This is a genomic window from Rhabdothermincola salaria (genome assembly GCF_021246445.1).
Classification (GTDB): Bacteria; Actinomycetota; Acidimicrobiia; order Acidimicrobiales; family Acidimicrobilacustridaceae; genus Rhabdothermincola_A; species Rhabdothermincola_A salaria.
In genome coordinates this window covers 1,892,646-2,005,197 of the sequence record NZ_JAJQXW010000001.1, presented here as the reverse complement: position 1 = coordinate 2,005,197, position 112,552 = coordinate 1,892,646, and the positions used below count along the sequence as shown (strand labels likewise).

Sequence of the window (112,552 nt, the reverse complement as noted above, 5' to 3'; positions counted from 1 at the left end):
GGTACAAGAACCCGCCGTTGGCCGCGATGTTGGCCTTGATGTCATCGACCTCACCGATACGAATCGGTGACCCGAACCCGCCCTTGGGCTGAGGCCACAGGAACGCCAGCACCGCAGCACCGAACCCCGACAGGCCCAGACCCATCAACAACACGATCGAACGGTTGAAGAACTGACGGCGCGACACCCCGATCGCCTCGGCGTCGGGCGGCACGTACTCGGCCAGATCACCGCCACCGACACGAGCCAGCTCCGGTGGGCGACGCTCCAGGGCCGCCTGGGCCTCGACGGCCCGACCCGACACCGCCACCTCGGTGTCCTCGAGCACCTCGGGCTCACCACGATCACGCTTGCGGGTCTCACGCGACAACGCACCGATGGCCTCACCGCTGTCACGACGCCGCGACGCCGCGAACACCACCACAGCAGCCAACACCACCACCACGGGAATGACGATCACAAGAGGGTTCATCACTGTCCTTCCGGAGCGGGGGGAGCTCCCGGATGACCTTCGTGACGAGAGGCACCCGGAGGCGGGCTCCATCGTCGCAGTGAGCGCCGAAAGCGGAGCGCAAGGGCGTCGAGGAGCGGGAGATCGTTCCCTCTGTCCTATCCGACGGACCGCCCTTTTCCACGTCGCCCGGCACGGAGGTGTTCGGCCGGGTGGTGGCGGGTCTCGGTCGGTGGGCTCAGTCGGTGAGCGGCACGCCCTCGGCGTCGGTGAGGAAGCTCTGGCTGCGCGCCAGGATCATGATCCCCTCGACCAGGCCCCAGATCGAACCCAGCCCGCAGGTGAGGACGGTGACGACGATCTGGATGATGCCGATGTTGGTGTAGCCGAGGTAGAAGCGGTGCACCCCGAGCCCACCGAGGAAGATGCCGAGGAGGCCGGCGGCCATGCGGCTCTTGGGCTGGGCTCCGTAAGGGGACACCGGGGCGGCCTGGGGGTAGGCGGGAGCGGCGTAGCCGTTGGCGGCCGGCTGGGCCTGGGGCCCGGGCTGGGCCTCCGGTGGGTACCACCAGCCGTCGGAGGCCTGCCACCAACCGGGCTCGGCCGGGGGCTGGGCCTGCGGGCTGCGGGGCTGGGCCTGGCTCCAGGTCTGGGTGGGCTCGCCGGTGGGGGCGCTCTGGTCGGCGGCGGGGGCGGCCCAGGTCTGGGTGGGCTCGCCGGTGGGGGCGCTCTGGTCGGCGGCGGGAGCCTCGGGAGCCGGGGTCTCGGGAGCCGGGGTCTCCACGACGGTGGCGTCGGTGGCGTTCGTGTCGGGGGTCGCGGCCGGGGTGGGATCGTCGGACCCGGGCGTCGCGTCGGGATCCGGTGTGGGGTCCCCGGACGGTGTGGGGTCGTACGTCATGCGAGCAGCCTCCCGTGGCCGATGCGGCGCCGGTGCAGCCGCGGCGACACAGTAGCCAACCGCCCTGGCCTCGGCCCCGGCTCTCTCAGGGGGACCGTTCGGGCGAGGCGACGTGCGCCACGAAGGCCTCGTGGTCGCGTTCGTTCTGGTCGGCGTAGACGGACGCGAACCGCACCATCGCCTCGCCCAGGGCCTTGCCGCCACCGAGGTAGGCCGACAGGGCGACGGCGTCGCCGGACCGGGCGTGGGCCCGGGCCAGGGTGTATCCGCACATCTGGGCGTAGCGGGCGAGGAGGGCCGGGTCCATGCCGTCGACGTCGGCGGAGGCCTTCCAGTCCCAGAGCTGGCGGAAGTAGTAGTCGTGGTCGCGACCGTCGACGCCGTGCAGCCGCTCCCAGCCGAGGAAGATGTCGCTGGTGGCCTGCATGAGCCGCTGGCCCTCGACCACCCGTTGGCCGTGCTGGGCGAAGCCGCTGGGTCGCAGATGGGGCTCGAGCACGGAGGCCTCGGCTTCCTTCACCTGCAAGAAGAGCGGGTCGTCGTCGTCCTTGCCCATGAGCAGGGCGACCCAGCAGCGGGTGCCGACGCTGCCCACCCCGACGACCTTGCGGGCCAGGTCGACGAAGCGGTAGCGCTCGAGGAGCACCCGTCGGTCGGCTTGCAGGGTGCGGCGGTAGTTCTGGAAGGCGGTCGCGACGATCTCGACGACCTTGTCGTGCTCGGGGTGCGACGGGAGCTCGGTCACCGGTTCGAGCAGCGGGGGGTCGCTGAGGAACCGGGGCTCGCCGTCGCGGACGGTGGTGAGCTTGCGCAGCGCCTTGAGACGGTCCTTGCCCTGGGCCTTGTGGACGGTCCTCTCGACCCGAGAGCGCATGGCGTCGGAGAGGGAGGTGTCCCAGTACTCGCCGAATTGGTCGAGGCTGAGGTGGGCGTACCAGATGTCGAGGTGCGACATCGAGGAGAACTGCTGCATGGCCGACGCGTAGGTCGTGGCGAGCGTTCGCTGCAGGGCGGGGCGGTCGGCCTCGTCGAGGCCGTTGCCGCGCGCCGCCACCTCGAAGCTGGCGGCCAGGCGCTTCAGATCCCACTCGAAGGGGCCGGGCAGCGTCTCGTCGAAGTCGTTGAGGTCGAAGACGAGACGGCGCTCCGGTGAGGCGAAGCCCCCGAAGTTGGTGAGGTGGGCGTCGCCGCAGAGCTGCACCTTCAGGTCGGTGCGGGGGGCGCCGGCCAGGTCGGCGGCGAAGACCTTGGCCGCCCCGCGGAAGAAGGTGAACGGTGACACGGCCATGCGCTGGTGGCGGATGGGCACCAGTTCGGGGACTCGGGTGAGCTCCTGCTCGGCCAGCAGCGACAGCGGATCGCGTTCGGCGGCCGGCGCCCACTCACCGAGGGCGGAACGGGGCACCACCTGCCGGGCGCGACGCCCGAGCTCGCGACGCTCGGCCACCGAGAGCGACGGCCTCGGCTCGGCCTCCTTGGTCGTGGTCATGGTCGTCTCCTCGGGGGCAGGCACCGGGTCGGGCGGCGTCCCGAGGTGTCGAATCGGAAGCTTTCCACGGTCACCGCTACGATCGCGGACCTCGCCGGGGGGAGTGGTGCGGTCGACGCCAGGACGCGGGGGAGAGAACGTGCCGGGAGCTGTTGTCGACGAGGGTCACGAAGAGGTCGATTGGTTGCGTCGGCAGGTGGAGGTGTTCCGAGCCATGGCCGATGCCCATCCGGCATTGCTCTGGGCGTCGAACACCGACGGCATGTGCGTCGAGTTCAACCGGACCTGGCTCGACTTCAGAGGACGCTCGCTCGACGAGGAACGCGGCCAGGGATGGTTGGACGGAGTCCATCCCGACGATCGCGACCGTTGTCTGCGCACCTACACCGACGCGTTCGGTCGCCATGAGGCCTTCGAGATGGAGTACCGGCTGGCCCGGGCCGACGGGGTGTTCCGGTGGATCCTCGACGTCGGCGGTCCTCGGTACGACGCCATGGGCTCGTTCCTCGGCTACATCGGGACGTGCTTCGACATCACCGATCGCCACACGCGTGAGGACATGCTCCTGAAGGCCCAACGCGAGCTCTCACGGGAGGTCCACACCGATGCCCTGACCGGCGTGGGCAACCGCAGCCTTCTGCGCACCGCGGCGCAGTCCCTCTTCGGCGCCGGGAGCACCGGGTGGGTGGCGGTGCTCTTCGTCGATGTCGACGGGTTCAAGGCGATCAACGACGAGCTGGGCCACGGCGTGGGCGACCAGGTCCTCCAGCAGATCGCCGGTGGGCTCCTCGCCGTGCTCCGACCGGGGGATGTGGTGGTCCGCTATGGCGGCGACGAGTTCGTGGCGGTGTGCCCGGGCATCTCGGGGATCGGTGACGTCGAGGAGATCGCCCAGCGGGTGCGTGGTCGAGCCTCTGTCGAGCTGCCTGAGCGCCGGGTGACCGTGACCGTCGGGACGGCGGCCGGTCCGGCCAGCTCGTCGACCCTCGATGCCCTCATCGAAGACGCCGACGCCGAGATGTACGGCGCCAAGCACCCAGTGTGAGCGCCTCGTTCGACGAGGACGCCTTGCGCCACCTGTAAGGCTCCCCTTACAGTGAGCGCCCGGCAAGCCGACACCCGGCTCGTCGTCACCCGTTCGTCCAGGAGCTCCACTGATGTCCCCCTCACGCCGACGGCTGCGCCCCATCGCCCTCCTCGTGCTCGTCATCGCCCTCGTCGCCGCCGCGTGCGGCTCCGACGACGGGGCGAGCGACAGCGAGAACGGCAGCTTCACCCTCTACAGCGGCCGGTCCGAGAACCTGGTGCAACCCCTCATCGACCAGTTCACCGAGGAGACCGGCATCGCCGTCGACGTCCGCTACGGCAACAGCGCCGAGATGGCCGCCCAGATCCTCGAGGAGGGGTCGGGCACCCCGGCCGACGTCTTCTACTCCCAGGAGGTCGGCGCCATGGGCGCGCTGGCCGATGCCGGCCTGCTCACCCCGTTGCCGGCCGAGGTCGTCGACTCCGTCGATCCCCGCTTCGCGCCGTCCGAGGACGACCTCTGGGTCGGCGTCACCGGCCGCAGTCGGGCGATCGTGTACAACCCCGAGCTGGTGGACGACCCGCCCACCAGCGTGGCCGACCTCACCGACCCCCAGTACGAGGGTCAGGTCGCCTGGGCGCCCACCAACGCCAGCTTCCAGTCGTTCGTCACCGGGTACCGCGTGGCCGAGGGCGAAGAAGCCGCCTCGGAGTGGCTCGACGCCATGATCGCCAACGACACGGAGTCCTACGAGAACAACGTGGCCATCCTCGACGCGGTCAACGAGGGCCAGATCGGCATCGGGCTCATCAACCACTACTACTGGTCTCGCTCCGCGCCCGAGCTGGGTGACGAGCTGGTGGCCGAGCTGGTCTTCCCTGTCGACGGCGACCCCGGCGGTCTGATCAACGCCACCGCCGTGGGCATCACCACCAGCGGCGAGGGCAACGAGGCGGCCCTCGCGTTCGTCGAGTACCTGTTGTCCGACGCCGGCCAGACCTACTTCGTGGAGGAGACCTTCGAGTATCCGGTCGTGCCCGGCGTGCCCAACCCGGAGGGCGTGCCGCCCCTCGCCGAGCTCGACGGGCCCGCCCTCGACCTGGCCGACCTGAAGTCGCTCGAGGCGTCCCAGGCGCTGCTGACCGAGAAGGGCCTCCTCAGCTGATCGCCGCGGAGCCGACGACGCTCTCACGGGAGGGGGCCGGCACCGACGAGGTGTCGGCCCCCTCTCGCCGTCGCGCTCCTGTGCCCCTCATGGTGGGCGCCCTGGTGGCCACGGTGGTTGCCGTCAGCCCGATCGTCTACCTGGTCATCCGGGCCACCGACCAGGGGTGGGGGGCGTTCCTCGACACCCTGTGGCGGTCGCGGACCCTGGAGCTCACCCTCCGGTCGTTGTGGCTGGCCGCCGTGGTCACCACCCTCTGCCTGGTCATCGGGGTGGGCATGGCCTGGCTCGTCACCCGCACCGACATCCCGGGTCGCCGGGTCGTGCAGGTGCTCGTGGGCCTGCCCCTGGCCCTGCCCTCCTACGTCGCGGCGTGGAGCTGGCTGGGCTTCCGCCCCGATCTGGCCGGGATGAGCGGGTCGGTGCTGGTGCTCACCACCATCTCCTACCCCTACGTGTACCTGCCGGTCATGGCCGCTCTGCGCCGCTGCGACCCTGCCCTCGAGGACGTGGCCCGCACGCTCGGCAGCCGGCGCCTGACGGTCTTCTGGCGCACCACGTTGCCCCAGATCCGCACGGCCGCGGTGGGCGGCGGCCTCCTCGTCGGCCTCTACGTGATGAGCGACTTCGGCGCTGTCGCCACCATGCGTCACGAGGTCCTCACCTACACCATCTACCAGTCGTACCGGGCGTCGTTCGATCGCACCCCCGCCGCCGTGCTGGGGGTCTTGCTGGCGGTGCTCACCATCACCATCGTGCTGATCGAGTCGCGCTACCGGCACCGTCACGGAGCGGCCCGCATCGGGGCCGGAGCCGTGCGACCCCAGCCCGTCCTGCGGCTGGGCGCGTGGCGCTGGCCGGCGCTGGCCGTGCCGGTCGCCCTGGTCGGCTTCAGCCTCGGTGTGCCCCTGTGGGGCATGGTCCGCTGGTGGTCGCGGGGCACCTCCCGGGCCGACACCTCCCAGGTCGTCGACGCCGCCGGCAACACCCTGCTGGTCGGCGCGCTGGGTGCGCTGCTGGTCGTGGTGCTGGCCCTGCCGGTGGCGCTGCTGGCCGTCCGCCACCAGGGCCGGCTGTCGAAGGTGGCATCGAGCGCGGCCTACACCGCCCACGCCCTCCCCGGCGTCGTGGTCGGCCTGGCCATGGTGTTCCTCGCCATCCGGGTCGTGCCCTCGCTCTACCAGGAGCTGCCGGTCCTGATCGTCGCCTACGCCGTGCTGTTCATGTCCCTCGCCCTCGGGTCGATCCAGGCCGCCGTGGCCCAGATCCCGCCCGGCCTCGAGGACGTGGCCCGTTCGCTCGGTTCCTCGGTGTGGGGGGTGTGGCGCCGAGTGGTGCTGCGGCTGGCGGCCCCGGGCATCGCGGCCGCCGCTACCCTCGTCTTCCTCACCGTCATGAAAGAGCTGCCCGCCACCCTCTTCCTGCGCCCGACCGGGTTCGACACCCTCGCCACCCGGCTCTGGGACGCCACCAGCAGCGTCTCCTACGCCGCCGCCGCCCCCTACGCCGTGCTCATCGTGGTGCTGGCGGCGCTGCCCACCGCCGTGCTGAGCGCGGTGGGCGATCGCAGGTCACGGGAATGAGCCACCTCGTCGTCAAGGGGCTGTCGGTCACCTTCGCCGGCCGGCCGCCGGTGGCGGCGCTGCGTTCGGTCGACCTCGAGGTCGCCGACGGGAGCATCGTGGCGGTGCTGGGCCCGTCGGGCTGCGGCAAGACCACCCTGTTGCGGGTGATCGCCGGCCTGCAACGCCCCGGCGCCGGCCGGGTGGAGCTCGACGGGGTGGAGCTCGACGCCGATGGCACCCACCTCCCCCCCGAGAAGCGCGGCATCGGCCTGGTCCCCCAGGAAGGCGCCCTCTTCCCTCACCTCGACGTGGCCGGCAACGTGGCCTTCGGGTTGCGCCAGCTCGACAAGGCGACCCGAACGGCGCGCATCGAGGAGCTGTTGGCCATGGTCGGCCTCGAGGGCCTCGGTGGGCGCCGTCCCCACGAGATCTCCGGGGGGCAGCAACAGCGGGTGGCGCTGGCCCGGGCCCTGGCCCCCCGGCCCTCGATGGTGCTGCTCGACGAGCCCTTCAGCGCCCTCGACGCCGGGCTCCGCGCCGAGGTCCGCGCCGAGGTCACCCGTCTGCTCCGCGAGGCGGGCACCACCGCGGTCATGGTGACCCACGACCAGGCCGAGGCCCTCGAGATGGCCGACGCCGTGGCCGTCATGCGCGCCGGGCGCATCATCCAGGTGGGTCCGCCGGCCGAGCTGTACCGCGAACCCCACGACACCTGGGTCGGCGCCTTCCTCGGCGACGCCATCGCCATCCCCGGCATCGTCGACGGTCCCACCGTCACCGGTGCCCTCGGCCCCCTGCGGCTGCGGCGGCCCGCGCCGGCCGGGTCGACGACCATCTTCCTGCGCCCCGAACAGCTCCGCCTCCTCGGGCCCGAGGACGTGGCACCGGGTGGCGCGGGCGTGCTCGCCGAGGTGCGGGCCGTGCGCTTCCGCGGCCACGAGGCCGCGGTCGACCTCGTCGTCGACGGGGTGGAGCTCATGGCCCGGTGGCCGTCGGCCGGCCTGCCCCCGGTGGGGGCCACGGTGCGGGTGGGTGTGGTCGGCGACGTGCTCGCCCTCGAACAGCAGCGGGACTGACGGTGCCGAGTCCGCCGGCCGCCTGTGGGGAGACCGACGTCACGTCAACCGGGGGTCTCCCCGATGTGTGCCGGGGGCTCCGGGCTGGTTGGATTGAGGCGTGGTGATCCGCCCCCCGCTCGGGTCCAGCGATCCCCGCCCGGCACGTCGACGCCGTGGCGTGGGCGCGCCGCTGGCCCTCCTGCTCCTCGTCGCCGTGGCCGTCGGGGCCTGCGGTGACGACGACGCCACCGACGGCGCCCCGTCGGCCGCCGAGGCAGGGGTCAGCGTGGTCGACCCCGTGATGCCGGTGCCGGCCGGGCCCATGGGCGCGGCGTACATGACCATCGAGAACACCGGCACCGAGGTCGACACGCTGCTCGGGGCCCGCACCGACGACGGCGACAGGGCGATGGTGCACCGCACGGAGATCGCAGAGGACGGCCAGGTCACCATGGACGAGGCGGGAGACCTCGAGGTCCCCGCCGGCGGCGAGCTGGCCCTGGCACCGGGCGGACTCCACCTCATGGTGGCGGTGCCCGACGGCTTGGAGGTCGGTGACGTGGTGGAGCTGGTGCTCGACTTCGCCGACGCCGGCGAGATCGGCATCGACGTCGAGGTCGTCGACCCCGGGGAGGTGAGCAGGTGATCTCGCGGCGCGTCGCGGCCGTCCTGGGGGCGATGGTCGGGCTGGTGCTGCTGGCCTCGTGCACCTCGCCCCCCGACCAGTTCGACCGGGCCGGCGCGGAGCGCTACGGCCTGCAGGGCTCGATGCTCGGCGACGCCCTCGACAAGCCCGACGTGGTGTTCACCGACACCGAGGGCCAGCCCTACGACCTGCGCACCGAGACCGCCAGCGAGCTCACCCTCGTGTTCTTCGGCTACACCAGCTGCCCCGACGTGTGCCCCATCCACCTCGATCGGATCTCCTCGGCGTTCGAGAGGGCGCAGCTCGAGGGCGGTGTGCCCAACATGGTCTTCGTCGGCGTCGACACCGCGCGTGACACCCCCGAGCAGCTGCGCACCTACCTCGACCGCTTCGACGACCGCTTCGTGGGCCTCACCGCCACCCCCGAGGAGATCGATCGGGCCATGGCCCAGCTCCAGCTCCCGGGCGCCGTGATCCCCGACGACACCAGCGGCAACTACACCGTCGGGCACCCCAGCCAGGTGGTGGTGTTCACCCCCGACGACAAGGCGCACATCGTCTACCCCTTCGGGGCGACCGAGCAGGTGTGGGTCGAGGACCTGCCCCAGCTCGAGACCATCGAATGGGAGTCGATCACGTGAGTTGGTGGTGCTCGGCCGAGGGCAAGGTGTGGAACTGGGAGTGGAGCCCGTACCTGGGTGCCTGGTTGCTGACGATCATGCTCGTCGGGCTGCTGATCGCCGGGTTCCGACGCGATCGCGACTTCCCGCTGCGGCGCAAGGTGGCGGCCTTCGCCGGCGTGGCCCTGCTGCTGGTGGCCACCGACTGGCCCATGGCGGCGATGGGGGCCGGCTACCTGCTCTCGGTCCAGATGGCCCGCCAGGTCCTCGTGGTGCTCATCGTGCTGCCCCTCTTGCTCTACGGCTGCCCCCCTGTGGTCGGCCGTTGGCTGCAGGCGGGGGCGCGCCGCCGTGCCTTCGTGCGCGTGGTCAGCACCCCACTGTTCTGCATCATCGGCGCCAACGTGATCCTGCTCACCATCAACACGCCGATGGTGTCGGATCGCATGATCGGCAGCCCGCTGGGGTCGTTCGCCCTCGACCTGTTCTGGATCGTGGCCGGTTTCCTGCTGTGGTTCCCCGTGCAGCCGCCCGCGCCGCTCACCCCCCGCCTGGTGGGTCCGTTGGCGATGGTGTACCTGATCGTGCAGTCCATCGCCCCGCTGCCCACCGCCTGGTGGATGACCTGGGGCGACTACCCGCTGTTCTCCACCTTCGAGCTGGCGCCCCGCGTCTTCGAGGGATTCGGCCCGCTCGACGACCAGCACCTCGGTGCCGCCGTCATGCAGGTCGTCGGGGGTCTGGTGATCTGGTCCCAGATCGCCGTGCGCTTCCTGCACTGGATGTACCAGCGCCAAGCCCTCGAGAACGCCGGCATCCCTGCGTTCGAGGCCGACGTCGACCCGGGCACCGACGACGACGCGCCCGTGGCCGACGCCACCCCGTCGACGTCGGTGAGCTGATCTCCGACCCGGCTCAGACGGCGTCGCGGTCCGGATCTCCCGTGGTCGGGAGGTGCCCGCCGCTCTCGGCGATCTCCACCAGCCGGGCCAGCATCGGGGCGAAGATCACCCGGTGGAAGGGTGACACGGCCAACCAGTAGACGCGCCCGGCCAGCCCACGAGGGTGGAAGAGCGCTCGTTGGGTGACCGCGCTGCCCTCTCCCGCGGGGGACACGGTCCACTCCAGCCACGCCTGGCCCGGGAGGCGCATCTCGGCCCGGAGCCGCAGGAGGTGGTCCTGCTCGTAGGCCTCGACCCGCCAGAAGTCGAGCGCGTCGCCGGTGCGCAGGTCGTCGGGGTGACGGCGACCGCGCCGCATGCCGATGCCGCCCACGAGGCGGTCGAGGGTGCCGCGGATCCGCCACCAGACATCTCCCGTCATCCAGCCCCGGGTGCCTCCGATGCCGCAGATGGTGGCGAACAGCAGGTGGGGAGCGGCGGTCGACGTGCCCTCCTGGACGTCGCCGAGGAGGGTTCCGCCCGCCCAGTCCGGGTCGGCGGGCAGCGGGTCCGCCGGGTTGCGGCCGCGCAGCTCGGCGTCGGCCCAGGTCGTGGCGACCTGGAGGTCCTCGACCCGTCGCAGGGCCACCTCGAGCGACTCGCGGTAGGTGAGCAGGTCCCGGGGGACGATGTCGAGGATGTCGGGTTGGTGCACCACGACCTCGTTGACGAGGCTGTCGATGAGCGGCCGGGCCAGGTCCGACGGGAGTGGCGTGACCAGGCCGACCCAGCGCGACGACAGCGACGGCGACAGCACGGGCACGGTGACGATGAGCCGGCGGCGCAGGCCCTCGACCTCGGCGAAGACCTCCATCATCTGGCGGTAGGTCAGCACATCGGGCCCGCCGATCTCGAGGACCCGGCCGAGTGCGTGGGGCTCGTCGAGCACGCCGACGAGGTAGGCGAGCACGTCGCGCACGGCGATGGGCTGGCAGCGGGTCTCGACCCACTTCGGGGTGACCATGGCGGGGAGGACCTCGACGAGGTGGCGCAGCATCTCGAACGAGGCGCTGCCCGACCCGATGACCACCGCGGCGCGCAGCTCGGTGGCCGGCACCGCACCGTCGGCCAGGATGCGTCCCACCTCGTGGCGGCTGCGCAGGTGCGGTGACAGCGACGCCCCGGCGTCGTCGCCGAGGCCGCCCAGGTAGATGATCTGGCTGGCGCCCGCGTTCGCGGCGGCGTCGCGGAAGTTGGCCGCTGCCCGCCGGTCACGCTCCTCCCAGTCGTCCTCGCCCCCGATCGAGTGGATCAGGTAGTAGGCACCACCCACCCCCTCGAAGGCCTCGGTCAGCGATGCCGGGTCGAGCACGTCACCGCGCACGATCTCCACCACGTCGGCCCATTCCTCGCCGGCGAGCTTGGCCGGGTTGCGGGCCATGGCCCGGACCTTCCGGCCCTCGGCCACCAGTTCACCGACCAGACGCCGACCGATGTAGCCGGTGGCTCCGGCCACCAGCACGGGGCGGTCGCGGTCGGGGACCGGGGCGCGTCGCTCGTCGGAGGGGTGGGCGTCGGGGGACGTGCCGTTGCCGGAGGTCATGGCCCCATGCAACACCTGTCGCGCCGGGCGCGCCGGGTCGGACCTGCCGAGGCGGCGACAGGTGGGACACTGGCGGGCATGCCTCGTGCTCCTCAACCGGCACCGCTGCGCCGGCGCGCCCCTCGGATGCTCGCCGCGCTCATCGTGGCCGGCGCCCTCGTGGCCGGGTGCGGGGACGACGGCCAGGACGGCACGCTGAGCCCTCTCTCGGCGGCCGACTGCCCCTTCTCGGGGGCGGCCGACCCCGTGGAAGGCGGATCCGACGACGTCGACCGGTCGGCCCTCACCGCGGTCGAGACCGACAAGGACGGCTGCGTCGACGTCATCACCCTCCGAGTAGATGGTGGCCCCGGCGAGTGGATCGCGGCGTATGCCGACGCCCCCGTCCTCGACGCCCGGGGAGACGACGTGGACGTGGACTCCAACGAGGCCCTCGTGGTCACCCTGAAGGGGGCGACCAGCGACCTCGACGGTGGCGGGATGGCCGAGGTGGTCCCCGGACCCCTCGACTACGTCCGGGAGCTGCTCGTCGTCCCCCGCCCCGACGACGACGAGCTCCACATCGTGCTCGGCCTCGCCGAGCGCCTGCCCTTCGAAGTGGGTGGCGCCGAAGGGGGCGATGGACTCGAGGTGAGGACGGGATGAGCCGGTGAAATCCCTCGGGGCCATCTTCAGCTACCTGGCCAACCCCCACGGGCGGCGCAACCTGCGGGTGCTGGGCGTCCTCTTGGTGGTCTTCGTGATCATCGTGGTGCTCTTCAGCGCCGTCTTCCACGAGATCATGGAGTACGAGGGCCAGACCCACAGCTGGGCCACCGCCGTCTACTGGACGGTGGTCACCATGTCGACGCTCGGCTTCGGTGACATCACCTTCGAGTCCGACGTCGGCCGTGTCTTCTCGGTGGTCGTGCTGCTGTCGGGCTCGGTCTTCATCCTGGTGCTGCTGCCCTTCTCGTTCATCCAGTTCATCTTCGTGCCCTGGATGGAGGCCCGTCAGCGGGCGCGCGCCCCGCGGCAGCTGCCTCGGAGCACGTCGGGGCACGTGTTGCTCACCGGTGTCGGTCCGATCGAGGAGTCCCTCGTCCGTCGCCTCGACCAGGCCGGGATCCCCTACGCGGCGATGATCGACGACGTCGACCGGGCCCTGCGCCTCTACGACGAAGGGTTCCGGGTGATGGTGGGGGCGCTCGACGACCCGGCCTCGTTCCGGGCCGCCCGCGTCGACCAGGCCGCCCTCGTGGTGGCCACCGAAGGCGACACCACCAACACCAACGTGGCCTTCACCGTCCAGGAGATCACCCACGACGTGCCGATCGTGGCCACCGCCAACCGCCACGCCTCGGTGGACATCCTCGAGATGGCCGGTTGCACCGAGGTCCTGGAGCTCGGGGTGATGCTGGGCACCGCCCTGGCGCGACGGGTGCTCACCCCGGGCGGCCGCAGCGTCGTGATCGGCGAGTTCGGCGACCTGTTGATCGCCGAGGCGGCCACCCCCCGCACCCTCGTCGGCAGCACGCTCCTCGAGTCGAACATCCGCCCGCTCACCGGCCTCACCGTGGCCGGGGTGTGGGACCGCGGTGAGCTGGCGGTGGCTCGCCCCAACGCGGTGTTCGAGGTCCACGACGCCATCGTGCTGGCCGGCAACCGAGCCCAGCTCGACCGCTGGGACGAGCACTTCGGGGAGTCCGACATCCTCGACGCGCCGGTCGTGATCATCGGGGGTGGTCGGGTCGGGCGTGCCGCCGGGGCGACCCTCGCCGCCGCCGGCATCCCCCACCGGATCGTGGAGCAGCTCCCCGAACGGGTCCGTGACCCGTCGGTCTACGTGGTGGGCGACGCCGCCGACCTCACCGTGCTCGAGGAGGCCGGCATCCACCAGTCGCGGGCCGCCATCATCACGACCCACGACGACGACGTGAACGTCTACCTCACCATCTACTGCCGCAAGCTCCGCCCCGAGATGCAGATCATCAGCCGGGCCCGGCTCGACCGCAACGTGTCGACGCTGCACCGCGCCGGTGCCGACAGCGTGCTCTCCTATGCCTCCACCGGCGCCAACGCCATCTGGAACGTGCTCACGCCCGACAACACGCTGCAGCTGGCCGACGGCCTCGACGTGTTCCGGGTGCCGGTACCTCGTCGATTGATGGCCCGCACCATCAGCGAGGCACGCGTCCGAGAACGCAGCGGCTGCACGGTGGTGGCCGTGGCCGTCACCGCCGGGCACTTCGAGCCGGCCCAGCCCGACACGGTCATGGTCGAGGGGTGCGACCTGTTGCTCATCGGCGACGAGGAGTCCGAGGCCCGCTTCTTCGCCACGTTCGTCGAGGCCGGGCGTTCCTGAGGCACGCCGGCCGCCGGCGCGCTACACCGTCGGGGCACGGACACGAGGGGGGAGCACATCCATGCGCTGGCAGATCGGCGACGTCGTCGTCACCAAGGTGGTCGAGCTCGAGCAGACACTGCCCATCAGCGGGCTGGTGCCGGCGGCGACGCCGGAGGCCCTGGCCCCGCACCTGGGGTGGTTGGCCCCGCACTTCGCCGACGCCGACGGCACGACCGAGCTGTCGATCCACGCCCTGGTGGTGCAGAGCGAGGGGCTGAGCATCATGGTCGACACCTGCGTCGGCGATCGAGCCATCCCTGGTCTCGACGGCCTGCGAGGACCGGCCGACTTCCCCGACCGCCTGGCCGCGGCCGGCTTCGCCGTCGACACCATCGATGTCGTGTGCTGCACCCACCTGCACTTCGACCACGTGGGGTGGAACACCCGCCTCGAGGGGGACCGGTGGGTGCCCACCTTCACCAACGCCCGCTACCTGTTCTGCCGCTCGGAGTACGAGCACTGGATGGCCGAGCCCGGCGGCTACGCCCTCAACTGCGGTGACACCGTCACCCCCGTGGTCGAGGCCGGTCAGGCCGACCTCGTCGACGCCGACCACCGCCTCACCGGCGAGGTGCGCTTGGTGCCCACCCCGGGCCACTCGCCGGGCCACGTCTCGGTCCTCATCGAGTCCGGCGGGGAGCGGGCCCTCATCACCGGCGACGCCACCCACCACCCGGTGCAGTGGGCCGAACCCGACTGGGGCATGACCGCCGATTGGGACGCCACCATGGGTGCGGCGTCGCGTCGCCGCCTGATCGCCGAGCACGGCGACCAGGGGACCCTGGTCATCGGCACGCACTACGCCGCCCCCAGCGCCGGCCGCATCGTGGCCGACGGCGACGGGTGGCGCTTCGAGGTCTGAGCCCGCCTGGGCGGGTGGTCGGACGTCCCGGGGTTTCCTGGCCGCCCGGGGCGCGAGCGCCCGTGCGGCTGTCCTATGTTCGCGACATGGCTATCTCCACTGGTGACAAGGTTCCCGACGTCGAAGCGCACGTGATGGGCGAGCAGGGCCCGCAGAAGGTGCAGACCGGCGAGCTGCTCGGCGAGGGCAAGGTCGTGCTCTTCGCGGTTCCGGGTGCGTTCACGCCCGGCTGCTCCAAGGTCCACCTGCCCGGCTTCGTCGAGGCCGCCTCGCAGGTCAAGGGCAAGGGCGTCGACAAGATCGTGTGCGTGGCGGTCAACGACGCCTTCGTGATGGACGCCTGGGGCGACGACCAGGGCGTCGGCGAGGACATCGTCATGCTCGCCGACGGCAACGGCGCCTTCACCGAGGCCATGGGCCTGGTGATGGACGGCAGCGGCTTCGGCCTCGGCACCCGGTCGCGTCGCTACGCCGCCATCATCGAGGACGGCGTCGTCACCAACCTCGACGTCGAGGAGGGCGGCGGCATCGAGGTCAGCTCCTGCTCGGCGGTCCTCGAGCGCCTCTGAGGGCACTCTGTCCGAGAGCTCCCTGTCTGATCGTGCTCCGGTGCCCGCCCCTCGGGGCGGGCACCGTCGCGTAGCACGCCGGTGACGGTGCCGCAGAAACCCGTGACCCGCGACACGATCTCGTCTAGTCTCTCGCCCGACGCGTCGTGCGGCCCCCGTCGCCCGGACCCCTGCGTCGATCACAAGGAGAAAAAATGAAGCGCCTTGCCCTCTTGGCCGTGATGGCCCTGGTGGCCGTGGGTCTGATGCCGGCCACCGCCGGCGCCGGGACCGACGGTGGAACCGCCCAGGTCACCATCGTCCACGACGCCACCTATGACGCCCCGACCGAACCCTTCACCGTCACGGTCTGCGCCGGTGGCGAGGTCATCGACGGCAACTTCAGCTGGGGTGAGACCCTCGGACCGCTCACGCTCCCCGCTGTCACCATCCCGGTGGCCATCTACGTCGGCGCCGACCAGCTCTGTGAGGGCGAGCCCGACATCGGCGGCGACCTCGTCCTCGAGCCCGGCGACGACATCACCGTGGCTGCCGTCTGGCTCAGCGGCGAGGGTCAGCCCAGCATCGCCGTCTGGCCCAACGACTCCAGCTGCTTCGCCGAGGGCGAGGGTCGCATCACGGCCCGTCACGGCGCCGCGGCCGGGACCGTCGACGTCGTGGGCACCATCGCCGGTGAGCAGACCGTGCTGATCCAGGACCTCGAAGAGGGCGCGCAGAGCATCCTCGACGTCCCGGGCGGCCTCGTCGTCGAGGACGCCGCCATCGTGGCCACCGGCACCACCGACGTGCTCATCCCGCTCGGTGACGTCACCACCATCCCGGGCTTCAACATCTTGGTGTACGCGGGTGGCGGCGCCGATGGTGGCGCCGACGCCTTCACCGGTCTGATCGAGCTCGATCCGTGCGAGGTCCCCGTCGAGACCACCACCACCACGGCCGGTCCGACCACCACGGCTGCGGCCCAGCCCGCAACGGTGACGCCTCGCTTCACCGGCTGATCGTCCACTCCGCTCTTCAGCGGTCCTGACGTCGAGCGATGCCCGCCCCTCGGGGCGGGCATCGTCGCGTGCGGGTGCTGGTGCCCGCGACCCTCAGCGGTGGCCGAGTGGGGCCGGGCGTGAACGTGCCCCGGCTGGGGACCGGGGCACGTTCGAGTCGTTCAGGCGAGGTCGCTCAGGCGACGGCGAGGCCGTCGAGGACGGCGTCGATGCGGTCGCCGGCGTCCTCCATGGAGCAGTCCCACGACACCGCCAACTCGGAGACGAGGATGTGGCGGGCCTTGCCCAGCATGGCCTTCTCGGCGCTGGAGAGCTTGGAGGAACGTTCACGCAGCGACAGGTTGCGGACCACCTCGGCGCACTCGTAGATGTCGCCGGACTTCATCTTCTCCTGGTGGTTCTTGAACCGGCGGGACCAGTTGGTGGGCACCCGCACATTGGTGACGGCCAGCACGGCCAGCACGTCGTCGACCTCGTCGGCGGAGATGGCCGGGCGCACGCCCAGGTCCTCGGCGCGGTCCTCGGGCACCGAGACCTTGAGGGCCCCACCTCGCCACGACTCCTCGCCGGCGGCGACGGAGAGCTCGAGGTAGGTCACCTTCTCACCGTCGACCTCGCGTTCGGAGCGACCGGTGACGACCGCCGTGCCGTGGGACGGATAGATGACCTTGGAGCCGATGGCGAAGTCCATGGGAGCCTTTCGAGCGACGGAACGAGCAAGTATGCCGCGTTTCGCCCGAAATCACTCAGTGGGCCGGTCGGACGAGGGCGCCGGCGGGCCGACCTCGCTCTCGCAGCCCAGCTGGGCACAGATCTCGACGTCGATCTCGGTGCGGACCGACGACAGCCGGTCGAGGGCGGCCTGCTGGGCCGCCGCGTCGCCGCTCTCGCCGGCGGCCCGGAGATCGGTGACCGCGTCGGTGCGGGCCTGGTGCAGCTGGGTGACCCGGCGCAGGAAGCCGGGGTCGCTGCTGGCCCGGCACTCGCCCACCGAGCGGGCCTCGAGCTCGTCGCCGATGGCGGTGAGCTCGACCACGATGGTGTCCAGGTCCGCCGGCGCCGGGACCGCGGCGGGGGTGGTGCCGATCGGCTCGGTGACGGCGGCGGCCCGGTCGAGCGCAGCGATCTGGGCTGCGGCGCACTCGCTGAGGCGGTCGCGCTCGCTGTCGGCGACCGACGAACCGGCGTAGGCGCCCACGGCGAGGCCGACCACGATGAGCGCGGCCAACAGCGATCCCATGACCGCCGGGCGCTCCCACGGGTTGCGATCGCTCACCATCGTCGTCTCCACCCTTCTCCGTCGCTGGTCAGCGCCCACGTTCCCACGTCCGAGGCGCCGTGGCCGGCACCCCGGTCGTTCCACCGGTCGCCCCGTCGTCGCTTCGTGCCCGCGACGCAACCCTGATAGCACTTGCGAGGTGGACGGCGAGGACGGCATCGACGTGGAGGACGTCTCCGGTGACCCCGTGACCTCCCCATCGCCGCCCGCCGACCACGTCGCCACCGCCCCCGTCCTCGCGTCGTCCACCTTCGCCGCCATGGCGGTGCCGGCCTACCGCAAGCTGTGGTTCTCTGGCCTGTTCGTGTTCATGGCCGTCAACGCCCAGGCCATCGCCCGGGGCTGGCTGGCCCGCGAGCTCACCGGCACCAACGCCGGGCTGGGCGGCGTGCTGCTGGCGTTCGGCATCGCCATGCTCATCTCCACGCCGTTCGGAGGCGTGGCCGCCGACCGGTTGCCCAAGCGCACCGTGCTCGTCGTGTCCCAGCTGCTGTTGGTGGCATCCTCGATGTGGATCGGCGTCGCGCTGGTGCTCGACGTCGTGGAGTACTGGATGCTCATGGGCGCCAGCGCCCTGCAGGCGGTGGCCTTCGCCCTGTTCGGGCCGGCCCGCATGTCCTACACGGCCGAGATCGTCGACGGTCGCATCCTGTCCAACGCCATCGTCCTGGCCCAGATGGGGGCGGAGGGCATGCGGGTCATCGGGCCCACCATCGCCGGCATCGTGATCGCCGCCTTCACGTGGGGCCTCGAGGGCGTCTTCATCGCCAGCGGCGCCCTCTGCCTGTTCGGCACCGTGCTCACCGTGTTCCTGCCGCCCGCCCCGCCCCACCCGGAGCGGATCCACGGGTCGCCGTGGGGGGAGCTCGCCGACGGCCTGCGCTACGTCCGCCGGCGTCCGGACCTGGCGCTGCTCGTCACCAGCTCCCTGGTCATCGTGATGATCGGCTACCCGTTCATGGCCTTCCTGCCCACCGTGGCCGACGGCATCTTCGACACCGGGTCGACCGGCTACGGCGTGCTCAGTGCGGCCTCGGCCGTCGGCGCCATCGCCTTCGGGCTCTTCGCCGCCCGCAGCGGCGGACGGCGTGACCCCTGGCGGTTCGTCACCGTCGCCGGCATCGGCTTCGGGGTGGGCCTCATCACCCTCGGCCTCATGCCCCTCTTCTGGCTGGCGGTGGTGGCGCTGATGTTCACCGGCGGCATGAGCCTCACCTACCAGACCATGACCAACTCGCTGCTGTTGAACCTCAGCGACTTCGACTACCACGGGCGCATCCAGTCGCTGGTGATGCTGGGCTTCAGCGGCTTCGGCATCGCCGCCCTGCCCCTCGGCGCCCTGGCCGACGCCATCGGGCTGCGCACCACCTTCGTGATCATGGGTGCCGTGGTGCTGGTGGTGATGGTGGTCTTCGTGCTGCGCCGGCGCCGGTTCAGCGACCGCGAGGTCGTCCTCGGCCTGGGCTGACCGGGCGGGTGCGGGCCGGCTGGTCGTGGTCCGCCAGCGGCGAAGGTGTCGTGGGCCTCAGGGCCCGGCGGTCACGACTCCCACTCGACCCCGGGGAGCGCGGCGGTCCAGCTCTCGGCGATGCGGCCGTCCTCGATGCGGTGCACGATCATCCACGTGAGCACCTGGCGACTCTCGGTGCTGAGGTTCACCCCGCGGCTCGTGGCCCGGGTCCATACCTTGTCGCCGGCCACGACCTGGTCGTCGATGGTGGTCTCGGCGCCGCGCATCACGTGCATCGACTCGGCCAGGCGCTTCTTGTACTTGGCGAGAGGGATGCGCTCGGTGCCCAGGCTGGTGTGGCGGGTGTAGGGGTCGGTGCAGATGTCGTCGACGGCGTCGGGGTTCGCCTCGCCCCAGACGTCGTTCCACCAGCGTCGGACCAGTGCTCGAGCGTCGTCGTCCCCCACGGCCCGGCAGTGTACGTGGCCGGCCGGTCGCGGTCGGACACGGCGCGATCCGGTCGGTGGGTGGGTGCGGTGAAGGCCCGGCCGACCACGGGGGCGGGGGTGGCTGGGGGCTACATTTCCGTGCGCCCCGTTGGAGAGAGGTTCCCTTGCTCGACGCCATCGCTGCCATCGCTGCCGGTCTCGAACCGTCCCGCACGGACGACCCCACCCACGCCGCCGAACTGGTGGCCGGCGTCGGTGCCTGCATCCTCACCGGGCTCGAGCCTTCGCAGTCATCGGCGGCGACCCTGGCCGCCACCTTGCTGGGCGACCGGCTCCGTGCCGGCCCTCCGCCGGTCGAGGTGCGAGAAGGGGGCGACAAGGACCCCAAGATCCGCGTCGACGGTGCCCACGAGGTGCCGCTGCCGCTGCACACCGACGGCTTCACCTACGGCCTCGACGGCCCCGACACGATGGTGCTGCTGTGCGAGCGACCGAGCGAGGGGGACGGCGCCTCGACCGTCGTCGACGCCTATCGCGTGCTCGACGCCCTGGCCGCCGACCCCGGCGGGGCCGAGCTGGTGCGCTTCATGTGTGACGTCGAGGTCGACCTCACCGCGCCGGGAGCGCCACCGCGCCGCGGAACCCTCGTGTCGACTACCCCGTCGGGGCGTCGCCAGGTCATCGTGGTGGCGCTGCGCGACCACATCCGGGCGGTGCCGGGCCCGCTGGCCCGGGCTCACGAGCACTGCATCGACCAGGTGGCCGAGGTGTTCGAGTCGGTGCGCACCTGGGCACCGCGTGTGCACCTCGCCGCCGGTGAGGCGCTCTGCGCCGACAACTACCGGGTGGTGCACTCCCGCGACGCCTATCACGACCTGGATCGGCGCTTCTGGCGCATCTGGGCCTGGAGCGACGACGGCCGACCGCCGCCGGAGGGGCGTCTGGCCTCCGACGTCAGGTACGTCACCGAGGATCCGGCGGCCGCCGGCGGCTGAACGAGGCGCTGGCACCGGGCACCCGTCGGCCCCGTGCACGGGCCGACCGTCGAGGGGGCGCCCCCCGGGGTCAGCCGAACTCGATGTTGACCGCGCCGTAGCCGCGGGTGAAGGTGGCCGGCACGATCTCCGGCTCGGGGCCGACGAGCTTCCAGGAGGGGAAGCGGCGGACCATCTCCTCGAACAGCACGCGCAGCTCGAGGCGGGCCAGTGACGCGCCAAGGCAGAAGTGGGTGCCGAACCCGAACGCCACGTGGTGGTTGTGGGGGCGGGTGACGTCGAAGTCGTCGGGGCGGTCGAAGATGCGCTCGTCGCGGTTGGCCGACCCGTAGAGCAGCAGCACCTCGTCGCCCTCGTGGATGGTCTGGCCGTGCAGCTCGGTGTCGCGGGTGGCGGTGCGGCGCATGTTGGAGATGGGACTGATCCAGCGGATGAACTCCTCCACCGCGGTGGTGGACAACAGCCCGGGGTCCTCGGCCAGGAGGGCCCTCTGCTCGGGGCGGCGGGCCAGCTCGGCGATGATGCCGGCGATCACCGAACGGGTGGTCTCGGCGCCGCCGTCGAGCACGAGGAGGGCCTCGGTGAGGATCTCGCCGTCGGTCCAGGGCTGGCCGTGCACCTCGGTGTGGGCCCACACCGAGATGAGGTCGTCGCGTGGGTCGTCGCGACGGGCGGCGATGACCTTCATGGTCTCGGTGGCGAAGTCGAGCACCGCGTTGGCGCTGGCGTCGGACTGGGACTTGAAGCCCCCGCCGGTCGGGGAGGTCTGCCCGGCCTCGAACATGGTGACCTCGGACCACTCGCGGACCTTGGGCCACAGGTCGTGGTCGTAGCCGAGCAGGTCGCAGATCATCATGGCGGGCAGGCGCGAGGCGATGGATTCGACGGCTTCGCACCCGCCGTCGGCCGACGCCTCGTCGAGGATGGCGGTGACCTGGTCGCGGACGCGGTCTTCGTGGCTGCGCACCCCCCGCGGCGTGAACCGGCGGGCCACGACCATGCGCTGGCTCTGGTGGGCCGGGTCGTCGCGGTTGATCATCGAGGTGTCGTCGAGCTGGTCGGTCTTGGGGCGCGAGCCGGGCAGCGAGGAGAAGGCGGCGGTGTCGTGCTCGACGGTGCGCACGTCGGCGTGACGCGAGATGCCCCAGATCTCCTGGACCGGGTCCCAGTGGACCGGTGACTCGTCGCGGAGCCAGCGGTAGGCGTCGAACGGGTCGACGTACCAGGTCGGGTCGAGCAGGTTCACGTTCGGGCTCACGGCGTCCCCCCGGGCGAGTGCGGTGGCGCCGGTCGGTCGGCGCCTCGGTGCCCATGATGGCGCGTCCGGGGACCCCGGCGCGACGCCGGGTGCGAGCAGCCCGTGAACTGGAGGCCTCACCGGGGCCCGGGCGACGGCTGCCCGGTGGGTCAGCGACCGAAAAGGCGACTCAGGAGGGAACCACCCGACGGGGCGGAGGCGGAGCACCGGCAGCGCTGATCGGCGGGGACGTCGCCGAGGACCTGCTCGACGTGCATGCCGCAGCCGGCGAAGGTGGGACGGTCACAGGTGGGGCACGTAGCTCGTTGGCACATACCCCCTAGGGTATAGGACGCGAGGCCCTCCGGCACCCACTTCGATCGTCGTAGGGTTCGGGCATCGACGACGCAGTCAGTGCCCACCCGACTGACCGGCCGACCGGATCCGAGCCTCCCGGAGCCGCCCTCTTGTCGCTCGGGTCCACCCGGGGCCGTGTGGCGCTCGGCGCCACGGTGCTCGCCAGCGGGGTGGCCTTCCTCGACAGCACCGTGGTCAACGTCGCCGTGCCGGCCATCGCCGACGACTTCGGGGTCGGTGGCGACGGCGTGCAGTGGGTGCTCACCGCCTACCTGCTCACCCTCGCCTCGCTCATCTTGCTGGGCGGCGCGCTGGGTGATCGCTATGGATCCCGGCGGGTCTTCGTCGTCGGGGCGGTCTGGTTCGCGCTGGCGACCCTGGCCTGCGCTCTCGCCCCGTCGCTGTGGTTCCTGGTCCTGGCCCGCCTCTTCCAGGGCGTGGGCGGGGCCCTCCTCACGCCCACGTCGCTGGCGCTCGTGCAGGCGTCGTTCGTGCCCGACGATCGGGCTCGCGCCGTCGGGGCCTGGGCGGGCCTCACGGGGCTGTCCGGCGCCATCGGCCCCATCCTGGGTGGGTGGCTGATCGACGGGCCGGGCTGGCGCTGGGCCTTCGTGCTGTCGGTGCCGCTGGTCCTCGTCTCGGTCGTGGCCGTGCGGGCCACCCCCACCGTCGTGCGCGTCCCCGGCGGTCGGTTCGACCTGGCGGGTGCCGGGCTGGCGGTGGTCGCCCTGGCCGGCCTGACCCTGGCCCTCAACCGGGCGGCCGACGACGGCTGGGGCGATCCGCTGGTGGTCGTCGCCTCGGTCGCCGCGATCGTGGCGTCGGTGGCCTTCGTGGTGTGGGAGCGACGGAGCGCGGCTCCGCTGGTGCCGGGTCGACTGTTCGAGTCCCGCACCTTCACGGTGCTGAGCATCGTGACCTTCGCCCTCTATGCCCTGCTGGGCGGCGTCTTCTTCTTCGTCGTCTACCAACTCCAGGTCGTGACCGGTTTCGGGGCGCTGGCCGCGGCCAGCTCGCTCATCCCGGCCACGTTGCTGTTGTTGTTCGGCTCGGCCCGCTCGGGGGCGCTGGCCACCCGATGGGGACCCCGTCCCCAGATGGTCGTCGGACCGCTGCTGACCGTCGCCGGGGTGGTGGTCCTCGCCGGCATCGACGTCGACACCAGCTGGACCACCGGCGTCCTGCCCGGCTCGATCCTGCTCGGGCTCGGTCTGGTCGCCTTCGTCGCCCCGTTGACCGCCAGCGTGATGGCGTGCGTGGACCAACGCCTGGTGGGCACGGCCAGCGGGGTCAACAACGCCATCGCCCGCACCGCCGGGCTGGTGGCCCTCGCCGTCATCCCCTCGGTGTCGGGGTTGACGGTGGCCGTCGGCACCGCCGCCACCACGTCCGCCTTCCGTTGGTCCATGGCCATCGCCGCCGCCCTCGGCCTGGTGGCCGCCGCCGTCTCCGCACTCTTCCTGCCCCGCCGGGTCCGGCCACCCGCCGCCGATCAGTCGTAGGGCCTCGAGGCAGATCGGGCCAGGGCGTTGAGCACGGCGGCCTCCTCCGGGTCGGCGTCGGGCCCGTAGGCCGAGATGATCACGCCCTTGACGCCCCATTGCGAGCAGCGCACCCCGAGCACGATGGCTTCGTCGCCTGGATCGGTGGGGCCCTCGAAGCGGAACGTGTAGTCGACGATCGCGCCGTCGACCGGGTGGGGATCGTCGTGGCCGCTGCGCAGGATGCCGACCGGGCAGACCTGCAGGTCCTCCACGTAGCCCTCGCTGGCCAGAAAGGTGACGGCGTCGGTGACGGTCTCGGGCATGGGGGCGGCTGCGGTCACGTGTCCTCCTCGTCGAGGCTGAGGCCGTAGACGGCCTCACCGTCGGGATCGATCTCGTAGATCTCGTACCCCTCGTCGACGTGGGGTGCGTCGGCGGCGAAGGCCACCGCGATCTTGTTGGTGGCGTTGCGGGCCACGTCGAGCACCAGCTCCACGGCCTGCGCGTCGGTGAGCTCGTCGCGCACGGATGCGGCCACGGCGGGATCGATCCGCCCCGGCAGCCAGACGATGGCGTCGGTGAGGGCGAGGGCGGCTTTGGTGGCGGCGGGCAGCTCGCTGTCGGCATGGTGGTCGACGGCCGCGAACTGCTCGTCACCCGCTCCGGCCCGCAGGGCAGGGCGGCTGCGCAGTGACTGGCACAGCCGGCACTGGTGCTGGCGGGCCCCGCGGAGGCGCACCAGCTCGGTGACCACGGGGTCGAGGGCGTCGAGGCGGGGCACGATCCGGATGTAGGCGTCGATCGCCGACCAGATGTCGGCGGCGGACGAGCCCGGTGGGGCCTCGGGCCAGGGTTCGGCGCCGAACGGTTCCCACGGTGCCGCGCCGAACAGGGCATCGAGGGCGGACCGCACCCGGGGGACGTAGTCGAACACCCAGAGGGCCTGCACCACGTCGCCGGTGGCGGGGCCCAGGGCGGCCCCCACCGCGGCGCGGTGGGTGTCGTCGATGGCGGAGACGTCGAGGCTCATCTGCTCGGCGAAGGCGACCACCGCCCGGTCGGTGTCGGCGAGCGAGTCGAGCCGGCGCCAGTCGTCCGCGGCGGTGGATGACCACGGGCTCGGTCCCAAGCGGGTGGGGCGGGGGAGCGGGGCCAGGCCGTGCGGACGGGCCATGGCGCGGGTGGCGAGGTCGACGAGGTCGACGCGGTCAGCGGCGGCGGCCGCCGCCCACGCCGTGTCCACCATCGTGGAGAGCGCACCGCCCGCCGAGTGCGCGACCACGGTGAGGGCCTCGATCCCGCTTCGGGGCGCCGAGGCGGCCTCGGCGCTGGGTTCGGTCGACTGATGGGTCGGCATCGGTGTCCCCCGGTCCGATCGGTGCCGCGTGGTACCGCGTCAGCCTGTCACGTCGATGCCGTCCCTGCCGGGGCGCCTGAGCGTCGGCTCGACCCTCCATCTGTGACGGCCGACACCTAGTGTCCGGGCATGACCTATCGAGTGGTGGTGTGGGGGACGGGCAACGCCGGGCGGCCGGCCATCCGGGCGGTGGCCGCCCACCGGGATCTGGAGCTGGTGGGGGTGGTGGTGTCGAACCCGGCCAAGGTCGGGCGCGACGCCGGGGAGCTGGCCTTCGTCGACCCCCTCGGCGTGGCCGCCACCGACGACACCGCTCGGGCGCTGGCCGACGACGTCGACTGCGTGGTCTACACGGCCACCGCCGACACCCGCCCCGAGCACGCCGTCACCGACCTGTTGCGGTGCCTGCAGGCCGGCAAGGACGTCGTGTCCACCTCCTTCTATCCCCTCCTGCATCCGGCCTCGGCGCCCCGTGAGCTCCTCGACGTGATCGAACCGGCCTGTGCCACGGGGTCGTCGTCGGTGTTCGTGTCGGGCATCGACCCGGGTTGGGCCTTCGACATCCTCCCCGGCCTGGTGAGCGGTGTGGGGGCCGACATCACCGAGCTGCGCATGCAGGAGGTCTTCAACTACGCCCTCTACGACGCCCCCGAGGTGGTGCGCGAGGTCATCGGCTTCGGGAAGACGATGGACGAGCTGCCCCTGATGCTGCACGACTTCTCGTTGCAGATGGTGTGGGCGCCGATGGTGCGCATCGTCGCCGAGATGCTCGAGGTGGAGCTCGAGTCGGTGACGACCTCGGTGGAGCGTCGGGCGCTGGAACGCACCGTCGACGTCCCCGGTATGGGCGTGTTCGAGGCGGGCACGCAGGGGGCGTTCCGGTTCGAGGTGCAGGGGAACGTGGGTGGGAAGCCGTTCGTGGTGGCCGAGCACATCACCCGGATCGACGACGCCTGCGCCCCGGACTGGCCGAGCTCGTCCTCGCCGGGTGGCGAGCACCGCATCGTGCTCTCGGGCCACCCGAACCTCACGGTCAGCGTCCACGGCACCGAGCCCGGAGAGCCGGGCGCAGCCGGAGGCGGCAACGCCTCGGCGGCCAACCGCATCGTCAACGCCATCCCGGCGGTGTGCGAGGCCCGCCCTGGGCCCCTCGGCCCGCGGGACCTGCCGCCCATCACCGGCGCCGCCCAGGTCCGCCTGCCCTGATCCACCCGGCGCCCGACCCTGGCCGCGACCATCCCTCACCGGGGCCCTCCCCGTCAGGTCCGCTCGCGTACCTGACGGTGTTGTGCGCTGGGGGGTGTCGCGTTTTCCCGACAGGTACGCGTGGGTGGCGACCCGGGGTGGGCCGGGGTCAGGCGGCGCGCGGGACGGTGAAGGTGGTGCCGGTGAGCGATTCCGAGAGGGCCCACAGGCTCCGGGCGTCGTCGGTGTCTCGGGCGCGGGCGCTCGGGGTCTCGAGCACGGCGTCGCCCCAGGCCATCAGGCGGGGCCCGTAGTACTCGCCGCTCGTCACGGCCGGATCGGTGGCGGCCCGCAGGAAGGGCTCGGCGCCCCGGGCTGCGGACTGCGAGGCCAGCCCGCCCAGCGGGTCGATGAGGCGGTTGAGCCATCCGCTGCCCTCGTGGCCGAGGTCGGTGTGGGCGTACCCGGGATGGGCGGCGACGGCGAGGGTGTCGACCCCGGCCTGGCGGAACCGGTGGTGGAGCTCGAGGGTGAAGAGCAGGTTGGCCAGCTTGGACTGGAAGTAGGCGGGCCAGCGCTGGTAGCGGCGACGATCGAACATGACGTCGTCGAAGTCCATGCGCCCCGCCCGGTGGCCCATCGACGCCATGGTGACGACGCGCCCGCCGGGCGCGGAGACCAGCAGCGGGGCCAGCTCCGCGGTCAGCACGAAGTGGCCCAGGTGGTTCACGCCGAACTGCATCTCGAACCCGTCGGCCGTTCGGGATTCGTCGACGGCCATCAGTCCAGCGTTGTTGGCCAGGAGGTCGAGTCGGGGCAGCTCGTCACGCACTCGGGTCCCGAGGGCGCGCACCGAGGCCAGGTCGGCCAGGTCGAGGGACATCACCGAGGCGGAGCCGGGACCGGCACCGGCGTGGGCGTTCACCCGTGCGGCGGCGTCCGCGGCCTTGTCGACGTTGCGACAGGCCATCACCACGTGGGCGCCCCGTCCGGCCAGGGCCCGGCTGATCTCGTAGCCGAGCCCGCTGTTGGCCCCGGTGACGAGAGCGGTGGTGCCGGTGAGATCGGGGACATCGGCCAGGCTCCAGCTCATCGCCTCACGCTACCGGTCGACCTCCCTCGGACCCCGGTCGAGTCCCACTCGTGTCCCACTCGTGTCGTGACCCACCGGCGAAGCTGTCGATGGACGGCGCTGGGGGGTGGCGCTCTTTCCCGACAGGTACGCAGGGCGTTGTTTGTGCGCGCAAGGACCTCTACGCTGGAGCCATGAGCTCGTCCGTGCAACAGACGTTCCCCCTCGGTCTGCACTGGCCGACGGTCGACCCCTTCTTGTTCTGCGCCCACCACCTCGACGCCTACCCCGAGGGCGACGGGTCCTTCGCGCCGGCGGCCTCGCTGGCCGGGCGCCAGATCGGGTCCGACTTCGAGGGCATCGACGGCTGGCGCATGTACCACGGCGACCGCGTCCCCGGCTTCCCCCAGCACCCCCACCGGGGCTTCGAGACCCTCACCTACGCCCGCCAGGGCTTCATCGACCACGCCGACTCGATGGGGGCGGCGGCCCGCTTCGGCCGGGGCGACGCGCAGTGGATGACCGCCGGACGCGGGGTGGTGCACAGCGAGATGTTCCCCCTGCTCGAGACCGACCGCCCCAACACCGGCGAGCTGTTCCAGATCTGGATCAACCTGCCGGCCGAGCACAAGCTGGTGGAGCCCTACTTCACCATGCTGTGGGACCGAGACATCCCCAAGGTGGTGCGCACCGACGAGGCGGGTCGGCGCACCGACATCACCGTGATCGTGGGATCGCTCGACGGGGCCACGCCGCCGGATCCGCCCCCTCACTCCTGGGCGGCGCGACCCGAGGCCGACCTCGGCGTGTGGCACCTCACCATGGAGCCCGGGGCCGAGGCGGACCTGGAGGCGCCCGCGTCACCGGACACGCTGCGGGTGCTCTACCTCTTCGACGGCCCCTCTCTCGAGATCGACGGGGAGCGCATCGACGCCGACACCGGCGCCCTGGTCCGCTCCGACCGGGGCCTGCACCTCACCGCCGGCGACGGCCCGGTGGAGGTGATGGTGCTGCAGGGGCGTCCCATCGGCGAGCCGGTGGCTCGCTACGGACCGTTCGTGATGAACACCGAGGACGAGATCCGCCAGGCCTTCGCCGACTACCAGCGCGACGGCTTCGGTGGCTGGCCGTGGCCGGAGGACGGCCCCGTCCACGGGCCCGAGGCGGTCCGCTTCGCCCGCCACGCCGACGGTCGCGACGAGCGCGAGGCCATCACCCCGGCCTGACGTGAGGTCGTCGCCCGGGCATGCGGCGTGCTGCAGTCGCTGTCCGGCCCGGCGAGACCGGTCTCCGGCACCCCCGGAGGTCGCTACCAGGGTGTTCGAGCGGCGCTCCACCCGTGGATGCCCCGTGGTGGCCCGGCTCAGGGCTTGGGGTCCCAGAAGGCCTGCCAGGTCTCCCATCGCCCGGGTAGCTCGGCCCGGGTGATCATGGGGTTGCCCGGGAAGTGGAACCGCTCGGGCACCCGCAAGGGGTGCTCGAGCACGTCGGCGGCGTAGAAGACCTTGGGGGAGCGGCTGACGAAGTACCAGTGGCCGTCGCGGCGCTCGTAGCGGTCCCAGTACTGCATGGGCATGACCACCCAGAGGTCGCCCACCTCGTGCTCGGGTCGGCAGTACACGACCCCGGTGGCGTGGTCCTCGTCCACCAGGTCGATGACGTGGTTGCCGATGAGGTGGAACGTGGTCGAGTAGGGCCGCAGGATCGGGTCGAACCAGTCGGCGAGGGCCTCGCGGCCCACCCGCCCGTCGCCGGTGCGCACGTCGTCGACGAAGAGCGCGGCCAGAGCCTGCACGTCGCGCTGGTCGAGGGCGAGCGCGTAGCGGGCGGCCAGCTGGCGGATCTCCTCGGTGGCTTCGAGCCGTGCCAGCCGTGCCTCCAGGTCGCTCATCGGTGTCCTCCTCGGGCCGGGCCGACCCCTGCGGGCCGTCCGGCTTCTCGTCGCCTCACGCCGGTCCAGTCTGACCGGCGGGCGAGGATGGGACAGGATGGTCACCCGACCACGCCGAGCTCCCAGTACGCCTCCCCACCCGCAGGAGACCCCATGTCGCCCACCGCCACGCCCCAGATCTCCATGCAGCTGCGGACGTTCTCCGCCGAGGACCCGGGCGGGTGGTCGTCGCTGCTCGACCAGGCCCTGGCCATGGACGCCGCCGGCATCGACCGCCTCGTGGTGTCCGAGCACGTGGCCTTCGGCGAGAACATGGACGCCTACGCCGATCCCAAGGTCGGCGGCTCCGCCGGCGGCAAGCAGCCCACCGGCCCCGACGGGCACTGGCTCGATCCGCTCGTCGTCCTCACGACCATCGGGGCCCTCACCGAGCGCATCCGGCTGGGCACCGGCATCCTCATCGCCGCCCTGCGCCGCCCGGTGGTGCTGGCCAAGACGGCGGCCACCATCGACGTGCTCTCCGGCGGACGCCTCGACCTCGGCGTCGGGGTGGGCTGGCAGCGCGAGGAGTACGAGGCGGCCGGCCTCGAGTTCGACGGGCGGGGCCGCCTCCTCGACCAGACCCTCGAGGTGTGCCAGACGCTGTGGCGCGAGCCGCGGGCCAGCTACGAGTCCGAGGATCTGACCTTCGAGGGCATCCACCAGATGCCCAAGCCCCTCCAGGAGGGCGGTGTGCCGATCTGGGTGAGCGGCACACCCAACAAGGCCGTGGCGCGGCGCCTGTCCCGTTTCGGTTCTGGATGGATCCCGTGGGGCGCGGCGATGGCCGACCCGGTCACCGGCATCGCCGAGATGCGCGAGCTGGTCGAGGCCGCCGGCGGCGACCCCTCCGGCCTGCAGGTGATGGGCTACGCCAACGTCGTGCGCCGAGGCGACGGGTCGGTCGACCTCGACGCCACCATGGAGAGCGTGCCCGCCCTCGTCGCCGCCGGGGTCACCGATGTCCGCCTGACCGTGGCGCTGCCCGAGGGCCGCGACGCGGCCACCGACTACCTCTCGGGCGCCGTCGAGCGGTTCCGGACGGTCGTCGCCTGACCCGCTCCCTCGGTTCCACCCCCTCTCGGTGACCAGGGTCACTGCCGAAGGGTCGTTCGACTCAGGGCAGATCGTGTCCGTCTGCCTACGCTGAGTGGTGAAGGTGCGTCCGGGCGGGATCGGGCGTCGAGACCTTCCGGAGCTCCCGGCATGACCCTCGACCACGACTCCGATCGATCCGGCAGCGAAAGCGACGCCGCCGACCGCGACGCGATCGAGCGCCAGCTCCAGCGCTCGGCGGCGCTGCTCGACGCGGCCGTCCGGGCCAGCGGCATCGGCATCTGGAGCTGGGACCACGCCAGCGACGGCGAGCTGTCCTGGAGTCCCACGATGTACGAGATCTTCGGCGTGGCGCGTGGCGCCCCCGTCCGCCTCGAGGACGTCTACCGGCTGTGCGACCCGAACGACCGCGAGCGGGTGCTCGACGCCTTCTGGGACGGCCACCAGCTCGTCGAGGGCGAGGTCGTCATGCACGTCGAGCACCCGGTGCGAGGGCGGCGCTCGGTGCTCATGCGGTCGCGGGTGCCCGAGCCCGGTGCCCTGGGCCTGGTCGGCGTGGCCATCGACGTCACCGACACCCGAGCCGAGGCCGACCGGGTGGCCGAGATCCTCGACGCCATCCCCACCGTCTACATCGCGATCGATGCCGACTGGCGGATCACCTACCTCAATCGCAAGGGGGCCGAGCTGTTCCGGGTGTCGGCCCCCGAGATCGAGGGCCGGGACCTCTGGGAGGTCTTCCCCCACGCGGTGGGCACCGAGTTCGAGGCGGCCTACCGTCGGGTGGCCGACGGCGGGCCGGCCGAGCGCTTCGAGGCCTCGTACCCCTCGGGGCTCTGGTTCGACGTGCAGGTCCAGGCGCTCGGCTCCGGGATCTGCGTCTACCTCAACGACGTCACCGATCGGCGTCGCCTCCTGGCCGCCGAGACCGAGGCCCGCCGGGAGGCCGAAACGGCATCGGCCGAGCTCGCCTTCCGGGCCACCCACGACGTGCTCACGGGCCTGCCCAACCGCACCGTTCTGCTCGAGTTCTTGGAGGCGGTGACCTCGGGGTCCTCGGTTCCCGGCCGTGACGGCCCGGCACCCGACGGGGACGCGGCGGTGCTGTTCGTCGATCTCGACGACTTCAAGATCGTCAACGACACCCACGGCCACGAGGCCGGCGACCAGCTGTTGCGGGTGGTGGCCGAGCGGCTCTCGGCGTCGGTCAGGGAGACCGACATGGTGGCGCGTCTGGGGGGCGACGAGTTCGTGGTGGCGGCCACCCATCTCGAGGAGGGCGGGGCCGACGCCCTGGCCGAACGCATCCTCGCCTCGCTCAACGAGCCGGTGGAGGTGGATCTCGATGGCAGCCGGGTGGTGGTGAGCACCGGCGCCAGCGTCGGGCTCCGCGACGTGGGGCCCGGCATGGCGCCCGGCGCCATCCTCCGCGACGCCGACCTGGCGCTCTATCGGGCCAAGGGCGCGGGTCGTAACCGGGCCGTGCGGTTCCGATCCCGCCATCGTCGGGAGCTGCTGGATCGGGTGGCGCGCGAGGAGCGGCTGCGCGAGATGCTCGACGGTCCCGGGGTGGCCCTCGACTACCAGCTCTCCTACCGGCTGCGCGACGGCGTCGTGACCGGGCTCGACCCGCGGGTGCGGTGGGCCGGGCCCGAGGGCCGGGACAGGAGCCTCGACGTCCGGCCGCCCGGCCCACCCGACACCGAGGTGTGGGCGGTGGCCCGCGAGGCGGGGCTGGTGGGCGTGCTGGGCGAGGCCGTCATGGAGCGGGCCCTGGGCGAGATGGCCCCCTTGTTCAGGGAGCACCCGGAGGCCGCGCTCTGTCTGCCGGTGACCGTGGCCCAGCTGGTGCCCGGCTTCGCCGACGAGCTCCGCGGACGGCTCCGCCGGCTGGGGCTGACCGTCGATCAGGTCGGGGTCAAGGTGCCCGAGGCGGCCACCATCCAGTCGTTGGATGCCGCGGCCGAGCTGTTCGCCCTCGACGAGCTGGGGGTGCGGATCGCCGTGGCCGACTTCGGCACGGGCAGCTCCAGCCTGGCCCGGCTGACGGCCTTCCCGGTGCACGTGGTCCGCATCGACGAGGCCTTCACCGTGCGGGCGGCCCGCCCCGACGGTGGGCGGGTGCTGTCGGCTCTCGTGGGCCTGGGGCATGCCTTCGGCGCCCAGGTCATGGGCGAGGGGATCGACACCCCGGAGATCCTCGACGCCGCCGTCGGTGCGGGCGTCGACCTCGCCGTGGGCGCCGCGCTCCACGAGGCGGCGCCCGCCACCGCCCTGGATCTGAGCCCGGTCCTGGCCCGGCTCTGACCTGAACCCGACGACGCGGCGCACCAGAGGCGGGCCGATCCCGTGCCCCACCCGCGAGGCGGCACCGGGTTCGACCGGGTCAGGGCTGCGGATCGCTCCAGAGGCGCCGTACGGCCGCGTCGGGATCGTGGACGACGGTGACGGCGTCGTCGAGCAACAGGGTGGCGCGGTCGGGGCCGTGAGCCGGCCAGTCGACCGACTCGGTGTCGGGTCGCCCGTGGCGGGCGAAGGCGGTCCACAGCCGGCGGACCACGGCGGACAGGGCCGAGGCCGAGCGCTGGTCGCCGAGGAAGTCGCCCCACCCACCCGTGTCGGTGGTGCCGAACGGAAACGGGATGTCCACCCCGTGGCAGGCGCCGAGCCTCGGGTCGGCGGCGGGCCGGTCGAAGCGGTAGACCCACACGGGCGCGTGGCGGGCGTGGGCCTCGGCGAGTCGTTGGGCGGGTACCCACATCTGCGTGTCGGTCTGGACCCTCGACCAGACGTGCGGGGGGTCGACCACGCCGACGGTCCGGTACGCGTCGACGACGAGGTCGGTGTCGTGGCCGGCGCGGTCGAGGCGGCGTCGTAGCCCGGCGTCGTCGAGGGCGGCGGCCCGCGGGTCCATGGCCGAGAACAGCGCCATCTCGTCTCGGGTCGTGCCGATGACGAGCGGCACGGGGTTCACACCCCGGGCGGCGGCGTCGAGCCACGAGGTGGGCAGCACCTCGCCGTCGACGCACGGGTGGAAGGGCATGGTGCCCACCGTCGTGAAGAGCTCCTTCGCCGCGGTGGCCTGGGCCTCGAGCAGGGCGGCGGCGGGCAGGGTCCGCAGCCCGTCGACGTCGCCGGCGGTGAGACCGGCCGCCCGCGCCACGGCGTCGACCACCAGCGCGGCGGCCTCCCGGTCGAGCAGCAGGTCGGTGGCGCCGCTCTGCACGATCGCCCGGTGGAACAGGCCCGTCGCCGACGGCATGGCCAGCAGCGAGAGCACGCTGCCACCGCCGGCGCTCTCGCCGAACACGGTGACGTTGGACGGGTCGCCACCGAACCCGGCGATGGTGTCACGCACCCACCGGAGGGCCGCGACCTGGTCGAGCAGGCCCACGTTGGGGGTGGCGGAGGCGTCGTCGGGGTGGAGGAACCCGAAGACGCCGAGGCGGTAGTTCACGGTGACCACCACGACGTCGTGCTCGGCGGCCAGTCGGGCGCCGTCGTACACGGGCAGCGAACCGGCCCCGAGGCTGAAGGCCCCGCCGTGGATCCAGACGAGGACGGGTCGGACACCGTCGTCGACGCCCGGGGTCCAGACGTCGAGCGAGAGGCAGTCGTCGCCCTGGTGCGCGGGGGCCATGCCCGGGACGAGACCGTCGAGCGGCCCGCCGGCGGGCTGCCAGGCGGCCGGCCCCGGTTCGAGCGCGTCGCGGACCTCGGACCACCCCGCGGGCGGCTCCGGTGGCCGCCACCGGAGCATGCCGGTGGGTGGGGCGCCGTAGCGGATCCCCCGAAAGGCGACCGCGCCCCCTGGCAGGGCCCGGCCCCGCACCGGCCCGTGCTCGGTGCGCACCACCGGGCCGGGGCCGACCGACTCGGTCGCGGCGTCGGCGTGGTCGTCGTGTCGTGTCGTGCCCCCGGTCCCCATGGGAGGTAGTGCACCACAGACGGCCCCGGTGGGGCCGGTGCGGGTGAGCACTAGTGTCAGGGGTGTACGCCACCACCCGGGGGGATGGTCGCCATGAGCGCCGAGACCACGACAGCACCGACGACGGGCCGCGCCGACGCCGCCATCTCCGAAGGCGCCGTCCCCGACGGCCTCACCCTGAGCCAGGGGGGCGCCGAGGTGTGGTCGCCGAGCATCACCCCGCCCATCGGGGTCGACCTCGACGAACGCCAGGCCCTGGCCTGCGCCTTCCGCATCCTCGCCGCCCACGACTTCTGCGAGAACATCGCCGGGCACATCACCTGGGCGCCCGAGGGCCACGACTCGATGTGGGTCAACCCGTGGGGGCTGTGGTGGGAGGAGATCTGCGCCTCCGACATCTGCCGCGTCGACGCCGACGGTCGGGTCGTCGAGGGCCGTTGGGACGTCACCCCGGCCTTCCACATCCACACCGAGCTGCACCGTCGCCGACCCGACGCCCGGGTGGTCGTGCACAACCACCCGTACCACGCCGTGGTGCTGGCGGCCCTGGGTCTGGTCCCGGAGTTCCTGCACCAGCAGTCCTCGATGTACGACGGCGAGGTCGCCTTCGTGAGCGAGTACGCCGGCGAGGTCGACTCCGCCGAGCTGGGCGCCGACCTGGCCGACCGCATCGGCGACGCCTCGGTGGTCATCCTGGCCAACCACGGGGTCATCGTCACCGCCGCCACCATCGAGGAGGCCACCTACAAGGCGGCCACCCTCGACCGCCAGTGCCGCCTGATGCTCGACGTGGTGACGTCGGGCCGGGCGGCCACCACCGTCCCGTCGGCGGTGCGTCCGCCCATGAAGGCGTCGCTGCTCGAACGGGGCACCGAGGTCTTCTGGGCCGGCGCCGTACGCCGGCTCCTGCGCGAATCCCCGGAGGTCCTCACATGAGCATCAGCATCGACGATCTGGCCGCCAACGCCGATTTCACCACCGGCGGCAAGTCCAAGACCGGTTCGGTCACGTTCCTGCCCGAGCCCGAACGGCGGGCCCGCCGCTACACGATCATCTCGGCCGACGACCACATCGTCGAGCCGCCCGACACCTTCGACGGACGGGTGCCGGCGGCGCTGGCCGACCGGGCACCCAAGATCGTGGAGAAGGACGACGGGGCCGAGGTGTGGGTCTACGACGGCCAGGAGTTCCCCAACGTGGGCTTCAACGCCGTGGTGGGTCGCCCGGTCAGCGAGTACTCGTTCGAACCGGCCCGCTTCGACGAGATGCGCCGCGGCGCCTGGGACATCGACGCCCGCATCGCCGACATGGACCTCAACGGCGTGTACGCCAGCGTCAACTTCCCGTCGTTCCTGCCCGGGTTCGCCGGCCAGCGCCTCCAGCTGACCACCAAGGACACCGAGCTGGCCATGGCCACCGTGCGGGCCTGGAACGACTGGCACATCGAGTCGTGGGCCGGGTCGCACCCCGACCGCATCATCCCCTGTCAGATCCCGTGGCTGCTCGATCCCGAGGTGGCCGCCGACGAGGTGCGCCGCAACGCCGAGCGGGGCTTCAAGGCCATCACCTTCAGCGAGGCCCCCCACATGCTGGGCCTGCCCACGCTGCACTCCGGACACTGGGACCCGCTCATGGCCGCCTGCGCCGAGACGGGCACGGTCGTGAACCTCCACATCGGCTCGTCGGGCACCTCGCCGGCCACCGCCCCCGACGCCCCGCCCGACACGGTGGGCGTGCTGTTCTTCGGCTACGCCATGTTCGCGGCCATCGACTGGCTGTACTCGATGCTTCCGGTGCGGTTCCCGGACCTCAAGCTCTGCATGAGCGAGGGCGGCATCGGCTGGGTGGCCGGGCTCATGGACCGCCTCGACCACATGCTCGGCTACCACGACATGTACGGCACCTGGACCGGCACCGACCTCACCCCGGCCGAGGTCCTGAAGCGCAACTTCTGGTTCTGTGCGGTGGAGGATCCCTCGTCGTTCGTGCAGCGCGAGCGCATCGGGGTCGAGAACATCCTGCTGGAGAGCGACTACCCGCACTGCGACTCCACCTGGCCCAACACCCAGGAGATCGTGCACCGCGAGATCGGCGACCTCCCCGCCGACGACGTCCGTCGCATCACCTGGGCCAACGCCGCCGACCTCTACCGGTTCCCCGTGCCCGAGTCGGTGCAGGAGGATCCCGAGGCGTTCTGAGGTCGGCCGCGCCGTGGCGCCGAGCCACGTAGCGTGCCCCGCATGGATCAACTCGAAGGAAGGGTCGCCGTCGTCACCGGTGCCGGCAGCGGCATGGGGCAGGCGATGGCCCAGAGGTTCGCCGGCGAGGGCATGCGGGTGGTGGCGGCCGACATCGAGCAGCCGGCGCTCGACGCCACCGTGGCCGCCCTGGCCGATGGTGGCGCGACCGCGATCGGGGTGCGCACCGACGTGTCGTCGGCCTCCGACGTGGAGATGCTGGCCGAGACGGCGTACACCGAGTTCGGCGGGGTGCACCTGGTGTGCGCCAACGCGGGGGTGTTCACCGGCGGGTTGGTGTGGGAGCGCACCGTCGCCGACTTCGAGTGGACGATGGGCGTCAACTACTTCGGCATCGTGCACGCCATCCGCTCGTTCGTCCCCCGGATGCTCGCTGGTGGCGAGCCCGGGCACGTGGTGACCACGGCCTCCATGGGCGGCCTGGTCACCAACGCGTACTCCGGGCCCTACTACGGCTCGAAGTTCGCGGCGGTGGGCCTCACCGAGTGCCTGGCCCACGACCTGGCCTCGGTGGGCGCGCCCATCGGCGTGTCGTGCCTGGTGCCGAGCCTGGTGGCCACCGGCATCGGCACCTCGGGCCGCAACCGGCCCGAGCGCTTCGTCGACCGGCTCCGTCCCGACCCCACGCCCGACGCCGAATTCGTCGACGCCGCCATCCGCGACTCCACCGCGTCGGGCATGGCTCCCGACGAGGTCGCCGACCTGGTCCTCGACGCCGTGCGGGCCGACCGCTTCTGGATCCCCACCAAGCCCAGCTACCACGACCAGATCCGCGGCCGCCACGACGACATGCAGGCTCTGCGCCTGCCCGCGTCACCGACGCTCGACTAGGCCCGCCCCGGGTCCAGGCGGTGGCCGCCAGGTCGGTACCAGACGATGCCGCAGGAGAAGAAGCCGGACGCGACGAGGGCCGGTCGTGGCGACCGGCCCTCGGAGTGCTGGCAACCGGCCGGTGGGGCCGGGAGGGTCTGGGTCAGCCGGTGAAGCGGGGGGTGACGACGGCCGGCGACGCTGCCGAGGTGGTGGTCGGGGCCGAGGTGGTGGCCGGGGCCGCCTCCGTCGTGGTGGTGGTGCTGGGGGGCGGCGGGACGGTGGGGGCCACGGCCAGCAGGACGACGTCGGACTCAGCTGGGTTCACTGCGGCGATCTCGGAGAGCGCGCCGGTGGCGGGGTCGAAGCTGGTGAGCGTCGCGTTCACGGCTTGGGGCACGGACCGGTCTTCGATGATGGACGCCCCGGTGAGCGCCCAGCCGGCGCTGCCGCTGCAGTCGTAGCCCACCACGGTGTCGGCGATGGCCGGGCCCTCGGTGAGCAGGCCGGTGGCCGGGTCGAGGAAGCCCACGTCCGGGTTCGGGACGAAGGCGGGCACGGATGTGGGGCCGTTGCGACCGTCGATCGTGAGTGTCACCACGCCGGCCGAGCAGGCGGCCAGCCCGAACATCTCCTCTTCGAGCGTGCCGGTCTCCCCGACGAGGGTGGCCGACCCGGTGGACGGATCGATGGTCCACAGGCAGTTCTGGTTCCCGTCGTCGCAGGCGTCGGCGGCGAAGAGCGCCCACACCGTGCCGTCGGGGGTGATGGCCAGGCCGCCCTCGGGGAGGAAGGCGTTGCCGTCGGGGCCCGGGATGTCGATGGTGACCGTGTTGGTGACCGCGCCGGTGGTGGGGTCGAAGGCGACGAGGGACAGCGGTGACTCGGCTTGAGGGGCGAACGAGGCGTCGGCGAGGGCGAGGCGCCGCCCCTCCCTGATGCCCCACACGGTGCCGTCAGGGGCGACGGCCAGGTCGTTGACGCAGGCGTTCCCGCTGAACGCGGCGGGGAGCGCGTTGACCTCGGCGGTGGTCAGGTCGATGGTGGCCAGCCGGCAGTCCCGCACCTCCCCTCCCTGCGTGAGGAGGGTGTAGCCCATGGCCGGGCCCGAGTCCTGGGAGGAGACGGGGGAGGCGGAGAAAAGGGTGGCGGCGGCGAGGACGGCCGCAGCCGCTCCCACCTTGGCAAGGGGGCGCAACATGTGTGACCTCGAAGTGTCCGGGGGCGAGTCGAACGAGACGTTAGTGGACGTGGGCCGGGGGAGTCGGAGATGTCGCGGCCTGCGGTGGCGGACACGGGGCTGGGCCATCGGCCTACGGTTGGGCCATGGCCATCGGGGGTTCTCGCATCTACCACGTCAACTCCAACTGCACGGACCTCGCCCGGTCCGTGGCGTTCTACGAGGCGTTGGGGTTGCAGCCGGTCACCCGCACGGTGCCGAGCCGGCCCCAGCCCGGTAGCGCCTTCGGTCTGGACGAGGTGGCCTGGGACGCCTGGATGCTCCAGGGCGACTGTGGCTACGACGGTCTGTCGTTGGACCTGTTGCAGTGGACGGTGCCGCCGCCCACCGGCGCCTCGCCGGCCACCATGTGGGAACCGGGCTTCTCCCGGCTGGTGCTCACCGTGCCCGAGCTCGACCAGGTCCTCGACGCCGTGACCGCCCATGGGGGGCGGCTCCTCGCCGGGCCGTCCCCGGTCGTCGACCCCGAGGGGGCGTCGGTGCCCACGGCCATGGTCGCCGATCCCGATGGCGTGGCCGTGCAGCTCGAGGACGGCGACGACACCCGCATCGCCCGCGTGGTCGTCAACACCGTCGACCTCGACGAGTCGCTCTCCTACTACCTCGACGTGCTCGGGCTGCGGCTGGTGGGCCGTTGGGAGGGGGCGTCGGCTGACGGGTCGCTCTTCGGTGTCGAGGGCGCGGTCGAGTACAGCCGGGCCGACGTGGCCGACAGCGGTTCGCAGTTCGGGGTGTCGCTCGTGCAGTGGCACCGACCGGTGGCGCCCACGAGCGGCGACCGACGGGTGCGGGGAGCCAACGAGCTGGGTCTGTTCCGCATGGCGTGGTCGACCGACGACTGCGCCCGCGACGAAGCCGTGGTGCGCGCCGCCGGCAGCGAGCCCTTCGCCCCCACCGGAGAGCTGTCGGTGGGCGACGACCTCCCGCTGCTGCGGGTGCTCTTCTGGCCCGGCCCCGACGGCGAGTGCCTCGAGCTCATCGAGGTCACCTCGGCCAGCGGCGCTCTCGACTGACGCCCCGAGCCAGGCGCCTGGCTCCCGGCTTGCGCGGAGCGTGGCGCCGATCGCGTCCCGCCGGCCGTCTCGCCTCGACCCGTCAGAACCGGCGGTCGGTTCGGCAGACTGAGGGGGTGACCGCAGCCGACATCGACACCTCCCAGCCGCACGTCGAGCCCCCGGACCCGGTGGGCGAGGCGGTCACGCGCGTCCTCGCCGGGGTGATGTTCGGGGCGTCGGTCGGGCTGTCGCACCAGCACCCGGGCGAGGACTCCCACACGGGCCTCGAGGGCCCCGGGTCCGTCAGCGCCACCGCGTCGGGCCCCGACGGCTGGGAGACCACCTGCACCGTGTGCCTCGACGAGCGCATCGCCGGTCTGCTCCAGGAGGGGTCCGAACCCCTCATGGAGATGCTCGGCGGCCTCCCGGCAGCGGGCCTGCGGGCCGCGGAGCGGTTCCGGGGCACGGCCGTCGACCCCGTCACCGGTCGGCTCGACCCGGCCGTGCGACGGGCGCTGCGCGACGTCGTGGCCGCCGAGGTGCTGGCCGACTACGTGCCGTCCTCCGCCGACCAGGCCCACAAGGCCGCGCTGGTGGGCGAGGTCATCGAGTACCTGGTCGAGCTCAGCTCCACCCGGGTCGAGTCCCACGACCTCACCCACGGGGTGCTGATCGCCGACGTCTTGGAGGAGGATCCGCGGCTGCTGTTCGACTACCCGGCCGACGTGCGCGCCGCCAAGCGGGCCCCGTTGCTGTTCGACGGGCAGCGGTCCGTGCTGGTCGTCGACGGCCACGGCCACGCCCGCACCGAGCTGCAGTGGCATCGCATCGACCGCCTGGCCACCGACGACGTCACCCTCGAGCCGGCGTTGAGTCCGGCCGGGCGGCGCATGGCCAGCCCCCGGCGCAGCGTCGCCCTGGTCGAGAGCGGCTCGCTGGTGGCTGCGGCCAGCCGCCGTCTCGGTGGGCTCGGCTTCTTCCTCCGGGCCGATCGCAGCATCTGGACCTTCCTCTCGGGCCGTCCGTTCCTGGTGCGCCGAGGCGAGCACTGGTCGGCGTTCCCGTTGCAGCTGGCGGCGCTCGTCGAGCGCATGATCGGCGGCGGTGAGGCGGCGGGCATCGTCGTCGACGCCGCCTTCATCGTCTCGGGCGACCGCGGTGGGGCCATCCTGGCCATCGTCGACGACGCCTCGGCCATCGACGGCACGGTGCCGCTCAAGGACCGCTACGACCTGCGCGACGACGTCGATCCGCTGGCCATGCGCCCCGAGACGAAGCTGCACCACCTCATCGACGCCAAGGACATCGACGACGTCACCCTCGCCCGCCTGGCCCTGCTCGACGGGGCCACGATCGTCGACCGCGACGGTCGCCTGCTGGCCTACGGCGCCATCGTCGACAGCGCCGACAGCGAGCACGAGGGGGCCCGCACTGCGGCGGCCAAGTCGCTGTCGAAGACGGCCATGGTGGTGCTGAAGGTGTCGGCCGACGGCGACATCACCGTGTTCCGCGACGGCCGCGTGGTCGCCACCCTGCTGGGCCCGCCCCCGCTCTGACCCTCGAGGGGTCGGACCCGGCGGATTGGTGTGTCGCCGCGGCCGGGCGCGCCCGGCCGGCCGCCCTGGTCCGGCGTTCAGCCCTTGGGGGTGAAGCGCACCGGGAGGTGCTTGATGCCGTTGATGAAGCTCGAGCGCAGCTGCTCGGGTGGGCCGGCCAGCTCGAGGTCGGGGAGCTGGCGGAACAGCTCGCGGAACACCAGCCCGATCTCGCGGCGGGCCAGGTGGGCGCCCAGGCAGAAGTGGGGACCGGGCCCGCCGAAGCCCACGTGGGGGTTGGGGTCGCGGCGCACGTCGAAGCGGTCCGGGTCGTCGAAGACGGCGTCGTCGCGGTTGGCCGAGCCGTAGAACATCAGCACCTTGTCGCCCTCGTGGAACTGGTGCCCGGACAGCTCGTGATCGCGGGTGACGGTGCGGCGCATCCAGATCACCGGTGAGGCGTAGCGCACGATCTCCTCGATGGCGGTGGGGGTGACGCCCTCGACGTCGTCGGCCCAGATCCGGCGCTGGTCGGGGTTCTCGCCGAGGGCGGCGACGCCGTGGGACACCGCGGTGCGGGTGGTCTCGTTGCCGGCCACGGCCAACAAGATGAAGAACGACGCCAGCTCCTGCTGGGTGAGGCGCTCCCCGTCGACGTCGGTGTTGACCAACGCCGAGAGCAGGTCGTCGGTGGGGTGGTCGCGCCGCTCGGTGGCCAGGCCGTCCATGAGAGCCACCAACTGCTCGCCGGCGCCGATGAACGCGGTGACCGGGTCGACGCCTTCGGGCATGAACTCCGGGTCGCCGCCCGACAGGATGATGTTGGACTGCTCGAGCACCATCTGGCGCTCGCTCTCGGGGATGCCCATCATGTCGCAGATGACCAGCAGCGGGAACGGGCTGGAGATCTCGGCGACGAGGTCGACCTCGCCCTTGGGGGCCACCGCGGCGACCGTGTCGACGGCCACCCGCTCGACGTCGTCGTAGATCTTGTTGAGCATGCGGGGCGTGAAGGTGCCGGCGACGATCTTGCGCAGCCGGGCGTGGCGGGGATCGTCCATGGAGATGAACGAGCCGTAGAACTCGTTGAGCTCGGCGGGCATGTCGATGATGGACACCGCCCCCTGCGCCGAGGAGAACACCTCGGGGGTGCGGCTGATGGTCAGGATGTCGGCGTGGCGGGTGATGGCGTGGTAGCCGGGGCCCTTGGGGAACCCGGCCAGCTCTGGTTCCTCGAAGAAGGCGATGGGTCGTTCTCGTCGCAGCAGGGCGAAGGCGGCGTGGCGTTCGGCCCACGGCCGAGCCCAGAAGTCGATGCTCGAGAGGTCGATGGTGTCGAGGGTGAGATCGCTGGGCATGGGACGACGCGCCTCCCGGGCACGCACACGGCCGAGACGGGCCGTGGAGCGAAAGGGGTGCCGGTCGGGCCACCGGCGACGATGACGACGGTATCAGCGGGGGTGTCGGGTCCCGCGGCCCGGACCGCCCGGCGGGCGGGTGCGCCGAGGGGTGTGGCAAGGTGGCGACGAACGCATCGCCGGGGGGCTCGGATGCGCGCTGAAGGTCCCTCGGTGATCCGTGTCCGACGGTCCGCCCGCGCGGCGGGCCTGCCTTCTCCGAGGAGCGCTGCCATGGCCATCGGCCACCCTGTGACCGGACTGTCCGACCCCGACCTCGTCGACACCACCATCACCCCGTCGGTGGCGCCGGTGCGCATCCCCCGCGAGCGCTACACCTCGACCACGTTCGCGGCCATGGAGGCCGAGCGCATGTGGCCCTTCGCCTGGCAGATCGCCTGCACCATCGACCACGTGCCCGAGCCCGGCGACTTCTTCGAGTACGTGACCGGCAACCTCTCGGTGCTCGTCGTGCGGGGCGACGACGGCGAGCTGCGGGCGTTCCTCAACAGCTGCCCCCACCGGGCCTCGGCCATCTGCACCGGGGCCGGTTCGGGCCTCGAGGAGCTGCGCTGCCCGTTCCACCGGTGGGCGTGGGACTTCGACGGCACCCTGCGCGAGGTGCCCTCCCGCAAGGGGTTCGGCGCCGGGTTCCGCACCGAAGACCACGGTCTGGCCCCCGCCCGGGTGGACACCTGGGGGCCTCTGGTCTTCGTGAACCCCGACCCGGAGGCCATGGCGCTGCCCGAGTACATGGACGGCATGTGGCATGACGCCGACTGGGCCGGGCTCATGGAGTTCCATGCCGATGCCGCCATCTCGGTGCCCGCCCCGGCCAACTGGAAGGTGGTGGCCGAGGGTTTCTCGGAGATCTACCACGTGCAGGGCATCCACCCCGAGATGCTGCCCACCATCGACGACATCCACTCGCCGCAGCGGCTGTGGACCCACACCGGGGTCTGCTACCAGCAGTACGGCCTGCCCAGCCCGCGGCTGCGCGATGTCACCGACGAGCAGGTGTGGGAGGGCATGGTGGCCACCCAGGGAGCCCGCTTCGGGGCCGCCGACGGCGATCCGCTGCCGGAGATCCCCGAGGGTCAGACTCTTCGCGACGTGTTCGCCCAGCGGGTGCGCGACGTGCAGGCGGCCCGAGGGGTCGACATGTCGGGCTACACGGTCGACGAGATCATGAACCTGTCGCAGTACAACCTGTTCCCCAACGCCACCGTGTTGATCTGGGGTGACATGGTCAACGTGTTGATCGCCCGCCCCGGCGCCACCCCCGACGACGCCCACCTGGTGATGTTCCTGCTGCACCGGCGCCCGGAGGGTTCGCCCCGTACGCGTGTCGAGGAGATGTCCCTACCGGCGGGCACACCGCTCGGGTTGGTCATCGGCCAGGACGTGGAGCTGCTCGAGGGCATCCAGCGGGGCATGCACCAGGCACGGCCCACCCACGTGGTGATGAGCAGCGAGGAGGTGCGGGCCATCAACCTGCACCGCAACCTCGAGCGCTACCTGGGCATCTCACCCAGCCAGATGCAGCCCCTGGGCGGTTGAGCATGGACCTCGACGAGCTGCTCGCCCGTGAAGAGATCCGCGACGTCGTCAAGCGACTGGCCCGGGGCACCGACCGCCTCGACGAGGAGCTGATGGCGTCGAGCTACCACCCCGACGGCTACGACGACCACAACTCGTTCCGGGGCACGGGCACCGAGTTCGCCCGCTGGGTGGTGGAGGTGCTCCCGCACTTCGCCGCTACCCACCACTTCATCGGTGATCCGCACTTCCGCAGCATCGAGGGCGACGTGGCCCAGGTGGACACCTACTGCATCGCCCACCACCTCAGCCGCCCCGACGACGACGGCCGGGCCACCGACATGATCCTGGCCCTGCGCTACGTCGACCGCTTCGAACGGCGCGACGGCTCCTGGCGCATCGCCCACCGGGTGTGCGCCTTCGACTGGACCTACGAGGTGCCCTTCGACGCCGGCGCCCGGTTCGTCTTCGAGGACGACTTCACCGTCGGGGCAAGGGACCGCACCGACATCACCTACCGCGACCTCGAGCGGCGCCCCGACTGACGCGGCGTCGCCTCGGCACCGACTCGGCGCCGGCCACGATCGATGGGGTCCCAGGTCGTGGTGGTGGGCGGAGCGCTCCGTAGGGTGGAGCCCATGAGCGAGCGCCCCGACCTCGAGTTCTTCTTCGATCCCATCTGCCCCTTCGCATGGGTCACCAGCCGGTGGGTCACCGAGGTCGCCGCGCGCCGTGACTACCGGGTGCGCTGGCGCTTCATCGCGCTCGCCGTCGTCAACGAGGGCAAGGACTACGGGGCCGAGTTCCCGCCTGCCTACCCGGCGTTGCACGGTCTGGGCCGCGACCTGCTGCGGGTGGCGGCGGCCGCTCGCCGGGAGCACGGCGAGGACGTGATCGCCGACTTCTACACCGCGGCCGGCACCCGCCTGCACCCCGGCGGGCTGAGCACCGCCATCTGGAAGGGCCAGCCCATCCCCGACGACCTCGTCGCCGAGGTCCTCGCCGAGGTCGGTCTGCCGCCCGGGCTGGCGGCCGCAGCCGACGACGCCTCGCTCGACGACGTCCTCCGCGAGGAGGCCGACACCGCGCTCGGTCGCACCGGACGCGACGTGGGCACGCCGTTGCTCACCTTCGACCCCGGCACAGAGCGCGAGAACTCGCTGTTCGGCCCCGTCATCTCCCAGGCCCCCAAGGGCGAGGACGCGGTGCGTCTCTGGGACGCCGTGCGCCTCCTGGCGGCCACGCCTGGCTTCGCCGAGATCAAGCGCTCCTTGCGCGACGACCTCGTCTTCGACTGAGGCCTGCGGCGCGCTCGCCGCCGGTCGGGCGGGCCCTCGCTCCCTGCCCCCACGGCGCCCGGGCGGGAATGCCGTACCCGACGCCACCGACCTGGTCCGAACGGCCCGGTGCGCGCGACCCAGTCGGCCTGGGACCCATGGCGACGCCCTCCGGGACCCGGTCCCCCGGCGCCCGCCGGGCGGCGGTGCAAGGCTCGGGGTGTGGACGCAAGCGGCATCGGAGCGCAGCCGGGCCCGGGAGGGGTCATGGCCACCGAAGGGCCCACGGGCCCGGCTGGGCCGAGTGCCGCATCGGGACCGTCCCCTTCGGAAGCGTCCGACCCGCCGCTGTCGTCGTCCTCGACGAGGACGACGAGTCGGGCCGAGCGGTGGGCGTGGGCCATCCTCGCCGTGGGGGTGGTCGTGGCCCTGCTGGCGGGTCTGCTCACCGCCCAGCAGCTGGGAGCCGACGCCGAGCGCAGCGTGGACAACACCGAGGTGACGGTCACCGAGGCCGTCGAGAGCCGGCTGCGGCGGAACCTCGACCTCATCCTCGCCGCCCGGGCCTTCGTGTCGTTGGCCGCTGGTCAGATCGCTCCCGGCGAGCTGCAGGTCTGGTTCGACGGGCAGGCGGTGGCCGAGCGCTTCCCCGACATCGACGGGCTGGGCTACGTGGAGCGGGTGCCGGCCGACGAGCTGGCGACCTTCGTGGCCGAGACCTCCGAGCGGGAGGTCGATCCGGATGGTGACGTCGCCGCCGAGATCGGCATCCAGCCCCCCGGCGACCGCCCCGTGTACTGCCTCGGCCGGGCCGGCGTGCAGCAGTCGGCGGCGTTCGCCTTCGCGCCCGAGGTCCTCGACCTCTGCGGCGGACCGCTGCGCTTCGCCACGGGGGCCGAGCTCGACGTGCGCTCGGCGTTCGCCGCGGCCGAGGCCACCGGGGGGACCGTGACGGTGCCGTTCGACGCCGGCGACGACTCGTTCCTCACCGTCGTGCAGCCGGTCTTCGTGGACGCCGCGGTGCCACTGGGGACCGAGGGCGCCCCCATCCGCGGCTGGCTCATCGCCGCCGTCGACGTCGAGAGCATCCTCACCGACGTGCTCGACGACTACGCGGGTGTCGGCGCGGTGCTCACCCGGGTCGAGCCCGACGGCACCTCCTTCGTGGTGGCCGAGGCCACGAGCCCCGGCGGTGCCCCGGAAGGCCCGGCCGAACGGCTCGCCACCTTCGGCGAGACCGGTCGGTGGGAGCTGGCCCTCGCCATCGAGCCGTCGCCGACGCCCTCCCAGGTCAACGGCTTCGCCCTCCTCGCCGCGGTGGGTGTGCTGGTGAACTTCCTCCTGGCCTTCATCATCGTGCGGGTGCTGGCCTCGTCGAAGCGGAGGGCGTGGGACCTCGTCGACGAGCGCACCGCCGAGCTGGCCCACCTGGCCCTGCACGACCCGCTCACCGATCTGCCCAACCGGACGCTGGTGCTGGATCGGGCGGCGCACCTGCTCGAACGGGCGCCGCGCTCGGGGATGGTGCCCGCCGCGCTCTTCGCGGACCTCGACGGCTTCAAGGCGGTGAACGACACCTACGGCCACGCCGTCGGCGACGAGTTGCTGAAGGCCGTCACCGAGAGGTTCCGGGGCGCCCTGCGCCAATCCGACACGCTCGGCCGATTCGGTGGCGACGAGTTCGTGGTGCTCACCGAGAGCGCTCCGGGTGGAGCGTCGGTGGAGCTGGTGGCCGAGAGGTTGCTCGAGGCGGTCCGCGAGCCCTTCGTGCTCGACACCGATCCTCCTCGCTCGGTGGTGGTCGGCCTCAGCATCGGCATCGCCGAGGGGGTTCGCCCCGACGCTGACGCCCTGCTGAGCGACGCCGACCTGGCGCTCTACGACGCCAAGGAGTCGGGCCGCGGACGCTTCGTCACCTATCGACCCGAGCTACGGGACCGCCTGGCGGAGCGGTTCGCGATCCGAGAGGCCGTCACCGACGGGACTGTTCCGGCGAGCGCAGGGGTAGAGGAGGTGGGACCGGGGTCGGGAGGCCCGCCCCGACCAACGGACCCACAAGGAGAATCATCATGACCATCGGAGCTGCGCTCGTCGTCATCGTCGTCGGGGTGCTCATCGCCCTCTTCGCCAGTTCGACCATCGGTTGGATCGTCGCCGCCGTCGGCGTGGTCGGCCTCATCGTCGCCGCCGTCACGTCCGGTCGCTCGAGGGCCTAGCGATCCCCGCAGGACGTCACCGTCCCCACGACGATCCCGGCGCGCTGGACTCGCGCCGGGATCTCGGCGTTTCCGGCGACGAAGCGTCGGGTCGTCGAGCCGTGGAGCGCCGGTCGGCGATGACGGTCGGGGCGACGGACCCGAGGGGACGGTCCGTCGGAGCCGGCGTCGGGAGCCGGGCCGACTCCGAGTCGCGGGCCGACGGCGAGCCCTAGACTCGGCCGAGGCGAGTGTGTGGGGGGGCGGAAGCGCTCGGACGGGGGGAGCGAGACGTGACGGCCGACGGAGAACCCGCCGCTCACGGCAGCGCACGCTCCGTGAGCGCGGGCCACCGCCGAGGGCGGTTCTACTCGATGCTGGCGGCCGCCAACGGCGCCGTGCTGCGGGCCGCGACCCGACAGGAGATCCTGCAGGGCGTGTGCGATGTCGCGGTGCAGGACCCCGAGATCGTGCTCGCCTGGGTGGGCGAGCGTCGTGAGGAAGGGTCGCTCGTCCCGCTGGCGGCGGCGGGCCTGGGGGCGGAACGGGTGGCCGAGACGACGATCTCGCTCGACAGCCCACTGCCGTCGGCTCGTGCCATCGCCGAGGGCCGGCCGTGCGTCGTGCACGACATCGCCGCGGCCACGCCCTACGACGTGCATCGCCGCGGGGTCGTGGCAGGAGGCCTGGCGTCGTCGTGCTGCCTGCCGATCAGCGTGCACGACACGATCGTGGGCTCGCTGGCCCTCTACGGGTCGCGGGTGGGCATGTTCGACGACGGGCTGGTCGAGCTGTTCGAGCAACTGGCGGCCGACGTCGCCTTCGCCCTGCAGGCCCTCGCCGATCGTGAGGCACAGGCCGAGGCTCGGCAACGGGCGGTGCAGAGCGAAGCCCAGCTGCAGGCCGTGCTCTCCCTCGGCCGCGACGTGGTGAGCGTGCTCGACCGCGAGGGACGGGCGCTGTGGATCACCGACAGCGTCGAGTCCATCACCGGGTTCCCTCCGGAGCACTATCTGGGAGAGGACCTCGCCGACGACGTGCACCCGGACGACCTCGACCTCACCCTCGAGGCGTGGACGGCGGTGCAGGGGGAACCGGGGGCCACGTCGTCGGCGGAGATGCGGCTTCGGCACCGTGACGGCGGGTGGCGATGGATGGAGGTGTACCTCACCAACCGCACCGACCACCTCGGGCCCGACGGCGTCCTCAGCAACATGCACGACATCACCGAGAGCCGAGCCGCGCGCGATGCGATGCGCTTCCAGGCGGAGCTGTTGTCGTCGGTGGGCGAGGTGGTGATCGCCACCGACCGGGAGGCTCGGGTCACCTACTGGAACAGCGCCGCGGAGCGGCTCTTCGGCTGGAGCGCGCGCGAGGCGATCGGACGCCTGGCGGGCGACGTGGCGCCGGTGGTCGAGGGTGCCCAGCACATCGACGCCGCCACTGCGGCGATGAGGGAGCGCCGACCGTGGACCGACGAGATCGTGGTGGAGACCAGGCACGGCGCGCAGGTGCCGCTCTCGATCCACAACACGCCGATCGTCGACGACCATGGACGGGTCGCGGGCTTCATCGGGGTGTCCTCGGACATCACCGAGAAGGTGGCCGCCCGGCGCGACCTGGAGCGGCAGGCGACCATGCAGGCCGAGATCGCCCGGGTCGGCCAGCTGGCCCTGGCCGAGGGCGACGTCGACGCCGTGATCGACGTGGTCACCGAGAGCCTGGCCCGCACCGCGGGGGTCGACATCGCCATGTTCGTCGAGCTGGCCCACCGCCAGACGGGGGAGGCCACCGCCCACGGCGCGGTGGTCCGAGCGCAGTTCGGCGCCCTCACCGCCCGCAAGGGCGAACCCCTGACCGAGGCCCAGGCCGGGCTGCTGGAGGCGTTCCTGCCTCGGATCGAACGCGAGCCGATCCTCACCGGTCTGGCCCGCGACCCCCGCTATCGCACATGGATGGAGCAGCTCGTCCTCCCGGTGGAGGCGGTGGTCGCGGTGCCGGTGCGTCGCCGGGGCGCCGACCACGGCGTGCTCGCCGGCTTCGCCCTGGGTGACCGCTCGTTCGGGGAAGACGAGGCCAACTTCGTGGTGGCGCTGGGCAACATCGTCTCGGCCAGACTCGACCAGGCCGAGACCGAGGGCGAGCTGCGGCGCCTGGCCCTGCACGACGGCCTCACGGGACTCCCCAACCGCACCCTGCTCGTCGACCGCATCGAGCATGCGGCGGCGGCTGCCCAGCGCGACGGGGCCACGCTGGCCGTGCTGGTCATCGATCTGGACGGGTTCAAGCTGGTGAACGACGCCCTCGGCCACCACGTGGGCGACCAGCTCCTGGTGGTGGTGGCCGAACGCCTCGTCGACGCGGTGCGAGCCGGCGACACCGTGGCCCGCCTCGGCGGCGACGAGTTCGCCGTGCTCTGCGAGGGCGTCCACGACGTCACCGAGGCCGCGATGGTGGCCGAGCGCGTCGCCGAGGCGATGGCGACCCCGATCGCGATCGACGGGGTGGAGACCTACGTGACCGCATCGATCGGCATCACCGCACGCACGGGGGAGGAGGCGTCGGCCGACGTCTTGTTGCGCGAGGCCGACGGGGCCATGTACCGGGCCAAGGAGCAAGGGCGATCCCGCCACGAGATCTTCGACACGCAGATGCGCGACCGGGCGATCGAGCGCTTCGATCTCACCAACGACCTCCGCCGCGCGTTGCCACGCGACGAGTTCCGCCTCGTCTGGCAGCCCGAGGTCGCCCTCGCCCGCGCCGACGGCACCGAAGGGGTGTGGGTGGAGGCCCTCCTGCGCTGGGAGCACCCCGAGCACGGCCTGCTGGCCCCGGCGCGCTTCATCGACGTGGCCGAGAGCACCGGGCTCATCAACCCCATCGGGGAGTGGGCGCTGGCCCAGGCCTGTCGGGAGTTCTGCGCGTGGCAGGAGTCGGGGAGGTCGGCCCCGTCGATGGTCTCGGTCAACCTGTCGGCCCGTCAGCTGGCCCAGCCCGACCTGGTGGACCGGGTGAAGGCCGTGGTGGCCGAGACCGGGATCGACCCGACCCGGCTCATGCTCGAGATCACCGAGACGGCGGTCATGGGCGATCCGGTCACCTCCATCGCCCGGCTCGGGGCCCTGCGCGACCTCGGCCTGCAGATCGCCATCGACGACTTCGGCACCGGGTACTCGTCGTTGACCTACCTGCGCCGCCTGCCGGTCGACTGCCTCAAGATCGACCTCACCTTCGTGAGCGGGCTCACCGACAGCCTCCGCGACCGGGCGATCGTCGAGGGCATCATCGCTCTGGCCCACGCCGTCGACCTGTTCACCATCGCCGAGGGGGTCGAGAGCGAGGCGCAGGCCGCCGAGCTGGTCGAGCTGGGCTGCGACTGGGGGCAGGGCTACCTGTGGAGCCGCCCGGTGGACGGCGCCACCCTCCTCGACTGGATCGAGGCCGAAGCCCGGTGACCCCTCGGGCCCCTCTCGGGGCCCGGTCGGCTCTCGCCCTTCCTACGACGACGCCGGCCGGCGGCGGCGCTGCTTGGCCTGGTACATCTCGTGGTCGGCGCGGTGCAGCACGTCGGCGGGGCCGTCGCCCGGCTCCGACAACGCCAGGCCGAGGCTGGCCGACGGCTGCCACAGCAGGCCGTCGACCCGGATGGGGTGGTCGAGCACCCCGTGCACGCGCCCGGTGAGGTTCTCGAGGATGTCGGGTGCGGGGTCGGTGCTCACGATCACGAACTCGTCGCCCCCGTAGCGGGTGACCATCTCCGTGGGTCGAGTGCAGCCGCGGAGGCGCTTGGCCACGACCTGCAGGACGGCGTCGCCCGCATGGTGGCCGTGGGCGTCGTTGACCTCCTTGAAGCGGTCGAGGTCGATGAACATCACCGCCACCTCGCGGCCGGCACCGATGGCGGTCTCGATGTGGTCGTCGAGGGCCGTGCGGTTGCGCAGGCCCGTGAGGGGGTCGGTGCGGGCTTCCTCGCGCAGCCGGGCGGTGGGGGTGGAGTCGGTGAACACCCCGATGAGCCCGGACGGAGCACCGGAGCCGCTGCGGGGGGCTCGCACCCGCAGCGAGCGGCTGCCGCCGTCGGGCAACGCCGAGCGGAACTCGACGGTGACGGTGTCGTCGCCGGGTCGGCCGTCGTCGTGGTGGCGGATGGCCGCGGCCCGGGCGGCCTCCACCCGGTCGCGGTCGCCCGGGTGGGCGAGGTCGGCGAGGTTGGCCACCGGGCGGCCGCCGGCGAGGTCGACGAAGTGGGAGTTGGCGAACTGCACGTTGCCGCCGATGTCGGCGCGGAACACGCCCGAGGGCACCTCCTCGGCGAGGAGCCGGAACTCCTCGGCCAGCCCTCGTGCCTCCTCGCGGCTGGCTTGCAGCGCGGCCTCCTGGGCCCGTCGCTCGGTGGCGTCGACGACGAGCACGACGAGGGTGGAGTCGTCGGCCGGTCCCGAGGGATGGGACCGGGGCGGGGTCAACAGCAGCGTGCTCTCGACCCACAGTGTGGTGCCGTCGGGTCGTCGGAGCCGGTGCTGGGCGGAGATGGCCCGTCCCGGTTCGCGGATGGCCTCGGCGAAGATCCCGAGGGCCGCGTTCTGGTCGTCGAGGTCGACGAGGTCGATGGCGGTGGTGCCCACGAGCGACGCGGACTGGACGCCGAGGAGCTCTTCGATGGTGCCCTCCACCGACTCGATGCCGCCGATGGGGCTGGTGTGCATGAGCACCCAGCGGGCGGGGGCGCCCATCACGACGGTGGTGTCGGGGGTGGTGAACTCGACATCGGCCGTGGCCAACTCGTCGGTGAGGATGCAGAAAACGGCCAGCTCGGGGTGGCCGTAGAGGTTGAGGAAGCGTTGGCGGCTCGCGCCCCAACCGTCGCCGCGAGCGCTGCGGCAGTGGACCTCGACGACCTCCCCCGGGTGGTCGCGGGCCCGGCGCCAGGCGGCCACGATGTGCGTGCGGTCGAGGGGGTGCACCGTGTGCAACCCCCGTCCGAGGTCGCTGACGTGGTTGACCACGACGGCGTCGCCCTGGACCGCCCGCAGGACCCTGGCCACGGCGTCGGGTTCGCCCTCGGCCTGCACCTGGGCGCCGGCGCTCAGGGCGACCAGCGCGTCGAGGTCCCAGTCGGCCAAGGGGCGGGACAGGTCGTGGCGGATCGTGAACGGCTCGGGGTTCACCGCCAGTCCTCGTCCGGTTCCGTGGCCACCCGAGTTGTCCCTTCCCCGACCCACCACGGATGGTGGGAGACCCGCCGCCCCGGGAGACGATACGTGGCTGGTCGGTCCGGCGCACGCAGGGCGCAGGCCTCGGCCACGGTCAGATGACGTTCAGGTCGGGGTCAGGCAGGCAGGTGGCGGTCAGGGGGCGTGGCCCAGGCGATCCTCGAGCCAGTCGAAGGTGGCCTGCTCGAACAGCGTGGCCCCCAAGCCTTCGCAGTGCCCCCCTGCGCCGGATGCGATGTCGAAGTGCACGAGGGTGACGTCGCCGGTGAGCAGCGCTCGTAGCTGGGTGCTCTGGCTGGCGAAGTCGCCCTCGCCCTCGGTGATGAGCGTGGGGCACGTGATGCGTCCGGCGATGTCGGTGATGTCGAAGCGGTGCAGCTCGCGCAGCATGCCGGCGAAGGTGCCCTGGCCGTGGGTGGCCATGCGGGCCCCCCAGTACTCGGTGTTGCGGGGACCTTCGAGCATGTCTTGGAGCGACGCGTCGGTCTCGGGATCGCCGGCCAGCACCTTGGCGGTGAGCTCGTCGCCCATCTGGGTGGCCATGCGGGAGGTGAACTCGACCTGGCCGGGGTCGCACACGAGGGCGGCGATGCGGGGTTCGAAGGCGGCCGCCCGCGGGGCCAGGTAGCCGCCGAAGCTGCGCCCGACGAGCGCCAGTCGGTCGGGGTCGACGCCCGGCCGTCCCACCAGGTCGTCGAGCATGGCGGCGAAGGGCACCTCGAAGTCGGGGCGGATGGGGACGCGGTGCTCGTAGAGCATCCCGCCCTGACCCGGGCCCTCCATGACCGCGAAGTTCCAGCCCCGGCTGAGCGCCATGTAGCCGGTGGCCGCCCACCCCGCCTCGGCGGCCGAGTCGTAGCCACAGGGCGCGATCACGGTGGGGCGGGCCACGTCGTCGTCGGCCGGCCGCACGAGGTAGCCCTCCATGTGGACCCCCTCGAAGGGCACCCGGAGCCAGGTGGTGGCGTGGGGCCACAGCTCGGTGGCCGCCCGGAAGGAGGCCCGGTGGCGCCGCCATCCGGACTGCAGGCGCTCGTCGTCGAGGTCGTGGCGCAGGAAGAACCACGCCTGGCGCCAGTACTCGGTGGCCCGCAGGAATGCCTTGGTGGCCGAGACGGTGTGGCCGGCCTGGCGGGCGGCGGCGGCGGCGCGGTCGCTGGTCTCGGCCAGCGCCGACCACTCCTGCCACCAGCTGTCGTAGTCGCCGGGGGTGATGCGTGCCGCCACCGCCAGCACCTCGCCGACGTCGGCCGACCCCGAGTACGCCGCGCTCACCGAGCGCTGCAGCTGACCGTCCATGTCGGCATCGTCGAAGAAGAGCTCCATGGCCGTGAGCCTGCCACGCCCGACGGGCCCGCCGGCGCCCGGTCGCCGTCGTCAGGGCCGGTCGTCGTCGAGACGCTCGGCGAGGCGCTTGGGGGCCACGCAGCGGTACGCCTCGGTGACGATCCCCTCGATCTCGTCCCAGTCGGGGGCCACGTCGAGGCGCACGCCGATCCAGCCGCGGTGGCCCACGTAGGGCGGGCGGAAGAAGCGGTCGGGCTCGGTGCGCACGAGCTCGGCCTGCACCCCCGACGGCGCCGCGCACCACAGCGCCAGGCGGCCGTCGCCATGGTGGTCGTCGTGGAACATCACGAAGGTGGTCGTGCCCCGCACGAAGAACGTGGGCGCCCCGTGCGAGAGCCTCTCGGTGACCTCGGGCAGGGCCAGACAGCGCTGGCGCACGGCGGCGAGCGCGGCGTCCACCCCGTCGTCGGTGGGGATCGTCTCGGCCATGGCGACGTCAGAACGAGGTGGTGCTCGGGTCGGAGGTGGCGGCGGCGGTGATCACGCTGATCACGATGATGACGACGACGGCCAGGATCGACAGGACGAAGATGGCGCAGCTCACGAGACCGATCACCTGCCCGGCCACGGCCAGTCCGTCGCCGTCCTGGTGTCCCTGCGACTCGGCGATCTCCTTGCGGGCGCTGCGGCCCAGGAAGAAGGCGACCAGCCCGAGGGGTTGGCACGCGACGAGGGCGACCACCCCGACGATGAGGGCGACCAGCGCGTTGCTGTTGGTGCGCGAACCGGCGCCCGGGGCGGGGGCGTACGGGTTCGGTCCGGCACCGTACGGGTTGGGTCCGGGGCTGTAGGGGTTGGGCCCGGGGCCGTAGGGGTTGGGCCCGGCGCCGGACGGGTCGGGTCCGGGTGCGTACGGGCCTCCGGGGGGTCCTGGCGGGGGCGGCTGGCCCGGGCCGGCCGGCGGCATCCACCGGGGCGGGGCCTGGCCCGGTCCTGCGCTGGAGGGTGGTGCCGTCGACTGCGGCGCCGCGGGTGGGTACCAGGGGTCGCTCTGGGGTGGGTACGGCGGAGGGTTCGACGGGAGGTCCTGAGGTCGGTCCTGGTCGCTCATCGTCGCCCTCGCTCGAGAGATCGCTGCCCGCTGGTGGCGTGCGCCGGTCGGCTGCCCGAGCCGGCGCGCATCGGCGACACTACCGGGACCGTTGCCGGCGGGTCCCCGGTGCGATGTCCTCCGTGCTCCCGTGCGGCGGGGGGTGCGCTCGCCCGGGCCCAGGACCTGGGGACGACCGCCACGGGCGGGAGGTGGGGCGAGGCCTCATGGGCAGCCGAGCCCGTGGAGGGTGGCGCATGGCGGGCACAGGCGGGAGGGTCCGTCGGGGGTGTCCATCACCGAGGCGTGGGGTCCGCCGCACGATTCGCACCCTCGGGCCTCGGTCCGGCCGGTCCCGGCCCCGGAGGTGGTGGACTCGGGGTCGGTGGTCTCGGAGTTCGGGGTGTCGCGGCCGGGGGCGGGGGTGGTCACGCCAACCCCTCGGCCAGCGACGCGGCGACCGAGGCGCCCAGCTCCCAGCAGGCATCGGTGTCGGCCCGGGTGGGGGCGCCGGTGAGCTCGAGGGGCGCCTGGACCAGCTTCCACTGCAGCCCTCGGGTGATCTTCTCGACGCCGGTCACCGCGCCGGTGGTGTCGTCGTTGCCGTGGACCCACAGCCCGAAGGGGCGCCCCACGGTGTCGGTGAGGCACGGGTAGTAGATGGTGTCGAAGAAGTGCTTGAGCGCCCCCGACAGGTAGCCCAGGTTGGCGGGGGTGCCGAGGAGGTAGCCGTCGGCGGCCAGTACGTCGCTGGTGGTGGCGCCGAGGGCCGGCCGGGTGACGACCTCGATGTCGTCGAGCTCGTCGGTGCGGGCGCCGTCGAGCACCGCCTCGAGCAGGGTGTGCGTCGCCGGCGACGGCGTGTGGTGCACCACGAGGAGACGGGGCACGGCGGGCGGTTCAGTCGCCGCCGATGGCGGCGATCAGTGCGATCACGGCGATGATGACCACGCCCAGCACCCAGAGGCCGACGGCGACGAGGCCGATGATCTTGGCGGCCTTGGCGATCTTGGCGCCCTGCTGCGGGGGAGAGGCCAGGATGTCCTGCTCGGCCCGGCGCCCCAGCCACCATCCGACGACCCCGGCGGGTCCGCAGAAGAACAGCGACGAGATCGACATCACCAGCGCGCCCACCGCCATCGGGTTGGTGGGGACGGGACCGGTGGGGTTGGAGGTGGTGTCGCTCATGTCGTCTCCGAGAGTGCTGCCGGACGGGGCGCCGACGGTGCCCCGAACGCTAGTCCCCCGACCTGTCGTGCCCCGGGCGACGGTCCAGCCTTGCTCCGCACGGGTGCCTTCCCTATGGTGTTAGGTATACCTAACAGAAAGGTCGTGGGGATGAGCGAACAGCGACGGACGGGTGCGGAGCGGGCGCTGCTGCGCCAGACGGTGGTGCTGGCCCACGCGGTGCCGGGTGCCGAGCTGAGGATGCAGACCGGCGACCGCGACCTGGTGGTGTCGCGCCACCCGTCCGCCGACGTCACCCCCTGCCAGGCGCGCGCCGCGCTGCTGGCCGCCGCGGTGCCCGGCAACGTCGACTGCTTCGATCTGGTCGCCGGTGTCGAGCTCGGCGGATCCCTGCGCGACCTGGGTGGAGGGCTCTACTGGTCGTCGTCGGGACCGGCGCCGGAGCGGTGGTTCGCCACCTGCCTGCCGCCCGACGACGTGGCCGGGTTGGCCGCTCGCAACCAGTTCGGCCTGCCCGGCGAGGCCATCACCTGCGCGGTGCTCGTCGACGCCGAGGTGGCGGTCTCGGCCGTGCGGCTGCGGGTGGGCCTCGCCGGCTACGAGGACCGCCTCGACGAGGTGGCGCGCTGGCTGTTCGGTGAGGTGCTGGTCGAGGAGCTGTGGCGCGAGGCCCTCGGTGCGTCGTCGTCCGTCGACGGCTGAGCCCGCGCCAGACTGCGGGCCTCGGGCACGCTGACGGGGGAGGCCACGACGAATGGCGAACAGGGCGCTGTACCTCTACGAGGTGGTCGACGTGGTCGGCCAGGGCCAGTACGACTACATGGAGCACCTCTGGCAGGACCCGGTCCAGCGCATGCCGGAGATGAACAGCCTGCAGGGCTCCTTCTACGTCTGCGCCTACGGGGGTGGCCGTTGGCCCCAGGTCGTCAACATCTGGGACGTGGGCACCGAGGGTTGGACGGGTTGGGCCAAGAACGTCGACCGCCTCAACCTGAAGCGCCGCAAGGCCTTCTACGGCGACTGGTGGGACAAGGCGGCCGAGTGGCGCAGCGGTGGCTTCGACCGCCTGTGCGGTGGGGTGCCCGGCAGCCCCACGACCGACGAGATCGCGGCACGCGGCGTCAAGGGCAGCCTGTTCGTGAACGAGATCCTCGAGGTGCGACCCGGCACCGCCCTCGACTTCCTCGCCGAGGTGGCCGAGACGCGGGTGCCGCTCATGCGGGAGTACGGCCACGAGCCGACCGGCCTGTACGAGGTGCTGTCCAACCCCCACGAGGTGGTGATGGTGTGGGCCACCGACATCGCTTCCCAGGCGCGGCTGCGCGCCAACCGTGACGCGGCGCGGGGGTTGAGCGACGAAGGCGAGCCGGACCAGCGTCTCGTCGACTGGGAACGGCGGTCGGCCCAGTTCACCACCGGGGGGACCACCCACGTGATGACGCCGCTGCCTCGCACCGTGTACGGGCCCGACGACTGGGAGGACGCCACCCTCGAGCAGTGGCTGGAGGGGACCTGAGCAAGGTGGGCCGGGTGGGACGGGGGGCCGTCCATCGCCGCGACGATCGCCTGCCGGGGCCCGTTGAGGCGATCCGGCGGGGGCCCCGCTCGAGTGTTTCGGCCGTGTGATCTTCCGGGGCGAGCGAGGTCCGCCCCGTCGGGACCGGATGGGGTCTCCGTACCCTGGAGCCGTGCCCCGGCCCGTGACCAGCCCGTGACGACCACCACCAGTCCCGCCGCCACCTCTGCGGTGCACCGCCTGTGGCGGGTCTCGTGCGGGTTCACCCTCGACGTGACCGCGGCGTGCCAGGTCGTGCTGCAGGTCGCTCCCGCGGCCAGTGCCGGCAACCGGCTGGAGGAGTCGCTCGTGGTGACCCTCGACGGTGCACCCGTCCCGGTGGCCACCATGACCACCGCCCACGAGGGCCTGGCCCAGGTGGTGTCCGTGTCCGAGGGGCGGCTGGAGATGAGCTACGCGGCCGTGCTCGGGGCGATCGGTGCCCCGGTGCCCGACCCCCGCCGGGACCTCGACGACGAGCAGGTGGTGTACCGCCGCCAGAGCCGCTACTGCCCGTCCGACGAGATGATGGGCTTCTTCGCCCAGGAGCTGGGCCACCTCGAGCCGGGCGCCGACCGGTTGCTCGCCGTGGCCGACTGGGTGTTCGAGCGCCTCGCCTACGAAGCGGGCGCCAGCGGGCCCCTCGACACGGCGGCCGACGCGCTGTTCGCCGGCAAGGGCGTCTGCCGCGACTTCGCCCACCTCGCCATCACCGCCCTGCGGGCCCTCGGGGTGCCGGCCCGGCTCGTGGCCGTCTACGCACCCGGGCTCAGCCCCATGGAGTTCCACGCCGTGGTCGAGGCCCACCTCGACGGGGTGTGGTGGGTGCTCGACCCCACCCGTCTCGCCCCCCGCCGGTCGCTGCTGCGCGTCGCCACCGGCCGCGATGCGGCCGACACCGCCTTCCTCACCGTGCTCGACGGCACCGCCGAGCTGCTGGCCAACGAGATGACCGTCACCATCGACGGCGACCTGCCGCTCGACGCCCACGAGGACCTGGTGCCGCTGCCCTGACGGGATGGGGGTCGGCGGACCGGGGCCGCGACCCCGAGGTCGGGCCATCGGCCGAGAGCTGAGGTCGGGCATCGAGCCTCGGCCGGCGACCAGGGTCGAGCCCGTGGGCCCGTCCCCGTGGCGGGACCCCGCGGTGGGCTGTCACAGGGCGTCGGTAGTGTCGCCGGCGTGGCGATGCATCTCTCGGTGGCGGGGTCGCTCGAACCCCTGGCGGACCAGCTCGCCGACGCGCTCGCGGTGCCGCTCGACGACCCCTTCGCCCGAGAGGTCGTGGTGGTCCCCGGCGACGGGCTCCGGCGCTGGCTCACCGGTCGGTTGGCGGCCCGCCTCGGTGCCAGCGCCCCGGGCGCGGGCGACGGCATCGTGGCCAACGTCGACTTCGTCTTCCCCGCCACGCTCGTGCGCCGGGCGCTCGGCGACCGCTGCGGTCTCGGGTCCTGGTCGGTGGGTCCGCTCACCTGGGCGGTGTACGAGGCGTTGGGCGACGAGCCCGACCACTTCGGTCAGAGCCCCGACGCGGTGCGGGCCCGGGCCATCGCCGACCTCTTCGACCGCTACGCCCTGCACCGTCCGACCATGGTGCAGCGCTGGAGCCTCGGCGACGACGTCGACGCGGTGGGGGCCACGCTGGCCCCACCCCACCGCTGGCAACCCGCCCTGTGGCGCGAGGTCCGCGCCGACCTCGGGGGCACCAGCGACGCCGAGCGGCTCGGCGCCCTCGTCGCCGAGCTGCGCCGGGCCGGCACCGTGGCCGGCGTGGTGGTGGCCCAGCTGCTGCCGCCCCGGGTGTTCCTCTTCGGTCTGGCCAGCCTCCCGACGCCCCAGCTCGACGTGCTCGACGCGCTGTCGGCCCACGTCGACGTGCACGTGCTGGCCCCGGCCGCGTCGCCCGCCCGCTGGCACCGGTTGCGCCACGAGCTGGGTGAGGCCGAGCGCGTCTCGCGGCCGCTGCCCCGCAGCGAGGACGACTTCGCCGCCCAGGGCGGCCATCCGTTGGTGGACAGCTGGGGCCGCACGTCCCGCGAGGCTCACCTGCTGTTGCTCGAGACCGCCACCGCGGCCGACGCATCGGTCGATGCCCCTACCGCCGCAGGCCCCGAGGCCGAGCCGTCGTCGTTGCTGCAGCGCCTGCAGCACGACGTCGCCGGCGATGCCGCCCCGCCTGGTCCGCCCCCGCCGGGCGGTCTCGACCGCCGACTCGTCGTCAGCCGGGGCGACCGCAGCGTGCGCTGGCACCGCTGCTACGGCACGGCCCGCCAGGTCGAGGTCCTCCGCGACGCCATCTTGCACCTGCTCCAGGACGACGACCTGGCGCTCGAGCCCCGCCACATCGCTGTGCTGTGCACCGACATCGAGCGCTTCGCCCCGCTGGTCGAAGCCACCTTCGCCGGCGACCCCGCCCATGGGCTGCCTGCTGTCCCGGTGCGCGTCGCCGACCGCACCCTCCGCCAGGACACGCCGCTGCTCGACGCGGTCGGTGGCCTCCTCGATCTGCTCGACGGTCGCTTCCGTTCCAGCGAGGTGCTCGGCCTGCTGGCCCGACCTCCGGTCCGCGATCGGTTCGGCCTCGAACCGGCCGACCTCGATCGCATCGCCGACTGGGTCGAGCAGACCAACGTGCGGTGGGGCCTCGGGCCCGAGCACCACGCCGACTTCGGGATCCCGGCCGACCTCGAGGTGCACACCTGGCGGGCCGGACTCGACCAGCTCCTCCTCGGTGCGGCCATGGCCGATGACGGTGTGCGCCTCGGTCCCGACGACGTCGTGCCGTTCGCCGACGTCGAGGGTCGCGACGTCGAGATCGCCGGCCGGTTGGCCGACTTCGTCCACCGCCTCGATCTCGCCGTCGAGGGCCTGCGCCGCGCCGCGCCGGTGCACGCGTGGACCGAGCGGTTGGCCGCTGCCGTGGGGGACCTGTGCCGGCTCCCCGACGACGAGGCCTGGCAGTGGGGTCGCCTCGAGCGCCTCCTCGCCGACTTCGCCTCCGAGGCGACCGTCGACGGCGAACCCCGACCCACGCAGGTGGCGGCGTTCGATCTCGCCGCTCTGGTCCGGGCCCGGTTGGGTGGGGGAGGGGGCCGAGCCCGCTTCGGCACCGGAGCGGTCACCGTCTCGTCGCTCACCGCCCAGCGGGGCGTGCCCCACCGGGTGATCTGCCTGCTCGGTCTCGATGACGGCACCGGGGCGGGGGCACTGGCCGCGGCTGAGGACCTCACCGCCGACCCGCCCTGCGTCGGCGACCGCGACCCGCGCAGCGAGGCGCGGGCGCAGCTGCTCGATGCCGTGATGGCGGCCGGCGAGCGCCTGGTGATCGTCAGCGACGGCCACGATGTCCGCTCCAACGCCCCCGTCCCTCCCGCGGTGCCCGTGGCCGAGCTCCTCGACGTGCTCGACGCCACCGCGCGGGTCGAGGGCTCCGAGGACGCAGTGCGAGCGGCGATCACCGTCGACCACCCCCGCCAGAGCTGGTCCGAGCGGAACTTCCTCACCCGGGGGCTCGACGACGACGGGCCCTGGGGCTTCGACACCGTCGCGCTCGAGGCGGCTTCGGCCCGACGCGGCGGCGCAGCTCCGGTGCCTCGCGGGCAGTCCTTCCTCGTCGAGCCCCTGGCGCCGCTCGACGACGGCGGCGTCGTCACCGTGGCCCAGCTGTTGGCGGCGTGCCGCAACCCGGCCCAGGTCCTGCTGCGGGACCGCCTGGGGGTGTCCCTGCCCGAGGCGGCGAGCGCCCGCGACGACCTCATCCCCTTCACCCTCGGCCCCCTCGAGCGCTGGAAGGTGTCCGACGAGTTGCTCACCCACCGCCTCCGAGGCGGTGCGGCCTGGGACAGCAGGGCCCTGGCCCAGTGGTCGAGAGCCCAGCGCCGCCGGGGCAGCGTGCCCCCGCTCGCGTTCGGCGACGAGAGCCTGGACGCGGCCTGCGAACAGGTCGACGACCTGGTGTCGGCCGCGACAGTGGTGGCAGGCGGTGCGCTCGCGGATCCCGAGTCCGTGACCATCGACGTCAGCGTCACCGGTGCCGATGGCGCGCCGGTGCGCATCGTCGGCCAGCTCGACGGGATCGTCGGTGCCCAGCACCTCACCCTCACGGCGTCGCGGCTGAAGGATCGCGACCTGCTGGTGGCGTGGGTCCAGGCGGCCCTGTTGCACGCCCACGACCCGTCGGTCGCCTGGGAGGTCGCGCTCGTGGGTCGAGCCCGCAAGGGTGGGGGTGTGGCGGTCGAACGGGTGGCGTTGCGCACCCCCGGCGACGCCCCCGAAGTGCTCCGGGTCGCGATCGACCTGCACCGCCGGGCGTCGTGCGACGCGGTGCCGGCGTTCGCCGCCACCACGCGTGCGTACCACGAGGGCGGACCGTCGGCGGCGGGCGCGATCTACGTGTCCAAGCACCCGGGCGTGGGGGAGGCCGGCGACCGCTTCGTGGCCGAGCTCTTCGGTACCGATCCCGAGGTGGTGCTCGCCCAGCCGCGGCGGCCCGACGAATCGGGTGAGGGCTGGGGCGACCACGAGTCCCGGCTGGCCTGCTGGGCCGAGCGGCTGTGGGGCACCTTCGAACGCACCGCCCTCCTGGTCCTGGGCACGGCCGACCTCGACGCGTCGGGCGATGCAACCGCCGACGCCGTGGCCGGCCCGTCGGGCGTCTCGGGGGCACCGTGACCGGCTCCGTCCCCGCGCTGCACGACCTCGATCTCTGCGGTCCGCTGCCCTCCGGTCTCACCGTCATCGAGGCCAGCGCCGGCACGGGCAAGACCTATGCCTTGGCCGGTCTGGCCACGCGTGCCATCGCCGAACGAGGCCTGGCCGCCTCGGAGCTCTGCATCGTCACCTTCACCGAGGCCGCCACCGCCGAGCTCCGGGGTCGGGTCCGCGATCGCCTGGTGGCCGCGGCCGCCCACCTGGCGGCCGGCTGCCCCCCCACTGACGACGACGTGCTCGATGCCCTCGGTCGGCGCGACGGAGACCCGCTCGACGACCGGGAGCGAGTGCGGCGCCTCGCCAGCGTCACCGCGGCGGTGACCGACTTCGACGCCGCCACCATCTCCACCATCCACGGGTTCTGCAGCCGGGTGGTGGCCAGCGGTGGGGGCAGCACCGGCGCCATCACCGACGACGACACCGACATCCGTGAGCTGGTCGTCGACCGCTTCCTCCGCGACCACGGCCACTCGACGCCCGTGCCGTTCGACGTCGAGGCGGTGCTCAAGGCGGTCAAGCTGCGTCTGCGCATGCCCTCGGCCCGCATGTACACCGTCGACTGCGACGAGTGGGCCGAACACACCGGGAAGAGGTTCACGGCCAAGGCCCGAGTCCGGGCGGCCCTGCTCGACCAGGCCGCGGCCCTGGTCGACGACCTGGTGGCCGACGTCCTCGCCCGCCGGGCCACCGAGCGGCGACGCACGTTCGACGGGCTCATCTCCGAGGCCAGAGACGCCCTGGCCGGCGGCGCCGGCACCGCCATCGTCGCCGCGCTGCGCAAGCGGTTCTCGCTGGTGATGGTCGACGAGTTCCAGGACACCGACGCCGTGCAGTGGGACATCTTCCGCCGGGCGTTCCTCGAGGGCCCCGCCGACCCGGTCGACACCGTCATCGTGGGCGACCCCAAGCAGTCCATCTACCGGTTCCGGTCCGCCGAGCTGTCGGCCTACCTCACCGCCCTCGAGTACGCCCACGGCCACGGGGGTGAGGTCGTGGGGCTCGGCACCAACTGGCGCACCGACCAGGCACTGCTGGAGGCCCTCGATCAGGTCTTCGCCGGCGTCGCGTTCGGCCACCCGTCGGTGGCCTTTCGGCCGGTGGACGGGGCCCCCGGGAGCAGCCAGCCTCGCTTCTTCGACACCGGCCCCGACGCCGACCCGGCCCCCTTGCAGTTCCGTCATCGCCCGGGCGACGACGACACGCGGACGGCGCGCGCCGGCGTGGCGGTCGACCTCGTTGCCGAGGTCGTGCGCCTCTTGGAGCACGCCGAGCTGGTCGACGACGGGGAGCGTCGCCGCCTGCAGGCCTCGGACATCGGCATCCTCGTGCGCTCCAACGTCGACGCCGACGCCTACGCAGAGGCGCTCGCCGCGGCGGGTGTGCCCGCCGCGCGCAGCTCCGGTGACAGCGTGCTCGACAGCGCCGCCGCCCGCCAGTGGCGCGCCCTGTTGGTGGCCCTCGATCGCCCGGCCAGCCCCGGAGCGGCCCGGGCTGCCGCCCTGGGGTGGTTCTTCGACGACGACGCCTCGTCGATGGTCGACCTCGGCGACGACGCCATGGCCGACCTCGCCGAACAGCTTCGGCGCTGGGCCGGGTTGCTCGTCGAACAGGGGCTGCCGGCGATGCTCGGTGCGGTGCGCGGTGCCGGGCTGCCCGCCCGGGTGCTGGTCCGGCCCACGGGCGAACGCGACCTCACCGACCTCGACCACGTGGCCGAGCTGCTCAACACCGCGTCCGGTGGTCGGCGCACCAGCCCGGCGGCCCTCCTCGGCGTCCTCGACGAGATGGCGCTGTCGGGCACCACCGTGGCCGACGACGAGGGCGTGGCCTCCGAGGTGCTCGCTCGCCGCATCGACCGCGACGACGACACCGTCAAGATCCTCACCGTGCACAAGGCCAAGGGCCTCGAGTTCCCCGTCGTGCTCTGCCCGACGATGTGGACCCAGACCACGAGCGGCAACGACATCGGGCACGGCTGGATCGATGGCACGCGGTACGTGAACACCAACGCCATCCCCACCAACGACGACGGGGCCGGCACGGGACCCGTGAAGGCCGTCGCCGAGCGCAACGCCGAGGAGAACCAGGACGAGGCTCGACGTCTGCTCTATGTGGCGCTCACTCGGGCCAAGCACCGCTTGGTCGTGTGGTGGGCGCGACCGCCGCGCGGGGGGCGGTCCGAGCTCCAGCGCGTGCTCGAAGGGGCGGGTGACGGTGAGGTCGACCTCCCGGCTCTGGCCGCTCGGTCCGACGGCCGCATCTCGGTGGTCGAGGTCACCCCACCGCTCGGCGAGGCCCACCACCGGCATCCGTCGCCGACCGACGAGCTGTCGGTGGCCGTGGCCCACCGTCCGATCGACCGTCGGTGGGCCATCTGGTCGTTCACCGGCATCGCCCACGCGGCCCACGCCGCCGGGGCCCACCGTCCCCCGGACCCGGCCGACCCGGCCCCGCCCCTCGCCGACCTCATGGACCTCCCGCCCGACCTGCCCCCCGAGGGCGGCAACGACGAACCCGCGCTCGTCCCGGTCGACGACGAACCCGTCGAGTCCGGGCTCCACCCGTTGCCGTTGCTCGATGTCCCCGGGGGCAAGGCGTTCGGCACCCTGGTGCACTCGGTGCTCGAGGACACCGACTTCGGGTCGGCCACCCTCGCCGCCGATCTGCACGACCGGTGCGCCGAGGCCCTGCGCTACCGGCCGCTCCCGGTCGAGAGCGCCGTGCTGGCCGACGGCCTCGTCGGTGCGCTCTCCGCCCCGTTGGGCGGGCCGCTGGGTCCGGTCCGCCTCGTCGACCTTCCCCGCGTCGACCGCCTCGACGAGCTCTCCTTCGACGTGCCGCTCGGCCGGCTGTCGGCGGCCCGGGTGGCCGATGCGCTGCTCGACCATCTGCCGGCCGACGATCCGGTGCGGCCCTGGGCCGAGCGGGCGGCAGCCGGTGCGCTGGCGGTCGACGTGGCCGGCATGATCACCGGCTCCATCGACCTCGTGGCCCGCACCCCCGACGGACGGTTCTGGTTGGCCGACTACAAGACCAACCGCCTCCGCGACACCGACTACGACCGGTCGGCGATGGCCTCGGCCATGAACGACAACGGTTACCCGTTGCAGGCCACGCTCTACCTGGTGGCGCTGCACCGCTACCTGCGCTGGCGACTCGCCGAGCGCTACGACCCCGAACACCAGCTCCTCGGCGCCGCCTACCTGTTCGTGCGGGGCATGGATCCCGCCCGCGCGGCCGACGACACCCGGGGCGTGTTCTGGTGGTGTCCCCCCGTCGCCGCGCTCGATACCGTCGACCGACTGCTGGCTACCGGCGAGGAGGCGGCGTGAGCACCGGCGTGGACACCGCCACCGGCGGGACACGGGGTGCGGACCTCGAGGTGCTCGCGCTGCTGGCACCGTGGCGGGCGGCGGGGGTGGTGTCGGCCGGCGACGCCCACCTCGCGGCCACGTTGTGCCGGCTCACCGGGGTGGGGGCCGAACCCCCGGAGGTGGCGGTGGCCGCCGCGCTGGCCGCCCGGGCTCCTCGCCTCGGCCACACCTGCCTCGACCTCGCCACCGTGGCCGCCTCGGCCGCCGCCGAGGTCGAGGGCGATCGCGGTGTGGTCGAGTCTGCCGGCGTCGACGACCTGCCGTGGCCCTCCGACATCGCCGCCTGGCAGGCCGCGCTGGCGGCGTCGCCCCTCGTCGAGGTGCTGGTCGACGGCGAGCCCCCCGAGACCCCCAGCGTGCCGCCCCGGCCGATGGCGCTGCACGGCACCCGCCTGTACCTCGAGCGCTACCTGGCCTACGAGCGCCGTGTGGCCGGCGAGCTGCGACAGCGGGCCGCCGCTCCTCCCGTGGCCGCCGCGTTGGCCGACGCCCGCCGTGTCGAACTTCTCCAGACCCTGGTCCCGCTGGCCCCTGGTGAGGACGCCGACGACAGCCCCCAGTGGTCGGCGGCCACGGCCGGAGCGTCGCGCCGCCTCGCCGTCATCGTCGGCGGCCCGGGCACCGGCAAGACCCAGACCGTCGCCGCCCTGCTGGCCCTGCTGCGGGCCGGCGACCCCTCCGGCCGGCTGCGCATCGCCCTGGCCGCCCCCACCGGCAAGGCCGCGGCCCGCATGGGAGAGGCGTTCCACGCCGTCGCCGACCAGCTGCGGCGCTCGTCGTTGTCCGACGTCGAGACCTTGGCCGACGAGCTCGCCGACGCTCGGGCCACCACGCTGCACGCCCTGCTCGGGGCCCGCCCCGGCACGGTGCGGATGCGCCACCACGCCGACAACCCCTTGGTCGAGGACGTGGTGATCGTCGACGAGACCTCCATGGTGTCGCTGCCGCTCATGGCCCGCCTGCTCGACGCCGTGCGCCCCGACGCCCGGGTGGTGCTGGTGGGCGATCCCGGGCAGCTGGCCAGCGTCGAGGCCGGCTCGGTGCTGGGCGACATCGCCGGCCCGGCGGTGGACGCCGCGCTCGGATCCGGCCCTCCGCCCGCCGGGCCGCTGGCCGGGTGCGTGTCGGTGCTCACCCGCAGCTTCCGCTTCCCGCCGGGCTCGGTCATCGACCGCTTCGCCCAGGCCGTCCGCGCCGGCGACGCCGACCTCGCCCTCGAGTTGCTGGCCGAGGTCGGGGGCGCCTCGGAGCAGTACCCGGAAGCCGAGGTGGCCCAGCTGACGCTCGCACTCGACGCCGGCGTGCGCCTGGCGTGGATCGACGCACCGGGCGACACCACCGATGCCCGCGACCCGGTCGTCGCCGAGGTCGGGCGGTCCGCCCAACGGGTCCGCGACCTCGCCGAGCGAGGGGACACCGACGACGCCCTCGAGGCCCTCACCTCCCTGCGGGTGCTGTGCGCGCACCGGCGCGGCCCGTTCGGTGTCACCGGCTGGAACCGCCTGGTCGAAGAGGCGTTGGCGCGCGTCAAGCCGCTGGCGCCGGGCTTCTATGTCGGCCGTCCCGTCCTCGTCACCGCCACCGACCGGGCCAACGGCTTGTTCAACGGCGACCTGGGTGTCGTGGTGGCGGCGCCGGGCGGGGCCCGGGTGGCCTTCCCCGGACCCGAGGCGCCCCGGCTGTTGGCTCCGGTGCGCCTCGAGTCGGTCGAGACCGTCCACGCCATGACCATCCACAAGAGCCAGGGCTCGGAGTTCGACCACGTCATCGTCGTGCTCCCGTCGCCCACCTCGCGGCTGGCCACCCGCGAGCTGCTCTACACCGCGGTCACCCGGGCCCGCCGGGTGGTCACCCTGGTCGGCGACGCGGCATCGGTCGAGCGGGCCGTGACCCAACGGGTGGTGCGGGCCAGCGGCCTCGCCGACCGCCTGTGGGACGTCGCCTGACTGCTCCGGTGCGCGCCACGGCGGTCGGTGCCCCGGTCCCGGAGCGGGCCCTGAGCCCCCACCGAATGTCCTACGGGATGCCGGGCGCCGTCTGACGCGTACCTGACGCCGATCGCTCAACTGGCGCCGCGTGGTTGCCGATGAAAGGAGAGCGGTCGATTCCCCCCGACCGCACGGTGCGGTTTCCCCCACCGCATGACGTACCGCACGGCCCCCTCTCGGCGGAGGGGGCCGTGCCGCGTCCGCCGCCCGCGGCGGGCCGGATCGGCTGGTCGCCTCCGCCGGGGCAGGTTCCGTCTTTGCCCGCGTCGGAGGGGTCCCGTCCTCGAGTCCGGGCAGCGTCGCGAGGTCCCCGCCGGCTTCGACCCGGGTGGGCGGGGCCGACCGGGGCAGTCCGGGCATGGCCCCGGCCTGCCGGTCCGCCCGGATCGCCGGGCGGAGGATCATCCCCGGGCTTGCGGGCTTGCGGGCTTGCGGGCTTGCGGGCTTGCGGGCTTGCGGGCTTGCGGGCTTGCGGGCTTGCGGGCTTGCGGGCTTGCGGGCTTGCGGGCTTGCGGGTTTGCGGGTTTGCGGGCTTGCGGGGGTTCCGGGTCAGCGGGAGCCGGCGTCGGCTCGGGCGAGGCGGTCGGCGCTCTCCGTGCCGGCCGCGGGGGTGTAGACGACCAGCTGGAGGCCCGGCTGGTCGAGCACGGCGAGGCGGTGGTGGTCGAACTCCAGCCGACCGGCGGCGGGATGGTCGAACACCCGGCGGGTGGTCTCGAAGGGGGCCACGTCCCGGGCCTCCCACAGGGCGGCGAATCGGGGCGACGTCGCGGCGAGCCGCTCGACGAGGGCGTCGAGCTCGGGGCTCTCGGGCCAGTCGGTGCAGTGCAGGCGGAACTGGGAGACCAGCCGCACCAGCTCGGTGTCGTGGTCGGCCATCAACACGGCGAGCTCGTCGTCGGTGAAGGTGAGCTCCAAGAGGTTGGGCGGCGCCTCGCGGTAGCGGGCCAGGGTCGGGAACAGGGCCTCTTCGGCCCGGTTCCAGGCCACGAAGTCCCAGGCCCGGTCGATGACGTACGCCGGGTTGGGCTCGAGGGCGTCGAGGAGGGCCCGCAGGGCCGGGGTGACCCGAGGCGATCCGGCCGGGGCCGCCGGCGCGGTCGGGGCCCGCAGGTCGGCGAGGGCGAACAGGTGGGCGCGCTCGGCGGGGTCGAGGTCGAGGCTGCGGGCCAGGGCGTCGAGCACGCCGGCCGACACCGACCGGGCCCGCCCCTGCTCGAGCTTGGCCAACCACGACACGGTGACCCCCGACAACGACGCCAGCTCCTCGCGTCGCAAGCCGGGCGTCCGTCGCCGTCCACCCCTCGGGAAGCCGACGGCTGTCGGATCGACCCGGGCTCGCCGGGACCGCAGGAACACCCCGAGTTCGTCGCCACGCACGGCCGGCGAGGGTAGTGGCGCGAGACCCACCCACTACGCGTAGCTGTCGGACGTGAGCGCCAGGGGGTAGCGCCCGAGTCCGACAGCTACGCGAGATCGGGTGGGCCGGCAGGGCGGGGGCTCGTCGGGGTGGGCCGTCGGGGTGGGCAGGGTGGGACTGGCAGTGCCACCACCGATGGGCTCTTCCTCTCCACCCCGGGAGGTCGCACCCTCGTGGAGGACGCCACCGGGGTCCACGCGCTCCGAGCGCGTGGACTGGCCACGAGCCGGCGGCCCATCGCCCCGAGGAGGACCCGATGCCCGAGTACCGCTCCCGCACCACCACCGCCGGTCGCAACGCCGCCGGCGCCCGCGCCCTGTGGCGGGCGACCGGCATGACCGACGACGACTTCGCCAAGCCCATCGTGGCCGTGGCCAACTCCTTCACCCAGTTCGTGCCGGGGCACGTCCACCTGCGCGACCTGGGACGGCTGGTGGCCACCGAGATCGAGGCGGCCGGCGCGGTGGCCCGCGAGTTCCACACCATCGCGGTGGACGACGGCATCGCCATGGGCCACGACGGGATGCTCTACAGCCTGCCGAGTCGCGACCTCATCGCCGACTCGGTGGAGTACATGGTCAACGCCCACTGCGCCGACGCCCTGGTGTGCATCTCCAACTGCGACAAGATCACGCCGGGGATGCTCATGGCCGCTCTGCGCCTGGACGTCCCGACCGTGTTCGTGTCCGGCGGGCCCATGGAGGCGGGGAAGGTGGCGCTGGCCGACCCCGACAGCGATCGCGGGGGCAGCCGGGAGGTGAAGGTCGACCTCGTGTCGGCCATGGAGGTGGCCGGACGGCCGGACGCCGGCGACGACGAGGTCGAGGCGGTGGAGCGCTCGGCGTGCCCCACCTGCGGATCGTGCTCGGGCATGTTCACGGCCAACTCCATGAACTGCCTCACCGAAGCCCTCGGGCTGTCGCTGCCCGGCAACGGCACCCTGTTGGCCACCCACGCCGACCGCGAGGCGCTGTTCCGCCAGGCGGGGCGGACCATCGTGGAGCTGACCCGTCGGTTCTACGACGAGGGCGACGACGCCGTGCGGCCTCGCCGCATCGCGGACCGCACCGCCTTCGCCAACGCCATGGCCCTCGACATCGCCATGGGCGGCTCCACCAACACCGTGCTGCACCTCTTGGCGGCGGCGGCCGAGGGCGACGTCGACTTCGGGCTCGACGACATCGATGCCCTCAGCCGCCGGGTGCCCCAGCTGTGCAAGGTGGCGCCCGCCAGCGAGCGCTACCACGTGGAGGACGTGCACCGCGCCGGTGGGGTGCTCGGCATCCTCGGTGAGCTCGACCGGGCCGGCCTCGTCGACGCGTCGGTGCCCACGGTGCACAGCCCCACCCTCGCCGACGCCCTGGCCCGCTGGGACGTGCGCGGGAAGGGCGCGGACGGGCTGGACGCCGACGGGCTGGACGCCGTGGTCGGTGCCCATGCCGGTGAGGTCGACAGCACTGACGTCGACAGCACGGACGTCGACAGCACTGAACTCGTTCCGGGTGGCGTGGGTGAGGAGGCGGGCGGTGGCGAACCTGGCCGCGGTGGCGTCGGTCGGGCTGGCGTGGGTCAGCAGTCGGGCGCCGGGAACCAGTTGGACGTGGAGCGCTTCTACCGGGCCGGGCCGGCGGGGATCCGCACCACCGAGGCGTTCAGTCAGGACACTCGGTGGCCGAGCCTGGACCTCGACCGCGAAGCCGGGTGCATCCGCGACGTGGCCCACGCCTACCGTCCGGATGGCGGGTTGGCCGTGCTGTTCGGCAACCTGGCCGTCGACGGCGCCATCGTGAAGGCGGCGGCGGTGCCCGACCACCAGCTCACCTTCACCGGCCCGGCCCGGGTGTTCGAGAGCCAGGACGCCGCCGTCGACGGCATCCTCGGCGGTGAGGTGCAGCCCGGGGAGGTGGTGGTGATCCGCTACGAGGGGCCTCGGGGCGGGCCCGGGATGCAGGAGATGCTGTACCCGACGACCTACCTGAAGAGCATGGGCCTCGCCGGACGCTGTGCTCTCGTCACCGATGGGCGCTTCTCGGGTGGCTCGTCGGGGCTGTCGGTGGGGCACGTGTCGCCGGAGGCGGCCGAGGGCGGCGCCATCGGCCTGGTGCGCGACGGCGACCCGATCACCGTCGACATCCCCGGTCGGTCGCTCAGCCTCGACGTCGACGACGCCACGCTGGCCGAGCGACGTGCCGCCACGGACGCCGCCCACCCGGGTGGGTGGGCACCGGCCGCGCCCCGGGCGCGACGGGTGTCGACCGCGCTGCGGGCCTACGCCGCCTTCACCACCTCGGCGTCGAAGGGCGCCGTGCGCGTCGTCCCCTCCTCGGCCGCCTCGCCCGCCCCCTGACGGAGGCGGCCATGTCTGGAGCGCGTTCCGGCACCAACCCCTCACCCCAGGCGTTCTTGCATGGGAAGGGCGTCGTGGGGTGCGCCGTTTCCATGCAAGAAGCGTGGGGCCTGGCGATCGTCGGGGCCGGGCGCTCGGGAGGGCGGGGCCGGTACGGTCTGGGGACGGGTCGGCCGGACACCGGGCCCGGGGGAGGATCGTCATGACCAGCACCGTCTCGGAGGGCGAGGCCGCCGTCGACGGCGGCGGCCGAGCACTGGCTGTCACGCCCACCGCGGGACACCTGGGGGCCACCGTCGAAGGCCTCGACCTGGCCGCCGGCATCGACGACGCCACCCGGGACCGGCTCGTGGGCATGCTCGACGAGCACCTCGTGGTGCACATCCCCGGCCAGGCCATCGACGACGACCAGCAGCTGGCCCTCGCCCTGCGCTTCGGGGGCCCCTACATCCACCCCCTCGCCCGGGGATCGTCCACCGAGGCCCGCTGCGAGCACATCGTCGACGACGTCGACCACCCGCCCTACCAGGACGAGTGGCACACCGACGTCAGCTGGGACGAGGCGCCCCCCACCTACGGCACGCTGCGAGCCGTCGACCTGCCGCCGAGGGGTGGCGACACCATCTTCGTCAACACCTACGCTGCCTTCGAGGCGCTCTCACCCACCATGCAGGGCCTGCTCGAACCGCTCACGGCCCGACACACCATGGGCGCCGGGAAGGCGTTCGTGTCGAAGATGGGACCCGAGATCGTGGCCAAGGTGCGCGAGCAGTTCCCCGGCGCCGAACACCCGGTCGTGGGCGTCCACCCCGGCACCGGTCGACGGTTCCTCAACGTCAACCGGGGCTTCACCGAGTCGATCGTGGGTCTCACCGACGCCGAGAGCACGGCGCTGCTCGAGATGCTCTTCGCCCACGTCACCAACCCGAACTTCCACTACCGCCACCAGTGGTCGTTGGGCGACGTGGTCATCTGGGACGAGCGCTGCACCCAGCACTTCGCCGTGGCCGACTACATGCCGCACCGCCGCGAGATGGGCCGCTGCGTCGTGCGCGTCTGACACCCCGGCCCCGCCCTTCGTGCTCCTCGACGCCTCCCAGGTGCCCGACGGCACCCGGATCGACGCCGACGTGTGCATCGTCGGCGGCGGGCCGGCCGGGATCACCCTGGCTCGCGAGCTGGCCGGACCCCGTCGGCGGGTGGTGCTGCTCGAGAGCGGTGGCCTCGTCGCCGATCCCGACACCGATGACCTCTCGGCGGGCCCATCGACGGGCCAGGCCTACCTCCCCCTGGAGTCCACCCGCAGCCGGGTGCTGGGGGGCACGACCGAGCTGTGGGCGGGGGAGTGCCGTCCGCTCGACCCCGCCGACTTCGTGGCCCACGGCTGGGTGCCCGACAGCGGATGGCCGTTCGGCTTCGAGGAGCTGGCGCCGTTCTACGAGCGGGCCCGACCGGAGCTCGAGCTGGGCCCGCTGCCGTTCGACGCCATGGACTGGTCGGCGCTCGGCATCCCGGCCCTGCCCCTGGCCGACGACCGGCTCCACACCGCCGCCTTCCACTACAGCACCCCGACCCACGTCGGTCGTCGCCGCCGGGCCGAACTGGAGGCCGCCCGCCACCTCGAGGTGCACCTCGGGGCCACGGCGGTGGAGCTCGACACCACCCCGACCGCCGATCGGGTGGACGCGGTGGTGGTGCGCAGCGGGGCCCACACGACGTATCGGGTGGCGGCCCGGGTGGTGGTGCTGGCCGCCGGGGGCATCGAGAACCCCAGGCTGCTGCTGAGCTCGGACCGCGTCGAGCGCGCCGGGCTCGGGAACCGTCACGACCTCGTCGGGCGCTACTTCATGGAGCACCTCTACCTCGACGACGCGGCCCGCATCCGGGCGCGGCGTGGGGCGCTCGGTTCCTTCTACGTCGAGAGCCACGCCGTGGGTTCGGATCGGCTGCGGGCCGTGCTGGCCCTGGCGCCCGACGTGCGTGCCCGGGAGGGCCTCACCAACGTGTGCGCCGTCGTCACCCCCCTGACCGCCGCCAAGGCCGCTCCCCGGGACCAGGGCCAGCCGGGTCGGCCGGGCCCGGTGGATCCGGCGTCCGGGCTGGGCCCGCGATCGGTCCCCGGGGAAGGCCGGGCGGTGGGCGTGGCCCGGCGGGCGCGACACGTGGCGGACCGGGCGTTCGAGCGGGTGGGTGGGCGCACCGGCGCCCGGGCGATCGAGGTCGCCCGGGCCGGCCGCGATCGGCTGCGAGCGCCCCTCCGGGAGACTCTCGGGGTGAAGCAGGTCATGGAGCAGGCCCCGAATCCGCACAGCCGGGTGGTGCTGACCGGCGAACGCGACCGGCTGGGCTGCCGGCGGGTGGAGCTGCGCTGGACGCTGTCGCCGCTCGACCGGTCCAGTGCGGTGCGGGCCCACGAGCTCTACCGGGCGGGGCTGGCCGCGTCAGGCGTGTCGTTCACCAGCCGGCTGGGCGGCGTCGACGATCACTGGCCCGAGCGGTTGCGAGGTGCACGCCACCACATGGGCACGACGCGCATGCACACCGACCCGCGCCGCGGGGTGGTGGACGCCGACGGGAGGGTGCACGGCGTCGCCAACCTCTACGTGGCCGGCAGCTCGGTGTTCCCCACCGGCGGGGCCGCCAACCCCACCTTCACCATCGTGGCGCTGGCCCTGCGCCTCGCGGCCCACCTCCGGGCCGTCCCGCCCACCTGAGCCGGGTCACGACCGTCCGTCCGTCGGACGGCGAGGCGTCGACAGCGGAACTCATCGCCGGCCGGTCCGTGGCCCGCGCGGGCCCGGAGCCCGTCTCGGTCCCCGCCGGTCGGCACCTCCCCGATCCGGGGCACCGATCTCAGCGGGGCGACGACCGTCGGTGTCGTGATGACCGGGCAGGTCAGATCTCCTCGGGAGGCGAGAGGCTGGCCATCATCTCCTCGACGAAGGACCGCTGCGAGGCCATCAGCTTCTCGGCGAAGTCGTAGCTCATCGACACCGCTTCACGCGGGTCGATCATGGGCGTGAGCTCGGGCATCGAGGGCATCGTCGGCATGACCCGCCGGGTGGTGGCGGTCATGGCCTTGAACGACTCGAGCATGTAGGCCTTGGAGGTCTCCATGGCGCTGAGCGTGTTCTCCTGGGCGGCGATGCTGAGGTCCATCAGGGTGGAGGTCATGTGAGGCTCCTTGGTGGGTGAGACGAGCGGCGATCAGAGGTGCGGGCGGGTCGGCGGCGGGGTGCGGCCGTCGGGTGCGGATCGGTCAGACGTCGGCGGTGAGGCCGTGGACGTAGACGCCGGGGGCGTCGCCGATGGGCGGGTGGCGGTCGCTGCCGAGGTGGGTCGGGGGCTCGACCATGGGCCCGGCGCGGTCGCCGATCCATCCCGCCCAGTCGTCCCACCACGTGCCGGTCCGCAGCTCGGCGTCGGCGAGCCAGTCCTCCGCGTCGGCGGGGAGCGCGGGGTTGACCCAGTGCTTGGCCTTGGGCCCGGGTGGGTTCACGATGGCGGCGATGTGGCCCGAGGTGGAGAGCACGAAGCGCTTGTCCTCGCCGCCGAAGAGCTGGGTGGTCTGGTAGGCGGAGTTCCAGGGCACGATGTGGTCGTCGACGGCGGACACGACGTAGGTGGGCTGGGAGATCCGCCCGAGGTCGAGCCGGGTGCCCTCGACCTCGAACGCACCTCGGGCCAGGCGGTTCTCGACGTAGCACCAGCGCAGGAAGTCGGCGTGGAGCCGTCCGGGCATGTCAGTGCCGTCGGCGTTCCAGGCCAGCAGGTCGAACGCCGGCGGGGTGTCGCCCATCAGCCAGTTCTTGGCGACGTAGCCGAACACGAGGTCGTTGGCCCGCAGCAACGAGAAGGTGTGGGCGATGTGGCGCTGGTCCAGCGTGCCGACCTGGCGCAGGTGCCGCTCGAGGAGCCGCACGGTGGCGTCGTCGGTGAACGTGCCCAGCACGCCTGCCCGGGTGAAGTCGGTGTGGGTGTTGATGAAGGAGGCCGAGTTCACCGAACGGTCGTCGCGGGCGGCGTCGAGCGCCATGCTCATGGCGCTCAGGGTGCCGCCGAGGCACACCGACATGGTGTTCACCACGTCGCTCCCGGTGATCTCCTTGACCACCTCGATCGCCCGCCGGGGCCCTTCGCGCAGGTAGTCGTCGAAGGTGGCGTCGCGCAGGGTGGCGTCGGGGTTGCGGTAGCTGATCACGAAGCACTGGTGGCCGTGCTCCAGCGCCCACTCCACCAGCGACCGGCCGGGGGCGAGATCGAGGATGTAGTACTTGTTGATCCACGGCGGGCAGAACAACAGCGGCACCTCGTGGACGGCCTCGGTGCGGGGCCGGTACTGGATGACCTCGATGAAGTGGCTGCGGTGCACCACCTGGCCGCCGGTGCCGGCCAGGTCCCGACCCACCTCGAGGGTCGAGCCGTCGACCTGGGTGGGCCACCCGCCGTTGTGGGCCACGTCGTCGGCCAGGTTGCGAGCCCCGCGCAGCAGGCTCAGGCCTCCGGTCTGGAAGGCCCGGGTGAGCGCCGCCGGGTTGCCGGCGAGGGTGTTGGTGGGAGCGAGGGCGTCGCAGGTGAGGCCGGCCGCGAAGCGCGCCTTGGCCCGGGTGCGGTCGTCGATGGGGGCGGCGTCGATCACCTGGCCGACGAAGCGCTCGTTGAGGTGGTGCACCTGGCGCAGCCACCAGTAGGCGGCGTTGTCCTCCCAGGTCGGGTCGGCGAAGCGCGCGTCGCGGGCCGGGGCGACGGGCCCGTCGACCTCGCGGCCCACGGCCCGGCCGAGCGACGCGGTGGTGGCTGTGAGCAGGCCGGTGGCGAGCTCGCCCACGGCGCCGGCCACCAGTCCGGGGCTGCGCAGGGCGGCGCCGAGGCTGTCCACCACGGCTCGCAGGAAGAGCCCCGAGGCCTCGACCTCCATCGCCGAGTCCGCCGGCGGTGCATCCACCAACCGCAGGGGCGGGCGGGGGGCCTCGGCCAGCAGGCCGAGGTCGTGATCGTCGATCTCGTGGCGAAGGGCCATCGACGCGTCTCCTCGGTGGGGTGGGGGGGGGTGTCGTGGGGGCGGGTCGCCACCACGGGTCAGAACTCGGCGTCGAGCTCCACGATCTCGTCGGGCTCTCGGGCCGCCTCGGCCGCCCAGTGCCGCATGTCGTCGAGGGCGAGGACGCGGTCCACGTAGCGGGTGCTGGTGGGCGTGATCTCCACGCCGTAGGTGACCAGGCGGGTGCACACGGGGGCGTACATGGCGTCGGCGAGGCCGGGTCGGTCGCCGAACAGGAACGGACCCCCGGAGAGGTCGAGGCAACGGGCCCAGATCTCCTCGATGCGATCGATGTCGGCCCGGGCACCGGTGAAGACCTTGAAGTCGTGGTGGCGGGCCTTCAGGTTCATGGGCATCGCCGAGCGCAGGCTGGCGAACCCCGAGTGCATCTCGCCGCTCACCGACCGGCACAGCGCCCGGGCGGGCTGGTCGATGGGCAGGAGGCCGGCGTCGGGGAGGCGTTCGGCGAGGTGCTCGCCGATGGCGAGGGTGTCCCAGATGGCCAGGCCGTCGATGTCGAGGCGGGGCACGAGGAAGGACGGCGACATGAGCAAGAGCTCGTCGCGGGCGGACGGGTCGTTGCTGTCGACGACCTCGACGTGGACGTCGAGCCCTGCGAAGCGGCACATCAGCCACCCGCGCAGGGACCACGAGCCGTAGTTGCGGCTGTTGATGGTGAGCGTCGCCTCGGGCACGAGATCCATGGTCGACGGTCAATGTGACGGGAGATGGAGGCCTTCGATGAACGCACTGTTGCGATCTGGCGCCATCTCGTCGACGAGTGCCCCGAGGTCGTGACATCGCGCTCGTGGCGCGGCAGGCTGCCAGCGCCACCGGCGTCGGTGGCGTCCCTTGTCGCTCGATTCGTGCAGGTGACGATGCTCTACGAGCTCTACCAGGCCCACGCCGATGCCCTCGCGCCGATGCGGGTGGCGGCCCGCATGTCGGCCCGGGGCCTGAAGGCCCTGCCGTTCGGGCTCGGCGATCAGCCGGCGGTGCGCTCGATGTGGGCCGCCCAGGAGGTCTTCGCCGACACCGAGCTCACCCACGTGCGACGCCCGTTCGCCATCGACGCGGTGCCCACCCCCACCGGGGTGGTGGACGTCGTCGAGGAGGTGGTCGACTCGACGCCGTTCGGTCATCTGCTCCGCTTCGCCAAGCCGATGCCCGACCCGGGGCCGCGGGTGCTGGTGCTGGCGCCGTTGTCGGGCCACTTCGCCACGTTGCTGCGCGACACCGTCGTCACCTTGCTGCCCGATCACGACGTGTACATCACCGACTGGGTGAACGCTCGGGAGGTGCCGCTCGCCGCCGGTCGGTTCGGCTTCGACGAGTACGTCGACCACGTGGTGCGCTTCCTCGGCGTGCTCGGCCCGGGCGCCCACCTGCTGGCGGTGTGCCAACCCTGCGTGCAGGGCCTCGCCGCCACCGCGGTCATGGCCGAGGCCCGCGACCCGAACGTGCCCCGCACCCTCACCTTGATGGCCGGGCCGATCGACACCCGGATCAACCCCACCAAGGTGAACGAGCTGGCCACCAGCGTGCCGATCGACTGGTTCGAGCAGAACGTGATCGCCACCGTGCCGTGGCGCTTCCCGGGGGCGGGCCGGCGGGTGTACCCGGGCTTCCTCCAGCTGACCGCCTTCCTCGCCATGAACCCTGGCCGGCACCTCAAGAGCCACTTCGAGCTGTACACCGCCCTCGCCGACGGCGAGGTGTCGGCCGCGGCCACCACCCGCGACTTCTACGACGAGTACTTCGCCGTGCTGGACCTCACCGCCGAGTTCTACCTGGAGACCGTCGAGCGGGTCTTCCAGACGTGGGAGCTGGCCCGCGGGGAGCTGCGGGTCCACGACCGCCCGGTCGACCCGGCCGCGATCGACCGCACCCTGTTGCTCACGGTGGAGGGCGAGCGCGACGACATCTGCTCGATCGGCCAGACCATGGCCGCCCACGACCTGTGCTCGGGGTTGAGCCCCCACATGAAGCAGCACCACCTCCAGCCCAACGTCGGCCACTACGGGGTGTTCAGCGGTCGCCGCTGGGAGCGCCAGGTCTATCCGCGCCTGCGCAGCCTCATCGCCTCGCGGGAGTAGGCGCGCGGGACCGACCCAGCCAGGGTGGCGCGCCCGCGCCCGGGCTCGCACCCTGGCGCCGGCAACAGCAATCCCTGGTCTTTCGACGAGGCATGGGTCATGCTCGTGCGCGACGACGATCGAAGAGGTCGAGCCATGCCGGTGTTCCCGACGATCACGCACGTCGCGCTGACGGTCACCGATCTGGAGCGGAGCGTGCCGTGGTATCAGCGGCTCTTCGACGCCGCTCCGGCGCTCGACGAGGACACCGGCCCGTTCCGGCATGTGGTGTGGTCCGTCGGCGACACGCTCGTCGGTCTCCATCAGTTCCCCGACGGCAGCAGCGACGCCGCCTTCGACGAGCGACGACCTGGCCTGGACCACCTGTCCTTCGCGTGCCGGGACCGGGCTGCGCTTCAGGAGTGGGCGGAGCGCCTGGACGAGCTCGGCGTCGACCACGGCGGCATCGTCGACGCCGGTTACGGCTCGGGCCTGTCGTTCCGGGACCCCGACAACATCGCGCTCGAGTTCTTCGCGCCCCCGGCATGAGCGACGCACGGGTCTTGCGCGTCGCCGCCGTCCAGGCCACCCCGGCCTACCTCGACCGGGAGGCGACACTGGCCCTCGTGGCCGAGCACGTGACCCGAGCCGGCGCCGACGGGGCCGACCTCGTGGTGTTCCCCGAGTCGTTCGTCCCCGGCTACCCCGACTGGTTGTGGCGCCAGAACCCGTGGAGCGACGGCGAGTGGTACGCCCGCTTCCAGGACCAGTCCGTCGAGGTGCCCGGCCCCGATCTCGACGTGGTGTGCGCCGCGGCCCGGGATGCGGGGGTCTGGGTGGCACTCGGCGTGACCGAGCGGGTCCGGTCCGGCACCCTCTACAACTCGGTGGTCTACGTCGACGACGCCGGCACCGTCGCCGGTGTGCACCGCAAGTTGGTGCCCACCGGGGCCGAACGGCTGGTGTGGGCCAACGGCCAGGGGCCGGTGCTGACCGTCGTCGACATCGGCGGTGTTCGCGTCGCGTCGCTGATCTGCTGGGAGAACTACATGCCGCTGGCCCGCGCCGCGCTCTACGACAAGGGCATCGACGTGCTGCTGGCACCGACGTGGGACAACAGCGACGAGTGGGTCCCGACGCTGCGCCACATCGCCAAGGAGGGGCAGGTGTACGTCGTGGGGGTCACCGCTCTGCTCGCCGGGAGCGACGTGCCCCGGGACCTCCCGGGAGCCGACGAGATCTACGGCGGGGCCGACGACTGGATGTCGAAGGGCAACACCACCATCGTGGCGCCGGGCGGTGAGGTCGTCGACGGCCCGCTCACCGGGTCGGCCGGGGTGGTGACCGCCGACCTCGACATCGCGCTGGTGGCTGCCGGTCGCCGTGCCTTCGATCCGTCGGGTCACTACTCGCGCCCCGACGTCCTCGAGCTCGTCGTGCGCGACTGACGGACGCGGCCGGCGACGCCATCCGGGTGCTCCCTGTCCCGCTCGGTCCCGGCCGCCCGCCGCCCCGAGCCGGTGGCGGACCCGGCCCTGACGCGGTCACGGCCCGACGATGCTCTCCGAGCGGTCGGCGCCCTCAGCGGGTCCGTCGGCGACGCGTCCCGCCCCGTGAACCGAGGGCGGTGACGGCGAGGTCGACGGCATGGGCGAATGTGTCGTCGACCGGGTCGGGGAGGCCGAACCCCCCGCGCAGCTCGAGGTCGACGAAGCCGTGCAGCAGGGCCCGTACCGTGCGCACCGCGTCGATGGTGGCCTCCGGGGCGAGGCCGAAGCGGTTCATCACCTCGACCGGGGCGGCGATGGCGGTGGCGAAGTCGGCCGCTGCCTCGGGTTCGGCGGCGGGGTCGGGGGCCGGGAGCATGGCGGCATAGAGGCCGGGGTGGTCGTGGGCGAAGCGCCGGTAGGCTACGGCGACCGCCCGCAGGGCCGCCTCGGGGCTGGCGCGCCCGGGTGGATGGCCGCTCGTCGTCCCGGCGGTCGCAGAGGCGGCGCGGGCGGGCGTCTCGGGCGCCTCAGCGTCCGCGTCGGCGGCGGCCACGGCGTCGGCCATGGCCGCACCCAGGCGGCGGGCGCCCTCGCGCCCGAGCTCGCGTCGCAGGCCGTCGAGGCCGGCCACGTGGGCGTACAGCGACGGAGCCTTCACCCCCAGGGCGGTGGCGACAGTGGCCAGGGTGACGGCATCGAGGCCATCGCGGTCGGCCACGGCGGCGGCGGCGTCGACGACGTCGGCGAGGCCGAGACCGACCTTGCGCGCCACCTCAGACCAGGCCGGCGGCGCGGCCGGGTTCGGGGGCGTCGGCGCTCCGGCCGGTCGGGGCCTCAGGGCCGGGGCGGCGGTGCGCGCCCACACCGCGCCGCTCGGCCACCCGCTGGGCGATGGCCGCGTTGACGACCTCGAAGTCGTGGGCGGTGCCGTCGTCGAGCATCCGGCGCAGGGGGCGGACCAGCAGCCCGGAGAACGACTCGCCGTGCACCAGTCGGGTGCGCCCGTCGCCCAGGTCGGTGAGCTCGAATCGGTGGCGCCCGTCGAAGAGCCCGGGAACCCCGAGGCGCCCCAGCCACTCGAAGGCCACGCCCGGCTCGGCCTCGGTCACCGTCGGGCGGAAGGTCATGCCCCCGCCCTGGGTCGGTTGCATGCGCAGGCGGAGCTTCTCGCCGAGGCGCCCGTGGCCGTCGGTCTCGACGATGGTGGGGTTCCACTCGGGGTAGGCGGCCACGTCGGCGACCACCGCGTAGACCTCGTCGGGGGTGGCGTCGATGTCGATCTGGGTGCGGATCTGGTGGCGCATGACGTGGTCCTCTCGGGTGCTCGTACGACGGGCCTGTTCCTCGAGCGCTACTGCCTATTGCTCATAGGCAGTGTGCCTAAGAGGCATAGGCATGTCAAGGCGACGTCGCTCCCGCTGATTGTCATAGGGTCGTGCCACCGGGCACGGGGAGGACCAGATGCGCAAGGTCGTGGCATTGCTGGTGGGGTCAGCCCTCGTCGTGGTCCTGGCGGCCGCGCCCGCCGCGGCGGTGGCGCCGGTGGCGGTGGACGACGTGTATTCGACGCGCGCCAACACACCGTTGGTGGTGGCGGCGGGTGAGGGGTTGTTGGCGAACGACTTCGATGCCGATGGTGATGCGTTGACGGTGATCTCGTTCACGTCGGCGACGGACGGGGTGGTGAACCCGTCGCTGGATGGGTCTTTCTCGTACACGCCGGATACGGGGTTCGTGGGCACCGATGGGTTCACGTACACGATCTCGGACGGGGTGGAGGTGGCGTCGGCGACGGTGACGATCTCGGTGACCAACGAGGCGCCGACGGCGGTGGACGACGTGTATTCGACGCGCGCCAACACACCGTTGGTGGTGGCGGCTGGTGAGGGGTTGTTGGCGAACGACTTCGATGGTGATGGTGATGCGTTGACGGTGATCTCGTTCACGTCGGCGACGGACGGGGTGGTGAACCCGTCGCTGGATGGGTCGTTCTCGTACACGCCGGATGCGGGGTTCGTGGGCACGGATGGGTTCACGTACTCGATCTCTGATGGGGTGGAGGTGGCGTCGGCGTCGGTGACGATCTCGGTGACCAACGAGGCGCCGACAGCGCTCGACGACCTCTACCTGACACCTCCCGACACGCCGTTGGTGGTGGCGGCTGGTGAGGGGTTGTTGGCCAACGATTCCGATGGTGATGGTGATGCGTTGACGGTGATCTCGTTCACGTCGGCGACGGACGGGGTGGTGAATCCATCGCTGGATGGGTCGTTCTCGTACACGCCGGATGCGGGGTTCGTGGGCACCGATGGGTTCACGTACACGATCTCCGATGGGGTGGCGACGGCGTCGGCGACGGTGACCATCCAGGTGAGGGTGAACACCCCGCCGGTAGCGGTCGACGACGACTACGAGGTGCACGCCGGCGAGGTGCTCACCGTCGGTGCCAGCGAGGGGGTGCTGGCCGACGACACCGACGCCGACGGTGACCCGCTGGCCGTGATCGCGTTCGACTCGGCGACCGATGGCACGTTGGACATCGCGGGCGACGGGTCGTTCACCTATACGCCGGATGCGGGCTTCGTGGGGACCGAGACGATCTCCTACACGGTCTCCGACGGGTTCACGACGGCCACGGCCACCATCACGATCACCGTCGAGGGTGAGCCCCAGGCCGCCGCCGAGCCGGTGTGCACCGCCGACGGCGGCACCATCGAGGTCGCCATCGGCGACGAGTCGGTCGAGACCTACGACGTGGCCATCGACGGGGTCGTGGTTGCCGAGGGCGTGGATGACAGCGACGGCGGCGTGCTCACCTTCGGCCCCTACGCCGACGGGGCGCGGACCGTCGTCGTCACCTGGCTCGAAGGGGCACGCGCGATCCTCGACACCGAGGTCACCGTCGGGTGCCCCGACGACCCCCCGCCGACCACCACCCCGCCGACCACCGCCTCGCCGTCCACCGCCTCGCCGACCACCACCACGGCGGTGGCTGGCGCCGGCGACGCGGCGACCCGAGGTGGGGGCGCTGTCCCGGCCGACGCGGTGCGGGTGACCCCCCGCTTCACGGGCTGAGCTCCGCCGAGCGGTTGAGCCGGCACGGCGCGAGCTGAGCGGCCCGGGCCGGTCGAGGGGCGCCAGGCGACGGGGTGACGGATCGCGAGTCGACGACCACGCCGCGTCGTCGTCGGAGCGCCGCGTCGGAGTGCCTCGCCGATCCTTCGTCGAGTCGTCGCCGGCCGTCCACGTCGGCGCAGCCGTGGCGCCATTCGGGTGCGGTGGACTCACCGTCGTCCACCGACAAGGGAGTCCAGGCCCATGTTCCGTCTTCAAGGCCAGCGTCGACGCTGGTTCCGCCCCGCCGTCGCCGCCACCGCGGTCGTCGCTGTCACCGCCGGCTCGCTCACGCTGCCCGTGGCCGCCGCCCGTCCCGACCACGCCGGCCAGCGGGGTGGTCCTGCCCACGCCGCTCGCCCGGATGCGACCTTCGCCCACACCGGCTCGTTCTTCATCACCGAGAACCTGTTCCCCGGCGACGATCCCATGACCGCCACGTCGGCCGAGATCGTGGACGTCACCCGCGACGGCCGTACCGCCATCTACACCGACGGCCTCACCGGACGCCTCGGCTTCGTCGACATCTCGGATGCGGCCAACCCCCAGCCCCTCGGCGCCATGGAGCTCCCCGGCGACCCCACCAGCGTGGCCGTGCACCGCGGCTGGGCGCTCGTGGCCGTGAACACCAGCACCGACTTCGTGAACCCCAGCGGTGACCTGCTGGTGATCGACATCGCCAGCCGTCAGATCCTGCGCACCATCCCGCTCGACGGCCAGCCCGACTCGGTGGCCATCGCCCCCAGCGGCCGCTACGGCGCCATCGTGATCGAGAACGAGCGCGACGAGGACCTCGACGACGGGATCCTCCCGCAGCTGCCCAGCGGCTCGCTGCAGGTCCTCGACCTCGCCGGCCAGCCCAACCGGTGGAGCCTGCGCACCGTCGACCTCACCGGGCTGGCCGACACCGCCCCGACCGACGCCGAGCCCGAGTTCGTCGACATCAACCGTCGCAACCAGGCCGTGGTCACCCTCCAGGAGAACAACCACCTGGTGATCGTCGACCTGCGCACGGCCCGCGTCATCAACGACTTCAGCGCCGGCACCGTGTCGCTCGACCAGATCGACACGGTCGAAGAGAAGCTGGGCCCCCAGCGCAACGGCCTGATCGAGCTGACCGGCTCGCTGACCGACCGTCGTCGTGAGCCCGACACCGTGAAGTGGGTCGACCACGACACCTTCGTCACCGCCAACGAGGGCGACTACGAGGACGAGGACGGGGTGGAGGGCGGCAGCCGCGGCTTCACCCTGTTCAACATCGACGGCACCGTCGAGTACGACAGCGGCAACACCTTCGAGCACCTGGTGGTACGCCACGGCCACTACCCGGAGGGCCGGTCCGAGAACAAGGGCGCCGAGCCCGAGGGGCTGGCCGTGGGCCACTACCGGGGTCGCACGCTGCTCTTCGTCGGCGCCGAGCGGGCCAACGTGGTCGGCGTCTACGACGTCACCTCGGGCACGCCGCAGTTCGTGCAGATGCTGCCCACCGGCATGGGCCCCGAGGGCATGCTGCTCACCGACGACGGCACCTTCGTGGTGACCGCCGAGGTCGACGGGTTCGACGAGGACCCCGAGGACGTGTTCTCCGCTCGCCCCTTCATCACCCTGTTCCGTCCCGGTGCGCCCACCTACCCGCAGCTGGTGAGCAGCGACGAGGGGGCCGGCACGCCGATCCCGTGGGTGGCCATGTCCGGCCTGGCCGGCGACCCGAACGACGCCGGCACGGCCTGGGCGGTCAGTGACTCCTTCCTGGCCCAGTCCTGGCTGTACCGGGTGGACGTGAGCTCCTCGCCGGCGGTGATCACCGAGCGCATCGCCGTCGGCGGCGTGGGCGTCGCCGACCAGCTGACCGGCGACTTCGATCTCGAAGGCGTCGCCGTGCGCCCCGAGGGCGGCTTCTGGCTGGCCAGCGAGGGTCGGGTCAACCCCGGCAGCTCGCGCCCGAACCTGCTGGTGCGCACCGACGCCACCGGCGCGGTGCTCGACTCGGTGGCGTTGCCCGCGTCGTTGGTGGGCAACGCCACCAGCAGCGGTCTCGAGGGCGTGGCCGTCACCGGCACCGAGGCCGGCGGCGACGAGGTCGTGTGGACCGTCGTGCAGCGCAGCTGGGCCGACGACGCCGCCGGCCAGGTGAAGATCGGTCGCTACGAGGTGGCGACCGGCACGTGGGCCTTCGCCGCCTACCAGCTCGACCCGGTCGAGTCGCCGGCCGGCGGTTGGGTGGGCCTGTCGGAGATCACCGTGCTCCCCGACGGCCGGGTGGCCATCGTCGAGCGTGACAACCAGCTGGGCCAGGAGGCCCGGATCAAGCGCATCTACGCGGTGGATGTGGCCGCCACGGCCTTCGTCGAGCACGGCCAGCCGCTGCCGGTGGTCACCAAGACGCTGCTGCGCGACGTCCTGGCCGACCTCGATGCCGCCAGCATCGCGGTGCCCGACAAGCTCGAGGGCCTCGCCGTCACCGCGGACGGCCGGGTGCTGATGGTCACCGACAACGACGGGGTGGACGAGAACTACGGCGAGACCGTGTTCGTCGACCTCGGCGACGTCTCCGAGGCCTTCGGCCTCGACTGAACCCCCCAGGGGCCGCCGCCGACCGCGACGACGCGGTCGGCGGCGGCGACCCCTGCGGGGGTCCACCCGGCGGGTGGCAGGGCCCGGGCGACCTCCAGCGCCCGGGCCCTGCCGCGTCCGCCACGGGCACGTGGCGGATCGCCAGTCGAGGACGAGCGACGACCGCGCCACCGCCCGGAGCGACGGCGGCTCGTCCACGGCGCCCAGTCCCTGGTCGCGGTCGACCGCTGGAGCGGTGCCATCGGATCGGATCCGGGCACGGGCCTGTGTGGGCGTCTGGCCCCGCCGCCGCGAGCCACACTGGGTCGCATGGGGATCGAGGACGAGGTGCTGGGGCTCGAACGCGACGGGTGGGTGGCGCTGTCGAGCGGGGGCGAGGCGGCGGCGACGTTCTACGGGGAGGTGCTCGCCGACGAGGTGTGCTTCCTGCTCCCGGGTGGGATGGTCATCGACGACCGGGCCGAGTTGGTGCGTTCGATGCAGGACGCACCGTGGACGTCGTTCGAGTTCGCCGACGAGCGGGTGCTGGTGCTCGGCGACGCCTCCGCCGTGGTCGCCTACCGGGCCACCGCCCAGCGCGACGGCGGCTCGTACACGGCGCTGTTCACCAGCAGCTACCGCCGTGTGGACGGTCGGTGGCGCCTGGTGGTGCACCAGCAGACACCGGTCTGATCAGGGGTCGATCAGCCCTCGATCTGATCGGGTCCCGCCCGTGCAGTGGGTCGTGCGCTCGCCGGGCCGAGCTCGTGCGTCTCACCGCGGAGTCTCGCCGCCCGGCTGCCGCGTCGGGGCCTGTAGGGCCGTCTCACCGACGGAACGTGTTCCCGTCTCACCGGGGGCCGGGCTCAGGAGGTGGGGGTGCCGTCGAAGGTGCCGGGGCCGAGTCCGCCGAGGGCGGCGACGGTGCGCTGGTAGGAGTCCGACCCGGGGGCGGCCCGCCGGACGACGAAGGGGCCGCGCTCGACGTACGTGGGGGTGTAGCGCACCGCCTGGGACCAGGTGCCGTCGGGGTTCTCGGTGAGATCCACGTGCACCAGCACGCCGTCGTTGCTGGCCGTCGGCGTGGCCGGAGCCCCCTGGTTGGAGAGCAGGTTGCCGGTGCCGTACACCACGTACTCGTCGCCGATGCGCTCGGCGGCCTGCACCACGTGCACGTGCTGGCCGATGAGCACGTCGATGTCGGGCGAGGCCAGCAGCTGGGCGGCCTGGGCCCGCTGGGTGGCGTTGGGCAGGTGGACGTACTCGTCGCCCCAGTGCATCTCGACCACGACGAGCTCGGCCCCGGCGGCCCGGGCCGTGGCGGCGTCGGCGAGGATGGTGTCGATGTCGATCAGCTCGACCAGCCACGGTTGGTCGGCGGGCACGGGGATGCCGTTGGTGCCGTAGGTGTAGGCCAGGTGGGCCAGGCGCACGCCGTTCACGTCGTGCAGGCGGGGGGTGGCGGCCTCCTCGGCCGAACGGTTGGTGCCGGCGTGCCCCAGGCCCACCCGGTCGAGCTGGTCGAGGGTGGCGACCACCCCGGCGGGTCCCTGGTCGAGCGAGTGGTTCGACGCGGTGGAGCAGGCGTCGAAACCCACCGCGGCCGCGGCGTCCGCGATGTCGCGTGACGAGTGGAACATCGGGTACCCCGACAGGCCCTGGTTGTCGGGCGAGAGCGGTGCCTCCATGTGGCAGATGGCGAAGTCGGACCCGGCGATCTCGTCGGCGATGTCGGCGAACATCGGGGTGAAGTCGTAGGTGCCGCCGCCGTAGGCGAGGGCCTGGCGTTGCACCGGCATGTGCAACAGCAGGTCGCCGGTGGTGAGCAGGCTCAGCGAACGCGGGGGCGGCGCGGTGGTCGTGGTGGTCGCCGTGGTCGGCGGGGTCGTCGACGTGGCGGTGGATGCGGTCTGGTCAGCGCCGAGCGTGGTGCCCGCCGGGGCCCCGGTGCTCGCATCGGAGGAGCAGGCCGCCCCCACGATGAGGAGGAGGGCGGCCAGCAGCGCGCCGGTCCGACCTGCGACCCGCCCGGGTCGGCGTCGGTCGGATGGGGGAGGCCGCATGGCGACGACCGTAGCGAGCAGCGTCGCGTTGCCACCGTCATGCCCCGGGGCTGGGCTGCCGCCGTCAGGCGTTGGTGTCGGCGGCGAAGGCGTGGGCCAGGCCGTCGAGCACGATCTCGAGACCGAAGTCGAACTCGGCGGCGAAGTCGTACCCCGGGACCATGACGTGGTGCACGGTGAACTCGGCCAGGTACGGGAACTCGTCGGCGGGCAGCGCCTCGTGCATGGCCGCGGCCAGCTCGGCGGTCCCGGCGGGCTCGTCGAAGGGCAGGGTGATCTCTTCGAGGGCGAAGCCATACACGTAGGCGTCGAGCAGGGCCAGCGCGTGGCCGGCGAGGGCGAGGGAGAAGCCGCTGCGGCGCATGGTGCCGAGGACCGTGTCGTGGTGGCGCAGCGTGGCCGGGCCGGGTGAGGTTCGGGTCTCCATGAGGGTGACCGCCCAGGGGTGGCGCCGCATGGCCGCCCGGGCCGATCGGGCCCGGTTGCGCAGGGCGGTGCGCCAGTCGAGGTCGGGGTCGTCGAGGTCGGGCAGCTCGATCTCGGCGAAGACGGCGTCGACCATGCCGTCGAGCAGGTCGTCCTTGTTGGCCACGTGGTTGTAGAGGCTCATGGCCTCCACGCCGACGGCCTCGCCCACCTTGCGCATGCTCACCGCGTCGATCCCGTGCTCGTCGGCCAGGGCGAGGGCGGCGACCACGATCTGGTTCCGGTCGATGCCGGCTCGCCGGCCGGTGCGGGTCGTGCGGGGCGGCGGGTTCGGGGCGGCGGCGTCGCTCGGCTCGGTGCCGGCCATCGGGGACCTCCACGAGTAGGGGTTGACAGACGTACAGTGTACGTGTTCTGTTTACGTACGTCGTAAGCATACGCTGTACGTCAAGAACGGAGCTGCCACCATGACCGACACCAGAGCCACCGCCACCGCCACCGCCACCGCCACCGTCGCCACGCGGCGCCCGGCCATCGGCGCGACCAGCGCCATCGACGGGGCGACCAGCGCCATCGACGGCGTGACCGCCCCCGCCGACCGCGCGACCGTCACGGACTCCCCGTCCGACGTGGCCCCCACCATCGCCGACGCCCCAGAGGACCGCACCGTGCCCACCGACCAGCCGAAGCCGCTCCCGGCCACCATGGCCGCGGTGGTGCGCCACCGCTACGACCTCGACCCGCACCGGACCGTGGAGGTGGACGCCCTCCCCGTCCCCGAGCCGGCCGACGGCGAGGTGGTGGTGCAGGTGAGCGCCGCCGGGCTCGACCGGGGCCAGTGGCACCTGATGGCCGGTCGCCCCTACCTGATGCGGGTCATGGGGTTCGGGATCCGCCGACCCAAGGAGCCCCAGCTGGGCCTCGACGTGGCCGGCACCGTGGTGGCGGTGGGCGGCGAGGTCACCGGGTTCGCCGTCGGCGACGAGGTCTTCGGCCTCGGCCACGGCACCTTCGCCGCCTATGCCCGGGTGCCGGTCGCCAAGCTGGCCCATGCGCCCGCCGGCGTCTCGGCCACCCAGGCGGCCGCCCTGCCCGTCTCCGGGCTCACCGCCCTGCAGGCGGTGCGCGACCGGGCGAAGGTGCAGCCCGGCCAGCGGGTGCTGGTGATGGGCGCCTCCGGAGGCGTCGGCTCCTACGTGGTGCAGATCGCCAAGGCGTTCGGCGCCGAGGTCACCGGGGTGGCCAGCGGGTCCAAGGTCGACCTGGTGCGGGCCCTGGGCGCCGACCACGTGGTCGACCACACCACGACCGACGCCCTCGACGGGTCGGTGCGCTACGACGCCGTCATCGACACCGGTGGGCACCGGCGCCTGCGCGACCTGCGCCGGGCCCTCACCCGCTCGGGACGGCTGGTGATCGTGGGTTCCGAGACCGGCGCCAAGGTGCTCGGCGGCATGCAGCGCCAGCTGCTGGCCACCCTGTGGTCGCCGTTCGTGAGCCAGACCATGGGCACCTTCCTCTCTTCGGAGAACGCGGCCGACCTCGACGCCCTGCGCGACCTGGTGGAGTCCGGCGCCGTGGTCCCGGCGGTCGAGCGCACCTACGCCCTCGACGAGGTGGCCGACGCCATGGCCGCCCTCGCCGCCGGCCGGGTGCGGGGCAAGGTCGTCATCGAGCCCTGAGCCGGCCAGGGCGCGGCCGAGCCCCACGCACGGCACCGTCAGCCGGTGAAGGCGGGCACCAGGACCGGGGCGGGGGTGCGTCCGCCGGCACCGTCGCCGGGCTCGACGGGACCGGTCGGTCGGCCGGCGTCGGCCAGCTCCAACGCCACGGCACCGAGCGCGCCGGTCATCTCCGCGGCGATGTCGGCGTCGACGTTGGTCAGGTCGTCGCAGGCATCGTGGTAGCAGGCGTCGAAGTACTCGCCGGCGGTGCCGCCGAAGAGGGCGGCCTGCTCGGGGGTCTTGAGCTGGGTCGGGTTGCCACCGGCACCGGTGGTGAGGCCGCCGGTGGGGATGCCGGCCAGGGCGAAGGGGTAGTCGTCGGAGTTGCCGTTCCACGTGAAAGGCCAGACGGGCTTGCCGTCGGCGGCGAAGTGCTCGACGAACGCATCGGTGATGGCCTGGGACCCCGGGGCGTGTGCGGCGTCGGGGAACGCGGCCGGGTCGGTGACGCCTCGCATCCAGTTGGGCGAGCCGATCATGTCGACGTTGAGGTAGGCGACGATCGCCGTGAGCTCGGCCGGGGTGCGCGAGGCCACGTAGGCGGTGGACCCGAGCAGGGCGGGCGGGGTCTCTTCGGCCCCCCAGAAGGCGAAGCGGACGGTCCGATCGGTCGCCGGGTTCGTGGCCGCGAACCGTTCGGCGAGGGCCAGCACGCCGGCGGCACCCGAACCGTTGTCGTTGATGCCGGGTCCGTCGGGCACCGAGTCGAGGTGGCCACCCACGATCACCACCTCGTCGGTGGTTCCGGGCCAGTCGGCGAGCACGTTGTACGACGTGACCGGGCCGAGGTCGATGCCCGGGTCGAGCGCCATGCGCACGGTGTCGGTCTCGGCCAGCAGGGCCAGCTCGGTGGCGACGTCACCCGACACGGACATGGTGGCGAGCTGGATGTAGAAGGGCAGGCCGTCGAGGTCGAGGTCGTCCGGGGGTGCCCCGGCGCCGTCGCCCGGTGCGACCAGCACCCCGACGGCGTCGACCCGTCCGGCGTCGCCGACCTCGTCGAGCACGGGGCAGTCGGGGCTGGTGGCCACGAGCACGACGGTGCCGGCCGGCACCGCCTCCCATTGGTCGGCGTCGCAACCGTCCTCGACCACGTGGAGGTCGCCCTCGACGGCGATCGGTGAGTTGGGGAAGGGCATCTCGTAGTCGGTGCCCTCGACGTAGGTGCGAGCGGTGGGGGCGGTGCGCTCGACGACGGGCGCGGCGGCGCGGATGGGGGCGTCGGGGACGACGAACTCGTGGATCTCGGCCTCGAAGCCGGCCGCTTCGAGGCGCTGCACCACGTAGTCGACCGACGCCTGGTAGCCGGGCGTGTCGAAGGCCCGGGTGCCGTCGTTGGCATCGGCGATCGCCTGGAAGGCCTCGAGGTGGCCGGTGATGTCGGCCGCGCTCACGGCGTACGGGGGTGAGGCCTGCGCCTCGGCCTGCGGTCCGGTCCCGGCGAGCGCCCCCGGCGCCAGCGCGGCGACCACGGCGGCGATGGCGAGGGCGGACAGCGAGCGGTGGCGACGAGGGCCTGACATTCCGGCACCCTACTTCTGGGGTGCCTCGCCCCTGGCTGCGGGACAGGGGGGGGATCCCGCTCCTCGGCACGTCCGCAGGCTCCCGCCCGGGCCTGGTCGGGGTGCCCCGGGACCCGAGGCTCGGGGTGGGACCGGACAGGTCGCCCCGTGCCCCTGTTGTCCATGCCTCCGCGCCGCGGTTGCCACGCGCCGCCCGTGCTGTCCCGCCGCCGGCCCACCTCGTTGCCGTCCCACCTCGTTGCCGTCCCACCTCGCCGTCCGTGCCACCTGGCCGTGCGTCGCCATCTCGCTGTCCGTGCCGGCCGGGTCGGCCAGGAGTGTCCGAGGGGCCGGTGGCACCGGCCGTGGGACGATGCGGGGATGGGGGACACCACGAACCAGCAGAGCCCGGCCGAGTCGACCGGGGCGGCGTCCACGTCGCCCGCCGCGCCGCAGGGGGCGCCGACGCCCGCCGCCTATCCGCCCGAGCGGCACTTCCTGCGTGACCTCGACACCGCCACCTGGCAGGTGGACGCCGAGCGGTTGTTGATGTGCTCGCCGCTCACCGAAGGGGTGCGCAGCACCGGTGGGTCGGTGGCGTTGGGTCAGCTCGCCGCCCTGGTCGACATCGCCGGCGCCCCGGTGGCGCTCATCGCCGGGTCGCCGGACTGGACCGCCACCCAGGACATGTCGCTGCACGCCACCGGGTGGCTCACCGAGGGGCCGGTCGTCGTCGACGCCCGCCTGGTGCGAGCGGGGCGCAACACGGTGGTCGTGGGCGTCGACCTCTACGACGGGCACGGCACCGACGACCTCGAGGTCCTGCGCCGAGCGATCGACGCGGCCGTCGAGCAGGGGCCCGCACCCCGGTCCGACGGCGTCGGCGATTCGGGTGGCCACGACGTCGGCGATGGCGGCGATACCGGGCGTGGTGGCGATGCCGGGCGAGGCAGGGGCGCAGGTGAAAGCGATAGCGGTGGTACCGGCGGACACGGGGGTGGCCACGACGTCGGGGGCGTCGGCGAAACCGGTGCCGGGGACGGTGTCCCGACCCGCGTGGCCACGGGGCTGTTGACCTTCGCCCGCATCCCCCGGTCGGCCTCGGCGTCGGCCGGCAGCTTCGATCCCGCCGCGCTGGTGGGCCAGCACCGCTCCATGGAACCGCCCGAGCCGGTGGTGGGCACCCTGCTCGAGCGCATCGGCGTCGAGGTCGTCGATGCCAGCCGGGGCGTGGTGGAGATCGCCCACCACGACTACGTGCGCAACAGCTTCGGCACCATCAACGGTGGCGTGCTGGGCGCCGTGTTCCAGGCCGCCGCCGAAGCGATGTGCCCGGGGCTGGTGGCCACCGACGTGCAGATCCACTACCTGTCGCAGGTCCGCACCGGCCCGGCCCGCACGTCGGCCACCGTGTCGCGCGACGCGGCCGACCACCGCGTGGTCACGCTGCGGTGCGTCGATGCCGGCAACGATGGCCAGCTGCTGTCGCTGGCCTCGGTGGTACTCCAGCGCCCACCGGGCTGAGCCGTAGCGACCGCGCCGCGACCTCCTGGAGTGACCGGCCGGCCTGGCATGGTCACCGGGATGTCCGATGGCGCACCGCGCCACGGCGGGGCCGAGGGGACCCGAGATCCCGGATGGTCCGGGACCGAACCCGGTCGCCCGGGGTGTGGGTCGGCGTTGCCGACGGTCACGAACGTGGGCGGGAAGGCGGCGGTCACGCGGCCGGGGAGGGAGGTGCCGAGCGTGAAGGTGCGGTCCTGGCGCCAGCGGCGGGTGCCGGATCGGTCCCGTCCAGCCCACCGTGGGCGCCGACCCCAGCTGGCGTGGCCGGCCGGCGGCGGCTCGTTGTCAGCCGGTGTGGGCGCGGACGAAGGCGACCATCCGGTCGAGGGCGAGTCGGGCGTCGTCGAGATCGAGATCGAACTGGTACTCGTGCTCCAGCGCCGGCTGGTGGTCGCCGGGGAAGCGCAAGGCGTCGTGGACCACGCCTGCGGCCTCGAGCGCCCCGACGAGCTCGTCGCTCTGGGGGGCGAGGGGGTCGGCGTTGCCCACGGTGACGAACGCGGGAGGGAAGGCAGCCGTCACGTGGCCCGGCAGGGACGTGCCGAGCGTGAAGGCCTGGTCGAGGCGCCAGCGGCGGGTGCCGGCGTAGGCCCACATCACGGCGTCGAAGAACGGCCCGAACGGCGACGTGGGGTCGTCCATGGCGGCCACGTCGTAGATCCCGCAGCACAGCACGGTGGCGCGGAGATGGGCGGGGTCGATGGTGGTGCGGACGCCGAGCCGGCGGGCGAAGCGAGGGTCCGTGACGACGAGGGCGGCCTGAGCGGCGATGTGGGCGCCCGCCGAGTCGCCGGCGATGACCAGGCGGGTGGGGTCGACGTGGAGGCGGACGGGGTCGCGTCGCAGGTGGTCGAGCACGGCCACCACCTGGCGCACCGGGGTGGGGTGGTGGGCCCGGGGGGCGAGGGAGTATCGGGGGGCCACGACGCAGAAGCCGGCGTCGGCGAGGATCCGGAACCAGCCGGCCAGCTGCTCCTTGCTGCCACCCACGAACCCGCCGCCGTGCACCCACACCACCGTGGGCAGTTGGACGCCGGGGCCGGCCGAGCGGGCGGGCACGAAGATGTCGGCCACCTCCTCGGGACGCTCGCCGTAGGGCTCGTCGGGCCACACGACCACGTCGATCGGCGCGTGGCGGCGCAGCGTGGCAGTCGTCTCGGCCCCGGTCTGTTCGAAGAGCTTGCGGACGGCGAAGGCGATGGGGACCGGCGACACCTTGGCACTGGCCTTGAGCGCCCCGATCGTCGCGGCCAGCGCCGTGCGCTGGGCGGGCGAGGCGTCCGGGACCATCTCGGCCAGCATCGCCCTGGTGGAACCGATCTCGGGAGGCGACGCGTGCATGCCCGGACCGTAGGCGTCGGGCCGGCCGGGGCGGGCACCGGGGTGGCGATCGGGATGGCGATCGGGATGGTCAGTCGGCGAGGTCGAACGAGTAGGTGCCCTCGACCGCCCCGCCGAGGCGCTCGGGGCGGCCGCCCTCGAAGCGGCCGGTGCCGGAGGCGTCGACGAGGTCGCCGGTGCCGCCGAGGATCTCGAGGTCGGCCGACAGGGCGGCGTCGCTGGTGTCGGTGGCGGCCTGGGCCGAGCCGTCCATGCGCACCGCCAGGGTGCCGGCGTCGCCGAAGTCGAAGGTGATGAACCCGAAGAACTCGCCGCTGCCGTCGACGTAGTCGACGTTGCCCAGCATGTCGACGACCACGTCACCGTCGGTGATGGTGCCCGAACCGGTGCCGTCGCCCACGAGGTGGTTCCAGCCGTACACCACCTGGCCGTCGGGACCGGCCTGGTTGAGGTTGGTCTCGACGGAGCTCAGCACCGCCGCCACCGTCTGGTCGACCTCGGCCGGCTGCGCCCCCGAGGAGGCTCCTGCCCCGTTGCCGGTGGCCTCCGTGGTCGTGGTGGTGCCCTCGGCGCCGGCGTCGTCGTCGCTGCCGCAGGCGGCGAGCCCCAGCGAGCCGGCGGACAGCAGGCCGGCGGCGGCGAGGGTGGCGACCCGCCGGTTCGTCCACCCTCCTCGACGGGACCAGACCGGGGTCCTCGGTTCCGTCGCCGCCGCTGCCTCGGTTCCCACCACGAACGCCTCCTGGACCCATTGCGGGGTCGCCTCGATGAACCCGAGGGGCATCGGCGTGCCGTGGTGGCCCCTTGAGTCGCCCGGTCCGGAATGAGCCGCCCGGCCCAGGACGATCAGCCCGGAGGGAGCGCGGCGAGGATCAGGATCAGGAGGGTGAACAGCACGGCCAGCACGGCGAGGCCGGTGAGCGCCACGCTGATCCACGCGCAGATGGTGCCGGTGCGGATCTGGTCCGCACCCCCGAGCCACCCGCCCGAGGCCGCGATCTCCCGGCGCGCCCCGCGGGCGAGGACGAGCGCGACGATCGCCGGGATGATCCCGATGCCGTAGGCGCACATGAGCACGATGCTGGAGATCCCCAGCACCATGACCGCGGTGGCCTTCCCGGAGGTCTGCCCGGCCGGCTGGGTGCCATGGGCGGCCGGGCTTTCGTAGGCGGCCGGGCCTCCGTAGCCGGGTGGGCCCTGCTGCCCGCTCTGGTAGCGCGGTTGGCCGTGGTGGGCCTGACTCGTGGCGCCGGTCTGTCCGACGGAGCCCTCGGGGCGTCGAGGCTCGGGTGGCGGGTACCAGCGACCGTCGGAGGCCAGCCACCACCCGTCGGGTCGTCCTGGGTCGCTCACGTCGCCTCCCGCACGGGTCCAGGTGCGGTGGGGTGGGGCGCTGCCCCTCTCACCCGCCGCCACGGTCGACGATACTTCGCCGCCTCCGGCCGAGGGCGCAGCCAGCGGCATCGGTGCCCCCGGGCTCGTCCGGCCGCGTCTCGGGCTCGTCCGGCGCCGCCCCGGGGGGGGCTGCCCTGCGACGGGCCCGGCCGGGATCAGGCGGGGGCGACCTCGACGGGGACGCCGTTGACGGCGACGTTGTTGGAGAGTGGGTCGCAGAAGTCGGCGGGCAGCAGCTCGTTGCTGTTCACCCCGGCGTGCTCACGGGCGATCGACAGGCGGGTGCCGGCCTTGTCGTGGCCCCAGCCGTGGGGGAGGCACACCACGCCGGGCATCATCTCGTCGCTCACCTCCACGGGCACTTCGAGTGAACCGACCGACGACGTCACCTGGGCGGCCTCGCCGTCGGTGAGGCCGAGGCGCCCGGCGTCGTCGGGGTGGACGAGCAGTGTGCAGCGGTCCTTGCCCTTCACCAGGACCGTGATGTTGTGCATCCACGAGTTGTTGGAGCGCAGGTGGCGGCGGCTGACGAGCACGAGGTCGGGGCGCTCGGCGTCGAGGGCGGCGTCGAGGCGGTCGAGGTCGGCGACGATGTAGTCGGGGGCGAGACGGATGCGCCCGTCGGGGTGGCGCACGGCGCCGGCGGCCCGGGGGACCATGGGGCCGAGGTCCACGCCGTGGGGGTGGGCCTTCAGCTTCTCGAGGGTCCAGCCGTCGGGGGCCTCGCCGTAGCGGTCGCCCACCGAGCCGGTGCGGATCGACCAGTCGGTGAGGCGCTCGGGTCCCCGGGGCGGCGAGAGGGGCCGGGCCACCTCGGGGTCGATGCCCTTGGCCGCGCACAGCAGGTCGAACATGACGTCGTCGGTGGCCTGCACGTCGACGTCGTCGAGGCGCTGGCCCGACAGCAGGCCCTGCAGGGTGAGGAGGGTCTCCCAGTCCTCGGGCCACCCGTCGGGGTGGGGGAGCACCCGGTCGGACCAGCGGCCGATCTTGCGCACCGACCACGCCTGGTACATGGCGTCGAAGAACGGGGTCTCGAGGGCGGTGGTGCCCGGGAGGATGACATCGGCGTGGCGGCTGGTCTCGTTGACGTAGTTGTCGATGCTGATGAGGCACTCGAGCTGGGGGAGGGCGGCGTCGAGGTCGTTGGACTGCGGGGCCGACACCACCGGGTTGCCGGCCAGGATCACCAGGGCCTTCAGCTGGCCGTCGCCGGGGGTGGTGATCTCCTCGGCCATGAGGCCGACCGGGATCTGGTCGAGCACCTCGGGCACGCCGCGCACCCGGCTGTGCCACCGGCCGACCACGTCGGTGTCGGGCGGGGCCAGCGACGACATGACGGTGTTGATGGGGTCGGCGAACATCGAGCCACCCACCCGGTCGAAGTGGCCGGAGCAGATGGCCACGACGTCGATGAGCCAGGAAGCGAGGGTGCCGTACTCCTGGTTGCACAGTCCGATGCGGCCGTAGATCGCCGCACTGGGGGCATCGGCGAGCTGGTGGGCCAGGTCGCGGATCGCGTCGGCGGGCACCCCGGCGAGGTCCTCGACCCGTTCGGGCGGGTAGCGGCGGGCGATCTCGGTGACGCGGTCGAGTCCGTCGACGAGGTGGGCGACGGCGCCGGCATCGACGCGGTCCTCGTCGACGAGGACGTGCAGCACCGCCAGCAGCAGGGCGGCGTCGCCGCCGGGGCGGATGGGGATCCACTGGTCGGCCTTGGCCGCGGTGCCGGTGCGGCGGGGGTCGACCACGATGGTGCGCCCGCCGCGAGACCGGATGCGTTCGATCTCGCCCATGATGTCGGGGCAGGAGAACAGGCTGCCGTTGGACGCCTGGGGGTTGGCCCCGAAGACGACGAACAGGTCGGTGCGCTCGATGTCGGGCACCGGGATCAGCCAGGCGTTGCCGTAGAGGTGCAGCGACGCCACGTTGCGGGGCCAGGTGTCGATGGTGCCCGGCGAGTACCAGCGGCCGGTGGCGTTGATGAGGGCGCTGCCGTAGCGGCTGTAGGAGAAGTTGTGGGCCACCGGGTTGCCGATGTAGCTGGCGGTGGCCTCGGTGCCGTGGCGTTCGAGGACGCCGCCGATGAGCTCCTCGCAGCGGCGGAAGGCCTCGTCCCAGGTGGCCTCGCGGAAACTGTCGCCGTCACGGATGAGCGGGGTGCGCACGCGGTCGGGGTCCTCGTGCAGGCGGCCCAGGGCCGATCCCTTGGGGCAGATGAACCCCTTGGACCACGGGTCGTCGCGGTCGCCGCGGATGGTGCCGATGGTGCCCTCCGCGGTCACCGGGACGGTGAGCCCGCACATCGCCTCGCACAACGGGCAGGTCCGACCGTGCACCCGTTCGCCGTTCGGATCCCCTGACAGCAGCATCGCGTCGTCCCCCCCTGCTCGCGTGGCCGCCGGCGCGGCCTCGGCCACCCGCGAGTCTGGTGCACGCAAGTGCCTGGGTGCCCGGGTGCCCGGGTGCCCGGGTGCCGACGGTCTCGACGGTCGGTGTCCTGTCCGGCCAGGGCACTAGATGGCGCGGTGGGCGCGGACCGCGTGGCGGAAGGCGGTGGGCGTGGTCGCCGTCTCACGACGGAAGAACTTCACGAAGTTGGTGGGCTCGTCGAAGCCGAGGGAGCGGCTGATCGTCGAGACGGTGTCGTCGGTGTGGGCCAGGACTCGCTTGGCCTCCAACACGAGGCGAGCGACCACGACCTGTTTGGCCGAGACACCCGCCACCGCCTGGCAGGCTCGGTTGAGCGAGCGCGTCGAGCAGCCGAGATCGCGGGCGTAGGGCGCCACGAGGTGGCAACGGCGGAACCCCTCTTCCACCGCGGCGCGGTACGCGCGATGGCGCGACGACACCAGGGGATCGACCTGGCGGTCCGGCTCGGCGCCGGTGCCACCGAGGGCGAGACGCGCCATGAGCACCGCGACCTGCCGTTCGAGCAACCGGACCAGGTCGGCCGGGTGGGCCGCGGACCGGGTGTCGGCCTCGAGGCGAGCGAACAGCTCGGTGGTCGCCTGGGCGGCATCGTCGTCCAGGCGGACGTGGGTGGGCAGCGACCGGGCGTCCTCGGGCACCAGGTGGGTGTCGAGGATCAGCATCCATCCCTCCCACCGGCCGGGGGGACCGAAGCGGTGGACCTGCCCGGGGGAGATCACGAGGGCCGAGCCGCCGACGAGTCGGTGGGTCTCGAAGTCGACGACGTGGTCGTAGCTGCCCGACCGGACGAACAGCACGCACTGGAAGTCGACCCGTTCGAACCCCCGCTGGGGGTCCGACGCCACGCGCGCCCGGAGCTCGGCGGCGTCGATGATCTCGATGGCGAGCCGATAGTCCGCGTCGTGCGGGTGGTACCGGACCGCCACCACGTCGACCATGTCCGATTCTTACCATCATCGACCCTGGTTCTCACCTTGTCCGCGCGACGGATCCCTCGCATGCTCGTGTCGACGACGCGACGAGGGAGCACGACATGGACATCCGAGGTCTGGGCTACATCACGATCACGACCGCCGACCTGGGCGCGTGGCGGTCCTACGCCGAGAACCTGGGGGCGATGGTGGTCGACGGCGACGGCTGGCTGGGGCTGCGCTTCGACGACCGCCCGTTCCGGGTGATGGTCGTCGAAGGCACCGACGGGCTGGCCGCCGTTGGCTGGGAGCTGGCCGACGCGGCGGCGCTGGAGCGTGCCACCGCCGAGCTCAGGGCGGCTGGAATCACCATGACGGAGGCCTCGGCCCAGGACTGTGAGCGTCGCCGGGTGCGGGGGATGGTGCGGGCCACCGATCCGAGTGGATTCCCGCTCGAGCTGTTCCACGGGCCGATGCACGACCACCAGCCATGGGTGTCGCCGACCGGGGTCAGCCGCTTCGTGACGGGTGCCCTCGGGATGGGCCACATCGTGCTCGGGACCCCGGCCCTCGACGCCTCCTTGGCCTTCTACGTCGGGGTGATGGGCTTCCGCGTCAGCGACTACTGGCGGCCCGATGGCCACGACGTGGTCTTCCTGCGCTGCAACCGGCGCCACCACAGCCTGGCGCTGGTGCCGGCCGCGGAGCCGGCGCTGTACCACTTCATGGTGGAAGCGGGCACGCTCGACGACGTCGGCCGCACCATGGACCGACACCTCGATGCCGGGAGCGGCATCTCCATGGGCCTGGGTCGCCACACCAACGACGAGATGGTGTCGTTCTACAGCCGCTCGCCGTCGGGCTTCGACGTGGAGTTCGGTCACGGCGGGGTGCTGGTCGACGAGGCCACCTGGACCGTCGCCGAGATCACCGCGCCGAGCTCGTGGGGTCACCATCGCCCGGTGGGCTGACCGGGCGGGGCGTCGGGGGTGGTGGCCTTGTGGAGCCGTCGGAACGGGCGTAGGTGTGGGGGGATGGCATCGGCGACCGACCTCTCGCTCGACGGACGGCCGGTGCGTGGGCTGTTGATCGACATCGACGGTGTGCTCACCGTGTCGTGGGAGCCGATCCCGGGGGCGATCGACACCCTGGCCCGGCTCCGGCAGGCGGGCGTCCCGTTCCGGCTGCTCACCAACACCACGTCGCGCTCGCGCTCGTTGCTGGCCGAGACGTTGGTGGGCGCGGGGTTCGAGGTGCGCGACGCCGAGGTCCTCAACGCGCCGAGCGCCACGGCCGGCCACCTGCGGGGCCACCACCCGGGCGCCCGGTGCTGGGTGTTGAGCAGCGGTGACGTGGGAGAGGACCTCGAGGGCGTCACCGTGGTGGGCGGCGACGAGGCGGCCGACGTGGTGGTGCTGGGCGGCGCCGGGCCGGAGTTCACCTACGAGGCGGTGGACCACGCCTTCCGGCTGCTCACGAACGGCGCCGCGCTGGTGGCCATGCACCGCAACCTCACCTGGAAGGTGGCCGAGGGCCTCGCCCTCGACAGCGGCGCCTACGTGGCCGGCCTGGAGGCGGCGGCCGGGGTGGAGGCGACGGTGGTGGGCAAGCCGTCGCCGGCGTTCTTCGATGCCGCCCTCGCCGAGCTGGACCTCGACGCCGGCGAGGTGGTGATGGTGGGCGACGACATCGACGCCGATGTGCTCGGCGCCCAGGGCGCCGGGGTGCGGGGCGTGCTGGTGCGCACCGGGAAGTTCCGCCCCGACGTGCTCGACGGCGCGAGCGGCCGTCCCGACGCCGTCATCGACTCGATCGCCGACCTGACGGTCCTCCTCGACGGCGGCCGCCCCGCGAGGTGACCCTCGGACGCCGCACCCGACGGGTCGCTCGCCCCTCGGCCGGCGCGCCGGGCTGATCCCCCCCACGGCCACCCGCCGCAGACGCGGTCGGTCCCCGACCGGACGCCGGACCCATCTCGGCCGGCCTCGGCTGCCGCGGCGTCGCGCGTGGAGTGCCTCCAGCCCCAGAGCGGTGTGCGCACGTGGTGGCTCATGGAGGTGGGGAGGTGTCGCCGCCCGGTGGTGCCCTCTGGCTCTGGCTCTGGCTCTGGCTCGGGGTGCGGCTGCGGCACCGGCACCGGCACCGGCACCGGCTCTGGATCTGAGACCGGGCCCGGGCCCCTCTGCTCGTCGTGGGCCCGAACCTCGTCCGGTCGAGGGTCAGGTGGTGTCGACCGGGCGGAGCCGGAAGACCGGGACCACATGGCCGGCGCGGCGCTCGTAGGTGGTGATGCGGGGCCACACGTCGGTCAGGTGGGGCCACAGGGCGGACCGTTCCTCGCCCGCGAGCTCCTCGGCCACCACGTCGAGGCGTCGCCGCCGGTGGGTGATCGTCGCTCGGGGGTCGGCTCGCAGGTTGGCCACCCAGTCCGGCGCGCGGGCCTGGCCGCCGGCGCCCCCCACGACCAGCAGTGGCCCACCCTGGCTCTGGCTCTGGCTCTGGCTCTGGCTCTGGCTCTGGCTCTGGCTCTGGCTCTGGCTCTGGCTCTGGCTCTCGCGCTCGCCGTCGCCGTCGCCTTTGTGCTCGCCGTCGCCGTGGTCGTCGCCGGGATGGCGTCTGGCGTGGTCGTTGTCGTTGTCGTTGTCGTTGTCGTCGCCGTTGTGGTTGTCGTCGGGATGGGGGCTGGCGGGGTCGGGATCGGGGTCGGTCTGGCGGTGGAGGCCGAGGCCGACTGCGGGGTCAGCGTCGGTCACGCGGTCGGGGCCGAGGCCGACCGTGGGGTCGGGGGTGCAGGCCAGGGGCGTACGACGTTCGAGCCCGCTGCGGCGCCCGACGGTGTGCAGCACCAAGACGTCGGTGCGGAACAGGGCGGCCAGGAAGCTGGTGCCGAACCGGCGGATCTGGGCCACCTCGAGGGGCGTGGTCAGACGACGCAACCGGCCCAGCCGGTCGTAGCGGTTCCGGTGGGGGCGGCCGACCACGTCCACGAGTCTGGTGCCTGCTTCCCGCAGGCGTCGACCGACAGGCCCGTCGCCGGCCCCGGCACCGGGCCATCCCCCGGGCCCGGGACATCCCGCTCGTCGGCAGTTGCCTGGTTCGTAGAGTGAGGCCATGACCGAGGGCGAGAGCCAGGACTGGACCGTCGATCAGCGCCGGCGCATCGAGGAGCTCATCGACACCTACCGGCAGGCCATGCACGACGTGGTCGACGGGCTGACCGAGGAGGAGGCCCGGCGTCACCTCGTGCCGTCGGCGACGACGCTGCTCGGCCTCGTGTCGCACGCCATCTTCTTCGAGGCCGTCTGGTTCGACCAGGCGATCACCGGGCGGTCCTACGCCGAGATCGGCATCCCGGACACCGTCGACGCGTCGTTCGCGCCGCCCGAGAGCGACACGATCGCCACGGTGCAGGCGGCGTACCGGCAGCGCTGGGAGACCTCGCGCACCAACCTGGCCGGCCTGCGCGACGACGACGTGGTCGCCGGGCGAGGAGAGCGCCCGGTGTGGGCCCTCCGGCTCCAGGTGCTGCGGGAGCTGGCCCAGCACGTCGGCCACGCCGAGATCCTGCGCGAGCAGGTCCTCGCTGCCCGAACCCGCTGATGCCCTGACCGGGAACCCGGCGGCGTCCACCAGGCAGGCCCGGCTCGTCGCGGGGCCTTCGTCTGTTCCCAGAGGATGCGCGGGACGGACCTCGGCCTTGGCGGCCTGAGGGCTCGACAGGCTGTCGGGAGGGACGGACCGACCGGCTGTCGCTCGGGTTGGGTCGAAGGCTGATGGGGCCGAAGGCTGCTGGGCTGGTGAGCCCGGGCTCGGGCCTGGTGGTCAGCCTTCGTCGGTGTCGGGACGGGTGGCGTCCCACATGTCGAGGAAGCGGTGCAGCGACCGGGTGGCCGCCTCGACGTCGCCGGAGGCGACGGCCTCGAGGAGCAGGCCGCGGCTGACGGCGACACCCAGGCGCAGCTCGTCGCGGTCGGTGCGGGCGTCGAGGTCGGTGGCCAGCCGCTCGGCGAGGTCGAGCCACGGCTCGGTGAGGTGGTCGAGGAAGCCCTCGGTGCCGGGGCGATCGTGCAGCGCCAGGGCCAGCACCTCGAAGAAGAGCAGTACGAAGGGTCGCGTCGCCGGGTCCGACAGCTGGGCCCACTGGGCTTCGATCAGCTGGCGAGGGGAGGCCGCCTCGGTGCTCAGCGCCTCGAGGGCCTGTCGTTGGCGGTCCTCCATCGACTCGACCACGGCCGCCACCAGGCCCTCGCGGCTGGAGAAGTGGTAGAGGAGCATGCGGTGGCTGGTGCCCACGGAGCCAGCCAGCTCCCGCAGGCTGACGTCGCTGAGCCCGTGGGCGGCCACGTGGTCCATGACCCGGCTGAGGAGCTCGGCGCGTGCGGTGCTCATGGTGCGGTTCCTCGTCTCGGTCGGCCCTTGTCAGGAAGTGTACCAAATGGTACAACTACCGCATGATCAGGAACGAGATCGAGATCAGCGCCCCGCCGGCGACCGTGTGGGCGCTCACCGCCGACGTCGCACGCTGGCCCGAGCTGAGCCCCGACACCATGCGGTCGGTGGAGCGCGGCGAGCCCGGCTCGTTGGCGGTCGGGTCCACGGCGCGGATCCGCCAGCCGGCCCAACCGGTTCGGGTGTGGACCGTCACCCGTCTGGATCCCGAACGCTGCTTCGAATGGGCGACGACGGTGGCCGGAGCGACCATGACGGCCCGCCACCTGCTGGAGCCCACCCCGCAAGGCGGTTGCCGCAACACCCTGGAGGTGGAGGTCACCGGCCGGGGTGCCGGGCTGATCGGTCGCCTCGTCCGGCGGCCCATCGCCAAGGCCATCGCCAAGGAGAACCTCGGGTTCAAGCAGGCGGCAGAGGACGCGCCGCGCGTCGACGAGCGGTCAGCCACCTCTCCCCTGGAGGCGTAGAGACTCGTCGAGTCGGACCGCCCGGCGGGTCTGGGGGTCGCGCTCGGCGAGGTTCGGCGCGTGGCGGACGGCGGCGGCGTAGAGGCGGGCGGCGGCCGCGTCTCGGTGTGTCAGACCACCCGGGCCGTGTCGCGGCCGGCGAAGTCGATCCGCACCCGGGCTTCGACCGCGTCCACCCCCAGGCTCTCGGCCGCTCGATCCAGCGCTGGCTCCAGACGTCGGAGCAGGGCGTCGGGATCGACGGCGCGGTGGACGTCGAGGCGCACGTGCATCGACGGCTCGCGGCCCATGGCGACGATCCGCACTCGGGCCTTGCGGACCCCGTCGACCGTGCCGATGTCACCGGCGATGGCCTGGGCCAGGCCCGCCGGCTCGAGGGTGGTGCGCCCGCGACGATCGGCGTGCAGCACGACCGTCGACAGGTGCGGCGGGCCGGGGCGGCTGGTGAACTGGCGTGACGCCCACACCAGGGCGAGCACCATCACCACCACGCTGGCGCCGAGGATCACCGCGAACCACAGGTCGGGGTCGGCGACGAGCTCGTCGCGGACGTCGGCGTAGATCGAGCGGGGCTGGTCGACGTCGTCGAGCAGCCCTTGGTTGAGAGCGAGGCCGAGGCCGCCGGCGGCGGCCAGCACCAGGCCGAACAGCAGCAGCAGGACACGGTTGGTGCCGTCGATCACGTCACAGCACCCGATCGGCGGTCTCGGTGGCGTCGACGCGCACCTTCGGTCGCTTGGCCAGTTGGAGCTTGTCGAGCTCCTGGCCCACCGCGGTGCGCACCGTGCGTTCGGTGGTGGGCCCGTCGGCGCCGCGGGGCACCAGGGCGGTCACCCTGGCCGTGCGCTTGGAGGTGGTGACCTTCCCGCCGAGCACGCCGTCCTGGTCGATCGTGAGGTCGCGCAACCGAGCCTCCATGCCCTTGCGGCCGTAGCGGATCACCCGTTCGCCGTCGGCGTGGCGGCGCTCGACGGTGGGCACCCGCTGGGGGATGAGCTGCACCACCACGAGCACCAGCCCGAGGGCGAGGGTCGCCCCGGCGGCGATCGCCCAGGCGTCGGCGCTCCAGCGGCCCCAGTCGCCGCTGGCCAGGTTCTCCCCCCAGTCGTCGATGGGGAGGAGCACGGGGTTCCTGTCGGCGCGGATGCCCACCGCCTCGATGCCCACGAGGATCGCCGCCGTCACGAGGGCGAGGGCGACCAGCAGGGCCAGGAAGCGACGCAGGAGGGTCATCGGGTCTCCGGGACGCGGGGCTCGGAGGGCTCGTCGGTCGCGGGCGTCGCGAACGACGCCTCCCCCCGGGGGCTGGCGACGTCGTCGGTCTCCTCGCCGGTGTGGGTGTCGTCGTCGGCGGCGGCGCTTCCGAGGGTCTGGGTGTCGTCGTCGGCGGCGGCGCTTCCGAGGGTCTGGGTGTCGTCGTCGGCGGCGGCGCTTCCGAGGGTCTGGGTGTCGTCGTCGGTGCGATCCCCCTCGACGAGGTCGGCGACGTGGACGTGGACGGCCGGGTCGTCGACCCCGCCGCGGTCACGCAGCGCCGACACGACGCGAGCGTGCACCTCGGCACCGATGGCGGTGACCGGGCGACCGAAGCGCACGACGAGGCGCACCTGCACCGCCGGGTGGTCGGTGTGGGTGGTGTCCACCCGCACCCCGGTGATGCGTTCGCCCAGCCCGTAGGTGGCGAACTCGCCGGCCGGGCCGGCATCCAGGTCGACCACGTCGTCGTGGGACCGGGATGCGTCGGCGACCACCCGGGCCAGCTCGAGCGTCGATGGCGCCGGTGAACCGGCGTCGGGGCTCATCGGTCTACTCGACCCGGCCGCTGTTCTGGTCCTGGTCGCCACCGGAGAAGGCGAGGTCGTTGACGGCGATGTTGACCTCGACGACCTCGAGGCCGGTCATGCCCTCGATGCGGTCGATGACGTTCTGGCGTACGGCACCGGTGACGTCCATGATCGACGCCGGGTACTTGACCGTCATGGAGATGTCGACGGCGGCCTGACGGGTGCCGACCTCGACGCCCACGCCGGACTGCTTGTGCTCGTCGCCGCGGATGCGGCCCACGACGCTGCCGAGGGCGCCGGACAGGGCGCCACCGAGGGAGTCGACCCCCTCGACCTCGCGGGCGGCGATGGAGGCGATCTTGCCCACCACGTCCTCGGAGATGGAGGTGGTGCCCTTGTCGGTCTCGAGTCGGGCGAGGGAGCCCGAGTTGCCGGAGTTGCCTGGCTTGGAGGCGGGCTGGTTCTGGGTAGCGGTGTCACTCATGAGTTGCTCCTCTGGGTTGGCGATCGGGGATTCGGGGCCGGCCCGGCGGCGGTCAGGGCCGGTGGCGACCAGGGCCAGGGCCAGGGCCAGGGCCAGGGCCAGGGCCAGGGCCGGTGGCGGTCAGGGCCGGGCCCGGCGGTTGGCGGTCAGTTGTCGCGGTCCTGTTTGAGCACCTCGCGCAGGTCGATGCCCTGTTCGATGACGTAACCGACCAGGAAGCCGACAGCGCCCAGGCCGAGGGTCAACAGCGCGCCGCCCACGTCGGTGAACGCCCAGACGGCGCCGACGACGAGACCGACGAGGATCCAGAAGCGGATGTTGTTCATGAGGTGGCCTTTCGGGCTCAACGGACTCGCGGTGGTGGGCGGGCAGGGCCGTGCCGGACGCGCTCGATGAGGGCGGCGAGCAGATCGCGCCACCGGGCGGCGGGCACGATGACGATGCGTTGGTAGGCGACGGCGGGACCCGGGCCCGGACCCGAACGGGGCCGGTGGGCGCCGTGGTGGCGAAGGCAGCGGCGGGCGTCGAGCAGGTCCTGGGAGCGGTGGACATCGCCGCCGTGGTCGGGGTGAGCGGTGCGGATGGCCCGCCGGAAGGCGGCCTCGATCTCGTCGGGGCCGGCGTCGGGAGCCACAGCCAGGATGGACCGGGCTCGCTCGGCGCTCATCACGCGGGGACCGTTGCTCGCACGTCCCTCTTGTATCCATTGCGGCCCGGGGGTATGCGCCCGCCAGGGTTGGAGCGGTCGAGCTCGGGATCGGTCCCGGTGCGACGTGACCCCAGGATGGGGATCGCGTCATCGGGCCCATCGGCCGGCCGGGCCCGATGGCTACCGTGAAGGGCAGGTCGTCAGATCGGAGTTCCCGAGGTGAGCGATGAGCCGGCTCCCACACAACTGCGTCACCCACGCGTCGCCGAGCTCGTCGCCGGCCGGCTGAGGGAGCGGATCCTCGACGGCGACATCCCCGACGGCGGCCTGCTCCCGAGCCAGGAGAAGCTCCTCGTCGAGTTCAAGGTCAGCAAGCCTTCGTTGCGCGAGGCCTTGCGGATCCTCGAGACCGAGGGGCTGCTGACCGTCCGCCGGGGCAAGATCGGCGGGGCTGTCGTCCACGTCCCCGAGGCTCGCGACGCCGCCTACAACCTCGGCCTGGCCCTGCAGGCCAAGAAGGTGGCCATCGACGACGTGGGTCAGACGCTCCGCCAGCTCGAGTCCGCCTGCGCGGGGATGTGCGCGGCTCGACCCGATCGCAACGAGGCAGTGGTGCCGGTGCTGCGTCGTCACAACGCGGCTGCTCGCGACCTGCTCCACGACGAGCTCGCCTACGTCGAGGAGATGGCCGAGTTCCACGAGAGCATCGTCGGTCTCTGCGGCAGCCCCACCATGCAGGTCGTGGCCGGCGCCATCGAATCGCTCTGGTTGGCCCATGTGCGCACCTGGGCGCAGCGGGTCAGCGAGCGCGGTGACTTCCCCGACGCCGACTATCGGCGCAAGGGGCTCGAGGAGCACGAGCTCATGGCCGACCTGATCGAAGCGGGCGAGGTCGACGCGGTCACCCGGTTGGCGTCGTCGCACTTCGATCCCCAGCAGTTCTACGACGACTTCTCCCGCCCCGAGCAACCGGTGCGAGCCGCCTTCCTGCGTCACGAGGTCGAGCCCGGCGACGATCGGTCGGCGGCTCCGCGTCGAATCGTCTAAACTGTTTGCCAGATGGTCGTCCTCGGCGTGTTCCGTCGCCGGGGAGGGGAGGGACCAGGTGGACATCGACGACACCCGCTTCAAGATCGCCGCGGCGCGGCGCATCCTGCAACGAGAGGGCTGTGACAGCGGCATCGCCGGGCATGTGAGCGTGCGGTCGCCGGGCGAGGACGCCTTCTGGGTGACGCCCTTCGAGTACTTCGACGAGACCACGCCCGACCGGCTCCTGCGGGTCACCTTCGACCTGGAGGTGCTCGAGGGCGATTGGGCTCCGTCGCCGGCCATCCAGTTCCATGCCGCCATCTACCGCGAGCGACCCGACGTCGGTTCGATCATCCACACCCACTCCTACGAGGTGTCGCTGTTCTCGACCCTCGGCACCGAGCTCGGGATGTACAACGTCGTGGCTGCGCTGTTCCACGGCCGCCAGGCGCTCTTCTGCGACGACGGGTCGCGTCCCTCGGCGGACGGCAAGCCCCTCGCCGCCGCCCTCGGCGACGACAAGAGCGTGGTGATCATGCAGAACCACGGCGCGGTGATCACCGGACCCACCCTGGAGCATGCCGCCGTCGACGCCATCTCGCTCGAGAAGGCGGCGAGGTACCACAACGACGCGGTGCGCCTCGGCGGCCGAGAGATGCCCCTGGCCGAGGTCGAGCAGACCCAGCGCGACTACGACGAGCACTTCCGGCCCGCGACGTGGGCCGCCAACTTCCGGCGGCTGCGCCGATCCGATCCCGACCTCTTCGACCACCTCGACGGAGAGGACCGCTGATGCCTTCCCTCGACGACCTCGAGCAGGACCTGGGCTTCACCGTCGCCGAGCGCGGCAAGGTCACCTTCCTGCCCGAGCCGGAGCGTCGCCCGCGGCACTACCCGCTCATCTCCGTCGACGACCACCTCGTCGAGCCGCCCGACACCTTCGAGGGCCGCATGCCCGCCGCCTTCGGCGACCGAGCGCCCCACATCGTCGAGCGCGACGGCGCCCACGTGTGGGTGTACGACGGCCAGGGGTTCCCCAACGTGGGGTTCAACGCGGTGGTGGGCCGGCCCGTGCTCGAGTACAGCTTCGAGCCGACCAAGTTCGAGCACATGCGCCGCGGCGCCTGGGACGTCGACGCCCGGGTGGCCGACATGGACATCAACGGCGTCTACGCCTCGCTGTGCTTCCCGTCGTTCCTGCCGGGCTTCGCCGGCCAACGGCTCCAGCTGTCCACCCAGGACCCCGAGCTGGCCCTCGCCGCCACCCGGGCCTGGAACGACTGGCACCTCGAGGCGTGGTGCGGGGCGCACCCCGACCGCTTCATCCCCTGCCAGCTGCCGTACCTGCTCGACCCGGAGCTCGGCGCCCAGATGATCCGCGAGAACGCCGAGCGGGGCTTCAAGGCCGTGACGTTCTCCGAGAACCCCCACGCCCTGGGGCTGCCGTCGATCCACACCGGCCACTGGGACCCGCTGCTGCAGGCCTGCGAGGAGACCGGCACCGTGGTCAACCTCCACATCGGGTCGTCGGGCACGGCGCCGAGCGCGTCTCCCGACGCACCGCCCGACGTCACCGGCGTGCTGTTCTTCGGCTACTCGATGTTCGCCACCGTCGACTGGCTCTTCTCCAAGATCCCGGTGCGCTTCCCGGACATCAAGCTGGCGTTCTCCGAGGGCGGCATCGGCTGGGTGCCGGCCCTGCTCGACCGGCTCGACCACATGTCGCGCTACAGCGAGATGTACGGCACGTGGGACGGCATCGAGCTCAGCCCCGCCGAGGTGTTGCACCGCAACTTCTGGTTCTGCTCCCTCGAGGACCCGAGCACCTTCCCGCTGCGCGAGCGCATCGGCGTCGACCGCATCCTGGTGGAGCAGGACTACCCGCACTGCGACTCCACCTGGCCCGACACCCAGGAGGTGATGCGCCACCAGCTGGCGACCCTCACCGACGACGAGGCGCAGAAGGTGACCTGGAAGAACGCGTCCGAGCTCTACCGCCATCCGGTGCCGGCCGCGGTCCAGGCCGATCCCGAGGCCTTCTGATGGGCGCTGGCGACACGCGCTCCGAGCACGTCACCGTCGACGGCGCCGACGTGCTGGTGCACCGCCGCGGTGAGGGCCCCCCGCTGCTGGTGCTGCACGGCGAGGACGGCCTGCTCTTCACGGGCCCGTTCATCCAGGCGCTGTCCTCCAGCCACGAGGTCATCGCCCCTGCCCTGCCGGGCTGGCCCGGCTCCGACCGTCCCGAGCACGTCACCCGCCCCCAGGACCTGGCGTTCGCCTGCCTGGAGCTGGTCGCCGCCCTGGGCACCGGGCCGGTGCCGGTGGTGGGCCTCTCCATGGGGGCGTGGGTGGCGGCCGAGATGGCGGTGTGGCAGCCCCGACAGCTCAGCGCCCAGGTGCTGTGCGCTCCCGTGGGCGTCAAGTTCGGCGGGCGGCAGGACCGCGCCTTCGTCGACATCTACGCCACCGGTGCGGCGGACGTCCGAGCGCTGCAGTACGCCGATCCGGCCGACGTGCCCGACCTCGCCGAGGTCGGCTTCGACGAGCTGTTGATGTTGGCGGAGGCCCAAGAAGCGGTGGCCCGCTACGCGTGGGAGCCGTACTTCCACGAGCCGAAGCTGCGCCACCGGCTGCGCCGGATCGCGGCGCCCACCCTGGTGGTGGCCGGCGACGCCGACCGGTTCCTGCTGGAGGGGGACATCGCAGAGCGGTGGGCCGGCGCCATCGGCGATGCCGCTCGCGCCGTCACCCTGCCCGGCGTCGGCCACCGGATCGAAGAGGAGGTCCCCGGTGAGCTGGCGGCGTTGGTGACGGACTTCCTGCGGACCGTCGACGACGTTCCCGCCCCCGCTCTGGCGGGTCAGGAGGAGAGCTGATGTTCCGCTCGTGGGTGTTCACCGAGATGCCTTACCCCCACATCCCGCCCGAGGACACGTTCGACTCGGTGCGGGTGAGCTTCCCGAGCCGCCACTACGACCCCGAGGTCGGCCACCAGCTCTACCAGGCGTACTACGACATGTACGCCGCCGCCGACGAGCTGGGCCTCGACATCATGTGCAACGAGCACCACGCCACCGCCACCTGCGTGGAGCCCGCCGTGCCGTTGTCGCTGGCCATCCTCGCCCGCGAGACCACACGAGCCCGGCTGCTCGCCCTCGGCAACCCGGTGGCCAACCGGAGCGACCCGGTGCGGGTGGCCGAGGAGATGGCCATGATCGACGTCATCTCCCAGGGCCGCCTCGAGGTCGGCTTCGTGCGCGGCGTGCCCCAGGAGCTCTCCGCCGGCAACGTCAGCCCGGTCGACCAGAAGCCCCGCTTCCGCGAGGCCATCGACCTCATCCTCGAGGCCTGGCAGGCCCACGACGGGCCGATCAACTGGGAAGGCGAGCACTTCCACCACCGCCAGGTGAACGTGTGGCCCCGCGTGTACCAGGACCCCCACCCGCCCGTCTGGATCCCCACCCAGAGCACCTCCACCGCCGTCGAGACGGCCGAGCGGGGGTTCACCGTCGCCACCATCCTCAACGGGGTGGCCGGGTGCCGGTCGATCTTCGACGCCTACCGGACCCGGGCCGCGGAGTGCGGGACCGACGATCCGCCCCTCGAGAAGTTCGCCTACCTGGGCCTCGTGGCCGTCGGGGAGACCGACGAGGAGGGCTACGCCATCGCCCGCAAGCTGCAGTGGTACATCCAGCACAACAAGGTGGCGCCGCAGTTCATGGACGTCCCCGGCTACATCGAGCCGAAGGTCCGGGCCGCCATGTTGCAGTCCCAGCTGAAGGGCGAGGAGGTCACGTCGCCCATCGCCCACCTGGCCCATGCGCCGGTGGAGGAGCTCACCGAGGACGGCTACTTCTTCGCCGGCAGCCCCGACACCGTCTTTCACCAGATGCGCCGCTTCTACGAAAAGGTCGGCGGGTTCGGGAACTTCTTGATGATGGTGCAGGGCGGCACCATGGGCCTCGAGCTGGCCACCCGCACCATGGAGCTCTACAGCCGCGAGGTGATGCCCCGCTTCCGCCGTGAGGTGTACGGGTCGGCTGGTCCTTCGGCCGCCGCCGGTCCTGCCGGTGTCTCTGGCCTCTCGGCCGACCGAGAGGACGGGGCCCCGCTCGGGCCGGCCGCCGCAGGGGACGAACCGGCGCCGCGGTAGCCGAACCGGCCCCTACGCCCCTTCCCCATGTCACGCATCACGTCGCTCACCGCCACGCGTCGCATCCTCGATGCCGACCTCGCCGTCCCCGCCGCCGACGGGACCGTCCTCGCCACCGACGTGTACCGGCTCGACGCCGACGGCCCGCGGCCGTGCCTGTTGCAGCGGGTGGCCTACGGCAAGGACGCCTGGGGCATCGTCAACGGCGCCCTCGACGTGGCCCGAGCGGTGGGCCACGGCTACGCGGTGGTGGTGCAGGACTGCCGGGGGCGGGGGAAGTCCGAGGGGCACTTCCGTCCCTTCGTCGACGAAGCCGACGACACCGCCGCCACCATCGGCTGGATCACCGAACAGCCGTGGTCCGACGGCACGGTGGGGCTGTTCGGCCGGTCCTACTCCGGTATGGGCCAGTGGCTCACCGCCCGTCGGGATGTCCCAGGGCTGAAGGCGATCGCCCCGATGTTGTCGGGCGACGAGCTCGA

The 112,552-nt window shown here is 72.7% G+C and carries 100 protein-coding genes and 1 pseudogene (1 of these 101 running past the window's edge); 57 read left to right on the top strand and 44 right to left on the bottom strand.

The window, feature by feature from the left end; genetic code table 11:
• From LUW87_RS09295 to LUW87_RS09280, 3 genes and pseudogenes are all read right to left on the bottom strand, one after another.
• Positions 1–472, bottom strand: a pseudogene (locus LUW87_RS09295) (hypothetical protein); the annotation flags it as partial.
• Positions 473–689: 217 nt separating this feature from the next.
• On the bottom strand, positions 690–1,352 hold the full coding sequence (locus LUW87_RS18805; protein WP_283250878.1) for a TM2 domain-containing protein: 663 nt from the start codon (positions 1,350–1,352) through the stop codon (positions 690–692).
• Positions 1,353–1,437: 85 nt separating this feature from the next.
• Positions 1,438–2,841, bottom strand: coding sequence for a DUF2252 domain-containing protein (locus LUW87_RS09280; protein ID WP_232670859.1), 1,404 nt, complete (start codon positions 2,839–2,841; stop codon positions 1,438–1,440).
• A 196-nt stretch (positions 2,842–3,037) separates the two neighbouring features.
• Here LUW87_RS09280 and LUW87_RS09275 point away from each other — a divergent pair, with 196 nt between their 5' ends.
• From LUW87_RS09275 to LUW87_RS09245, 7 genes are all read left to right on the top strand, one after another.
• A complete protein-coding gene (locus LUW87_RS09275) occupies positions 3,038–3,886 on the top strand; it encodes a diguanylate cyclase domain-containing protein (RefSeq protein WP_232670858.1) in 849 nt (282 codons plus the stop codon).
• Positions 3,887–3,998: 112 nt separating this feature from the next.
• Positions 3,999–5,033 (top strand): iron ABC transporter substrate-binding protein, encoded by a 1,035-nt coding sequence (locus LUW87_RS09270; RefSeq protein WP_232670857.1) that lies wholly within the window; start codon positions 3,999–4,001, stop codon positions 5,031–5,033.
• Positions 5,034–5,122: 89 nt separating this feature from the next.
• Positions 5,123–6,616, top strand: a complete 1,494-nt coding sequence (locus LUW87_RS09265; protein WP_232670856.1) for an ABC transporter permease — start codon at positions 5,123–5,125, stop codon at positions 6,614–6,616.
• Positions 6,613–7,674: an ABC transporter ATP-binding protein gene (locus tag LUW87_RS09260; RefSeq protein ID WP_232670855.1), complete on the top strand. Its 1,062-nt coding sequence runs from the start codon at positions 6,613–6,615 to the stop codon at positions 7,672–7,674. Before LUW87_RS09265 ends, LUW87_RS09260 begins: the two co-directional genes overlap by 4 nt.
• A gap of 100 nt (positions 7,675–7,774) precedes the next feature.
• On the top strand, positions 7,775–8,302 hold the full coding sequence (locus tag LUW87_RS18355; protein ID WP_232670854.1) for a copper chaperone PCu(A)C: 528 nt from the start codon (positions 7,775–7,777) through the stop codon (positions 8,300–8,302).
• Positions 8,299–8,943 (top strand): SCO family protein, encoded by a 645-nt coding sequence (locus tag LUW87_RS09250; protein WP_232670853.1) that lies wholly within the window; start codon positions 8,299–8,301, stop codon positions 8,941–8,943. Before LUW87_RS18355 ends, LUW87_RS09250 begins: the two co-directional genes overlap by 4 nt.
• A complete protein-coding gene (locus tag LUW87_RS09245; RefSeq protein ID WP_232670852.1) occupies positions 8,925–9,824 on the top strand; it encodes a cytochrome c oxidase assembly protein in 900 nt (299 codons plus the stop codon). The genes LUW87_RS09250 and LUW87_RS09245 overlap by 19 nt, the downstream gene beginning before the upstream one ends.
• Positions 9,825–9,837: 13 nt before the next feature.
• Here the strand turns inward: LUW87_RS09245 and LUW87_RS09240 are convergent, their stop codons facing one another.
• Positions 9,838–11,406 (bottom strand): SDR family oxidoreductase, encoded by a 1,569-nt coding sequence (locus LUW87_RS09240; protein WP_232670851.1) that lies wholly within the window; start codon positions 11,404–11,406, stop codon positions 9,838–9,840.
• Positions 11,407–11,484: 78 nt separating this feature from the next.
• On the opposite strand from LUW87_RS09240, the gene LUW87_RS09235 reads away from it, so the two are divergent.
• From LUW87_RS09235 to LUW87_RS09215, 5 genes are all read left to right on the top strand, one after another.
• A complete protein-coding gene (locus LUW87_RS09235) occupies positions 11,485–12,051 on the top strand; it encodes an AMIN-like domain-containing (lipo)protein (protein ID WP_232670850.1) in 567 nt (188 codons plus the stop codon).
• A 4-nt stretch (positions 12,052–12,055) separates the two neighbouring features.
• On the top strand, positions 12,056–13,750 hold the full coding sequence (locus tag LUW87_RS09230) for a potassium channel family protein (RefSeq protein WP_232670849.1): 1,695 nt from the start codon (positions 12,056–12,058) through the stop codon (positions 13,748–13,750).
• Positions 13,751–13,811: 61 nt separating this feature from the next.
• On the top strand, positions 13,812–14,654 hold the full coding sequence (locus LUW87_RS09225; protein ID WP_232670848.1) for an MBL fold metallo-hydrolase: 843 nt from the start codon (positions 13,812–13,814) through the stop codon (positions 14,652–14,654).
• A gap of 86 nt (positions 14,655–14,740) precedes the next feature.
• Positions 14,741–15,223: a peroxiredoxin gene (locus LUW87_RS09220; protein ID WP_232670847.1), complete on the top strand. Its 483-nt coding sequence runs from the start codon at positions 14,741–14,743 to the stop codon at positions 15,221–15,223.
• 194 nt (positions 15,224–15,417) lie between these two features.
• Positions 15,418–16,221: a DUF4397 domain-containing protein gene (locus LUW87_RS09215; protein WP_232670846.1), complete on the top strand. Its 804-nt coding sequence runs from the start codon at positions 15,418–15,420 to the stop codon at positions 16,219–16,221.
• Positions 16,222–16,396: 175 nt separating this feature from the next.
• Here LUW87_RS09215 and LUW87_RS09210 read toward each other — a convergent pair whose 3' ends face one another.
• Positions 16,397–16,912, bottom strand: coding sequence for a CarD family transcriptional regulator (locus LUW87_RS09210; protein WP_232670845.1), 516 nt, complete (start codon positions 16,910–16,912; stop codon positions 16,397–16,399).
• A 51-nt stretch (positions 16,913–16,963) separates the two neighbouring features.
• Positions 16,964–17,500, bottom strand: a complete 537-nt coding sequence (locus tag LUW87_RS09205) for a hypothetical protein (RefSeq protein WP_232670844.1) — start codon at positions 17,498–17,500, stop codon at positions 16,964–16,966.
• Positions 17,501–17,639: 139 nt separating this feature from the next.
• Here LUW87_RS09205 and LUW87_RS09200 point away from each other — a divergent pair, with 139 nt between their 5' ends.
• A complete protein-coding gene (locus LUW87_RS09200; RefSeq protein WP_232670843.1) occupies positions 17,640–18,968 on the top strand; it encodes an MFS transporter in 1,329 nt (442 codons plus the stop codon).
• A gap of 71 nt (positions 18,969–19,039) precedes the next feature.
• Here the strand turns inward: LUW87_RS09200 and LUW87_RS09195 are convergent, their stop codons facing one another.
• Complete coding sequence (locus LUW87_RS09195; RefSeq protein ID WP_232670842.1) at positions 19,040–19,417, bottom strand: ester cyclase; 378 nt, start codon at positions 19,415–19,417, stop codon at positions 19,040–19,042.
• Positions 19,418–19,563: 146 nt separating this feature from the next.
• On the opposite strand from LUW87_RS09195, the gene LUW87_RS09190 reads away from it, so the two are divergent.
• On the top strand, positions 19,564–20,394 hold the full coding sequence (locus LUW87_RS09190; protein ID WP_232670841.1) for a TauD/TfdA family dioxygenase: 831 nt from the start codon (positions 19,564–19,566) through the stop codon (positions 20,392–20,394).
• A 70-nt stretch (positions 20,395–20,464) separates the two neighbouring features.
• Here LUW87_RS09190 and LUW87_RS19210 read toward each other — a convergent pair whose 3' ends face one another.
• Both LUW87_RS19210 and LUW87_RS19465 read right to left on the bottom strand, forming a co-directional pair.
• Positions 20,465–21,652: a cytochrome P450 gene (locus LUW87_RS19210; RefSeq protein ID WP_232670840.1), complete on the bottom strand. Its 1,188-nt coding sequence runs from the start codon at positions 21,650–21,652 to the stop codon at positions 20,465–20,467.
• A 149-nt stretch (positions 21,653–21,801) separates the two neighbouring features.
• Complete coding sequence (locus LUW87_RS19465) at positions 21,802–21,966, bottom strand: hypothetical protein (RefSeq protein WP_488169002.1); 165 nt, start codon at positions 21,964–21,966, stop codon at positions 21,802–21,804.
• 159 nt (positions 21,967–22,125) lie between these two features.
• On the opposite strand from LUW87_RS19465, the gene LUW87_RS09180 reads away from it, so the two are divergent.
• Positions 22,126–23,490, top strand: coding sequence for an MFS transporter (locus LUW87_RS09180; RefSeq protein ID WP_232670839.1), 1,365 nt, complete (start codon positions 22,126–22,128; stop codon positions 23,488–23,490).
• On the opposite strand, the gene LUW87_RS09175 is transcribed toward LUW87_RS09180, so the two are convergent.
• Positions 23,481–23,813 (bottom strand): hypothetical protein, encoded by a 333-nt coding sequence (locus LUW87_RS09175; protein WP_232670838.1) that lies wholly within the window; start codon positions 23,811–23,813, stop codon positions 23,481–23,483. The genes LUW87_RS09180 and LUW87_RS09175 overlap by 10 nt on opposite strands.
• Positions 23,810–24,829, bottom strand: coding sequence for a carboxymuconolactone decarboxylase family protein (locus LUW87_RS09170; protein WP_232670837.1), 1,020 nt, complete (start codon positions 24,827–24,829; stop codon positions 23,810–23,812). The genes LUW87_RS09175 and LUW87_RS09170 overlap by 4 nt, the downstream gene beginning before the upstream one ends.
• Positions 24,830–24,958: 129 nt before the next feature.
• On the opposite strand from LUW87_RS09170, the gene LUW87_RS09165 reads away from it, so the two are divergent.
• A complete protein-coding gene (locus tag LUW87_RS09165) occupies positions 24,959–26,035 on the top strand; it encodes an NAD(P)H-dependent amine dehydrogenase family protein (protein WP_232670836.1) in 1,077 nt (358 codons plus the stop codon).
• A 148-nt stretch (positions 26,036–26,183) separates the two neighbouring features.
• Here the strand turns inward: LUW87_RS09165 and LUW87_RS09160 are convergent, their stop codons facing one another.
• Positions 26,184–27,107: an oxidoreductase gene (locus LUW87_RS09160; RefSeq protein ID WP_232670835.1), complete on the bottom strand. Its 924-nt coding sequence runs from the start codon at positions 27,105–27,107 to the stop codon at positions 26,184–26,186.
• A 173-nt stretch (positions 27,108–27,280) separates the two neighbouring features.
• Between LUW87_RS09160 and LUW87_RS09155 the strand changes: the two genes are divergently transcribed.
• Complete coding sequence (locus LUW87_RS09155; RefSeq protein ID WP_232670834.1) at positions 27,281–28,312, top strand: pirin family protein; 1,032 nt, start codon at positions 27,281–27,283, stop codon at positions 28,310–28,312.
• Between the two features lie 137 nt (positions 28,313–28,449).
• Here LUW87_RS09155 and LUW87_RS09150 read toward each other — a convergent pair whose 3' ends face one another.
• Positions 28,450–28,977: a nuclear transport factor 2 family protein gene (locus LUW87_RS09150; RefSeq protein WP_232670833.1), complete on the bottom strand. Its 528-nt coding sequence runs from the start codon at positions 28,975–28,977 to the stop codon at positions 28,450–28,452.
• Positions 28,978–29,130: 153 nt separating this feature from the next.
• On the opposite strand from LUW87_RS09150, the gene LUW87_RS09145 reads away from it, so the two are divergent.
• Positions 29,131–30,072 carry a TIGR03619 family F420-dependent LLM class oxidoreductase gene (locus LUW87_RS09145; protein WP_232670832.1) on the top strand — a complete coding sequence of 314 codons (942 nt, stop codon included), beginning with the start codon at positions 29,131–29,133 and terminating at the stop codon, positions 30,070–30,072.
• Positions 30,073–30,222: 150 nt separating this feature from the next.
• Positions 30,223–32,379, top strand: a complete 2,157-nt coding sequence (locus tag LUW87_RS09140) for a diguanylate cyclase (RefSeq protein ID WP_232670831.1) — start codon at positions 30,223–30,225, stop codon at positions 32,377–32,379.
• 79 nt (positions 32,380–32,458) lie between these two features.
• On the opposite strand, the gene LUW87_RS09135 is transcribed toward LUW87_RS09140, so the two are convergent.
• Complete coding sequence (locus LUW87_RS09135; protein WP_232670830.1) at positions 32,459–34,000, bottom strand: carboxylesterase/lipase family protein; 1,542 nt, start codon at positions 33,998–34,000, stop codon at positions 32,459–32,461.
• Positions 34,001–34,093: 93 nt separating this feature from the next.
• Here LUW87_RS09135 and LUW87_RS09130 point away from each other — a divergent pair, with 93 nt between their 5' ends.
• Genes LUW87_RS09130 through LUW87_RS09120 form a run of 3 tightly spaced genes read left to right on the top strand, consistent with a single transcriptional unit; the run spans position 34,094 to position 37,089 of the window.
• Positions 34,094–34,936, top strand: coding sequence for a class II aldolase/adducin family protein (locus LUW87_RS09130; protein ID WP_232670829.1), 843 nt, complete (start codon positions 34,094–34,096; stop codon positions 34,934–34,936).
• A complete protein-coding gene (locus LUW87_RS09125; RefSeq protein ID WP_232670828.1) occupies positions 34,933–36,198 on the top strand; it encodes an amidohydrolase family protein in 1,266 nt (421 codons plus the stop codon). Before LUW87_RS09130 ends, LUW87_RS09125 begins: the two co-directional genes overlap by 4 nt.
• Before the next feature lie 42 nt (positions 36,199–36,240).
• Positions 36,241–37,089 carry an SDR family NAD(P)-dependent oxidoreductase gene (locus LUW87_RS09120; RefSeq protein ID WP_232670827.1) on the top strand — a complete coding sequence of 283 codons (849 nt, stop codon included), beginning with the start codon at positions 36,241–36,243 and terminating at the stop codon, positions 37,087–37,089.
• Between the two features lie 142 nt (positions 37,090–37,231).
• On the opposite strand, the gene LUW87_RS09115 is transcribed toward LUW87_RS09120, so the two are convergent.
• Positions 37,232–38,269, bottom strand: coding sequence for an NHL repeat-containing protein (locus LUW87_RS09115; protein WP_232670826.1), 1,038 nt, complete (start codon positions 38,267–38,269; stop codon positions 37,232–37,234).
• Positions 38,270–38,394: 125 nt separating this feature from the next.
• Here LUW87_RS09115 and LUW87_RS09110 point away from each other — a divergent pair, with 125 nt between their 5' ends.
• Both LUW87_RS09110 and LUW87_RS19205 read left to right on the top strand, forming a co-directional pair.
• Entirely contained in the window at positions 38,395–39,321 is a 927-nt protein-coding gene (locus LUW87_RS09110; protein WP_232670825.1) for a VOC family protein, read from the top strand.
• A 116-nt stretch (positions 39,322–39,437) separates the two neighbouring features.
• The gene (locus LUW87_RS19205) at positions 39,438–40,859 is read left to right on the top strand and encodes a diadenylate cyclase (RefSeq protein WP_232670824.1); all 1,422 of its coding nucleotides are present in this window, start codon (positions 39,438–39,440) and stop codon (positions 40,857–40,859) included.
• Between the two features lie 77 nt (positions 40,860–40,936).
• Here LUW87_RS19205 and LUW87_RS09100 read toward each other — a convergent pair whose 3' ends face one another.
• The gene (locus LUW87_RS09100) at positions 40,937–42,196 is read right to left on the bottom strand and encodes a cytochrome P450 (protein ID WP_232670823.1); all 1,260 of its coding nucleotides are present in this window, start codon (positions 42,194–42,196) and stop codon (positions 40,937–40,939) included.
• Positions 42,197–42,469: 273 nt separating this feature from the next.
• Between LUW87_RS09100 and LUW87_RS09095 the strand changes: the two genes are divergently transcribed.
• The 6 genes from LUW87_RS09095 to LUW87_RS09070 all read left to right on the top strand — a co-directional run bounded on the left by LUW87_RS09095 (position 42,470) and on the right by LUW87_RS09070 (position 50,701).
• Entirely contained in the window at positions 42,470–43,795 is a 1,326-nt protein-coding gene (locus tag LUW87_RS09095; RefSeq protein ID WP_232670822.1) for an aromatic ring-hydroxylating oxygenase subunit alpha, read from the top strand.
• 2 nt (positions 43,796–43,797) lie between these two features.
• Complete coding sequence (locus LUW87_RS09090) at positions 43,798–44,319, top strand: nuclear transport factor 2 family protein (protein WP_232670821.1); 522 nt, start codon at positions 43,798–43,800, stop codon at positions 44,317–44,319.
• Positions 44,320–44,412: 93 nt separating this feature from the next.
• A complete protein-coding gene (locus tag LUW87_RS09085) occupies positions 44,413–45,072 on the top strand; it encodes a mycothiol-dependent nitroreductase Rv2466c family protein (protein ID WP_232670820.1) in 660 nt (219 codons plus the stop codon).
• A gap of 390 nt (positions 45,073–45,462) precedes the next feature.
• The gene (locus LUW87_RS09080; protein WP_232670819.1) at positions 45,463–47,124 is read left to right on the top strand and encodes a diguanylate cyclase domain-containing protein; all 1,662 of its coding nucleotides are present in this window, start codon (positions 45,463–45,465) and stop codon (positions 47,122–47,124) included.
• A complete protein-coding gene (locus LUW87_RS09075; protein ID WP_232670818.1) occupies positions 47,121–47,267 on the top strand; it encodes a hypothetical protein in 147 nt (48 codons plus the stop codon). Before LUW87_RS09080 ends, LUW87_RS09075 begins: the two co-directional genes overlap by 4 nt.
• A gap of 317 nt (positions 47,268–47,584) precedes the next feature.
• Positions 47,585–50,701 (top strand): bifunctional diguanylate cyclase/phosphodiesterase, encoded by a 3,117-nt coding sequence (locus LUW87_RS09070; RefSeq protein WP_232670817.1) that lies wholly within the window; start codon positions 47,585–47,587, stop codon positions 50,699–50,701.
• A 42-nt stretch (positions 50,702–50,743) separates the two neighbouring features.
• Here the strand turns inward: LUW87_RS09070 and LUW87_RS09065 are convergent, their stop codons facing one another.
• The 6 genes from LUW87_RS09065 to LUW87_RS09040 all read right to left on the bottom strand — a co-directional run bounded on the left by LUW87_RS09065 (position 50,744) and on the right by LUW87_RS09040 (position 56,024).
• Positions 50,744–52,414 carry a diguanylate cyclase domain-containing protein gene (locus tag LUW87_RS09065; RefSeq protein ID WP_232670816.1) on the bottom strand — a complete coding sequence of 557 codons (1,671 nt, stop codon included), beginning with the start codon at positions 52,412–52,414 and terminating at the stop codon, positions 50,744–50,746.
• 180 nt (positions 52,415–52,594) lie between these two features.
• A complete protein-coding gene (locus LUW87_RS09060) occupies positions 52,595–53,785 on the bottom strand; it encodes an alpha/beta hydrolase family protein (RefSeq protein ID WP_232670815.1) in 1,191 nt (396 codons plus the stop codon).
• 51 nt (positions 53,786–53,836) lie between these two features.
• Positions 53,837–54,235 carry an MmcQ/YjbR family DNA-binding protein gene (locus LUW87_RS09055; RefSeq protein WP_232670814.1) on the bottom strand — a complete coding sequence of 133 codons (399 nt, stop codon included), beginning with the start codon at positions 54,233–54,235 and terminating at the stop codon, positions 53,837–53,839.
• 7 nt (positions 54,236–54,242) lie between these two features.
• Entirely contained in the window at positions 54,243–54,857 is a 615-nt protein-coding gene (locus LUW87_RS09050; RefSeq protein WP_232670813.1) for a DUF4190 domain-containing protein, read from the bottom strand.
• A gap of 407 nt (positions 54,858–55,264) precedes the next feature.
• Entirely contained in the window at positions 55,265–55,726 is a 462-nt protein-coding gene (locus tag LUW87_RS09045) for a flavodoxin family protein (protein WP_232670812.1), read from the bottom strand.
• A 10-nt stretch (positions 55,727–55,736) separates the two neighbouring features.
• Positions 55,737–56,024 (bottom strand): DUF4190 domain-containing protein, encoded by a 288-nt coding sequence (locus tag LUW87_RS09040; protein ID WP_232670811.1) that lies wholly within the window; start codon positions 56,022–56,024, stop codon positions 55,737–55,739.
• Between the two features lie 150 nt (positions 56,025–56,174).
• On the opposite strand from LUW87_RS09040, the gene LUW87_RS09035 reads away from it, so the two are divergent.
• The 6 genes from LUW87_RS09035 (at position 56,175) to recD (ending at position 67,609) form a co-directional block, all read left to right on the top strand.
• On the top strand, positions 56,175–56,726 hold the full coding sequence (locus LUW87_RS09035; protein ID WP_232670810.1) for a hypothetical protein: 552 nt from the start codon (positions 56,175–56,177) through the stop codon (positions 56,724–56,726).
• Positions 56,727–56,778: 52 nt separating this feature from the next.
• Positions 56,779–57,540: a hypothetical protein gene (locus LUW87_RS09030; protein WP_232670809.1), complete on the top strand. Its 762-nt coding sequence runs from the start codon at positions 56,779–56,781 to the stop codon at positions 57,538–57,540.
• A gap of 195 nt (positions 57,541–57,735) precedes the next feature.
• Complete coding sequence (locus tag LUW87_RS19200) at positions 57,736–58,593, top strand: transglutaminase-like domain-containing protein (protein WP_232670808.1); 858 nt, start codon at positions 57,736–57,738, stop codon at positions 58,591–58,593.
• A gap of 174 nt (positions 58,594–58,767) precedes the next feature.
• A complete protein-coding gene (recC, locus tag LUW87_RS09020; protein ID WP_232670891.1) occupies positions 58,768–62,250 on the top strand; it encodes an exodeoxyribonuclease V subunit gamma in 3,483 nt (1,160 codons plus the stop codon).
• On the top strand, positions 62,247–65,621 hold the full coding sequence (locus tag LUW87_RS09015) for a UvrD-helicase domain-containing protein (protein ID WP_232670807.1): 3,375 nt from the start codon (positions 62,247–62,249) through the stop codon (positions 65,619–65,621). The genes recC and LUW87_RS09015 overlap by 4 nt, the downstream gene beginning before the upstream one ends.
• Positions 65,618–67,609 (top strand): exodeoxyribonuclease V subunit alpha, encoded by a 1,992-nt coding sequence (gene recD / locus LUW87_RS09010; protein WP_232670806.1) that lies wholly within the window; start codon positions 65,618–65,620, stop codon positions 67,607–67,609. Before LUW87_RS09015 ends, recD begins: the two co-directional genes overlap by 4 nt.
• A gap of 591 nt (positions 67,610–68,200) precedes the next feature.
• Here the strand turns inward: recD and LUW87_RS19195 are convergent.
• Complete coding sequence (locus tag LUW87_RS19195) at positions 68,201–69,031, bottom strand: helix-turn-helix transcriptional regulator (RefSeq protein ID WP_232670805.1); 831 nt, start codon at positions 69,029–69,031, stop codon at positions 68,201–68,203.
• A gap of 296 nt (positions 69,032–69,327) precedes the next feature.
• On the opposite strand from LUW87_RS19195, the gene ilvD reads away from it, so the two are divergent.
• From ilvD to LUW87_RS19190, 3 genes are all read left to right on the top strand, one after another.
• Entirely contained in the window at positions 69,328–71,418 is a 2,091-nt protein-coding gene (gene ilvD / locus LUW87_RS09000; RefSeq protein ID WP_232670804.1) for a dihydroxy-acid dehydratase, read from the top strand.
• A 202-nt stretch (positions 71,419–71,620) separates the two neighbouring features.
• A complete protein-coding gene (locus LUW87_RS08995) occupies positions 71,621–72,478 on the top strand; it encodes a TauD/TfdA dioxygenase family protein (RefSeq protein ID WP_232670803.1) in 858 nt (285 codons plus the stop codon).
• A gap of 19 nt (positions 72,479–72,497) precedes the next feature.
• Positions 72,498–74,132 (top strand): FAD-dependent oxidoreductase, encoded by a 1,635-nt coding sequence (locus LUW87_RS19190; protein ID WP_232670802.1) that lies wholly within the window; start codon positions 72,498–72,500, stop codon positions 74,130–74,132.
• Positions 74,133–74,313: 181 nt separating this feature from the next.
• On the opposite strand, the gene LUW87_RS08985 is transcribed toward LUW87_RS19190, so the two are convergent.
• The 3 genes from LUW87_RS08985 to LUW87_RS08975 form a co-directional block, all read right to left on the bottom strand.
• Positions 74,314–74,592, bottom strand: a complete 279-nt coding sequence (locus LUW87_RS08985) for a hypothetical protein (RefSeq protein ID WP_232670801.1) — start codon at positions 74,590–74,592, stop codon at positions 74,314–74,316.
• An 85-nt stretch (positions 74,593–74,677) separates the two neighbouring features.
• The gene (locus LUW87_RS08980) at positions 74,678–76,438 is read right to left on the bottom strand and encodes a PHA/PHB synthase family protein (RefSeq protein ID WP_232670800.1); all 1,761 of its coding nucleotides are present in this window, start codon (positions 76,436–76,438) and stop codon (positions 74,678–74,680) included.
• A gap of 59 nt (positions 76,439–76,497) precedes the next feature.
• Entirely contained in the window at positions 76,498–77,163 is a 666-nt protein-coding gene (locus LUW87_RS08975) for a glutathione S-transferase (protein WP_232670799.1), read from the bottom strand.
• A 174-nt stretch (positions 77,164–77,337) separates the two neighbouring features.
• Here LUW87_RS08975 and LUW87_RS08970 point away from each other — a divergent pair, with 174 nt between their 5' ends.
• The 3 genes from LUW87_RS08970 (at position 77,338) to LUW87_RS08960 (ending at position 79,982) form a co-directional block, all read left to right on the top strand.
• A complete protein-coding gene (locus LUW87_RS08970) occupies positions 77,338–78,555 on the top strand; it encodes a polyhydroxyalkanoate depolymerase (protein ID WP_232670890.1) in 1,218 nt (405 codons plus the stop codon).
• A 135-nt stretch (positions 78,556–78,690) separates the two neighbouring features.
• Positions 78,691–79,083: a VOC family protein gene (locus LUW87_RS08965; RefSeq protein WP_346742428.1), complete on the top strand. Its 393-nt coding sequence runs from the start codon at positions 78,691–78,693 to the stop codon at positions 79,081–79,083.
• The gene (locus tag LUW87_RS08960) at positions 79,080–79,982 is read left to right on the top strand and encodes a carbon-nitrogen hydrolase family protein (RefSeq protein ID WP_232670797.1); all 903 of its coding nucleotides are present in this window, start codon (positions 79,080–79,082) and stop codon (positions 79,980–79,982) included. Before LUW87_RS08965 ends, LUW87_RS08960 begins: the two co-directional genes overlap by 4 nt.
• A gap of 133 nt (positions 79,983–80,115) precedes the next feature.
• Here LUW87_RS08960 and LUW87_RS08955 read toward each other — a convergent pair whose 3' ends face one another.
• Together LUW87_RS08955 and LUW87_RS08950 are read right to left on the bottom strand one after the other, a co-directional pair.
• Positions 80,116–80,796, bottom strand: coding sequence for a TetR-like C-terminal domain-containing protein (locus LUW87_RS08955; protein WP_232670796.1), 681 nt, complete (start codon positions 80,794–80,796; stop codon positions 80,116–80,118).
• Between the two features lies 1 nt (position 80,797).
• A complete protein-coding gene (locus tag LUW87_RS08950; protein WP_232670795.1) occupies positions 80,798–81,328 on the bottom strand; it encodes an SRPBCC domain-containing protein in 531 nt (176 codons plus the stop codon).
• Between the two features lie 157 nt (positions 81,329–81,485).
• Here LUW87_RS08950 and LUW87_RS08945 point away from each other — a divergent pair, with 157 nt between their 5' ends.
• The 3 genes from LUW87_RS08945 to LUW87_RS08935 all read left to right on the top strand — a co-directional run bounded on the left by LUW87_RS08945 (position 81,486) and on the right by LUW87_RS08935 (position 86,384).
• Complete coding sequence (locus tag LUW87_RS08945; protein ID WP_232670794.1) at positions 81,486–83,099, top strand: Ig-like domain-containing protein; 1,614 nt, start codon at positions 81,486–81,488, stop codon at positions 83,097–83,099.
• A 243-nt stretch (positions 83,100–83,342) separates the two neighbouring features.
• Positions 83,343–85,712 (top strand): esterase-like activity of phytase family protein, encoded by a 2,370-nt coding sequence (locus LUW87_RS08940; protein ID WP_232670793.1) that lies wholly within the window; start codon positions 83,343–83,345, stop codon positions 85,710–85,712.
• A 309-nt stretch (positions 85,713–86,021) separates the two neighbouring features.
• Positions 86,022–86,384, top strand: coding sequence for a nuclear transport factor 2 family protein (locus tag LUW87_RS08935; RefSeq protein ID WP_232670792.1), 363 nt, complete (start codon positions 86,022–86,024; stop codon positions 86,382–86,384).
• 173 nt (positions 86,385–86,557) lie between these two features.
• On the opposite strand, the gene LUW87_RS18775 is transcribed toward LUW87_RS08935, so the two are convergent.
• Both LUW87_RS18775 and LUW87_RS08925 read right to left on the bottom strand, forming a co-directional pair.
• Positions 86,558–87,754: a CapA family protein gene (locus LUW87_RS18775; protein WP_283250876.1), complete on the bottom strand. Its 1,197-nt coding sequence runs from the start codon at positions 87,752–87,754 to the stop codon at positions 86,558–86,560.
• A 64-nt stretch (positions 87,755–87,818) separates the two neighbouring features.
• On the bottom strand, positions 87,819–88,547 hold the full coding sequence (locus LUW87_RS08925) for a TetR/AcrR family transcriptional regulator (RefSeq protein WP_232670791.1): 729 nt from the start codon (positions 88,545–88,547) through the stop codon (positions 87,819–87,821).
• Positions 88,548–88,884: 337 nt separating this feature from the next.
• Between LUW87_RS08925 and LUW87_RS08920 the strand changes: the two genes are divergently transcribed.
• The gene (locus tag LUW87_RS08920) at positions 88,885–89,862 is read left to right on the top strand and encodes an NAD(P)-dependent alcohol dehydrogenase (protein WP_430300534.1); all 978 of its coding nucleotides are present in this window, start codon (positions 88,885–88,887) and stop codon (positions 89,860–89,862) included.
• A 38-nt stretch (positions 89,863–89,900) separates the two neighbouring features.
• On the opposite strand, the gene LUW87_RS08915 is transcribed toward LUW87_RS08920, so the two are convergent.
• Complete coding sequence (locus LUW87_RS08915; protein ID WP_232670789.1) at positions 89,901–91,427, bottom strand: M20/M25/M40 family metallo-hydrolase; 1,527 nt, start codon at positions 91,425–91,427, stop codon at positions 89,901–89,903.
• A gap of 360 nt (positions 91,428–91,787) precedes the next feature.
• On the opposite strand from LUW87_RS08915, the gene LUW87_RS08910 reads away from it, so the two are divergent.
• The gene (locus tag LUW87_RS08910; protein ID WP_232670897.1) at positions 91,788–92,930 is read left to right on the top strand and encodes a hotdog family protein; all 1,143 of its coding nucleotides are present in this window, start codon (positions 91,788–91,790) and stop codon (positions 92,928–92,930) included.
• A gap of 327 nt (positions 92,931–93,257) precedes the next feature.
• Here LUW87_RS08910 and LUW87_RS08905 read toward each other — a convergent pair whose 3' ends face one another.
• From LUW87_RS08905 to LUW87_RS08885, 5 genes are all read right to left on the bottom strand, one after another.
• Positions 93,258–94,313 (bottom strand): alpha/beta hydrolase, encoded by a 1,056-nt coding sequence (locus LUW87_RS08905; protein WP_232670788.1) that lies wholly within the window; start codon positions 94,311–94,313, stop codon positions 93,258–93,260.
• Between the two features lie 70 nt (positions 94,314–94,383).
• Positions 94,384–95,097 (bottom strand): hypothetical protein, encoded by a 714-nt coding sequence (locus tag LUW87_RS08900; protein ID WP_232670787.1) that lies wholly within the window; start codon positions 95,095–95,097, stop codon positions 94,384–94,386.
• A 62-nt stretch (positions 95,098–95,159) separates the two neighbouring features.
• Positions 95,160–95,666 (bottom strand): hypothetical protein, encoded by a 507-nt coding sequence (locus LUW87_RS08895; protein ID WP_232670786.1) that lies wholly within the window; start codon positions 95,664–95,666, stop codon positions 95,160–95,162.
• Between the two features lie 197 nt (positions 95,667–95,863).
• Positions 95,864–98,080, bottom strand: a complete 2,217-nt coding sequence (locus tag LUW87_RS08890; protein ID WP_232670785.1) for a molybdopterin oxidoreductase family protein — start codon at positions 98,078–98,080, stop codon at positions 95,864–95,866.
• A 144-nt stretch (positions 98,081–98,224) separates the two neighbouring features.
• Positions 98,225–99,079, bottom strand: a complete 855-nt coding sequence (locus LUW87_RS08885) for an AraC family transcriptional regulator (protein ID WP_232670784.1) — start codon at positions 99,077–99,079, stop codon at positions 98,225–98,227.
• Between the two features lie 95 nt (positions 99,080–99,174).
• On the opposite strand from LUW87_RS08885, the gene LUW87_RS08880 reads away from it, so the two are divergent.
• On the top strand, positions 99,175–100,023 hold the full coding sequence (locus LUW87_RS08880) for a VOC family protein (protein WP_232670783.1): 849 nt from the start codon (positions 99,175–99,177) through the stop codon (positions 100,021–100,023).
• Positions 100,024–100,086: 63 nt separating this feature from the next.
• Positions 100,087–100,911: a TIGR01458 family HAD-type hydrolase gene (locus LUW87_RS08875; protein WP_232670782.1), complete on the top strand. Its 825-nt coding sequence runs from the start codon at positions 100,087–100,089 to the stop codon at positions 100,909–100,911.
• A gap of 360 nt (positions 100,912–101,271) precedes the next feature.
• Here LUW87_RS08875 and LUW87_RS08870 read toward each other — a convergent pair whose 3' ends face one another.
• Positions 101,272–102,033 carry a nitroreductase/quinone reductase family protein gene (locus LUW87_RS08870; RefSeq protein ID WP_232670781.1) on the bottom strand — a complete coding sequence of 254 codons (762 nt, stop codon included), beginning with the start codon at positions 102,031–102,033 and terminating at the stop codon, positions 101,272–101,274.
• A 130-nt stretch (positions 102,034–102,163) separates the two neighbouring features.
• On the opposite strand from LUW87_RS08870, the gene LUW87_RS08865 reads away from it, so the two are divergent.
• Positions 102,164–102,652: a mycothiol transferase gene (locus tag LUW87_RS08865; protein ID WP_232670780.1), complete on the top strand. Its 489-nt coding sequence runs from the start codon at positions 102,164–102,166 to the stop codon at positions 102,650–102,652.
• Positions 102,653–102,874: 222 nt separating this feature from the next.
• Here the strand turns inward: LUW87_RS08865 and LUW87_RS08860 are convergent, their stop codons facing one another.
• Complete coding sequence (locus tag LUW87_RS08860) at positions 102,875–103,441, bottom strand: TetR/AcrR family transcriptional regulator (RefSeq protein ID WP_232670779.1); 567 nt, start codon at positions 103,439–103,441, stop codon at positions 102,875–102,877.
• A 62-nt stretch (positions 103,442–103,503) separates the two neighbouring features.
• On the opposite strand from LUW87_RS08860, the gene LUW87_RS08855 reads away from it, so the two are divergent.
• Complete coding sequence (locus LUW87_RS08855) at positions 103,504–103,968, top strand: SRPBCC family protein (protein WP_232670778.1); 465 nt, start codon at positions 103,504–103,506, stop codon at positions 103,966–103,968.
• Positions 103,969–104,078: 110 nt separating this feature from the next.
• On the opposite strand, the gene LUW87_RS08850 is transcribed toward LUW87_RS08855, so the two are convergent.
• The 6 genes from LUW87_RS08850 to LUW87_RS08825 all read right to left on the bottom strand — a co-directional run bounded on the left by LUW87_RS08850 (position 104,079) and on the right by LUW87_RS08825 (position 106,903).
• Entirely contained in the window at positions 104,079–104,651 is a 573-nt protein-coding gene (locus LUW87_RS08850; RefSeq protein ID WP_232670777.1) for an alkaline shock response membrane anchor protein AmaP, read from the bottom strand.
• A 1-nt stretch (position 104,652) separates the two neighbouring features.
• Entirely contained in the window at positions 104,653–105,201 is a 549-nt protein-coding gene (locus LUW87_RS08845; protein ID WP_232670776.1) for a DUF6286 domain-containing protein, read from the bottom strand.
• Positions 105,198–105,770 carry an Asp23/Gls24 family envelope stress response protein gene (locus tag LUW87_RS08840; protein ID WP_232670775.1) on the bottom strand — a complete coding sequence of 191 codons (573 nt, stop codon included), beginning with the start codon at positions 105,768–105,770 and terminating at the stop codon, positions 105,198–105,200. Before LUW87_RS08840 ends, LUW87_RS08845 begins: the two co-directional genes overlap by 4 nt.
• Positions 105,771–105,774: 4 nt before the next feature.
• Positions 105,775–106,236, bottom strand: coding sequence for an Asp23/Gls24 family envelope stress response protein (locus LUW87_RS08835; RefSeq protein WP_232670774.1), 462 nt, complete (start codon positions 106,234–106,236; stop codon positions 105,775–105,777).
• A 146-nt stretch (positions 106,237–106,382) separates the two neighbouring features.
• Positions 106,383–106,562 (bottom strand): hypothetical protein, encoded by a 180-nt coding sequence (locus LUW87_RS08830; protein ID WP_232670773.1) that lies wholly within the window; start codon positions 106,560–106,562, stop codon positions 106,383–106,385.
• A gap of 17 nt (positions 106,563–106,579) precedes the next feature.
• Complete coding sequence (locus tag LUW87_RS08825) at positions 106,580–106,903, bottom strand: J domain-containing protein (RefSeq protein WP_232670772.1); 324 nt, start codon at positions 106,901–106,903, stop codon at positions 106,580–106,582.
• A 201-nt stretch (positions 106,904–107,104) separates the two neighbouring features.
• Between LUW87_RS08825 and LUW87_RS08820 the strand changes: the two genes are divergently transcribed.
• The 6 genes in view from LUW87_RS08820 to LUW87_RS08795 are tightly spaced (at most 58 nt apart) and all read left to right on the top strand, a layout consistent with a single transcriptional unit that may run on beyond the window.
• On the top strand, positions 107,105–107,932 hold the full coding sequence (locus LUW87_RS08820; RefSeq protein WP_232670771.1) for a FadR/GntR family transcriptional regulator: 828 nt from the start codon (positions 107,105–107,107) through the stop codon (positions 107,930–107,932).
• 58 nt (positions 107,933–107,990) lie between these two features.
• Positions 107,991–108,707 carry a class II aldolase/adducin family protein gene (locus tag LUW87_RS08815; RefSeq protein WP_232670770.1) on the top strand — a complete coding sequence of 239 codons (717 nt, stop codon included), beginning with the start codon at positions 107,991–107,993 and terminating at the stop codon, positions 108,705–108,707.
• Positions 108,707–109,957, top strand: coding sequence for an amidohydrolase family protein (locus tag LUW87_RS08810; protein WP_232670769.1), 1,251 nt, complete (start codon positions 108,707–108,709; stop codon positions 109,955–109,957). Before LUW87_RS08815 ends, LUW87_RS08810 begins: the two co-directional genes overlap by 1 nt.
• The gene (locus LUW87_RS08805; RefSeq protein ID WP_232670768.1) at positions 109,957–110,793 is read left to right on the top strand and encodes an alpha/beta fold hydrolase; all 837 of its coding nucleotides are present in this window, start codon (positions 109,957–109,959) and stop codon (positions 110,791–110,793) included. Before LUW87_RS08810 ends, LUW87_RS08805 begins: the two co-directional genes overlap by 1 nt.
• Positions 110,793–112,070 (top strand): LLM class flavin-dependent oxidoreductase, encoded by a 1,278-nt coding sequence (locus tag LUW87_RS08800; RefSeq protein WP_232670767.1) that lies wholly within the window; start codon positions 110,793–110,795, stop codon positions 112,068–112,070. Before LUW87_RS08805 ends, LUW87_RS08800 begins: the two co-directional genes overlap by 1 nt.
• Positions 112,071–112,097: 27 nt before the next feature.
• A protein-coding gene (locus LUW87_RS08795) for a CocE/NonD family hydrolase (RefSeq protein WP_232670766.1) crosses the window boundary here: on the top strand, positions 112,098–112,552 show its 5' portion. 1,468 nt of this gene lie beyond the right edge of the window; the window shows 455 of its 1,923 coding nt (coding positions 1–455); it begins with the start codon at positions 112,098–112,100; the stop codon falls past the right edge of the window.

Bases quoted from the DNA above. Each gene is read 5' to 3' on its own strand.
- LUW87_RS18805 (WP_283250878.1), bottom strand. From the start codon at position 1,352: ATGACGTACGACCCCACACCGTCCGGGGACCCCACACCGGATCCCGAC.
- LUW87_RS09280 (WP_232670859.1), bottom strand. From the start codon at position 2,841: ATGACCACGACCAAGGAGGCCGAGCCGAGGCCGTCGCTCTCGGTGGCC.
- LUW87_RS09270 (WP_232670857.1), top strand. From the start codon at position 3,999: ATGTCCCCCTCACGCCGACGGCTGCGCCCCATCGCCCTCCTCGTGCTC.
- LUW87_RS09265 (WP_232670856.1), top strand. From the start codon at position 5,123: ATGGTGGGCGCCCTGGTGGCCACGGTGGTTGCCGTCAGCCCGATCGTC.
- LUW87_RS09260 (WP_232670855.1), top strand. From the start codon at position 6,613: ATGAGCCACCTCGTCGTCAAGGGGCTGTCGGTCACCTTCGCCGGCCGG.
- LUW87_RS09245 (WP_232670852.1), top strand. From the start codon at position 8,925: ATGGGAGTCGATCACGTGAGTTGGTGGTGCTCGGCCGAGGGCAAGGTG.
- LUW87_RS09240 (WP_232670851.1), bottom strand. From the start codon at position 11,406: ATGACCTCCGGCAACGGCACGTCCCCCGACGCCCACCCCTCCGACGAG.
- LUW87_RS09235 (WP_232670850.1), top strand. From the start codon at position 11,485: ATGCCTCGTGCTCCTCAACCGGCACCGCTGCGCCGGCGCGCCCCTCGG.
- LUW87_RS09225 (WP_232670848.1), top strand. From the start codon at position 13,812: ATGCGCTGGCAGATCGGCGACGTCGTCGTCACCAAGGTGGTCGAGCTC.
- LUW87_RS09220 (WP_232670847.1), top strand. From the start codon at position 14,741: ATGGCTATCTCCACTGGTGACAAGGTTCCCGACGTCGAAGCGCACGTG.
- LUW87_RS09215 (WP_232670846.1), top strand. From the start codon at position 15,418: ATGAAGCGCCTTGCCCTCTTGGCCGTGATGGCCCTGGTGGCCGTGGGT.
- LUW87_RS09210 (WP_232670845.1), bottom strand. From the start codon at position 16,912: ATGGACTTCGCCATCGGCTCCAAGGTCATCTATCCGTCCCACGGCACG.
- LUW87_RS09205 (WP_232670844.1), bottom strand. From the start codon at position 17,500: ATGGTGAGCGATCGCAACCCGTGGGAGCGCCCGGCGGTCATGGGATCG.
- LUW87_RS19465 (WP_488169002.1), bottom strand. From the start codon at position 21,966: ATGTGCCAACGAGCTACGTGCCCCACCTGTGACCGTCCCACCTTCGCC.
- LUW87_RS09170 (WP_232670837.1), bottom strand. From the start codon at position 24,829: ATGCCGACCCATCAGTCGACCGAACCCAGCGCCGAGGCCGCCTCGGCG.
- LUW87_RS09165 (WP_232670836.1), top strand. From the start codon at position 24,959: ATGACCTATCGAGTGGTGGTGTGGGGGACGGGCAACGCCGGGCGGCCG.
- LUW87_RS09160 (WP_232670835.1), bottom strand. From the start codon at position 27,107: ATGAGCTGGAGCCTGGCCGATGTCCCCGATCTCACCGGCACCACCGCT.
- LUW87_RS09155 (WP_232670834.1), top strand. From the start codon at position 27,281: ATGAGCTCGTCCGTGCAACAGACGTTCCCCCTCGGTCTGCACTGGCCG.
- LUW87_RS09150 (WP_232670833.1), bottom strand. From the start codon at position 28,977: ATGAGCGACCTGGAGGCACGGCTGGCACGGCTCGAAGCCACCGAGGAG.
- LUW87_RS09145 (WP_232670832.1), top strand. From the start codon at position 29,131: ATGTCGCCCACCGCCACGCCCCAGATCTCCATGCAGCTGCGGACGTTC.
- LUW87_RS09140 (WP_232670831.1), top strand. From the start codon at position 30,223: ATGACCCTCGACCACGACTCCGATCGATCCGGCAGCGAAAGCGACGCC.
- LUW87_RS09135 (WP_232670830.1), bottom strand. From the start codon at position 34,000: ATGGGGACCGGGGGCACGACACGACACGACGACCACGCCGACGCCGCG.
- LUW87_RS09130 (WP_232670829.1), top strand. From the start codon at position 34,094: ATGAGCGCCGAGACCACGACAGCACCGACGACGGGCCGCGCCGACGCC.
- LUW87_RS09125 (WP_232670828.1), top strand. From the start codon at position 34,933: ATGAGCATCAGCATCGACGATCTGGCCGCCAACGCCGATTTCACCACC.
- LUW87_RS09120 (WP_232670827.1), top strand. From the start codon at position 36,241: ATGGATCAACTCGAAGGAAGGGTCGCCGTCGTCACCGGTGCCGGCAGC.
- LUW87_RS09115 (WP_232670826.1), bottom strand. From the start codon at position 38,269: ATGTTGCGCCCCCTTGCCAAGGTGGGAGCGGCTGCGGCCGTCCTCGCC.
- LUW87_RS09110 (WP_232670825.1), top strand. From the start codon at position 38,395: ATGGCCATCGGGGGTTCTCGCATCTACCACGTCAACTCCAACTGCACG.
- LUW87_RS09100 (WP_232670823.1), bottom strand. From the start codon at position 42,196: ATGCCCAGCGATCTCACCCTCGACACCATCGACCTCTCGAGCATCGAC.
- LUW87_RS09095 (WP_232670822.1), top strand. From the start codon at position 42,470: ATGGCCATCGGCCACCCTGTGACCGGACTGTCCGACCCCGACCTCGTC.
- LUW87_RS09090 (WP_232670821.1), top strand. From the start codon at position 43,798: ATGGACCTCGACGAGCTGCTCGCCCGTGAAGAGATCCGCGACGTCGTC.
- LUW87_RS09085 (WP_232670820.1), top strand. From the start codon at position 44,413: ATGAGCGAGCGCCCCGACCTCGAGTTCTTCTTCGATCCCATCTGCCCC.
- LUW87_RS09075 (WP_232670818.1), top strand. From the start codon at position 47,121: ATGACCATCGGAGCTGCGCTCGTCGTCATCGTCGTCGGGGTGCTCATC.
- LUW87_RS09060 (WP_232670815.1), bottom strand. From the start codon at position 53,785: ATGGAGCTCTTCTTCGACGATGCCGACATGGACGGTCAGCTGCAGCGC.
- LUW87_RS09055 (WP_232670814.1), bottom strand. From the start codon at position 54,235: ATGGCCGAGACGATCCCCACCGACGACGGGGTGGACGCCGCGCTCGCC.
- LUW87_RS09050 (WP_232670813.1), bottom strand. From the start codon at position 54,857: ATGAGCGACCAGGACCGACCTCAGGACCTCCCGTCGAACCCTCCGCCG.
- LUW87_RS09040 (WP_232670811.1), bottom strand. From the start codon at position 56,024: ATGAGCGACACCACCTCCAACCCCACCGGTCCCGTCCCCACCAACCCG.
- LUW87_RS09035 (WP_232670810.1), top strand. From the start codon at position 56,175: ATGAGCGAACAGCGACGGACGGGTGCGGAGCGGGCGCTGCTGCGCCAG.
- LUW87_RS09030 (WP_232670809.1), top strand. From the start codon at position 56,779: ATGGCGAACAGGGCGCTGTACCTCTACGAGGTGGTCGACGTGGTCGGC.
- recC (WP_232670891.1), top strand. From the start codon at position 58,768: ATGCATCTCTCGGTGGCGGGGTCGCTCGAACCCCTGGCGGACCAGCTC.
- ilvD (WP_232670804.1), top strand. From the start codon at position 69,328: ATGCCCGAGTACCGCTCCCGCACCACCACCGCCGGTCGCAACGCCGCC.
- LUW87_RS08995 (WP_232670803.1), top strand. From the start codon at position 71,621: ATGACCAGCACCGTCTCGGAGGGCGAGGCCGCCGTCGACGGCGGCGGC.
- LUW87_RS08985 (WP_232670801.1), bottom strand. From the start codon at position 74,592: ATGACCTCCACCCTGATGGACCTCAGCATCGCCGCCCAGGAGAACACG.
- LUW87_RS08980 (WP_232670800.1), bottom strand. From the start codon at position 76,438: ATGGCCCTTCGCCACGAGATCGACGATCACGACCTCGGCCTGCTGGCC.
- LUW87_RS08975 (WP_232670799.1), bottom strand. From the start codon at position 77,163: ATGGATCTCGTGCCCGAGGCGACGCTCACCATCAACAGCCGCAACTAC.
- LUW87_RS08970 (WP_232670890.1), top strand. From the start codon at position 77,338: ATGCTCTACGAGCTCTACCAGGCCCACGCCGATGCCCTCGCGCCGATG.
- LUW87_RS08965 (WP_346742428.1), top strand. From the start codon at position 78,691: ATGCCGGTGTTCCCGACGATCACGCACGTCGCGCTGACGGTCACCGAT.
- LUW87_RS08960 (WP_232670797.1), top strand. From the start codon at position 79,080: ATGAGCGACGCACGGGTCTTGCGCGTCGCCGCCGTCCAGGCCACCCCG.
- LUW87_RS08950 (WP_232670795.1), bottom strand. From the start codon at position 81,328: ATGCGCCACCAGATCCGCACCCAGATCGACATCGACGCCACCCCCGAC.
- LUW87_RS08945 (WP_232670794.1), top strand. From the start codon at position 81,486: ATGCGCAAGGTCGTGGCATTGCTGGTGGGGTCAGCCCTCGTCGTGGTC.
- LUW87_RS08940 (WP_232670793.1), top strand. From the start codon at position 83,343: ATGTTCCGTCTTCAAGGCCAGCGTCGACGCTGGTTCCGCCCCGCCGTC.
- LUW87_RS08935 (WP_232670792.1), top strand. From the start codon at position 86,022: ATGGGGATCGAGGACGAGGTGCTGGGGCTCGAACGCGACGGGTGGGTG.
- LUW87_RS18775 (WP_283250876.1), bottom strand. From the start codon at position 87,754: ATGCGGCCTCCCCCATCCGACCGACGCCGACCCGGGCGGGTCGCAGGT.
- LUW87_RS08925 (WP_232670791.1), bottom strand. From the start codon at position 88,547: ATGGCCGGCACCGAGCCGAGCGACGCCGCCGCCCCGAACCCGCCGCCC.
- LUW87_RS08920 (WP_430300534.1), top strand. From the start codon at position 88,885: ATGGCCGCGGTGGTGCGCCACCGCTACGACCTCGACCCGCACCGGACC.
- LUW87_RS08915 (WP_232670789.1), bottom strand. From the start codon at position 91,427: ATGTCAGGCCCTCGTCGCCACCGCTCGCTGTCCGCCCTCGCCATCGCC.
- LUW87_RS08910 (WP_232670897.1), top strand. From the start codon at position 91,788: ATGGGGGACACCACGAACCAGCAGAGCCCGGCCGAGTCGACCGGGGCG.
- LUW87_RS08905 (WP_232670788.1), bottom strand. From the start codon at position 94,313: ATGCACGCGTCGCCTCCCGAGATCGGTTCCACCAGGGCGATGCTGGCC.
- LUW87_RS08900 (WP_232670787.1), bottom strand. From the start codon at position 95,097: ATGCCCCTCGGGTTCATCGAGGCGACCCCGCAATGGGTCCAGGAGGCG.
- LUW87_RS08890 (WP_232670785.1), bottom strand. From the start codon at position 98,080: ATGCTGCTGTCAGGGGATCCGAACGGCGAACGGGTGCACGGTCGGACC.
- LUW87_RS08885 (WP_232670784.1), bottom strand. From the start codon at position 99,079: ATGGTCGACGTGGTGGCGGTCCGGTACCACCCGCACGACGCGGACTAT.
- LUW87_RS08880 (WP_232670783.1), top strand. From the start codon at position 99,175: ATGGACATCCGAGGTCTGGGCTACATCACGATCACGACCGCCGACCTG.
- LUW87_RS08875 (WP_232670782.1), top strand. From the start codon at position 100,087: ATGGCATCGGCGACCGACCTCTCGCTCGACGGACGGCCGGTGCGTGGG.
- LUW87_RS08865 (WP_232670780.1), top strand. From the start codon at position 102,164: ATGACCGAGGGCGAGAGCCAGGACTGGACCGTCGATCAGCGCCGGCGC.
- LUW87_RS08860 (WP_232670779.1), bottom strand. From the start codon at position 103,441: ATGAGCACCGCACGCGCCGAGCTCCTCAGCCGGGTCATGGACCACGTG.
- LUW87_RS08855 (WP_232670778.1), top strand. From the start codon at position 103,504: ATGATCAGGAACGAGATCGAGATCAGCGCCCCGCCGGCGACCGTGTGG.
- LUW87_RS08845 (WP_232670776.1), bottom strand. From the start codon at position 105,201: ATGACCCTCCTGCGTCGCTTCCTGGCCCTGCTGGTCGCCCTCGCCCTC.
- LUW87_RS08840 (WP_232670775.1), bottom strand. From the start codon at position 105,770: ATGAGCCCCGACGCCGGTTCACCGGCGCCATCGACGCTCGAGCTGGCC.
- LUW87_RS08835 (WP_232670774.1), bottom strand. From the start codon at position 106,236: ATGAGTGACACCGCTACCCAGAACCAGCCCGCCTCCAAGCCAGGCAAC.
- LUW87_RS08830 (WP_232670773.1), bottom strand. From the start codon at position 106,562: ATGAACAACATCCGCTTCTGGATCCTCGTCGGTCTCGTCGTCGGCGCC.
- LUW87_RS08825 (WP_232670772.1), bottom strand. From the start codon at position 106,903: ATGAGCGCCGAGCGAGCCCGGTCCATCCTGGCTGTGGCTCCCGACGCC.
- LUW87_RS08810 (WP_232670769.1), top strand. From the start codon at position 108,707: ATGCCTTCCCTCGACGACCTCGAGCAGGACCTGGGCTTCACCGTCGCC.
- LUW87_RS08805 (WP_232670768.1), top strand. From the start codon at position 109,957: ATGGGCGCTGGCGACACGCGCTCCGAGCACGTCACCGTCGACGGCGCC.
- LUW87_RS08800 (WP_232670767.1), top strand. From the start codon at position 110,793: ATGTTCCGCTCGTGGGTGTTCACCGAGATGCCTTACCCCCACATCCCG.